Annotated in this window: 106 protein-coding genes, 4 tRNA genes and 2 pseudogenes; 15 read left to right on the top strand and 97 right to left on the bottom strand. The window is 56.6% G+C overall.

Annotation, left to right across the window (positions count from 1 at the left end; genetic code table 11):
* Positions 1-91 precede the first annotated feature (91 nt).
* Both ACYSMN_RS19275 and ACYSMN_RS19270 read right to left on the bottom strand, forming a co-directional pair.
* Positions 92-2,023 carry a MutS-related protein gene (locus tag ACYSMN_RS19275; protein ID WP_488925538.1) on the bottom strand — a complete coding sequence of 644 codons (1,932 nt, stop codon included), beginning with the start codon at positions 2,021-2,023 and terminating at the stop codon, positions 92-94.
* Positions 2,024-2,403: 380 nt separating this feature from the next.
* Positions 2,404-2,817, bottom strand: coding sequence for a RidA family protein (locus ACYSMN_RS19270; protein WP_488925541.1), 414 nt, complete (start codon positions 2,815-2,817; stop codon positions 2,404-2,406).
* 169 nt (positions 2,818-2,986) lie between these two features.
* Between ACYSMN_RS19270 and ACYSMN_RS19265 the strand changes: the two genes are divergently transcribed.
* Entirely contained in the window at positions 2,987-3,793 is an 807-nt protein-coding gene (locus ACYSMN_RS19265; RefSeq protein ID WP_488925537.1) for an energy transducer TonB, read from the top strand.
* Between the two features lie 63 nt (positions 3,794-3,856).
* Complete coding sequence (locus ACYSMN_RS19260; RefSeq protein WP_488925536.1) at positions 3,857-5,416, top strand: DNA integrity scanning protein DisA nucleotide-binding domain protein; 1,560 nt, start codon at positions 3,857-3,859, stop codon at positions 5,414-5,416.
* Positions 5,417-5,603: 187 nt separating this feature from the next.
* Here ACYSMN_RS19260 and ACYSMN_RS19255 read toward each other — a convergent pair whose 3' ends face one another.
* The 7 genes from ACYSMN_RS19255 to ACYSMN_RS19225 form a co-directional block, all read right to left on the bottom strand.
* Entirely contained in the window at positions 5,604-6,104 is a 501-nt protein-coding gene (locus ACYSMN_RS19255; protein ID WP_488925535.1) for a DUF4442 domain-containing protein, read from the bottom strand.
* 254 nt (positions 6,105-6,358) lie between these two features.
* Complete coding sequence (locus ACYSMN_RS19250; RefSeq protein ID WP_488925534.1) at positions 6,359-8,353, bottom strand: DUF3857 domain-containing protein; 1,995 nt, start codon at positions 8,351-8,353, stop codon at positions 6,359-6,361.
* Between the two features lie 222 nt (positions 8,354-8,575).
* The gene (locus ACYSMN_RS19245; protein WP_488925533.1) at positions 8,576-10,537 is read right to left on the bottom strand and encodes a DUF3857 domain-containing transglutaminase family protein; all 1,962 of its coding nucleotides are present in this window, start codon (positions 10,535-10,537) and stop codon (positions 8,576-8,578) included.
* A 210-nt stretch (positions 10,538-10,747) separates the two neighbouring features.
* Complete coding sequence (locus tag ACYSMN_RS19240; protein ID WP_488925532.1) at positions 10,748-11,293, bottom strand: PPC domain-containing DNA-binding protein; 546 nt, start codon at positions 11,291-11,293, stop codon at positions 10,748-10,750.
* 184 nt (positions 11,294-11,477) lie between these two features.
* Positions 11,478-12,749 (bottom strand): hypothetical protein, encoded by a 1,272-nt coding sequence (locus ACYSMN_RS19235; RefSeq protein WP_488925531.1) that lies wholly within the window; start codon positions 12,747-12,749, stop codon positions 11,478-11,480.
* Positions 12,746-13,525, bottom strand: a complete 780-nt coding sequence (locus ACYSMN_RS19230) for a hypothetical protein (protein ID WP_488925530.1) — start codon at positions 13,523-13,525, stop codon at positions 12,746-12,748. The genes ACYSMN_RS19235 and ACYSMN_RS19230 overlap by 4 nt, the downstream gene beginning before the upstream one ends.
* A gap of 104 nt (positions 13,526-13,629) precedes the next feature.
* On the bottom strand, positions 13,630-14,199 hold the full coding sequence (locus ACYSMN_RS19225) for an RNA polymerase sigma factor (RefSeq protein ID WP_488925529.1): 570 nt from the start codon (positions 14,197-14,199) through the stop codon (positions 13,630-13,632).
* Between the two features lie 249 nt (positions 14,200-14,448).
* Here ACYSMN_RS19225 and ACYSMN_RS19220 point away from each other — a divergent pair, with 249 nt between their 5' ends.
* Positions 14,449-15,225, top strand: coding sequence for a M15 family metallopeptidase (locus ACYSMN_RS19220; protein WP_488925528.1), 777 nt, complete (start codon positions 14,449-14,451; stop codon positions 15,223-15,225).
* An 81-nt stretch (positions 15,226-15,306) separates the two neighbouring features.
* On the opposite strand, the gene amaB is transcribed toward ACYSMN_RS19220, so the two are convergent.
* The 17 genes from amaB to ACYSMN_RS19135 form a co-directional block, all read right to left on the bottom strand.
* Positions 15,307-16,905, bottom strand: coding sequence for an L-piperidine-6-carboxylate dehydrogenase (amaB, locus tag ACYSMN_RS19215; protein WP_488925527.1), 1,599 nt, complete (start codon positions 16,903-16,905; stop codon positions 15,307-15,309).
* 385 nt (positions 16,906-17,290) lie between these two features.
* Positions 17,291-18,376, bottom strand: a complete 1,086-nt coding sequence (locus ACYSMN_RS19210) for an AAA family ATPase (protein WP_488925526.1) — start codon at positions 18,374-18,376, stop codon at positions 17,291-17,293.
* A 272-nt stretch (positions 18,377-18,648) separates the two neighbouring features.
* Positions 18,649-19,344 carry a hypothetical protein gene (locus tag ACYSMN_RS19205; RefSeq protein ID WP_488925525.1) on the bottom strand — a complete coding sequence of 232 codons (696 nt, stop codon included), beginning with the start codon at positions 19,342-19,344 and terminating at the stop codon, positions 18,649-18,651.
* A gap of 262 nt (positions 19,345-19,606) precedes the next feature.
* Positions 19,607-21,109 (bottom strand): Do family serine endopeptidase, encoded by a 1,503-nt coding sequence (locus tag ACYSMN_RS19200; protein WP_488925524.1) that lies wholly within the window; start codon positions 21,107-21,109, stop codon positions 19,607-19,609.
* 302 nt (positions 21,110-21,411) lie between these two features.
* Complete coding sequence (locus ACYSMN_RS19195; RefSeq protein ID WP_488925523.1) at positions 21,412-21,855, bottom strand: Hsp20/alpha crystallin family protein; 444 nt, start codon at positions 21,853-21,855, stop codon at positions 21,412-21,414.
* Between the two features lie 226 nt (positions 21,856-22,081).
* On the bottom strand, positions 22,082-22,900 hold the full coding sequence (locus tag ACYSMN_RS19190) for a hypothetical protein (RefSeq protein WP_488925522.1): 819 nt from the start codon (positions 22,898-22,900) through the stop codon (positions 22,082-22,084).
* A 26-nt stretch (positions 22,901-22,926) separates the two neighbouring features.
* On the bottom strand, positions 22,927-24,120 hold the full coding sequence (locus tag ACYSMN_RS19185; protein ID WP_488925521.1) for a M20 metallopeptidase family protein: 1,194 nt from the start codon (positions 24,118-24,120) through the stop codon (positions 22,927-22,929).
* A 108-nt stretch (positions 24,121-24,228) separates the two neighbouring features.
* Entirely contained in the window at positions 24,229-24,765 is a 537-nt protein-coding gene (locus ACYSMN_RS19180; RefSeq protein ID WP_488925520.1) for a sporulation protein, read from the bottom strand.
* Positions 24,743-25,411, bottom strand: coding sequence for a deoxyribose-phosphate aldolase (deoC, locus tag ACYSMN_RS19175; protein WP_488925519.1), 669 nt, complete (start codon positions 25,409-25,411; stop codon positions 24,743-24,745). The genes ACYSMN_RS19180 and deoC overlap by 23 nt, the downstream gene beginning before the upstream one ends.
* A 353-nt stretch (positions 25,412-25,764) precedes the next feature.
* The gene (gene secA / locus ACYSMN_RS19170; protein WP_488925518.1) at positions 25,765-29,166 is read right to left on the bottom strand and encodes a preprotein translocase subunit SecA; all 3,402 of its coding nucleotides are present in this window, start codon (positions 29,164-29,166) and stop codon (positions 25,765-25,767) included.
* Between the two features lie 235 nt (positions 29,167-29,401).
* Positions 29,402-30,334, bottom strand: coding sequence for an SDR family oxidoreductase (locus tag ACYSMN_RS19165; protein WP_488925517.1), 933 nt, complete (start codon positions 30,332-30,334; stop codon positions 29,402-29,404).
* 9 nt (positions 30,335-30,343) lie between these two features.
* Positions 30,344-31,651 carry a family 1 glycosylhydrolase gene (locus ACYSMN_RS19160; RefSeq protein ID WP_488925516.1) on the bottom strand — a complete coding sequence of 436 codons (1,308 nt, stop codon included), beginning with the start codon at positions 31,649-31,651 and terminating at the stop codon, positions 30,344-30,346.
* Between the two features lie 290 nt (positions 31,652-31,941).
* Positions 31,942-33,123, bottom strand: coding sequence for a UDP-galactopyranose mutase (glf, locus tag ACYSMN_RS19155; protein ID WP_488925515.1), 1,182 nt, complete (start codon positions 33,121-33,123; stop codon positions 31,942-31,944).
* Between the two features lie 46 nt (positions 33,124-33,169).
* The gene (locus ACYSMN_RS19150; protein ID WP_488925514.1) at positions 33,170-34,438 is read right to left on the bottom strand and encodes a glycosyltransferase family 1 protein; all 1,269 of its coding nucleotides are present in this window, start codon (positions 34,436-34,438) and stop codon (positions 33,170-33,172) included.
* A gap of 176 nt (positions 34,439-34,614) precedes the next feature.
* Positions 34,615-35,130, bottom strand: a complete 516-nt coding sequence (locus ACYSMN_RS19145) for a GNAT family N-acetyltransferase (RefSeq protein ID WP_488925513.1) — start codon at positions 35,128-35,130, stop codon at positions 34,615-34,617.
* 237 nt (positions 35,131-35,367) lie between these two features.
* Positions 35,368-36,168 (bottom strand): diaminopimelate epimerase, encoded by an 801-nt coding sequence (gene dapF / locus ACYSMN_RS19140; protein ID WP_488925512.1) that lies wholly within the window; start codon positions 36,166-36,168, stop codon positions 35,368-35,370.
* A gap of 19 nt (positions 36,169-36,187) precedes the next feature.
* Complete coding sequence (locus ACYSMN_RS19135; protein ID WP_488925511.1) at positions 36,188-36,670, bottom strand: DinB family protein; 483 nt, start codon at positions 36,668-36,670, stop codon at positions 36,188-36,190.
* A gap of 113 nt (positions 36,671-36,783) precedes the next feature.
* Here ACYSMN_RS19135 and ACYSMN_RS19130 point away from each other — a divergent pair, with 113 nt between their 5' ends.
* From ACYSMN_RS19130 to ACYSMN_RS19115, 4 genes are all read left to right on the top strand, one after another.
* Positions 36,784-37,668, top strand: coding sequence for a class I SAM-dependent methyltransferase (locus ACYSMN_RS19130; protein ID WP_488925510.1), 885 nt, complete (start codon positions 36,784-36,786; stop codon positions 37,666-37,668).
* A gap of 142 nt (positions 37,669-37,810) precedes the next feature.
* On the top strand, positions 37,811-38,377 hold the full coding sequence (locus ACYSMN_RS19125; RefSeq protein WP_488925509.1) for a GNAT family N-acetyltransferase: 567 nt from the start codon (positions 37,811-37,813) through the stop codon (positions 38,375-38,377).
* Entirely contained in the window at positions 38,374-39,333 is a 960-nt protein-coding gene (locus tag ACYSMN_RS19120) for a Ppx/GppA phosphatase family protein (RefSeq protein WP_488925508.1), read from the top strand. The genes ACYSMN_RS19125 and ACYSMN_RS19120 overlap by 4 nt, the downstream gene beginning before the upstream one ends.
* A gap of 135 nt (positions 39,334-39,468) precedes the next feature.
* Positions 39,469-40,536, top strand: coding sequence for an Ldh family oxidoreductase (locus tag ACYSMN_RS19115; RefSeq protein WP_488925507.1), 1,068 nt, complete (start codon positions 39,469-39,471; stop codon positions 40,534-40,536).
* Positions 40,537-40,739: 203 nt separating this feature from the next.
* Here ACYSMN_RS19115 and ACYSMN_RS19110 read toward each other — a convergent pair whose 3' ends face one another.
* From ACYSMN_RS19110 to ACYSMN_RS19080, 7 genes are all read right to left on the bottom strand, one after another.
* The gene (locus ACYSMN_RS19110) at positions 40,740-41,567 is read right to left on the bottom strand and encodes a murein L,D-transpeptidase catalytic domain family protein (RefSeq protein WP_488925506.1); all 828 of its coding nucleotides are present in this window, start codon (positions 41,565-41,567) and stop codon (positions 40,740-40,742) included.
* Between the two features lie 167 nt (positions 41,568-41,734).
* Complete coding sequence (locus ACYSMN_RS19105; protein WP_488925505.1) at positions 41,735-42,493, bottom strand: murein L,D-transpeptidase catalytic domain family protein; 759 nt, start codon at positions 42,491-42,493, stop codon at positions 41,735-41,737.
* 541 nt (positions 42,494-43,034) lie between these two features.
* On the bottom strand, positions 43,035-45,350 hold the full coding sequence (locus tag ACYSMN_RS19100; RefSeq protein WP_488925504.1) for a TonB-dependent receptor: 2,316 nt from the start codon (positions 45,348-45,350) through the stop codon (positions 43,035-43,037).
* Between the two features lie 131 nt (positions 45,351-45,481).
* On the bottom strand, positions 45,482-45,868 hold the full coding sequence (locus ACYSMN_RS19095) for a hypothetical protein (protein ID WP_488925503.1): 387 nt from the start codon (positions 45,866-45,868) through the stop codon (positions 45,482-45,484).
* A 132-nt stretch (positions 45,869-46,000) separates the two neighbouring features.
* The gene (locus ACYSMN_RS19090; protein ID WP_488925502.1) at positions 46,001-46,669 is read right to left on the bottom strand and encodes a HupE/UreJ family protein; all 669 of its coding nucleotides are present in this window, start codon (positions 46,667-46,669) and stop codon (positions 46,001-46,003) included.
* A 25-nt stretch (positions 46,670-46,694) separates the two neighbouring features.
* The gene (locus ACYSMN_RS19085) at positions 46,695-48,020 is read right to left on the bottom strand and encodes a tetratricopeptide repeat protein (RefSeq protein WP_488925501.1); all 1,326 of its coding nucleotides are present in this window, start codon (positions 48,018-48,020) and stop codon (positions 46,695-46,697) included.
* Between the two features lie 157 nt (positions 48,021-48,177).
* Positions 48,178-50,247 carry a DUF4331 family protein gene (locus tag ACYSMN_RS19080; RefSeq protein WP_488925500.1) on the bottom strand — a complete coding sequence of 690 codons (2,070 nt, stop codon included), beginning with the start codon at positions 50,245-50,247 and terminating at the stop codon, positions 48,178-48,180.
* A gap of 445 nt (positions 50,248-50,692) precedes the next feature.
* Here ACYSMN_RS19080 and hscA point away from each other — a divergent pair, with 445 nt between their 5' ends.
* Entirely contained in the window at positions 50,693-52,552 is a 1,860-nt protein-coding gene (gene hscA, locus ACYSMN_RS19075) for a Fe-S protein assembly chaperone HscA (protein ID WP_488925499.1), read from the top strand.
* Positions 52,553-52,845: 293 nt separating this feature from the next.
* Positions 52,846-54,063 carry an anhydro-N-acetylmuramic acid kinase gene (locus ACYSMN_RS19070; protein ID WP_488925498.1) on the top strand — a complete coding sequence of 406 codons (1,218 nt, stop codon included), beginning with the start codon at positions 52,846-52,848 and terminating at the stop codon, positions 54,061-54,063.
* A 223-nt stretch (positions 54,064-54,286) separates the two neighbouring features.
* Here ACYSMN_RS19070 and ACYSMN_RS19065 read toward each other — a convergent pair whose 3' ends face one another.
* The 51 genes and pseudogenes from ACYSMN_RS19065 to ACYSMN_RS18815 form a co-directional block, all read right to left on the bottom strand.
* Positions 54,287-54,682: a hypothetical protein gene (locus ACYSMN_RS19065; protein WP_488925497.1), complete on the bottom strand. Its 396-nt coding sequence runs from the start codon at positions 54,680-54,682 to the stop codon at positions 54,287-54,289.
* 131 nt (positions 54,683-54,813) lie between these two features.
* Positions 54,814-55,128: an FtsB family cell division protein gene (locus ACYSMN_RS19060; RefSeq protein ID WP_488925496.1), complete on the bottom strand. Its 315-nt coding sequence runs from the start codon at positions 55,126-55,128 to the stop codon at positions 54,814-54,816.
* 128 nt (positions 55,129-55,256) lie between these two features.
* Entirely contained in the window at positions 55,257-56,528 is a 1,272-nt protein-coding gene (eno, locus tag ACYSMN_RS19055) for a phosphopyruvate hydratase (protein ID WP_488925495.1), read from the bottom strand.
* Between the two features lie 190 nt (positions 56,529-56,718).
* The gene (rplQ, locus tag ACYSMN_RS19050) at positions 56,719-57,309 is read right to left on the bottom strand and encodes a 50S ribosomal protein L17 (RefSeq protein ID WP_488925494.1); all 591 of its coding nucleotides are present in this window, start codon (positions 57,307-57,309) and stop codon (positions 56,719-56,721) included.
* Between the two features lie 215 nt (positions 57,310-57,524).
* Positions 57,525-58,514, bottom strand: coding sequence for a DNA-directed RNA polymerase subunit alpha (locus tag ACYSMN_RS19045; protein ID WP_488925493.1), 990 nt, complete (start codon positions 58,512-58,514; stop codon positions 57,525-57,527).
* Positions 58,515-58,661: 147 nt separating this feature from the next.
* Positions 58,662-59,267 (bottom strand): 30S ribosomal protein S4, encoded by a 606-nt coding sequence (gene rpsD, locus ACYSMN_RS19040; protein ID WP_488925492.1) that lies wholly within the window; start codon positions 59,265-59,267, stop codon positions 58,662-58,664.
* A gap of 127 nt (positions 59,268-59,394) precedes the next feature.
* The gene (gene rpsK, locus ACYSMN_RS19035) at positions 59,395-59,787 is read right to left on the bottom strand and encodes a 30S ribosomal protein S11 (RefSeq protein WP_022822149.1); all 393 of its coding nucleotides are present in this window, start codon (positions 59,785-59,787) and stop codon (positions 59,395-59,397) included.
* Positions 59,788-59,942: 155 nt separating this feature from the next.
* Positions 59,943-60,320 carry a 30S ribosomal protein S13 gene (gene rpsM, locus ACYSMN_RS19030; RefSeq protein ID WP_488925491.1) on the bottom strand — a complete coding sequence of 126 codons (378 nt, stop codon included), beginning with the start codon at positions 60,318-60,320 and terminating at the stop codon, positions 59,943-59,945.
* Positions 60,321-60,346: 26 nt separating this feature from the next.
* Positions 60,347-60,463: a 50S ribosomal protein L36 gene (rpmJ, locus tag ACYSMN_RS19025; protein WP_045688470.1), complete on the bottom strand. Its 117-nt coding sequence runs from the start codon at positions 60,461-60,463 to the stop codon at positions 60,347-60,349.
* A gap of 9 nt (positions 60,464-60,472) precedes the next feature.
* The gene (gene infA, locus ACYSMN_RS19020; protein WP_022822146.1) at positions 60,473-60,691 is read right to left on the bottom strand and encodes a translation initiation factor IF-1; all 219 of its coding nucleotides are present in this window, start codon (positions 60,689-60,691) and stop codon (positions 60,473-60,475) included.
* 4 nt (positions 60,692-60,695) lie between these two features.
* On the bottom strand, positions 60,696-61,487 hold the full coding sequence (gene map / locus ACYSMN_RS19015) for a type I methionyl aminopeptidase (RefSeq protein ID WP_488925490.1): 792 nt from the start codon (positions 61,485-61,487) through the stop codon (positions 60,696-60,698).
* 6 nt (positions 61,488-61,493) lie between these two features.
* Complete coding sequence (gene secY / locus ACYSMN_RS19010; protein ID WP_488925489.1) at positions 61,494-62,813, bottom strand: preprotein translocase subunit SecY; 1,320 nt, start codon at positions 62,811-62,813, stop codon at positions 61,494-61,496.
* Positions 62,814-62,825: 12 nt separating this feature from the next.
* Positions 62,826-63,272 (bottom strand): 50S ribosomal protein L15, encoded by a 447-nt coding sequence (gene rplO / locus ACYSMN_RS19005; RefSeq protein WP_488925488.1) that lies wholly within the window; start codon positions 63,270-63,272, stop codon positions 62,826-62,828.
* Between the two features lie 13 nt (positions 63,273-63,285).
* The gene (gene rpmD, locus ACYSMN_RS19000; protein WP_264679985.1) at positions 63,286-63,465 is read right to left on the bottom strand and encodes a 50S ribosomal protein L30; all 180 of its coding nucleotides are present in this window, start codon (positions 63,463-63,465) and stop codon (positions 63,286-63,288) included.
* A gap of 6 nt (positions 63,466-63,471) precedes the next feature.
* Positions 63,472-64,074 (bottom strand): 30S ribosomal protein S5, encoded by a 603-nt coding sequence (rpsE, locus tag ACYSMN_RS18995; protein ID WP_488925487.1) that lies wholly within the window; start codon positions 64,072-64,074, stop codon positions 63,472-63,474.
* Positions 64,075-64,080: 6 nt separating this feature from the next.
* The gene (rplR, locus tag ACYSMN_RS18990; RefSeq protein ID WP_488925486.1) at positions 64,081-64,431 is read right to left on the bottom strand and encodes a 50S ribosomal protein L18; all 351 of its coding nucleotides are present in this window, start codon (positions 64,429-64,431) and stop codon (positions 64,081-64,083) included.
* Between the two features lie 9 nt (positions 64,432-64,440).
* The gene (gene rplF, locus ACYSMN_RS18985) at positions 64,441-64,995 is read right to left on the bottom strand and encodes a 50S ribosomal protein L6 (protein ID WP_488925485.1); all 555 of its coding nucleotides are present in this window, start codon (positions 64,993-64,995) and stop codon (positions 64,441-64,443) included.
* 20 nt (positions 64,996-65,015) lie between these two features.
* Positions 65,016-65,414 carry a 30S ribosomal protein S8 gene (gene rpsH, locus ACYSMN_RS18980; protein ID WP_073281292.1) on the bottom strand — a complete coding sequence of 133 codons (399 nt, stop codon included), beginning with the start codon at positions 65,412-65,414 and terminating at the stop codon, positions 65,016-65,018.
* Between the two features lie 186 nt (positions 65,415-65,600).
* On the bottom strand, positions 65,601-65,870 hold the full coding sequence (rpsN, locus tag ACYSMN_RS18975; protein ID WP_488925484.1) for a 30S ribosomal protein S14: 270 nt from the start codon (positions 65,868-65,870) through the stop codon (positions 65,601-65,603).
* Positions 65,870-66,424 (bottom strand): 50S ribosomal protein L5, encoded by a 555-nt coding sequence (rplE, locus tag ACYSMN_RS18970; RefSeq protein WP_488925483.1) that lies wholly within the window; start codon positions 66,422-66,424, stop codon positions 65,870-65,872. Before rplE ends, rpsN begins: the two co-directional genes overlap by 1 nt.
* A 24-nt stretch (positions 66,425-66,448) precedes the next feature.
* Positions 66,449-66,703: pseudogene (gene rplX / locus ACYSMN_RS18965) on the bottom strand (50S ribosomal protein L24); the annotation flags it as partial.
* A 3-nt stretch (positions 66,704-66,706) separates the two neighbouring features.
* Positions 66,707-67,075: a 50S ribosomal protein L14 gene (gene rplN, locus ACYSMN_RS18960; RefSeq protein WP_044003245.1), complete on the bottom strand. Its 369-nt coding sequence runs from the start codon at positions 67,073-67,075 to the stop codon at positions 66,707-66,709.
* A gap of 1 nt (position 67,076) precedes the next feature.
* Positions 67,077-67,367: a 30S ribosomal protein S17 gene (gene rpsQ / locus ACYSMN_RS18955; RefSeq protein ID WP_488925482.1), complete on the bottom strand. Its 291-nt coding sequence runs from the start codon at positions 67,365-67,367 to the stop codon at positions 67,077-67,079.
* A 2-nt stretch (positions 67,368-67,369) separates the two neighbouring features.
* The gene (rpmC, locus tag ACYSMN_RS18950; RefSeq protein WP_488925481.1) at positions 67,370-67,582 is read right to left on the bottom strand and encodes a 50S ribosomal protein L29; all 213 of its coding nucleotides are present in this window, start codon (positions 67,580-67,582) and stop codon (positions 67,370-67,372) included.
* A gap of 1 nt (position 67,583) precedes the next feature.
* A complete protein-coding gene (gene rplP / locus ACYSMN_RS18945) occupies positions 67,584-68,009 on the bottom strand; it encodes a 50S ribosomal protein L16 (protein ID WP_488925480.1) in 426 nt (141 codons plus the stop codon).
* 37 nt (positions 68,010-68,046) lie between these two features.
* A complete protein-coding gene (gene rpsC / locus ACYSMN_RS18940) occupies positions 68,047-68,928 on the bottom strand; it encodes a 30S ribosomal protein S3 (RefSeq protein ID WP_488925479.1) in 882 nt (293 codons plus the stop codon).
* A gap of 122 nt (positions 68,929-69,050) precedes the next feature.
* Positions 69,051-69,413, bottom strand: a pseudogene (rplV, locus tag ACYSMN_RS18935) (50S ribosomal protein L22); the annotation flags it as partial.
* 2 nt (positions 69,414-69,415) lie between these two features.
* Positions 69,416-69,694, bottom strand: a complete 279-nt coding sequence (rpsS, locus tag ACYSMN_RS18930) for a 30S ribosomal protein S19 (protein WP_044003251.1) — start codon at positions 69,692-69,694, stop codon at positions 69,416-69,418.
* Between the two features lie 3 nt (positions 69,695-69,697).
* Complete coding sequence (gene rplB / locus ACYSMN_RS18925; RefSeq protein WP_488925478.1) at positions 69,698-70,525, bottom strand: 50S ribosomal protein L2; 828 nt, start codon at positions 70,523-70,525, stop codon at positions 69,698-69,700.
* Positions 70,526-70,568: 43 nt separating this feature from the next.
* Positions 70,569-70,856, bottom strand: coding sequence for a 50S ribosomal protein L23 (gene rplW, locus ACYSMN_RS18920; RefSeq protein ID WP_488925477.1), 288 nt, complete (start codon positions 70,854-70,856; stop codon positions 70,569-70,571).
* Positions 70,856-71,494, bottom strand: a complete 639-nt coding sequence (rplD, locus tag ACYSMN_RS18915) for a 50S ribosomal protein L4 (RefSeq protein WP_488925476.1) — start codon at positions 71,492-71,494, stop codon at positions 70,856-70,858. Before rplD ends, rplW begins: the two co-directional genes overlap by 1 nt.
* Positions 71,495-71,502: 8 nt before the next feature.
* Positions 71,503-72,123 carry a 50S ribosomal protein L3 gene (gene rplC, locus ACYSMN_RS18910; protein WP_488925475.1) on the bottom strand — a complete coding sequence of 207 codons (621 nt, stop codon included), beginning with the start codon at positions 72,121-72,123 and terminating at the stop codon, positions 71,503-71,505.
* 278 nt (positions 72,124-72,401) lie between these two features.
* The gene (rpsJ, locus tag ACYSMN_RS18905; RefSeq protein WP_044515480.1) at positions 72,402-72,707 is read right to left on the bottom strand and encodes a 30S ribosomal protein S10; all 306 of its coding nucleotides are present in this window, start codon (positions 72,705-72,707) and stop codon (positions 72,402-72,404) included.
* A 23-nt stretch (positions 72,708-72,730) separates the two neighbouring features.
* Positions 72,731-74,872, bottom strand: coding sequence for an elongation factor G (gene fusA, locus ACYSMN_RS18900; RefSeq protein WP_488925474.1), 2,142 nt, complete (start codon positions 74,870-74,872; stop codon positions 72,731-72,733).
* 105 nt (positions 74,873-74,977) lie between these two features.
* Positions 74,978-75,445 (bottom strand): 30S ribosomal protein S7, encoded by a 468-nt coding sequence (rpsG, locus tag ACYSMN_RS18895; protein WP_073281277.1) that lies wholly within the window; start codon positions 75,443-75,445, stop codon positions 74,978-74,980.
* Positions 75,446-75,529: 84 nt separating this feature from the next.
* Complete coding sequence (rpsL, locus tag ACYSMN_RS18890) at positions 75,530-75,958, bottom strand: 30S ribosomal protein S12 (RefSeq protein WP_110976704.1); 429 nt, start codon at positions 75,956-75,958, stop codon at positions 75,530-75,532.
* Between the two features lie 327 nt (positions 75,959-76,285).
* Complete coding sequence (locus tag ACYSMN_RS18885) at positions 76,286-76,648, bottom strand: DUF3467 domain-containing protein (protein WP_488925473.1); 363 nt, start codon at positions 76,646-76,648, stop codon at positions 76,286-76,288.
* 239 nt (positions 76,649-76,887) lie between these two features.
* Entirely contained in the window at positions 76,888-81,240 is a 4,353-nt protein-coding gene (rpoC, locus tag ACYSMN_RS18880; protein ID WP_488925472.1) for a DNA-directed RNA polymerase subunit beta', read from the bottom strand.
* 345 nt (positions 81,241-81,585) lie between these two features.
* Positions 81,586-85,461 carry a DNA-directed RNA polymerase subunit beta gene (gene rpoB / locus ACYSMN_RS18875; RefSeq protein WP_488925540.1) on the bottom strand — a complete coding sequence of 1,292 codons (3,876 nt, stop codon included), beginning with the start codon at positions 85,459-85,461 and terminating at the stop codon, positions 81,586-81,588.
* Positions 85,462-85,746: 285 nt separating this feature from the next.
* Complete coding sequence (gene rplL / locus ACYSMN_RS18870) at positions 85,747-86,127, bottom strand: 50S ribosomal protein L7/L12 (protein ID WP_488925471.1); 381 nt, start codon at positions 86,125-86,127, stop codon at positions 85,747-85,749.
* Between the two features lie 64 nt (positions 86,128-86,191).
* On the bottom strand, positions 86,192-86,746 hold the full coding sequence (gene rplJ / locus ACYSMN_RS18865; protein ID WP_488925470.1) for a 50S ribosomal protein L10: 555 nt from the start codon (positions 86,744-86,746) through the stop codon (positions 86,192-86,194).
* A 20-nt stretch (positions 86,747-86,766) separates the two neighbouring features.
* Positions 86,767-87,462, bottom strand: a complete 696-nt coding sequence (gene rplA / locus ACYSMN_RS18860) for a 50S ribosomal protein L1 (protein WP_488925469.1) — start codon at positions 87,460-87,462, stop codon at positions 86,767-86,769.
* Between the two features lie 20 nt (positions 87,463-87,482).
* A complete protein-coding gene (gene rplK / locus ACYSMN_RS18855) occupies positions 87,483-87,926 on the bottom strand; it encodes a 50S ribosomal protein L11 (protein WP_488925468.1) in 444 nt (147 codons plus the stop codon).
* Positions 87,927-88,117: 191 nt separating this feature from the next.
* The gene (gene nusG / locus ACYSMN_RS18850) at positions 88,118-88,678 is read right to left on the bottom strand and encodes a transcription termination/antitermination protein NusG (protein WP_488925467.1); all 561 of its coding nucleotides are present in this window, start codon (positions 88,676-88,678) and stop codon (positions 88,118-88,120) included.
* A gap of 13 nt (positions 88,679-88,691) precedes the next feature.
* A complete protein-coding gene (gene secE, locus ACYSMN_RS18845; RefSeq protein WP_488925466.1) occupies positions 88,692-88,886 on the bottom strand; it encodes a preprotein translocase subunit SecE in 195 nt (64 codons plus the stop codon).
* Between the two features lie 66 nt (positions 88,887-88,952).
* Positions 88,953-89,023, bottom strand: a tRNA-Trp gene (locus ACYSMN_RS18840).
* Between the two features lie 128 nt (positions 89,024-89,151).
* Complete coding sequence (gene tuf / locus ACYSMN_RS18835) at positions 89,152-90,339, bottom strand: elongation factor Tu (protein WP_488925465.1); 1,188 nt, start codon at positions 90,337-90,339, stop codon at positions 89,152-89,154.
* 161 nt (positions 90,340-90,500) lie between these two features.
* A tRNA-Thr gene (locus ACYSMN_RS18830) sits at positions 90,501-90,572 on the bottom strand.
* A 69-nt stretch (positions 90,573-90,641) separates the two neighbouring features.
* Positions 90,642-90,714, bottom strand: a tRNA-Gly gene (locus ACYSMN_RS18825).
* 51 nt (positions 90,715-90,765) lie between these two features.
* Positions 90,766-90,845 (bottom strand) — tRNA-Tyr (locus tag ACYSMN_RS18820).
* A gap of 259 nt (positions 90,846-91,104) precedes the next feature.
* Complete coding sequence (locus tag ACYSMN_RS18815) at positions 91,105-93,696, bottom strand: M1 family aminopeptidase (protein ID WP_488925464.1); 2,592 nt, start codon at positions 93,694-93,696, stop codon at positions 91,105-91,107.
* Between the two features lie 100 nt (positions 93,697-93,796).
* Between ACYSMN_RS18815 and ACYSMN_RS18810 the strand changes: the two genes are divergently transcribed.
* From ACYSMN_RS18810 to frr, 3 genes are all read left to right on the top strand, one after another.
* Positions 93,797-94,300: an acyl-CoA carboxylase biotin carboxyl carrier protein subunit gene (locus ACYSMN_RS18810; RefSeq protein ID WP_488925463.1), complete on the top strand. Its 504-nt coding sequence runs from the start codon at positions 93,797-93,799 to the stop codon at positions 94,298-94,300.
* Positions 94,301-94,445: 145 nt separating this feature from the next.
* On the top strand, positions 94,446-95,228 hold the full coding sequence (gene pyrH, locus ACYSMN_RS18805) for a UMP kinase (protein WP_488925539.1): 783 nt from the start codon (positions 94,446-94,448) through the stop codon (positions 95,226-95,228).
* Positions 95,229-95,328: 100 nt separating this feature from the next.
* Complete coding sequence (gene frr, locus ACYSMN_RS18800; RefSeq protein WP_488925462.1) at positions 95,329-95,892, top strand: ribosome recycling factor; 564 nt, start codon at positions 95,329-95,331, stop codon at positions 95,890-95,892.
* A 72-nt stretch (positions 95,893-95,964) separates the two neighbouring features.
* On the opposite strand, the gene nadD is transcribed toward frr, so the two are convergent.
* From nadD to ACYSMN_RS18765, 7 genes are all read right to left on the bottom strand, one after another.
* Positions 95,965-96,555 carry a nicotinate (nicotinamide) nucleotide adenylyltransferase gene (nadD, locus tag ACYSMN_RS18795; protein WP_488925461.1) on the bottom strand — a complete coding sequence of 197 codons (591 nt, stop codon included), beginning with the start codon at positions 96,553-96,555 and terminating at the stop codon, positions 95,965-95,967.
* A complete protein-coding gene (gene gmk / locus ACYSMN_RS18790; protein ID WP_488925460.1) occupies positions 96,552-97,136 on the bottom strand; it encodes a guanylate kinase in 585 nt (194 codons plus the stop codon). The genes nadD and gmk overlap by 4 nt, the downstream gene beginning before the upstream one ends.
* 9 nt (positions 97,137-97,145) lie before the next feature.
* Positions 97,146-97,436: a hypothetical protein gene (locus ACYSMN_RS18785; RefSeq protein ID WP_488925459.1), complete on the bottom strand. Its 291-nt coding sequence runs from the start codon at positions 97,434-97,436 to the stop codon at positions 97,146-97,148.
* Positions 97,437-97,453: 17 nt separating this feature from the next.
* Positions 97,454-98,101: a sigma-70 family RNA polymerase sigma factor gene (locus tag ACYSMN_RS18780; RefSeq protein WP_488925458.1), complete on the bottom strand. Its 648-nt coding sequence runs from the start codon at positions 98,099-98,101 to the stop codon at positions 97,454-97,456.
* 74 nt (positions 98,102-98,175) lie between these two features.
* Complete coding sequence (locus tag ACYSMN_RS18775) at positions 98,176-99,468, bottom strand: O-antigen ligase family protein (RefSeq protein WP_488925457.1); 1,293 nt, start codon at positions 99,466-99,468, stop codon at positions 98,176-98,178.
* Between the two features lie 23 nt (positions 99,469-99,491).
* The gene (locus ACYSMN_RS18770; protein WP_488925456.1) at positions 99,492-100,529 is read right to left on the bottom strand and encodes a glycosyltransferase family 9 protein; all 1,038 of its coding nucleotides are present in this window, start codon (positions 100,527-100,529) and stop codon (positions 99,492-99,494) included.
* A 75-nt stretch (positions 100,530-100,604) separates the two neighbouring features.
* Positions 100,605-101,375, bottom strand: coding sequence for a glycosyltransferase family 2 protein (locus tag ACYSMN_RS18765; RefSeq protein ID WP_488925455.1), 771 nt, complete (start codon positions 101,373-101,375; stop codon positions 100,605-100,607).
* 102 nt (positions 101,376-101,477) lie between these two features.
* On the opposite strand from ACYSMN_RS18765, the gene ACYSMN_RS18760 reads away from it, so the two are divergent.
* On the top strand, positions 101,478-102,329 hold the full coding sequence (locus tag ACYSMN_RS18760) for a T9SS type A sorting domain-containing protein (RefSeq protein WP_488925454.1): 852 nt from the start codon (positions 101,478-101,480) through the stop codon (positions 102,327-102,329).
* A 77-nt stretch (positions 102,330-102,406) separates the two neighbouring features.
* On the opposite strand, the gene ahcY is transcribed toward ACYSMN_RS18760, so the two are convergent.
* Together ahcY and ACYSMN_RS18750 are read right to left on the bottom strand one after the other, a co-directional pair.
* Positions 102,407-103,726, bottom strand: coding sequence for an adenosylhomocysteinase (ahcY, locus tag ACYSMN_RS18755; protein WP_488925453.1), 1,320 nt, complete (start codon positions 103,724-103,726; stop codon positions 102,407-102,409).
* Between the two features lie 119 nt (positions 103,727-103,845).
* Positions 103,846-104,607, bottom strand: coding sequence for a DUF4397 domain-containing protein (locus ACYSMN_RS18750; protein WP_488925452.1), 762 nt, complete (start codon positions 104,605-104,607; stop codon positions 103,846-103,848).
* A 247-nt stretch (positions 104,608-104,854) separates the two neighbouring features.
* Here ACYSMN_RS18750 and ACYSMN_RS18745 point away from each other — a divergent pair, with 247 nt between their 5' ends.
* Entirely contained in the window at positions 104,855-105,361 is a 507-nt protein-coding gene (locus tag ACYSMN_RS18745) for a hypothetical protein (protein ID WP_488925451.1), read from the top strand.
* A gap of 42 nt (positions 105,362-105,403) precedes the next feature.
* Entirely contained in the window at positions 105,404-106,594 is a 1,191-nt protein-coding gene (locus tag ACYSMN_RS18740; RefSeq protein WP_488925450.1) for a THUMP-like domain-containing protein, read from the top strand.
* Between the two features lie 146 nt (positions 106,595-106,740).
* Here ACYSMN_RS18740 and ACYSMN_RS18735 read toward each other — a convergent pair whose 3' ends face one another.
* From ACYSMN_RS18735 to ACYSMN_RS18720, 4 genes are read right to left on the bottom strand one after another with little or no spacing between them, the layout of a single operon-like run.
* Positions 106,741-107,340: a DNA-3-methyladenine glycosylase gene (locus tag ACYSMN_RS18735; RefSeq protein ID WP_488925449.1), complete on the bottom strand. Its 600-nt coding sequence runs from the start codon at positions 107,338-107,340 to the stop codon at positions 106,741-106,743.
* A gap of 60 nt (positions 107,341-107,400) precedes the next feature.
* A complete protein-coding gene (locus ACYSMN_RS18730) occupies positions 107,401-107,925 on the bottom strand; it encodes a bifunctional adenosylcobinamide kinase/adenosylcobinamide-phosphate guanylyltransferase (protein WP_488925448.1) in 525 nt (174 codons plus the stop codon).
* Between the two features lie 10 nt (positions 107,926-107,935).
* A complete protein-coding gene (locus tag ACYSMN_RS18725) occupies positions 107,936-108,589 on the bottom strand; it encodes a Dph6-related ATP pyrophosphatase (RefSeq protein WP_488925447.1) in 654 nt (217 codons plus the stop codon).
* Between the two features lie 3 nt (positions 108,590-108,592).
* Positions 108,593-109,189 (bottom strand): DUF6580 family putative transport protein, encoded by a 597-nt coding sequence (locus ACYSMN_RS18720; RefSeq protein ID WP_488925446.1) that lies wholly within the window; start codon positions 109,187-109,189, stop codon positions 108,593-108,595.
* Positions 109,190-109,261 lie beyond the last annotated feature (72 nt).

Genomic DNA, 109,261 nt, shown 5'->3' with positions numbered 1-109,261 from the left:
CTGATTTCGTCCAGATTACTCACGAACGCAAAGATAATTGTCCGTACAACCTAGAACGACCAACCATTAAACAATTTAACAATGCAGCCATTTACTTATCCACCTCAATGCCCATCAGCTGCATGAGCTGGCTGGCGTTGAAGGCACGGCAAGCGCCGGGCGTGAGGTGGTAGTCGAAGTGAATCTGGCCGTCTTGGAAGGTGCTGTTGAAGCTGAAGTTGCGCACCTGGCCAGGCCACTCGGTTTCTAGTGCGGCCAGTTCCAGGTCGTGGGTGCTGATAAGGCCGGCGGCGCGGCGCTGGTGCAGCTGCCGCAGCAAAGCGCGAGCACCGCGGTGCCGGTCAAGCGAGTTAGTCCCTTTCAGAATCTCATCCAGCAAGTAGAAAACAGGAATTGGTTGTTCGTTTTTGGTTGGTGGTTTTTGGTTGTTCGTTGCTAATGCATCATCGTCAATTGTTAATTGTTCACTGTTAATTGTCAATTGACTACTCAAGTCTAGCAGCAGTTTGAGGCGCTTGAGTTCGGCGTAGAAGGAGGAGGTACTTTCGGCGAGATTGTCCTGAGTGCGCATGGCCGTGAACACCTGGGCCGGGCTGAGGTGGAGCCGCCGGGCGCACACCACGCCGCCCGCCAAAGCCAGCACCATATTCAGCCCCACGGTGCGCAGAAAGGTGCTTTTGCCCGCCATATTGGAACCCGTGATAACAGCCGTTTGTCCGTAGCCTACCGTGTGGAAGTCATTGGTGATGCGTTGGGCCGTGAAGATGAGCGGGTGGCCCAGCGCTTCGGCCGTTACTTCGAGGGGCGCGGTGCTGAGTGTAGGCGTGGCGTAGGTCGGGTTGGCAAATTGCCAGCCGGCCAAGCTCACCAGGGCTTCCAGCTCGGCTTGTACTTCGAGCACGGTAGTCAGTTCCGGGCCTAAGTCCCGCTTCCAGCGTTCCAACTGCCACATGGCGTGCAGGTCCCAGAGCAGCAAACTGTTGAGCAGCAAGGCGCCTAGCGGATGCTCCCGTCCCCGAAACAGCCCCGCCACGCCCGCCAACTGGCCCAAACGGCGAGTAGCCGCGGCGCCGTGACTGGCCGCGCGCAGTGTCTCGCGCAACTCCCGCAGCCGGCCCGACTGCCAGCGTTGGTCGGCATCCTCGTCTTCAAACAATGCCAGCTGCGCCTGCGTGGCCCGTAGCGCGTCGTGCATGGCCAGGGCCTGCTCGGCGTATTCGGTGCGTGCTGTAGCCAGCTGGCCGTTCAGCACGCTGATGATGACCTGCACGCCTACCAGCCAATAGAATCCCTGTCCCAGTAGCCACGCCGCCACGCTCGCCAACACCAGCAGCGGCAACAGCACCAATAGCGGCTTCAACCAAGCTTTGCCTGCAAAAAAATTGGGTAGAGCGAGCCAGGTGCTGAACTCACGTGGGTCGGCCTGCTGGCGTGGGAAGTGCCGGGCGCGTGCCTGCCACTCCTGGGTCCAACCCACGGCCGGAGCCAGTTCGGCGGCGGCTTGCTGGCGAGCCAGGACTTCGTCGCCGGAAGCAGGTTGCAGCAGCCAGCCGGCCAGCCAATCCTGCCCGAGCCGGGTAGAAGCGCGGTTGAGCAATTGAAACAAGGAGTGTGGGCCAAACACGTCAAGGTCGGCGGCGTAGGGGTGCTGGGCGTCGAGGTAGCGCAGGCCGGGGTCAAAGGTGGCGAGGCGGCCCACAAGGCGCTCCTGCTCGTCGTGGTTGAGGCGGGCCAGCAGGCGGTGATGCTCGCGCTGATAGCCCATGCGGCCGTGCCAGCGCACCAGTCCCATAAACGCCAGCCACACGGCTACCACGAATACCAAGCCCGGCACCACGAAACCGTGCGTAAACAGCCACCACGCGCCAGCCGCGCCGCTGCCAAAGAGCAGCACCCGCAACCAGCCACCTAGCTGGTGTCGGCCGGCATAGTGCTGCTCCTGGGCAGTATGCAGCGTTAGGTTTTCGGCAAAAACTTCGGGTGGAGTCACGGTAAGCGGGCGAACAGCAGCGGAAACAGGCACGGCAACAAAAGCAGGTGGAGCCCACGAAGGTACAACGCCCCAACTGCGCTGGGCCCAGCCGCCGTGTTTCCCCTTGAATCGTTAGAGCATCGAGCCGCCGGACATCGGTATGTCATAGGTGTGACATACCGATGTCATGCCCGTGACATTAGTATGTCACGGGGTGCACCTCTAGAGGTCATGATAACTCCCTAATTTTTTGTTGGTTAGAAAGTTGGTAATGAGCCCCAGAGGGGCGGCATATCGGTAGTTGTCATGCACCCAATCGTGCTACAGCCCCATGGGGGTTAAAATAGCTATGTAGTTGCTGTTTCTACCGATATGTCGCCCCTCCGGGGCTTGGCTAATGACTCCGTAAGCGTGAAATTGCTTGTAAGAAGTCAGGCCGAAAATGCCGCTACGCACTTCAGCTCGATGGCAATGGGCGTGGGCAGGCAATTGATTTCGACGGTGGTGCGGCAGGGCTGGTTGCGCTGGAAATACTCGGCGTACAGCTTGTTGTAGGTGGCGAAGTCGTCCTTCATGTTGGTCAGAAACACGGTCACGTCCACGAGGTCTTCCCACCGTGCCCCGGCTTCTTCCAGGATGTAGCGCACGTTCTGGAACACGGCGTGGCACTGGCTCTCGAAATCATACTGCACTATCTGCCCAGCGGCGTCCAGCTCCACGCCCGGCACGGCCTTTTGCCCCCGCTGCCGCGGCCCCACGCCCGAAAGAAACAGCAGGTTACCCACGCGGCGGGCGTGCGGGTAGAGGCCCACCGGCTCCGGCGCGCGGCTGGAATTGTGGGCCATAGAGGAAGACGACGAAGCCAGATTGCCCGAGCTAGCGGAAGGAGTGTCAGGTGCCATGCGCCAAAACTAGCCGATTTTTGGCGTCCTTGCGTAGAGGCTGAACCGGGATGGGCGCTGGTGTGGTTGTTGAGTCGGTTCCGGCCCTAGTGCCCCACGTGTTTTCTCTGTTATGCGCTCCACTCTTCGCCGTTTTGCCATGTTGGCTGCCCTGGCCCTGCCCACCGTTACTCTGGCCCAGCAGAAGCTGAAGTATCCCAAGCCGCAGCCCGACCAGATCTACGACGCCGTAGGCCAACCGGCCGTGCCCCTGGGCGGCCTCGACGCCTACGCGCAATACCTGGCCGACAATCAGCAATTTCCCGCCGCGGCTTTGCAGCGCGGCGCCGCCGGCACCGTTGCCGTTACGTTCGTGGTGGAGAAAAGCGGCGGCATTTCCAACGCCGTTGTAGCCGCACCGCTCGACCCTGATCTGGACGCGGAGGCACTGCGGCTCATCAGTAAGGGCCCGCGCTGGGCGCCAGCGCAGCACAAAGGCCAGAAAGTGCGGCAGCGCGTCACAGTACCCATCTCGTTTCAGATTCCAGCCGGGGCCGATGTCGTGACGCCACCCACACCCGGCACGGCTGCGGCCATACCGCCCGCGCCGGGCAATTCAAATCCAGGCACCACGGTAGTGAAAGCCGACCAGCCGGCCCGGCCCGTGGGCGGTACGGAAGCCTTTTTCGAGTGGATTCAGAAGAACCAGCAGTACCCCGCCCTGGCTCGGCAGCGCAAAATAGAGGGCCGCGTGATGATGGAATTCATGGTAGAGAAAGATGGCACCCTCACCCAAGCCAAAGTGCTCAAGCCGCTCGGTTCGGGCCTCGACCAGGAGGCATTGCGGCTCATCAAAGCAGCCCCGAAATGGCAGCCCGCTACTTTTCAGGGCCAACCTGTAAAGCAAAAGATGGTGTTGCCGGTTCTATTCCAGCTGTAAAGTATTTTTAGGCGCTCTGCGTCAGTTATTATGCCTTCCTCTTCGCCTTCCGCCCCGTCCGCCATGCTCACATCTCTGCCTTTGCTTTCCGCCCCGCCGGTTGCTCTCATTCAGAATGAGGCCATTCCGAACCCGCTGCAAATCTGGCCTTACCAGACTCGGTTTCAGCAAGCCGCCCAAGCCGTAGCCACGGGCCTCTTCAATGCCCTCGATGACGACCTAAAACCCTACGTACTGCTGTTGGCTCTGCCCGTACAGGATGCCGAGTTTGCGCCCGTATGCCTGGAGCCCACCAATTGTGGCCTCGATGGACAAGCGTTTATGGGAGCAGTAGCCCGCGGCCGCGACATTCAACGCCACACGCCCTGGCCCTACGCGGAGCGCGACGATGTGAGCCCCGAAATGGTGCGGCGCAAGCACGAAGGCATTGGGGTGCGCAACGCGGTGCAGGAAATTCTGGACTTCATCGACGACCATTCCGTGCACCAGCACATTGCAGGCTGGCCCATCGAAATCAACGGCTACTTTGTGGTGACGGTGCTGCGCATACTGCGCAAGCCCCTGCGGGCCTATCCGTCCTTGCGGCCAGATCGGTTTTACACCGATGGTAAGCCGCTGGCGCCGTCGTTGCTGGCAGCGGCCATGTACCGTTTCAACGAGGAGTGCATCAAGTCTCTGACTGAACCCGCTCCGGGAGCTGGCCTATTCGTGCGTCCGCGCGAAACGGAGGAATTATTACGAGCCGCCGGTAAGAGCCTGCTTGATACGCCGGCTCAGGCCTTAGGTATCGAACCCGGTACGGCGCGGCTTTTTCATACGCTCAACACCATTTCCAGCCTACGCTACGAAGGGGCCGAGGGCGTGGGCAAGCTGCTGCTCGCCGCCCGCCACCATCCTAACCTGGAGGAAGTGTTTGCCCTCACCTGCCCTACCCCACTCACCGACTACCGCGCCGTGCGCAAGCTGCTCGAAATGACGACGGCCGACGTGAGCCTGCTCGCCGACGGCGAAAACGTGTACGCCCTAGGCCGCCTGGTGGGCAACTACGACGTGAGCCGCGAGGATCTGTTCATTATCAACTTCGTGAACCACTACGTGTGGGAGTTTCAGCACGATGGCAAGGTGCTGATGCGCATCAACTACGGCCAGCCTAGCCTGCCGCGCGCGCGCCTCAACCGTACCCGCTTCCGCAAAGACCTCAAGCGCACTTTCCAACTCGCGGACCCCATCAAGATTGAGCGGCTCTGGGACGTGGTGCTCGAAGCCAGCCGCCAGAAACACGGCACACTGCTCGTCATCACCACCGAAGCCCTAGCCGAAGCCGACCGGCTAAAGCTGCAATGCACGCTCATTGAGCCCGTACCGCTCACGCCCCTCATCACGCGCCTGGTCACGGCCATCGACGGCGCCGTGCTCCTGGACCCCGACGCGTACTGCTACTCCATCGGCGTCATCCTGGACGGTAAAGCTTCCCCCGGCCGGGGTACCAGCACCCGCGGGGCCCGCTTCAACTCCGCCATCCGCTACGTCGAAACCTCGCCGTATCCGTGCCTGGCCATCGTGGTGAGCGAGGACGGTATGGTGGACGTGATTACCAAAGACCGGCTGCGAGAAGAAGAATAGATAGCGCCTGTCATTGCGAGGAGGCACGACGACGCAATCCTTCCTCTCATAGCGCGAAGCCTACTGAAGCAACAAGCCCTTAACTCCGCCGTGGATGTTAAGGGCTTGTCTGTGTAAGAAACTGGTCTCACAAAGAGGAAGGATTGCTGCGTCCTGCGTCCTCGCAATGACAGGAGTTGGAGCAATTCTACTTCGCCCGGAACGACCATGTGATGCGGAACGTGGCTACTGTGTCGCCCGCTTCGTCGGTGCCGGTGCTGGTGCAGATTAGGGTGCGGCCCTCGCCGCTGGCTCGGCTGTCGGCGATGGTTTGGGCGATGCGCTGGCCGTCTTCGCTGGTGAAGGAAATCAGGCCCACCGCCTTCTTGGTGAAATCAGCTTCTAGTCCTACTACCAGCATCGACACGCGCCCTTGGCCCTGAATGTTCATCATGGCTAGCATGCCGCTGGCCATTTCGGCGGCCATGCTCAGGCAGGCAAAGTAAATGCTGCGAAACGGATTCTTGGTGAGGTACTTGAACGGCACCGTAACAGTAGCCCGCTCCGGCGTTATTTCGCGCAGCCGCAAACCCGCCAAATACGCCATCGGCAAACTGCGCAGCATGAACAGACGCAGCTTCAGCGGATTGGAGATGGTGCGCCGAAACGCGGCGGCGGCTGGTGAGTCGAAGGTGGTGGAAGTCTGCATGGCAGAGCGAGATGGGTGCAAAACGAATATACGAGGAAAGCGAAGCGCCTGCCTGCTTACTTGTAGCACAGACTTCAGTCCGTAGCCTGACTCATACGCGCGGTTACCTAGGCTTCCACCTCCACATGCTCCGCCAGTTGCGGTACGGGATTAGCGTTTTGCAATGCGGGTTTTGCAATGCGGCAGGAGCTGGTCAGAAGTAGCGGGCTACGGACTGAAGTCCGTGCCACAGACACAGACACACGCGGATGATTCTAGCTCTTCTTTTCCAGCACTAACACCACCTTGTTGAAGTTGGCGGCGGCATTTACTACGTCGCGGAAAGCCTCGAAATCTTTCTTGGGCCAGCGAATCTGGCGGTAGGCTTCCGTGATGGTGACGGTGACGGTCTGGCCTTGCACGTCGTACTTCGAGCGGAAGTAATAGAGCGGATCTTTGGCGTCGGGGCCGGCTTTTACGTCGGCGTTCAGGTCCTGCAAGTTGCGCACCCGGTAGCCGGCGGGCAGCTCCACCGTTATTACGCGGTTGTAGCGGCGATTGAAGTCGTTTTCCACGTCGTACTGCCGGGCCTCGGTCTGGTACAGCTCCGACTGCGGCCCCAGCAAGTCCCCGATTTTGAAGAGGTAGCGCTGCCCCGCCTTGTTGATCAGAGCGGCCGATTCCACGCTGGCATCCACCAGAAACGGCTTGGTAAGCGGACTCAGCCCAGCTTCGCCGTTGCTCACTTTCACGCTCTTGAACGTGGCGTCGGGCACGCTGCTCTTCACCAAGCTTTGTAGAATCTCGGTCCGCTTCTCTTCGGGAATCAGCGAGAAAAACGGCTGAATAACTTGCGCGTGGTAGCCGCCCATCACCTGGTGCACATCCACGAAAGCCTTATCCAGCTCCGGCGCAAACGTCACCTTGATGTCGAGGTCACTGGGGCTTTGCTCGGCGGTCAGCGGCGGTATTTCCCGCACCTCCCCCACCGCCGACTCCGTAGACCCGAGTTTCACGGTGCGCACAAACAGGCCTTTGTTGGCCGTCCAGCCGGGCGGGACCATGCCGTAGCGGAAATCGGGGCGGGCAGGGGCCAGCAATTGCTTGGTAGTGGGGAAATAAAAGGCGTAGTTGTCGAGGTAGTTCCAGGTGTCGAAGGTTTCATCAAATGGCACGTCGCTACGGTCCGTGGTGATGACCAACTCATGCTCCACGTTGAGGCGCCGCAGCAGGGCCGCAAACAGCCGCGTCAGGCCCATTTCGGAGGCGTTGCGGGTGGCAATTATGCGGGTGAGGTTGGTTTCCCCACCCCCTTCTGCCAAGTTGAAGTTGGTTTTGAGGTAGTTTTCCAGCGCCCGCACGCGGGCTTCCGGGTCGCCGGCCGGTAGCTTGGCCTCGCGCAGCAGCTTATCGGCGGCTTTAGCCTCGTCTTTCGCTACCGAATAGATGGTGCCGTGCAGGTACTGGCTGGCATCGGCCCAGGTGAACAGGCGAGTACGGCCACGCTGAGCCGTGTAGGCCAGCTTGTACTCCACGCGCATCCGCTCGGCGTCGCTGGCAGCAAAAGCTTCTTCGCGGGCCGCCGCCACGTTGGGTAGCTTGATGTTGATGTGGTGCTTGCCAGCAATAACGGTGTCGCGCGCGGCCGCGGGGCCGTGGTACACGCGGGCATCGAAAGTCAGCGCCTCGGGCGAAATCAGCTCGAACGATACGTCGCGGGCGGGCATGTTGCTTTGCAGATAGTCGCGGCCGAAAAACTTGGCTGGCCGCTCGCGCAGAAACAGGTACTCAATCTCGGAGCCTTTCTCGACGCCTTCCACCGCGAATATCTTGTAGCCCCGGCCGCCGTCTTCGTCTTTCAGCTCCTTGATGCTGCCCTCGTTCACCTCCACCACTTCGCCGCGCGGGCTAATGGTGCGGGCCTTCAGGTACAGCAGCTGGCCGCCATCCTGCGGAATGTAAATCTTGTTGAACCGCTCAATGCCATCGGAAGTATTCACGCGTAAGATGCGGTGTTCCGTGGAGTAAAGCCGCATTTCCTTGTCCTTGGGGCTGAACATATACTCCTGCGCCGTGAAATCGCGCAGCACTAGAGCCGGCTGCTTGGCCTCCGCCTCCGATACGGGCAGCCGCTTCGTGCGCTTAGCGTCCCAGGTGTAGGTAGCATATTGGAGCGCAGCCGGCACCGACTGCGCCAGCAGCGGGGAGGCAGCGGTGCTACTGAGCAGCAGAGCCACGGCAGCAGTCCGGGCAGCAGAGAAAAATTGCATAGTTGCTAGGTGAAACACGGGCGAATACTGGCGGCAGTCTTGAGCCGAAGCAGTCGGCGAAGACTGCCAACCATGAAGCCTGGCAAGTCTTCCGACTTGCGTGGGTCTAGTGGAGGGTGTTGGGGTTTGTCAGTTGTCAGTCTGAAGACTGACCTGGCTTCGTGGCTGGCAGTCTTCGCCGACTTTGTCGGCGAAGACTGCCGCCAGGCTAATGGCGTAAAACTACGCCTTCTTGCGCTTCAGGATTACGGTTTCGCGGTAGGCGGCGTTCAGCTTGTCTACTACCGCGTTCCACTGGGCAAACTGCTTGGGCTCCAGCATGAGGTAGTTGATGTACACCTCCTTGTCCTGCACGATTTTGTTGCCGCGACGCTCGTACTTCACTTTGAAGCCGAATACGGGGTCGTGCATTTCAGCGGTTGGGGGCAGGTATTCGACTTCGTAGCCGACAGGAATTTCCAGCTCGGTGCGGGTGCGGTTCTGGTGGGCGTATTCGTTCACGCGGGGCAGGCGGCGCTTGGCGGCGTCTATCCGGTCGTGGGCAAAGGGCTGCTCCAGGTTGAGGTTCACGTAGATTTCGTCGTCGAGCTTCTGCACGTAGTCTTGCAGGCGATACTCGTAGTCGATAGTCAGGGGCTTGTCGCGGGTGTCGAGGTGGCTCACGCTGTACTTGTCGACGAAGAACTTATTGTTGCCGCGCTCCAGCAGGGCCTTTACGTACCTGGTCTCCTCGGTTTGGTCGAGGCCGTCGAGGGCGTAGCTCTGCATTACTTTGGGGTAGCCTTCGAGGCGCAAGCTGCCTTTGCCGCGCAGCCCGCCCTTGTCGTCCAGCGTCAGCGCCGACACGTCGGACACGGGGCTGCGGTCTTTTTCCATCACTGGCACGGGCACCACTTTGCAGTTCTTGCCATCAATAGCCAGCAGCGCCTCCTTGCCTTGGATGAAGGCCGAGGGCATCCCGAACGGCATGTACTTGTTGGTGGCGTCGAGGAAAACGTACTTGCCGGGGCTGGCCTCGTAGGTCGTAATCATGTGGTTGTCGACGCCGGGCGTGGCCAGATCGGAGTAGCGGTAGGGCAGGTCGCGGGTGCCAATCCAGGTGAGGTAAGATTTCACGCCGGCCATGCGCAGCATCTCGCGGGTGAGGTTGGCCATGTCCTTGCAGTCGCCGTAGCGCTTGGCGTACACCTGGCCGGCATCGCGCGGGATGAAACCGCCCATGCCATTCTCGAAAGCCACGTAGCGGACGTTGTCTTGTACCCAGTAATACACGCGCTGCACCTTGTCCTGCTCGGTTTTGGCGCCTACCACCAGCGAGTCTACCACGCGGCGCAGGGCGGGGCTTTCCTTGGGGTCGAGCTTGCTTACGAAGCCCGAATACAGATTGTAAAGCTCCGGCACGCCAGCCAGCATTTTGCGCGCTTGGCCGCTGGCCGTGGGCACTTCCTCCACGAAATACACCAAGTGCGGCAAGTAGTACGCGGCTTGGGGTCCGTCGTCGTCGCGCGGCGGGCTGGGCAAGTTGTCGGCCATCCAACGGTAGGTGATGGTGTTGCCTTTTTCCTGCTTGGTGAAATTGATGTTCAGCCCCTCGGTATGGAACAGCTTGTGGTTGATTTTTACGTTGCGCGGCGCCGTGATAGAGAGTTCAGCGTGGCGCACGGGCACGTAGGAGCCGAAGTAAAACGGCAGCAGAAAACGCGGATCGGGGTGGCGCACGGTGTAATCGACCACCGTGCGGGCACCGGGTGCTACGGCTGGAAAACTCCACGTGGTAGAGCGAGTGTCATCGTAGAAAATGCCCGACTGCACCTCGAATTTCTCTTTGTAGTCGTTCACTTTCACCGTCTTGTAGCTATTGCCAGCGGGCACCAAGGTGCGAGCATCAAGCTTCTGCAAGCGGCTGAAGTGCGAGTTAAACACCTTATTATCAGCGTAAGCCGCCGACTGCGCATCGAGGTGCAACATTTCCTGGTGGTTGCGCGCCAGCACGATTACCGAATCACCCTTCACCTCGAACGTGAGGTCGGTGCGGTAGTCGAGGTACACGGCTTTCTCGCCCGGAAATTTGGCCTGCATTTCCGCCACGAGTTGTGTGGGCTGCTGGGCGTGGGCGGCGGGCGGCGTTAGACTCAACCACAAAAGCAGCGCCAGGGCGCCACCAGACCATTTATTTGCCTTCATACACATATTGATTCCAGTACACTTCGGTCTTGGCAGGTTCGCCTTGGGCGGCAACGAAATAAAATAAGCTAGGAAAGCAAACGGTTACTGCTCTTGCCGCGAGGCTGGCAGATATTCCTACAATAATACGCATTCGGCCGCCGCCCCGAAATAGGCTGTCACCCGCTGGCGCAACAATTTTTTCAGGAATGACTACAAAATGCCTCTCCCCTACCGCCGGCCGGCCTTCTTAGGAGCCGACTCAGGTGCCGGATACACCGTCAGCTCACGGTAGCCAAAAGTAGGGTCCGTTTCGCGGCGAAAATCCAGTTCTTCCAACACTCCAATTACCAGCTCCGCCGTCGTGTATACCACGTTGCCATCGAGCAGATGCCCGCCGACTGTCCGGCCCGTGGAATCGGAAACGGACAAGTGCAGGTGGCTGCCATTGACGGAGAGCGTACCGACTAACGACACAATCTCGAAATGGCCGTGGTACACGCTCGGCCCTTCCTGGTTGGCGAGGCGCAACGTAGCCTGCGTAAGGCTGCCCACGCACGTCACGATGGCACCCGCCCGAATCTGCTGCTGCTGCACGAAGGCTTCGAGCTGCTGGCGCAGGTCCTGGCCGGGCCGCAGCCGCAGCGCGTACGTGCGCATGGAAGAAGGCGTGGCGGACGGCGTGTTGGGAGCATGCATAGCCGGTTTCAGTTGAGCCAGCGCTTCCGGCGCACCAAGCCCCAGCAGCCAGGACAACAGGAGTAGCAGGCGGTTCATACGTTGAGTTCGGGAGGTCTTAAAGGTAGCGCCAGTAGCGCGAAGCTCCAGCTTCGCGCCTCGTTGCTGAGGTTGAACGACTGGAACGGCACCGCCCACCGCGTATCGTTCAACGATACGCGAAGCCTCGCGCTACACGCAAAAGGCCGGCAAATGCCGGCCTTTTCGTCTGATTAAGCGAGTCTTAGCGGTTGAAGCGCACGTTGCCGTAACGCACTTTGATGTTGACGTTGCTGCCGCCCTGCCGGGGTCTGGCCAGGCCGAAGGTGCCTTGCATGTCGCTGGATACAGGGCTGGTTTCCTCCGATGCTACTCGCACCAGTCGCTTATCCACGAGCAGCTTGCCGTGCTGGGTATTGACGTCGAAGTTGAACTTGGCATCATCGGCGAAGTTGAGCAGGATGGTGCTGTAACCGCCATCGAGGTTGATGAGGCTGAAGTTGCGGCCCGTGTTGCGCACCTCAAAGTTGGGGCAGTACTGCACCGTCATATCGAGCCGGTCGGAAAGCTTATCGATGCTGAACTTGGAGAAGCCAGACGTGCCGCGCAGATTGCGCACGGTGCCCAGGGCCACGTCGCCGTACTTGCTGTGCACCGTCAGGTCCTGCACCGTGCCAATATCGATGTCGGAGTAGTTGTTACGCAGGTCCACCGTCTGGCCGTCGTCGAGGCGCAGGCGGGAGTACGAAGCGTCGATGCTGGCGCGGCGGGTGTACGCCACCGAGGCTTGGCCGTTACCGATGCGCACCAGATTCTGGGCACCATCGAGGCGGTCCGTGCGCAACGTTCCGTATTCCACAGCTAGCTCGGTAGAGCCCGTTAGGTCGCCGCTAATGCTCACGTCGCCGAAGGTATTGAACACGTGGAGCGGGGTATTTTTGGGCACCCATACGGTGTAGTTTACCTCGTACAGCTTGGTGCGGCTCCAGCACTCCCGGGGCATCGAGCCAAAGCGGGACCGAACCGACACGCCGCCCGTAGCGGGGTCGTTTTCGAGCATCTGCACCTGAATCATGTCCTGGAGCTGCTGCGCTTTTTCGTCCGTATCGGCGCGGGTGATGATGTCTACCTCCGTGCGCACCTCGTTGCGGCTCCACACGTTCACTTGCACTCGGCCGTAGCGGGTATCCAGCGCGTAGGGCTTCCCGGAGGGCACGGCAAACGTACGGCTCAACCGGCGGGTTTTCTCTACGGCCGGCGCCAGAGCAGCATTTTCCTGCGGGTCCTGTGGCCCTTGCCCTATGGTTTGCTGCTGACCTTGCTCAACTTGCGGCGCGCCGGCCCCACCTTGCAGTCCGTAAGCTGGTGCCTCGGGACAAGGTTGCTGGTAGTATTGCACGTCGGTGGTGGCCATTCGCTTGCTCTGGGCCTGGCTCACGGTGCAGCTAGTAGCCAGCAGTAAGCCAAGGACCAGTAACGCTGGGCCACCTTGTAGAAAGCGGAAGGACTGGCTCATGGCATTGGGTGATTGTCGGCAATCATGAGCGGTTGGGTGTGGAAGTCCTGCATTTGCTCCCTGGTACGGGTTTGCTGGTTCAGGATGTCGAGCCTGATTTGCAGGTTGCGGTTCATGGCGTCGAGCACCACGGCCGGCTCCGGGTTGCGGTACAGCTCCATTTTCAACTGCCGATAGGTCGAGTCGAGTGAGGCCAGTTCGCGCTGCCAGTCGGCGCGGGTACCAGCGTCCGACGTTCGGGCTTCTAATTGCTCCAACTCAGCTTGGCGCTCCTGAATCTGGGTGGCGTAGTAGGATTCCATGCGACGCACTTCCTGCGTCAGGCGCTGGGCGGGCGCCTCGGTTCCAATGGCTACCGTGGAAGCCCCAAAGTTGAAGGGAGCAGCGTCATCTGTTTCTGTGATGGTGGGTGCCAGCACGAGGGGCGTAGGGCTAGTGTTCCAAGCAGGCGTACGATGCCCGTTGCTCCACACGGCGCCAAAGCCAGCCATTATCAGCAGTGCCAAGGCGGCGGCCATGCCAGGTCGGGGCAACCAGCCCCAGCGGGTAGTCAATGGTGTCGTCGTGGTGGTGGTTACTCCAGCAGCAGGGTACAGCTTTACTATCCGCAGCGGAGCGGCGGTTTCTTCGGGCTCAGAGGTGGAGGTAGCGCCGGCTGTGGGTGCAGCTAGCTTTTGTTCGATGTTGTCCCACAGGTCCGGGCGCGGCTCAAACGCGTCGAAGTCGGCGCGGTGCCGCTCAACGAAATTTTCCAGTCCGGTTTCTTTCTCGTTCATGTCAGGGGTGGTACTACGCACGTGGCTTCCTCAACCCTAAACGCCCCGTCTTAGTTTGGGGTGGGCGGTGCGCGTTGGGCGAGGATTCTGTATTTGTTACTCTTTTACGCAGTCAGGCCGCAGTTGCGCGCCAGTTCCAGCAATTTTTTGCGGGCCCGGCTGTACTGCGACTTCGACGTGGATTCGGTGATGCCCAGAATACCGGCTATTTCGGCGTGGTCGTAGCCTTCCAGCAAGTAGAGGCTCAGCACCACGCGGTAGCCGTCCGGCAGATCCTGCACGCAGCGGCGCACTACGTCGGCGCGCCAGCTGATTTCTTCGTTTTCGGGGCCGTAGCTGGTGGTTTCAGGGCTGGCAGCATCGTGCTGCTCCCCGAGGGGCACCAGTTGCAGGCGCCGGTTGCGCAGGCAATTGATGCTCTTGTTGATGACGATGCGCTTGAGCCAGGAGCCGAACGACGAATCGCCCTTGTAGCTGTGCAACTCGCGGAAAGCACTCAAAAACGACTCCTGGAGCACGTCCTCGGCCTCGGCATAGTCGCCGGTGATGCGCAGGGAGGCGTTGAACATGGCTTTGGAGTAACGCTTATAAATCTCGGCCTGGGCCCGCCGGTCGCCCAGGCGGCACCGCTCTACCAGCGGGGCGTTGATGTCAGTGTACGCAAAGGCTTCCATAGGGCGAGTTGCGGGAATAAGTGAGCAGGAAGAGGGTTCAATATCCAACTTTCCGGGCGAAGCTGCTAACGGTTGATGGCCAAGCGAATCATAGACAACGCCAGCTTGCTGGAGTTGCATTTGCAACAAACATGAATTACGAATGCTATTATCTTAAATATAATACATAAATTATATAAACAATCGCCTGATTGCCAGCCCCACAGCCGATAGTCGCGGCATTACGTCATCCTCCAAACCCCTACTACTATGCAAGTACTTCGTCTACATTCGCAGGGCCCTAGTGTTCGGCGCTGGCAATTATTTCTCATTGGCCAAGACCTGCTGCACGATCAGGCCAACGGCATCTTCGGCGACAGCACGGAGGAGGCTACCATTGCTTTTCAGAAACGGCATAAGCTGAAGCCCGACGGCGAGGCGGGCAACGACACTATTGGACTGGCTATGCAGCTCCACTTCGGCGTACTCAAGGATGCCGACAACAGCCGCACCGGCATCAACTGGCCGGCCGTGCCCAACTTCAAACCGCTGGTAGGCACGGCGGCGCGGCAGCAAATTTTCGGCAAGTTTCGCTTCGTAGCGGCTCCCATTGCCGGCAACCCCGAAAATATTAAGGTGCTCGACAACTGGGCCAGCCAGCATATTCGCCTAGCCAAGCTGCCCGCGGTGGGTGGCGTGATACCGAAGCAGGTGGAATTTCATACGCTGGCCGTGCCGCAGCTTGAAAACCTGTGGCGCGACTGGCAGCAGGCCGGCTTGCTTCAACACGTGCTCAGCTGGGACGGCTCCTACGTGCCGCGCTTCATTCGGGGCAGCCGGACGCAACTCAGCAACCATGCCTTCGGCACGGCTTTCGACATCAACTGCAACTTCAACCGGCTAGGCACCATTCCTGCCCGTATTGGGCACAAGGGCTGCGTGCGGGAGATGGTGGAGCTAGCCAACCAGAACGGCTTTTTTTGGGGCGGCCACTTCGGCGGCAAACGCGTGGATGGCATGCACTTCGAAATAGCGAAGCTGTTCTGATACGTTCAGCGCAAGAGGTAAAAAGGCCCGCCTGGTAATCCAGACGGGCCTTTTTCACTTGAGCACCGGCAGTTCCCTGGCCTACATATCGAACTTGATGCCCTGGGCCAGCGGGAGCTGGGTGCTGTAGTTGATGGTGTTGGTTTGGCGGCGCATGTACACGCGCCAAGCGTCGGAGCCGGACTCGCGGCCCCCGCCGGTTTCCTTCTCGCCCCCGAAGGCGCCCCCAATTTCGGCGCCGCTGGTGCCGATGTTCACGTTGGCGATGCCGCAGTCGGAGCCGGTGGCGGCCAGGAAGGCTTCGGCTTCGCGCATGTTGAGGGTGAAGATGCTGGACGAGAGGCCCTGGCGCACGCCGTTTTGGGTGGCAATGGCTTCGTCGACGCCGCCGCTGTACTTGATGAGGTACAGAATGGGCGCGAAGGTTTCTTCCTGTACCGTGTGGTACTCATTCTCGGCTTCTACCAGGGCGGGCTTCACGTAGGTGCCGGTTTCGTAGCCGGCGCCCGTCAGCAACTCGCCGCCGATGAGCAGCTTGCCACCTTCGGCTTGCACGGCTTCCAGGGCTTTCGTGAACGATTGCACGGCGTCCTGGTCGATGAGTGGGCCTACGAGCATGCCTTCCTGCAAGGGGTTGCCGATGGGCAGGTTGGGGTAGATTTTCAGCAGCCGGGCCTTCACATCCTCAAAAATGGACTCGTGGATGATGAGGCGGCGGGTGGTGGTGCAGCGCTGCCCGGCCGTGCCCACCGCCCCGAACACCACGGCGCGCATGGCAATGTCGAGGTCGGCGTGCTCGGTGAGGATGATGGCGTTGTTGCCGCCTAGCTCCAGCAGCGCGCGGCCCAGGCGGGCACCCACTACCTCGCCTACTTTCTTGCCCATGCGGGTGCTGCCCGTGGCCGACACCAGCGGCACGCGCGCGTCGGCGGCCATGGCGGCGCCTACTTCGGCGTCGCCGATGACGAGGTTGAAGATGCCTTCGGGCAGCTGGTTTTCTTGGAGTACTTCCTTGAGGATATGCTGCACAGCCACGGCCACGAGCGGCGTTTTCTCGGAAGGCTTCCAGATGCAGACATCGCCGCAGACGGCGGCCAACATGGCGTTCCAGCTCCACACGGCCACCGGGAAGTTGAAGGCCGAGATGATGCCGACCACGCCTAGCGGGTGCCACTGCTCGTACATGCGGTGCGCGGGCCGCTCGGAGTGCATGGTGAGGCCGTGCAGCTGGCGCGAAAGGCCCACCGCGAAGTCGCAGATGTCAATCATTTCCTGCACTTCGCCGAGGCCTTCCTGCAAGATTTTGCCCATCTCGTAGCTCACCAGCTTGCCCAACGGCTCCTTATACTGGCGCAGCTTGTTGCCGATTTGCCGCACTATCTCGCCGCGCTTGGGCGCCGGCACGGTGCGCCAAGTCACGAAAGCTTCCTGGGCTTTCTTCACTACCCGGTCGTAGTCTTCGGGGGTGGCCAGGGCCACGGTACCGATGAGGCGGCCATCGGTGGGCGAATGGATGGCGCGGGTGTTTTCGTTGGTGCCGCCGCCCCAGTGCAGGCCGGTGCTCCAGGCAGCGTTGGCGTTTTCGACGCCCAGCTCGCGCAGCACCTGCTGAATGCCGTGCGGGTCGTGTTCCTGTACGTCGGTGCCGGTGGCGGTAGCTTCTTCGATGGCGAGTTTCATGGGGGAGGTGGGGATGAATGTAGAGGAGTACAAAGCTACTGAAACAGGGCTTACGCACGGCGGCCTCTTGGAAGCCCCGACGGGGCGGCATGTTGGTAATATAATAGTGGTAGTGACAGACCAAGCCCCGTAGGGGCGACACCGGATAAGGTGGTCTGAGAGTGTCGCCCCTACGGGGCTTAGGATAATTCACTCAGCAAACTACTACCGATATGACGCCCCTCTGGGGCTAAAAAACGAACCTGGTGGCGTAAATCCTATGAAAGGATTCGTGTGGTCGGCACTACCAATCCACATCTTTACCGGCTTCTCGTAGCCGGGCCGTTATGAATTCGGCCAGTTGCTGATACGCGGGTGGCGGTGGCACCCCGGAAAACGACTTGCATCAGGCATACAAATCACTACCTGGCGTAAAGCGGCTCAGGTTATAAAACACGTCCATACTATTGCCCCGAATCTCCCGTACTTCCTCGTCGCTGAGTCGCTTTACCTTGGTTTGGTAGTCTTCGTAGTACGCCAGGAAAATAGCCAGCTCGCCGGCCTGCTCCTCATCCGGCAGCATCTGTTCCAGAATCTCCGTTACCAGGTAGGGACTGTGCGTGGCCACAAAGAACTGATTGTTGCGGCTCGCTGCCATCTTGCGCCCCAGCATGGAGGTATACACCGGAAACGTATGCGCCTCCGGCTCCTCAAACAGCAGCACCGAATCGCCGTTGCTTTCGATGGCGGCGAGGTAAAAGATGATGCGTTGGAGCGTATCGGCTATTAGCGAGTACGGATAGTCATACACGTAGCCATCCACATTCTTCTGAATCTCAAACTTCCGGTCTGCTACCCGCACCGCGAAGTTTAGACCATAGGGTTTGAAGAGGTCGGCAACTTCTTTGCGAAGCTTCGAGCCGTTGTACTGAAGCACGTCGAGCATATTGTCGCCGTGAGGTGGGCGGAGGTAAGTTTCATTATAATTACCGCCGTGTGGATAATGCTTCAGGAAAGCATACTTTTTCGTGAGAAACTTAGCATCAGAACGTGGCATATCTCCAGATAATGTACCTACAACCTTTTTAGTTATCATCTTGTGCCGGTAATCTTTGCCGAGTATATCTACCATAGCATCGTAAAATGCCTCAGTACTACCGTGCTCATGTAACTTTCCAAACAGCACCATTATTGAATCTCTATTCTTATAGAGTTTAACTACCCTCTCCCTGTTAGCTTCGATATCAATCTGTTTACTCCAGTCACTATCATAAAACAGATTCCTAAGATCCTCATAGCGAATCTGCCCTTCCATGAACTTGCCTTCTTCTTTATCGAAGAACATGCCCCCCAGCAAGCTCATTGCCTCCAAAATATTCGACTTGCCCACGTTCGGCTGGCCGATAATCAGATTCACGCGGCGCGGCTGCATCGTCACGTCTTTGATGGACTTGAAATTCTGGATGCGGAGCGTGTGAATGGCGTTTTCCATGCGGAATAGGGCTTTTCTCAAAGGTAGAGAATTCGGGTACACTGGCTTCCTGCTTCTTCACCGGTGAAGGGTGGCCGCCAAGGCCTTTCCGGTGCCTCTTCACCGGTGAAGAGTAGCCGCCAAGGCCTTTCCCGCTTGCCTTCACCGGTGAAGGGTGCCCGCCAAGCCCTTGCTGACCTGTCTTCACCGGTGAAGGGGCATAAAAAAGGGCTTGGTCGGCCGTCTTCACCGGTGAAGACGGCCGACCAAGCCCTTGTTAGCCGCATAGGTGCCTATTGTGGGGATGTGGGGGCGGCTTTGCGGGGTGTCTTGCGGCTCGGCAGCTTGTCGTAGGCGAAGTAGGTGCGGGCCTGATCCGGGTTCTGGCGGTGCACGTAGAGGGCGGCGCAGTGAATGGCCCACAGTGCTTCGGCCAAGGCCTCGAACCCCGGCGTGAGGGCCGTGATGGTGTCCTGTAGCGCCTTGGTGCTTTTGTTTTTGGTGGCGGCAGCCGTGGCGTAGGCAGTCAGGAGCAGCCGGGCCTGGGCGCCGGCCGCTTGCAGGGCCGCGTCGGGGTGCCCCTCCAGCGCCTTGGCATAGGCGGTGTAGCGAGTCAGGCGCGCCCTTTTAGGTGCCTGCGTCAGGCCCGAAAGCTTGTCGGGGTAGAAGGTGGCCTGCTCGGTGGGGTTGTCGTAGAAACGTGCCTGGAGCAGCTTTTTGTCGTTGGCTTGCACCAGCCGGGTGAAAGCCGCGGCGGCCGTTTCCTCGGTTTGGGTGCTGGTCTGGCTTTGGCCCTTGCCAGCGGTCCGGCCGCTGAGGTCGGCACCGAAAGCGACGGCAGCGGCCTGCAAGGCGGGTAGCAGGGCCGTGAGCAGCGCATCGGTGCCGGGGCCCTGCACGGCTTCCACCGTAAAGCGGGCAAAATCGGCCACCACGTCGCGGGAGGCCTGGATGTTGAGAAAATGGTTGTCGTACCGTTCTTCGTACATGATGGCGAACAGTTGAAAGGATAAAAGAAGTGAACTGGCGGCAGCCCAGCCGGTGTGCGCGGCGAGCAAAACCAAGCGGATAGAACAGAGGGAGTATGCAGCAATAGCGGCCCGTAAGATGAACATTCAGCGGCGCATATGCAATAAGCTGAGCCATAGTCACAGAAAAGCCCCCGCTGCGTTGGCAACGGGGGCTTTTTCGTGGCTCTTTCGAAAGCGGCTGGGGTGCTACCCAGATTCCTCCTTTGGTCGGAAAGACAGGCTACTCGGCTTGGCCGATGGGGTAGTAGGCTTTGCGGCCGTCGGGGTAGACGCCCTCTACCAGCGCGCCCTGGTTGTCCTTGGCGGCTTCGAGGAATTGCTGCACGTCCTGGGGCTTGGTCACCTTGTTCTTGTCGATGCGGGTGATGATGAAGCCGTCGTCGATGCCGGTTTCGCGGAAGTTGGAGCCCCGGATGCCGCTGATTTTAGCGCCCCCTTCGAGACCCAACTTGTTCATTTCCTGGCGGCTTACTGGCGCTAGCGTCGCGCCTTCGTACTTGATGGTCTTGCCTACTTCGTTGCGGACGATGTCGGTGGTACCAGTGGAGTTATGCAGAGTGGCCGTTGCGGTGCGCTCTTTTTCTTCGCGCAGGTAGGTGACTTTGATTTTGTCGCCGGGGCGGAAACGAGCTACTTGCTCCTGCAACTGTGAAGAGGTGTTCACCTTCGCACCGTTGATTTCGGTGATAACGTCGCCTTCCTTCAGGCCAGCCTCCGCAGCCGAGCTGCCCTTGGTGAGGCCCAGCACGTACACACCATTTAGGGTGTTGAGCTTCTTTTCGGAAGCCAGCGTAGCATCCACTTCCCGGATTTGCACACCAAGCAGCGCGCGCTGCACTACTTTATACTTCAGCAAGTCGTCAATCACCTTGCTCACAATGGAGCTGGGCACAGCGAAAGAGTAACCCACGAACGAACCGGTTTGCGAAGCAATAGCCGAGTTGATGCCAATCAAGTCACCATTAAGGTTGACGAGGGCGCCACCCGAGTTACCGGGGTTCACAACCGCGTCAGTTTGCAGGAACGACTCAATGCCCATACCCTGCTGGTCGCGCAGGATGTTAATGTTGCGGCCTTTGGCAGAGATGATACCGGCCGTAACGGTAGAATTCAGGTTGAAGGGGTTACCGACGGCCAGCACCCACTCCCCTACTTTCACCTGGTCAGAGTTGCCGTAGCGGATGAAGGGCAGGTTGTCGGCTTTCACTTTCAGCAGCGCCAAGTCGGTGGTGGGGTCGGTGCCCACTAGCTCCGCCTGAAACTTACGCTTGTCGTCCATTACCACCTCAATCTTGTCGGCCTTATCAATCACGTGGTTGTTCGTGACGATGTAGCCATTGGCGGCGATAATTACCCCCGAGCCGGAACCCTGCTGCGGTCCGCGCTGCGGCTGCTGATATTGTTCGAAGTCGTCACCGAAGAACTGGCGCAGGAACGGGTCCATGCGGGCCGTACCACCTTGGCTCATCTTCGGCGCGTACTCAGTCATGACGTGCACCACGGCGGGCGTCACGGACGCGGCGGCAGCGGTGAAATTGAGGCCTTCCGGCACCACATAGTTGCTGCTGCGCAGCTCGCTCGTGTACCGAACATTGGGGTCAGCGGCTACTACCTGGGGCGCGTTGGCACGCTCGGGCTCCAGCAGCTTGTACCCACCCACTGCCACACCGCCGCCTAGAATGGCAGAGCCTAGCAGACCGAGCATCATTTGTTTTGCTTGCATGGGTAAGATGATGAAAGAAGGAGAAAGAAGATGATCGAATTTACGGAAGCTCGGTGAAAAGTGGATGAACTGCGACACCGAAACGAAAGATGCGCCCCGATAGGTATCTGGTTGCATCGTAGTGCTTAGTTTTTAGTGCTTGGTGCCTAGTGTTGGTCTTTTGATTGTTGGGTGAAACAACCATCCAGAAATCACAAACTAAGCACCAAGCACTACCACCCAAGCACTAAACTAAGCCTACAACATATGGGCCAACAAAAAAGGCACCCGCCAGGATGCCTTTTTTGCAGAACTTGAAGTTCCTAGCGCACTTCGATGTGATGTTTCGTCACTTTTTTGCTGTCAAAAGGCAGTGTCACGCGCAGGATGCCATCGGTTAGCTCGGCACTAATGGCCGTTACGTCTACCGTGTCGGGCAAGCGGAAGCTGCGGGAGAAGCTGCCGTAGCCGGTTTCCACGCGGCGGAACTTCGGCGCATTTTCGTCGGCTTCCGGGGCTTTCCGCTCACCGCTGATGATGAGCTGGCCTTCCTGGAAGTTGAGTTGAACGTCTTCCTTCGCTACACCTGGCAGAGCGAGTTGCAGCTCAAAGCCCTGCTCCGACTCTAACACGTCGGCGGCGGGCACGAAGGATTTAATGGGTTGCGTATTGGCCGGCAGGGTATCGCGCAGCAGCTCGTTGAGCACGGAGTTGAAAGCGCGAGCCGGACGGTGAGCAGCGTGGTTGTTATACAGCAGAGTTGCCATGGTAAGAGGTAATTTTTAGTGGAGTCAGAAGTTGAAGTCTTGCCCAAGGGGCACACTCTGACTCTATAAAATCTGTACCAACGCGAAACGCAGCCTTATTCAGTGACATAATGTCTTACAACTCGTCATACTTGCCGGCAAGCGCAACCAGTTTCACCCTATAATCGTTGTTTAAAGATTTTAAACCTAGTTTCAACCACAAGACAAAAAGTCACTTTTTCTACCCTTAGTGTTGCGTAGGCAACTGACGGCGCTCAAATGGCGCTCCACCACGGAACAGCGTCAAGCGCACATCGAGGCCTACTATGGGCGTCACGAGGTTGGTGCGGCCGCCGGCAGTTTGGTTGCCGTCTGCATCATACTGCGGCAGGGTGTTGATGTAGTTGGTCTGCGTTGCCACCCAAGGCGTGAAATCAAAGTGCGGCGATACGCGCACACCCACTTCCGCCCGGAGCGCCCCGTAGTCGATGAAACGCTCCTTCAGTTCACCTTCCTCGCGTTGCAGACGCAGGTATACGGCGGCTTCGTAAGCCAAGCGTGGCCGTAGTAGCCCATTAGTCCCGATTGGGATGGGACGGTCCAGGTCGAGGCGCAGGCTGGTATAGGCCCGGTCCTGGGTGTTTTGGCCACCAGTAATGAAATATTCTACGCCCAGCCGCTGCCGAAAATTGAAGCCACCCAGCGTGTTCCAGTGGCGCACGAACAGTTCGGGGGTGAGGTCAGTGTAGAGCTTGCTTACGTCGCCTCCGCCACTGTAGGCATCGTAGAAATCGGCGCGCAAGGTGGCTCCTCCACTCCATTTCTGGCTCCAAAACCGCTCGTAGCCGAAGTTGAAGCCGAGCCGGTCGAAGTCCGTACCGCTTGGAGTCTGCGTATTAATCAGCCCCCGTACGCCTAGCAGCACGTAATCGTCGCCTTTCAGAGCCAGTTCTGCCTGCACCTCGGGCCGCAGCGCCAGGTCACTGACACTACGACGCTGTGCGTTAGTGGTGGTAATGGTTAGTAGCCACGTGGCGGCTAACAACAAGTAGTGATGCAGACGCATGGAATATGGAGGAAATAGGCAGAAGCCTAGGTTACGTTCAGTTCGCAGAGTGTGAGCCAGGCCATCAGGCCGGGGCCCGTTTCCAAAGCGGCCGGCTCAATGTCGAAGGTGGGGGTATGGACGGAAGAGGCGAAACGACCGTCGGCGGCGCGAGTGCCCAGGCGGTAGAAGCAGGCATCAGCGGCCTGCGAGAAGTAGGCGAAATCCTCGGCTGCCATCCACTGGTCCAGTTCAATTACGTTTTCGACACCCAGATATTGCTCGGCGGCGGTGCGGGTACGGGCCGTAAGCTGCGGCTCGTTTTCGAGGTAAGGGTAGCCCCGCCGGATTTCCAGCTCGCAGGTAGCACCCATCGAGTCGGCAAGGCCTTCGCAGAGGCGGCGCAGGTGCTGGTGGGCTTCGTCGCGCCACTGCTCGTTCAGGGTCCGAAACGTGCCCTCGATGTAGACCTCGTTGGGAATGACGTTGGTAGCGCCGTTGGCAATGACTTTCCCGAACGAAAGCACCGACGGTAGCTTGGGATTGGCCCGGCGGCTCACCAGCTGCTGCGCCGCAACAATGATATGCGCGGCTACCAGCACGGGGTCAAGGTTCATTTCGGGCATAGCGCCGTGGCCGCCTTTGCCGCGCACGGTCAAATACAACTCGTCGGTGCTGGCCATGTAGCGGCCCGGTCGAATGCCGATTTGTCCGGCTGGCAGCAGCGGGAATACGTGCTGGCCCAGCACGCTAGCGGGCGTGGGGTTTTCCAGTACGCCTTCCTTTATCATAAGCGAAGCGCCGCCGGGCAGCCGTTCCTCACCGGGCTGAAACATCAGCTTCACGCTACCCTCGAACTCGTTGCGAAGCTGCGTAAGAATGCGCGCCGTACCGAGCAAGGATGAAGTATGCACATCGTGGCCGCAGGCGTGCATGACGCCGGGGTTGGTGGACTTATACGGCACCTCGTTCTGCTCCTGAATCGGCAGCGCGTCCATATCGGCGCGCAACGCTACCGTGCGGGTGCTCGGGTTGCGGCCCTCAATCAGCGCCACTACGCCGGTGTTGGCAATGGGCTGCGGCTCCAAGCCTAGTTGCCGCAATTGCTCCGTCACGAAGGCCACGGTGTTGTGTTCCTCAAACGATAACTCAGGATGCGCGTGCAGGTGTTGGCGCAGCGCCACCGTTTCGGCGGCAGCTTCGGCGGCTAAACTCTTGACGCGAGAAAGAAGATGTTCCATGGGTGCCACCAAGCTGCGGCTCAGTGAATCGTTGAACGGTGTTTTCAATGAAGCTCACGCTCATCAATAACAAGCAGTAAACGGCGCTGCTTGCCAAGCTCAAGGTTGCTAGAACGACTTATCCAGCACTATCTGCGCGGACTCCAGCGAGGCTTTCGGGGCCAGCGGCCTGATGCGCAGCATGGCTTGCTCGGCTTCGAGGCGCGTGAGATAATCGCCGACGTAGAGGCGGAATACCGGCTGCTTGAAGGTAAGGTAGTCGGTTTCGTCGGGGTAGCGGCTGATGACGGCCCGACGGATACTCATGGCTTGGTCACGCTCCAGCCCCACGTAAGCCAGAATCCGGTAGCCCTGGGCGTACTTCACGTTCTGGTTGGAGTATGCCTGGTCCCGGAGGCGCTGCTCAATCTGGGCATTGACGTGACTGGTGGGCGTTACGGCCGTCTTAGGGGCTGGCGGAGCCACTTCTTTGGGGGCCGCGAAAGTAGGCCGATAGCGGCTCAGATCCTCGACAGGCACTGAACGGGATTTAGCCGTATCGGCGGGGGCTTTGGAGCCGGTAGCCGACGGTGCGGTGGCCGCGCAGGCGCTCAGCACTAGAAAAGCAGGAAACAGCAACACGTTACGTAGTAGGGGTTTCATCATCTTCTTGGAGCAAAGCCACACTATTGGACGAACCGAGACGGTCGGCGCCGGCTGCTACCAAGGCCAGGGCGGCAGCCCGCGTGCGGATGCCCCCGGCAGCCTTGATACGAATACCAGCCGGCAACGACTGGCGCATCAACTCTATATCGGCCACCGAAGCGCCGCGGCTGGCAAAGCCGGTGGAGGTTTTCACGAAGTCGGCCCCCGCCTCGGCGCACAGCAGGCAAGCCGTCACAATTTCGGCATCGGTGAGCAGCGCGGTTTCAATTATCACCTTCAAAATAGCGCCCCGAAGGTGGCACAGTTCAGCCAGTTGGCCTATCTCCTCTTCCACTTCGGCCCGCTGTCCGGCTTTTAGGGCCCCGACATTGATGACCATATCCAACTCCGTGGCGCCATCGGTAAGGGCAAGATGCGCTTCGAAGAACTTCACCTTGGCCAGCGAATAGCCCAGCGGAAATCCAACGACCGTGCACACGGGCACTTTGGTACCGAGCAACTGCTCGACGGCCAGCCGCACGTAACACGGCGGCACGCACACACTGGCAAAACGGTGCTCGGCGGCTTCGGCGCAAAGCTGTTTGATCTGGGCCGGCGTGGCTTCGGGCTTGAGCAGGGTGTGGTCGAGATAGGGCGCTAGGTTCATAAGCTGAGCAAAGGTAGAACTGTGGCGGGACGTTCTACGCAAGTACGATAAGCAGCCTCTCTCGGACTGAGGCAACTTTGTTTGCTGTGGCTTCTCTTGACCGGCGTGGAGCGGCTAGTCTGCCACCCACCGGTCTGCCCGCCAAAAAGCGGGCAGACCGGTCGCCGCTAGGGCTGAATTGGAGGAAACAGGTGCAGAATACTACCCATTCTTTTATCGCCTTCCTGGAGACTAGACTTATAACAACGTCAACTGACGGCGACCGTTCAGCCCGTCAAAAAGCGGGCAGACCGGCAGGCGACAAAAAAAGGCCGGCTCTACAGCCGGCCCTTTTCTTACGTGGTCTTGCAAGCTTACGCCTCACCTACCAGCACGCAGCGGTTGTTGAGCAAATCGTCTTCTACGGTTTTGTATTTCACGTCGCTCAGGATGCGGCCGTCCATGTACTGCACGGTCACCTTTTCGTTGCGGTTGGCTACTTTCTGCGAGCGGGCGGGCTGCTGCTTCACCACCGGCGCGGCCGGTTCCAGATCCTCTGGGCCCGCCCCCAAAGACACCGACGATACTTCCTTTTCGGCTTTCAGCTTGGGCTTGGGAGCCGGAGCGGGCAGTTCGTCCTCGATGTAGAACTCGGGCTCATCGGTGCCTTGGGCGCCACCTTGTACCGGGATGTCGGCGCGGAACAGGAACGAGAGGGTGTCCTCGTTCACCTTGCCAATCATGCCTTTGAACAGCTCGAAGCTCTCAAACTTGTACACCAGCAGTGGGTCTTTCTGCTCGTACACGGCATTCTGCACCACTTGCTTCAGGTCGTCCATCTGGCGTAGGTGCTGGGTCCAGGCCGTGTCAATCACTGACAGCACCACGGATTTCTCCATGCTCCGGATGATTTCGTGGCCGCCCGTAGCCTGGGCGCGGCGCAGGCTAGCCACCGCCGATACTTGCTTGCGGCCATCCGTGAAGGGCACCGCCACGTTTTCGAACGGGGCATTCTGCTCTAGTAAGCTATTCACGAGCGGCATGGCGTTGCCGGCAATGTGGTCGTTCTTGCTGTGGTAGTAGCCGAGAGCTTCGTCGTAGAGTTTCTGGGCTAGCGGACCAGCAGCCATGCCTTTCATCTCGGCTTCCGTGATGTAGGTATCGTAGCCGTAAACGCGGATGATGGCGAGTTTGAAGTCTTCGTAGTCGCCGGAAATCTTGTGGCTGGCCACGATGTCCTCGGCCACGTCGTAGATCATGTTCCAGATGTCCAGCTCCAAACGTTCGCCAAACAGCGCATTGCGGCGGCGCTTGTACACCACCTCGCGCTGGGCGTTCATCACGTCGTCGTACTCCAGCAGGCGCTTACGCTGGCCAAAGTTGTTTTCCTCCACTTTCTTCTGCGCCCGCTCAATGGAGCTGGTGATCATCGAGTGCTGAATGACTTCGCCTTCTTCCAGGCCCATGCGGTCCATGAGCTTGGCAATCCGGTCGGAGCCGAAGAGGCGCATCAGGTTGTCTTCGAGGCTCACGAAGAACTGCGAAGAGCCTGGGTCGCCCTGGCGGCCGGCGCGGCCCCGCAGCTGGCGGTCTACGCGGCGGCTTTCGTGGCGCTCCGTGCCAATGATGGCCAGGCCGCCCGAGTCGCGGGAAGTTTCTTTGAGCTTGATGTCGGTACCGCGGCCGGCCATGTTGGTGGCGATGGTTACGGTGCCGGGGAAGCCCGCGCCGGCTACAATCTCGGCTTCACGCTGGTTCTGCTTGGCGTTGAGCACCTGGTGCTTGATGCCGCGCAGCTTGAGCATACGGCTCACCAGCTCCGAAATTTCCACGCTAGTGGTACCTACCAGCACCGGGCGGCCGGCTTGCACCAGCGTCTGGATTTCCTCGGCCACGGCGTTGTACTTCTCGCGCACGGTCTTGTAGACTTTGTCGTGCTCGTCTTTGCGCTGAATGCCGCGGTTGGTTGGAATCACCACCACGTCTAGCTTGTAGATATCCCAGAACTCGCCGGCCTCGGTTTCGGCCGTACCCGTCATGCCGCCCAGCTTGTGGTACATGCGGAAGTAGTTCTGGAGCGTTACGGTGGCGTAGGTCTGGGTGGCGTCTTCCACGCGCACGTTTTCCTTGGCTTCAATGGCCTGGTGCAGACCATCAGAGTAGCGGCGGCCTTCCATCACGCGGCCCGTCTGCTCGTCCACGATTTTTACCTTGCCGTCGTCGGTCAGGATGTATTGGTCGTCGCGCTCGAATAGGGTGTAGGCTTTGAGCAGCTGGTTCACGGTGTGTACCCGCTCGCTCTTTTCCTGGTAGTCCTGCATCAGCTTTTCCTTCTGGTGCAGTTTCTCGTCGTCCTTCAGGGTGTTGCTGTTCTCGATGGCCGCAATTTCGGACCCGATATCGGGCATGATGAACAGCTGCGGGTCTTCGCCCTGAGCCGTAATCAAGTCAATGCCTTTTTCGGTCAGCTCGATCTGGTTGTTCTTCTCGTCGATGGTAAAAAACAGCGGCATATCGGCCTGGGGCATCTGGCGCGAGTTGTCCTGCAAGTAGTAGTTCTCCACCTTTTGCAGCACGGCGCGCATGCCGGTTTCCGACAAAAACTTGATGAGTGGCTTGCTCTTGGGCAGGCCCCGGTAAGCGCGGAACAGGGCCAGACCAGCTTCGCCTTCCTTGTAGCCGTCGTTGCCTTCCTTGATGCCTTTGCGGGCTTCCACCAAGTATTGCTGCACCAGCTTCTTCTGCTCGTCTACAAGGCGCTGAATGCGGGGCTTGAGCTGGTAGAACTCATGCACGTCGCCGCGTGGCACGGGGCCGGAGATGATGAGCGGCGTCCGGGCATCGTCGATGAGTACGGAGTCCACTTCGTCGACCATGGCGTAGTGGTGCTTGCGCTGCACCAGCTCGCCGGTTTCGCGGGCCATGTTGTCGCGCAGGTAGTCGAAGCCGAATTCGTTGTTGGTGCCGTAGGTGATGTCGGCGGCGTAGGCGGCGCGGCGGGCGTCGGTGTTGGGTTGGTGCTTGTCGATGCAGTCTACGGTTACGCCGTGGAACTCGAACAGCGGCGCGTTCCACTCGGAGTCACGCTTGGCGAGGTAGTCGTTCACGGTCACCACGTGCACGCCGCGGCGCGATAAGGCGTTGAGGAAGGCGGGCAGCGTCGAAACGAGTGTTTTGCCTTCACCGGTGGCCATTTCCGCGATTTTGCCCTGGTGCAGCACCACGCCCCCGATTAGCTGCACGTCGTAGTGCACCATGTCCCAGGTGATTTCGGCGCCGGCGGCAGTCCACTTATTGCTCCAAATGGCTTTGTCGCCATCAATGATGACGTTTTTCTTGCGGCGGGCATACTCCCGGTCGTAGTCGGTAGCTGTTACCGCCAACTGCCCGTTTTCCTTGTAGCGGCGGGCTGTCTCCTTCACGATGGCAAAGGCTGGAGGCAGCACTTCCATCAGCACCAGCTCCAGGTCTTTGTTGCGCTGCTTTTCCAGCTCGTCGATCTGGTCGAAGAGCTGTTCTTTCTGTACTATATCGAGGCTGGCATCGTCGTTGACACGAGCGTGCAGCGCGGCAATCTGGTCGTCGATAGTTTTCAGCCGCTCGTCGATACGGGCGCGCACCTCGTTGGTGCGCTCACGCAGCTGATCGTCGCTGAGTTGTGCCAGGTTGGCATATTCGGCGTTTATCAGCGCCACGTATGGGACAATCTCCTTTAAATCCCGGTCCGATTTGGTTCCGAATATTTTGGCGACGGTCTTTCCTAAGAAATCAAACATGCTGGTCTTACTTAATTGAAACGCCGGGGCGCACCTCAAATTTACGGCGTTTTTCGGGAAAGTCCCGGCCAAATACCGCGTGGCGTCGCCCCGGCCCCAAAACGACGAAACCCCGCTACCTCAAAAAGAGTGCGGGGTTTCCACGAAAGAAAGGTTGTCAGGTATTTGGGGGTGGATAGGGACGGCGTGAGACAAAAATGGCGAAATCAGCCTAACGGCACCGAACGTTTTGTCGCTAGGAAGCTACTGCCACTGGCTCCTCGGGCGTATTCCGCATAGCCTTCATCACCTCCGATACGCAGCGTTCCAGCCGCTCCTCGGTGCCAGGCAGCAAATTGCCCTGCTTACTGCCCAGCACGCTATACACGGGCCGGGCCGCGGCCAAGCCGAAGGTTCGCATGGAGCGTGGCATCACGAAGGATGTATCCAGACCAGCCATATCGGCGGCTAGGCGGGCCAGATCGACCCAGGTGTAGGAACCTTGGTTAGCGAGGTGCCACACGCCCCGCTCGTCATCAATGAGCAGGTTCAGAGACACGTTCACCAAATCTGGCACGTAAGTGGGCGAGATGAGCACGTCATCAGCCGCGTCGAAGGCTTGCTTGTGGTGGCCGGCCCGTAGCGCGTAGTACACGAAATTGTATTCGTCCCAGGGGCTGAAGAAAGCGCTGGTCCGCACCACCAACGAATCGGGCTTGATGGCTAGCACGTCGCGCTCGGCGAGGCGCTTGCTGTTGCCGTACACGTTGAGCGGCCGGGGCGTGTCGCTCTCCACGTACGCCGCCGACTTATTGCCATCGAAAACGAGGTCTGAGGAGAATGTGAGAAAGTAGATGTCGCGGTAGGCGCAGGCCGCCGCTATGATGGCCGGGCCGGTCGTATTTTCGCGGTAGCACCGCTCAAAGTCCTTCTCGGCCTCATCTACCCGCACGTAGCCGGCCGTGTTGACCACAGCCCAGGGATTGTAGGTGGTCAGCGCTTTTTCCACTGAAACAGGATCGGTGATATCCAGCTCGGCGCGGGTCAGGGCTACGGTTTCGATGCCGCGAATGGCGCAAATGCGCTGAAAGGCTCGGCCTAGCGTACCGTTAGCTCCCGTGATGAGCAGGGGCTGCACCGGAGGCTTGTTGGATCCCGCAGCCAGATCATTCAGATTAAGTACCTGCATAGTATCAGATTAAGAGGTCTTGGAAGTGGGACAATGGTGGTGATACAGGAAACGGTCTTCCCGTTCCCACCAGCCTTTGGATTGCAGCAAAGGATGGTTGTAACGCCCAGTGGTGGCGAGACTCTTCACCATCTTAAACAATGCCGTAGGCCGAGGCTTGCCGCCGCTCATATCAAAGACGCCACTTTCGTAGAATGCGCCCTCTTTTGTGAGCAAGGTGTTCCAATCGTAGGCGCCGAGCAACGACCAAATAGTAATGGCCCGCAAGTCGACGCCTTCTTCTTTAAGCTTATTGGTGGCATCCCAGGCGTACTGTACCCAGCGCATCTGCTCTTCGCGGGTGCATTCGAGGTGCACTTCCGTTACGGCAATGGGTAAGTGGTATCGTTCCCAGGCTTCGAGCAGTAAGTCGTGAAGGCCGGCCAGCTCTACCAGGCGCACTCGTACGGCTTCCACATCAGCATAATCGACGCGCTCGGCGCTGCGGCAGAGGTGGTGCACGGGGAAGTACTCGTGGTTTTCGTCCAGGAACCGCTCACTCGTGATGTAGTGGTTGATGCCCAGGACATCGGGCGGCAGCGGGTTGTTGGCCAGATCCAGCAGTTCCATTTCAGAAGCGCCATGCTTGCGCAAATATTTCCACAGCGGGTGTTGGCGGTCGACGTAGCCGCAAAGCAGGTCGAAGGTGAGCCACCGCCGGTTGTTTTCAAACTTAGCCTGCTTCGCTAGACCGGGCGTGCAGTGGGTTTTGCCTAGGTCTTCAGTCTGCACTAATTGCGCATCCGGCGTAATTTCCCGGATAGCCCGCATGGCTTCCCGCACACCTTTGATGTGGTTGAGTTGGATGCGCACGAACGTTTTGTCGTCGAGGCCGTGCGGGTACCAGATGCCGTAGAGGCCACTGAAGCGGGCCGTGGTGAGCGGCTCGTTGATGGGCGTGTAATGCTTGATCCAGGGGTAGCGCTCGGCTACCATCCGGGCAAACCGCGTCAGACCCGACACAAAATTATCTTCGTGCAGCGCGGTGTAGCGCGGGCCGCTGCCGTGGTGCAGCAACGTAACGATGGGGTCGATGCCTAGCTCTCGGAGGCGCGCCATCCGCTCATCGGTCCAAGTCCAGTCGGGGTTGTCGAGGCTTTCCGGGGCCACTTGCTCCCACAAGATGGGGTAGCGCAGCTTGCGGATGCCCAGTTCGGCAAACGAGTCTAAATCTTCGATGCGGGCGCGGTGGCCGCTACTGACGAGCTGATCGGAATAGCCATTGCCAATTCGCCGAATGGTACATTCTACTCCGCCCCATATTTCTACCTTTTCCATTCTTCTATCGGTTTGTAGCTGCACGCAGTAATGTTAAGTATTGAGACGTTAGTACTGAGTATTGAGACTTAAAGCGAATTCTCAGCAAGTAGCTAATTGAACATTGTTTAACTACTCGCTACTCAGGTCTTACCACTTAACAAGGTTCAGTTGATAACATCCGAAAACAGTTCTGTCATTCTGAGCTAGCGGCGGGAAGCTGATAGTTGTGCGCCCAGGGGCTTTCACAACCTAAACTTCCCGCCGCTAGCTCAGAATGACAGACATCTGGCAACCGGTTTTTCACCGTGCTACTTCTTGGCTGGGTCGCGCGGCACGAGTTTTTCCATGAGCGAAGCCGAACCGGTAATGGCCGGTTTTTTGGCTTTCAACGCTTCCTCACTTTTTTCGGTGAGTTTCTTGTAAAGCGTCAGGGCTTGGGCTACTACTTGGTCCATGTTATAGTACTTGTAGGTAGCCAAGCGGCCTACGAAGTGGACGTTGGGCGTTTCGTCGGCCAGCTTCTTGTACTTGTTGTACAAGTCGGCATTTTCGGCCATCGGAATGGGGTAGTACGGGTCACCTTCGGCCTGCGGATACTCGTACACGATGGCCGTTTTGGGGTGGTCCTGGCCGGTGAGGGCCTTGAACTCGGTGATGCGCGTGTAGGGATGCTCGTTGGGGTAGTTTACGACCGGAGCGGCCAAGTGCTGTTCTTTGTTCAGCGTCTCGTGCTTGAACTCCAGCGAGCGGTAGGGCAGCTTGCCAAACTTGTAGTCGAAATACTCATCTACCGGGCCCGTGAAAATCATTTCCTTGAAAGGAATAAAGTCTACTACCTCGTGGTAGTCGGTGTTGAGCATCACCTTGATGTTGGGGTGGTCGAGCATCTTCTCGAACATCCGGGTGTAGCCGTGCAAGGGCATAGCCTGGTAGGTGTCCGTGAAGTAGCGGCCGTCGCGGTTGGTGCGGGTGGGCACGCGGCTGGTCACCGATTTGTCGAGCTGCGAAGGATCGAGGCCCCACTGCTTGCGGGTGTAGTTCTTGAAGAACTTCTCGTACAGTTCGCGGCCTACTTTACTCACTACCACGTCTTCCGACGTTTTGATTACGGGCACTTCTTCGGCTACAGAGGCAAAGAACTGGTCCAGCTCGAAGCTGGTCAGGTTGAGACCGTAAAGTTTATTGATGGTGTCGAGGTTGATGGGCATCGGCACGTGCTGTCCGTCGACGGAAGCTAGCACGCGGTGCTCGTAGGGGCGCCAGTCGGTGAAGTTGCCCAGGTAGTCGAACACCTCTTTCGAGTTGGTGTGAAAGATGTGCGGACCGTACTTGTGGACCAGAATTCCTTCCTCATTATAGTGGTCGTAGGCATTGCCACCAATGTGGTTACGCTTATCGATAATGAGGACTTTTTTATTCGAACGGGTGGCCAGCCGTTCGGCCAGCACGCTGCCAGCGAAGCCGGCCCCAACGATTAGGTAATCAAACATAGGAGTAGAGTGGTTTGGGAATGGGATGAGGGACTCGGCTACTGAATCAGGAAGCGGAGGCGAGAGTAGTGTGGGAAGTAGCGGCAGGCGCGTTGGCCGCCGTTTTGGCCTGTAGGCGGGCCTGCATCAATTGCAGCATTTGCTGCCAGGTCTGGTCCCAGGAAATGGTGGCCAGGTAAGCGTCGGTACGCTCGCGCCAGTCAGCATCTTCGGCTTGCGTGAGGGCCTTTTCGATGGCGCGGCCAAAGTCTTCGGCGTTGGCGGCAATCTGCACGAGGTTCAGCTCGCCATAGGGCCGCACCACGTCGCGGATGGGGGTGCTGACTACCGGGCGGCCGGCGGCCAGGTACTCGGGGGTTTTGGTGGGAGAAATAAACTTGGTGCTCTCGTTGTCGGCAAAGAGCAGGGTGGCCACATCCCAGCTGGCTAAGTAAGCAGGCAGCTCCTGGTAGTCTTTGCCGCCCAAATAGTGAATATTCTGTTGGCGTGGTAGTATGTCGTGGTCGATTTTCACCACCGGCCCGATGATGACGAACTGCCATTCGGGATGGGCATCGGCGAGCTGGCGCAGCAGCTCAATGTCGAGACGCTCATCTACCACTCCAAAAAATCCAACGCGAGGGTGGGCAATGCCGGCCTGGTCGGCGGGCTCTTCTATGGGCTGCCGGGCCTGCCCGAAATGGGCCTTGTCGATGCTGCTGGGGAACGGATGGGCGTCGGCGTGCTGCTTGCTCTTGGCTTCGTAAAGCGTGTGGCCACCCGTAAATACTAAATCGGCTTTCTTGAACAACTCCTGCTCACGTTCCTGCAAAGCGGGCGGCGCGAACTTGAAATTGGCCAGCTCATCCATGCAGTCGTACACTGTCAGCCGGGGCGTAAAGGCGCGCGACTTGCCGAGGGCCATCGGGGTATAGTACCAGAATATGTAGCTTTCTATGCCTTCTTGAGTGAAATACTCACGCAATACTTCAAACTGCTTTTGGTCGGCGGCATCTTCGTCGTGGCGGAGGTGGTCGGGTAGATGCACTACCAAGACCTTGAGGCCGTGTTGACGCTCTTTCACCTCCATGTGCGGCTCAATGGGGTCTTCGGGACTATGGAAGAAAGCTTCTTCCACGTAAAATACCCGGCCTTGCTGCGCAAAACGTGACAGCAGATGCTGTGGACGCTGCCACACAAAATCCCAGTGCAAATGCGCGAAACAAACTAGATCAGGCAGAGCGTAGGAATTAGCAGAGGCAGTAGCGTTAGAGTGGTTAGATGGTGCAGAGCCGGGGGCATAGTTCGACAGCTCCGCTGGTGGGGACAGCGACATAGATGGGTAAATTGGGGTGTAAGTGCGACGCCCGATACCTCTAGCGAATACGAATCTTCTTCGATATCCGGGGCCGCTTACCCTTTATACGCCTACCCTCCCAAAAAAGATATTGACGAGCTATAACTAATCCAATTGGTTCGGTCGAACTACGCTCGTTAGTTTATTACCAAGCTCTACAGCAAATGTTGCATTTCCACGGCGTCTTGCCAGCCCTCGGCGGTCCGCAGCCACTCGCGCCGCACGCCCGCGTGCTGGAACCCAACGGACTCGAAAAGTTGCTGGCTGGCGGCGTTATCGTCGGCGATAGTGCAGTGAAGTTGGTGCAGCCGCAGCACCTGCCGGGCGTAGGGTAGCAGCAGCTCCAGCGCCGCCTGGGCGTAGCCGCGCCGCCGGTGTTGGGCCAGCACCATAATCCCAACGCCAGCCCGCTGGTGCAGCGGCTCAAACCCAAATACATCGACGGCACCTACTGCCTCGCCCGTTGCTTTGGCGCACAACACCAACCGCAACTGCCGGACCTCGTGGAAATCGGCGGCAGCGTGGTCCAAATACTGCCGCAGCGTGTAGCGCGACACCGGCGCTAGCGTATCTGAGACGCCCCACACGCTCGGGTCGTTTTCCAGCGCGTACAGAAAGTCGAGGTCTTCGGCTTCGAGGGGGCGCAGGAACACGAGGTCAGAATGCAGCATGGGGGTTGATGTGCTGATTTTTTGATGTGCTGATGTGCTGACGTTGTTTATCTAAACCGTCATGCAGAGGCGCTAGCCGAAGCATCTCGCTAGGGTGGTAACTCTTTTTGCAATTGCAGCATTAGCACGCGAGATGCTTCGGCTGCGCCTCTGCATGACACGCTAAACAACGTCAGCACGCGAGATGCTTCGCTCCGCTCTGCGTGACGGGCTTTTTCAATCGTCCTTTCTCCTCTCCTACTTTGTCACCGTTACGGTGCCTTCGAACACATGCGTGGCGGGGCCGATGAGGAAGACGTTGCGGAAGGAGCCGTCGGGCTGGGAGTCGAAAGTGACGCGGAGGTCGCCGCCGGGAGTACGCAGGTGGACGGGGCTGCTGGCGCCGTGGTGGGAGGCGGCCAGCGCCACGGCCGTTACACCGGTGCCGCAACTCAGGGTTTCGTCTTCTACGCCGCGCTCGTAGGTGCGCACCTGCCAAGGCAGTTCCGGCGCGGCGGGCGTCTCCACGAAATTTACGTTGGTGCCTTGCTCCCGGAACAGCTCCCCGTACCGGATGGCCCGGCCTTCAGCAAATACGTTCAGCTCGGCCAGGGTGCTGGCGGGCACGAACCGGATTAGGTGAGGCGAGCCGGTATCGAGAAAGACGCCGTGGCCTTCCACGTCTTGCAGGCCGGCCACGTCCTGCATGCGCAATTGCACGGTGCCATCGGGCTCAATACGCGCCTCGTGCGGGCCATCGGCGGCCAGGAAACGGGTAGTATCCTGGATGACACCCAGCTGCCGCGCGAAGGCCACGGTGCAGCGTCCGCCGTTGCCGCACATAGAGCCTAGGTGGCCGTCAGCGTTGAAGTACACCATCTCGAAATCGTATTCCGGGTGAGTACGCAGCAAAATCAGCCCGTCGGCCCCGATGCCGCGGCGCCGGTCACAGAGATGGCGCACTAGCTCGTGGTTGCTGGCATCGAAATGCTGGGCCCGGTCGTCCACCATCACGAAGTCGTTGCCGGTGCCTTGGTATTTGTGGAAGGAAATCGTCACGGGAGGAAAGGAAATCTGCTTAAAGAAATTTGCGCAACAAAGCTATCTGGCCCGCGTGGTAAAGATAATGCTGCACGGCCCCATGCAGCAGCACGTAGCACGACACACCGGAGCCTTCGGCCAGATTGCGGCCATCGCCTAGCACGGTATCGAGGGCAGATTCGGGCAGCGCGGCGGTGGCAGTTAGCAGTCGCGCTTGGGCTTTTTTCAGTGCTTGTTGAGCCTGCTGCCAGGCGGTTTCGTTGGGCTCAGCCGCGAATACGGGCCAGTCTTCGTCGGTTGCGGGCGTTAGTTGCTGCTGTTCTATGCGTTGCGCTACCGTGTTGGCCCAGGTGGTGAGGTGGCGTACCAACTCGCCGATGCTGTGTACCCCAGCCAGTGGGTGCGCGGCGGCCTGCGTGGCCGTAATGCCCGCCAGCGTGTCCTGCAAGGAAGGCCCCGACCACGTGTCGCTGTCGAAAGCCCGTTGCAGTTGGTCGGCAATACGTTGTGTTTCTTTCATCTTGTTGAGGCTCGTTTGAGTTCGGTTACCTGAACTAGCTATACGATACCGGCCAGAACAGCGTCGTGCCGTACCTTTGCCGGCCTGCCCCACCGGCAGCCTAAAGGTAGTTTATGTACACGTTCCTCACCACTGACCCCTGGGCCGACTACGAGCTGATTGACGCCGGCAACTTCGAGAAGCTAGAGCGTTTCGGCAAGCACATTCTGGCCCGGCCCGAGCCGCAAGCCATCTGGGACCCGCATTTGCCCGCCAGTGAGTGGCAGCGCGCCCACGCCACCTTCACCCGCGAGAAGGGCAGCCAGGAGCGCGGGCAATGGAAGATGAAGCCCGGCACGGCCGAGCAGTGGATCATTGCTTACGAGCGACCGGATGGGCTGAGACTGAAGTTTCGGTTGGGCATGTCGTCGTTTAAGCACGTGGGGCTGTTTCCGGAGCAGGACCCCAATTGGCAGTTCATCTACCAGCAGACTAAGAAGCGCCGGGCCTCCCAGCCGCGCGTGCTCAACCTGTTTGCCTACACCGGCGCGGCTACCCTGGCCGCTCGCGCCGCCGGCGCCGACGTCACCCACCTCGACTCCGTGAAGCAGGTCAATTTCTGGGCCCGCGACAATATGGAAGCTTCCGGCCTCGATGGGGTGCGTTGGCTGGTGGAAGATGCCATGAAGTACGTGCGGCGCGAGGTGAAGCGGGGCAGCAAGTACCAGGGCCTCATCCTGGACCCGCCCGCGTACGGCCGCGGCCCCAACGGCGAGAAATGGCAGCTGGAAGATGAGTTGAATGATATGCTCAAACTCTGCAAAGAACTGCTCGACCCGCAGGATCATTTCTTCCTCATCAACCTCTACTCACTCGGTTTCTCGGCGCTGATTCTGGAAAACCTAGTGCACGAAATCTTCCCCGAAGCTCGCCAGAACCGCGAAATCGGGGAAATCTATCTGCACGACCGAGCCGCCCGCAAGCTGCCCCTAGGCACGTTTTGCCGTTTCGCCACTTAACTGGTTTTTCGTTGTTAGTTATTCGTTTTTCGCCTTCGCGCCTTTATCGAAAATCGACTATTACTTGATGAGCCTTGATGAGCGGGCTCCTCCCCTGAACCCGTCTGCTCGAAAAACAAAAAACCAACAACGAAAAACGAATATGCACGATGCGCCTCTCCTTCGCGCAGCTAGTCTAGACGACGTACCGGCGCTGAACCAGCTCATTGAGCAGGCAGTCCGGCACCTGAGCGTTGGCTACTATACGCCGCAGCAAATAGAAAGCTCACTGCAATACGTGTTTGGGGTAGACACGCAGTTGATCAAGGACGAGACGTACTACGTGGCGGAAGCAGATGGCCTCGTGGTGGGCTGCGGCGGCTGGAGTAAACGAAACACCCTCTACGGCGGCGACCAAACTAAAGTAGAGCAAGATCCGCTGCTCAATCCGGCGCGGGAGCCGGGCCGAATTCGCGCCTTCTTTGTGCATCCGCAATGGGCTCGGCGCGGCATTGGGCGGGCTATTATTGAAATGGGTGAGCAATCGGCTTACGGCGCTGGTTTTCGGCGCTTGGAGTTGGCCGCTACGCTACCCGGGGAGCCCCTCTACACAGCGTTGGGATACGAAGTCGATGAACATTTCACCATCACTTTCCCCGATGGCGAACAGCTGCCTCTAGTCCGAATGAATAAGACATTGAACGCCAAAACAAGCAACTTGCCCGCATGATGCAGCCCCGCCACCGCCGCCTCGCCCTCATCGACATGGGCACCAATACGTTTCACTTGCTCATCGTGGAGCTGCCTACTACCGCCGACGAACTGCCGGTACCGACGGTGCTGCTGCGCACCAAAGTAGGCGTGAAGCTCGGGGAAGGCGGCATCAGCCAAGGTGAGATTACGCCGGAGGCTTTTGCCCGCGCGCTGCACACGCTGGATGCTTTTCAGGAGGAAATAGAGCTGCACGAAGTAAACGAGGTACGCGCCACGGCCACCAGCGCCGTGCGCGTGGCCCGCAACGGCGCCGAGTTGGTGCAGGCCATTTTTGAGCATACCGGCATCCGGGTGGAAGTCATTCCCGGCGACCGGGAAGCGGAGTTGATTACCAAAGGTATTCGCCAAGCCGTGTTGCTGGGCCCGGTGCCGCACTTGCTGATGGACATTGGCGGCGGCTCCGTGGAGTTCATCATAGCCAGCGAAACGCAAATTTTCTGGAAGCAAAGCTTTGAAATAGGCGCCCAGCGGCTGCTCGACAAGTTTTTCACCCAGGACCCACTACCCGCTACCGCCGTGCAAGCCCAGCAAACGTGGCTAACTGAGGTGCTAGCTCCGCTCACGGCCGCCGTACGGCAGTACCAGCCCGTGAGCCTAGTCGGCGCCAGCGGCACATTCGATACGCTCTGCGACTTGCAAGCGGCCCGCGCCGGCCAGCCGGAGCTTGTCGGCAAAGCAGTACCGGCCACGCCTATTTCGGTGGCAAGCTTCCACCAAAGCTACGCGCAGCTGCTCGCTCTCGACCACGCTGCCCGCTTGGCTCTGCCCGGCATGACGCCCTTGCGCGCCGACATGATAGTGGTGGCCTGCGTGCTCATCGATTTCGTGCTCAACACCTACGGCTTCACCAATATCCAGGCCTCCGCTTACGCGCTGAAAGAAGGCTTGCTGGCTGAAATTTTAGGCCAGTAACACGCCCGTAGCGCGAAGCTCTGGCTTCGCACATCGTTGAACGACACCATTGGGCGACATTAGTTCAGTTGTCAGCAACGATACGCGAAGCTGGAGCTTCGCGCTACTGTCTTTTCACTCCGGTTATATTCTGCAATGACCACAACTCTTCCCTACAGCCAGCTTTTTGCTTTCACCGAGTCCGTTTTCCGCGGTATCGGCTGTCCCGATGACGACGCCATTTTAGCCACTGAAACCTTGCTTTCCGCCGATTTGCGCGGCATCGACTCGCACGGCGTAGCGCGGCTTATCGGCTACGTGCGCCTCTGGGAAGCTGGCCGCATCAACCCGGATCCACGCGTGGGCGTGACCTATGAAACGCCTAGCACGGCCGTGGTAGATGGTGATGGGGGCCTGGGGTTGGTGGTAGGACCCAAAGCCATGGAGGTAGCGCTGGAAAAAGCCCGCCAAGTGGGTACCGGCTGGGTTTCGGTCCGCAATTCCAATCACTACGGCATTGCCGGCTACCACGCCATGAAGGCCCTGGCCCACGACATGATTGGCATCGCCATGACCAATGCCTCGCCCCTCGTAGCGCCCACGCACTCGTTGGAGCGCCTGCTCGGCACCAACCCCATTGCCGTAGCCATTCCTGCCGGCGACCAGCCCGATTTCGTGGCCGACTTCGCCACCACCACCGCCGCCAACGGCAAGCTCGAAATACTCCAACGCAAGCAACTCCCCGCCCCCGAAGGCTGGATTCAGGACAAGAACGGCCACACGTCTACCAACCCCGACGAGTTGAAAGCGGGCGGGGCGTTGCAGCCGCTAGGCGGCGAAACCGGCTCCCACAAAGGCTATTGCCTAGGTAGCATCGTTGATATTTTCTCGGCCGTACTCAGCGGCGCCAACTACGGCCCCTGGGTGCCGCCGTTCGTGGCCTTTTTGCAGCCGCCCGCCGATCCGGTAGGCCAGGGCATCGGGCATTTCTTCGGGGCTATGCGGGTGGATGCGTTTCGGCCCGCCACTGAGTTCAAGGCGCACATGGACAACTGGATTGCCACCTTCCGCGCGGCGCGTGCCATTGAGGGCCAGCACGTGCTCATTCCCGGTGACCCAGAGCGCGAAACGTCAGCTCAACGTCTGCTCAACGGTATTCCCCTGCTAGATCCAGTCCTGAAAGATTTGGAAACGGTAGGCGCAAAATTCGGAGTAAAGCTGTAGCGCGGATATCCGTTCCGCGACGAGCACAGCGAGTATCCGATAATACTCCTCTCGTCTATGCGCGCAAACTGATTTCAACTCAACTTCCAATCAAAGTATCCAAACCAAGAGTTATTCTTCGATTGAGATATCAAACATACCCGCCCACAAAAAGCCCCGCTAGCAACCTTGCCAGCGGGGCTTTTATATGATGCTGTTACTCTTTAGCCGTTGATAGGGACCAGCGTGTTCATTGCTACACTCTCGTTCAAATATTTTGAAGAGTACGACTGATCGGGGCCGTTTAAAAACAGACAGGTACCACCGTTCACAGCCTCAATAATCTCATCTTTCTGGTCCATAGGCAGCGCCGGGCAACCGAGGCTGCGACCCAAACGACCGTACTGACGGATAAAGTCTTCGCTCACGTAGTCGGCGCCGTGCATGACGACGGAACGGGCCAAGGCATTGGTGTTGAAGCCTTCATCCATGCCATTGAGCTTGAGCGAGCGGCCATGCTTGCCCACGTACTCGTCTTGCGTGACGTAGAAGCCTAAGCTGCTCATGTTCGACTCATTCTGGTTGGAGAAGCTAGTAGCTACGTTTTCGCCCGAGTTGTGCCCGTGAGCAACCAGGGTGTGAAACTTCACTTGCTTGGCCGCTATATCGAGCACCCACAGGCGTTTTTCGGTGCTGGGCAGCTCGAAGTCTACCACGGTCAGCAGTTGCTTATCGGCACTTAGGCGGCCTTCGTGCTGCAGATTCAGGTAGCCAGTCATGGCTTTGGCAAACACCTCATAGCGAAGTCCCTGGCTTGCCACGTTCAGGTCGCGGTACAGCTCCTGCATCCGCTGGTTGAAGAAAGCGGTTTGCAGGCTCTCGACCGTAGGAAGCTTGGTTTCCATCTTGGCCGCCTTCACCTTACTGTTGATCACGGGCGAGGCCAGCGGCGTAGCCATAAACAACGAAGCCACGAACGGCAATACCCGGCGTGCTACGCGGCGGGCGCGGCGCTTAAAACGCTGACGCTGAATTACGCTTGGTTTTTCCATCTGCACGAAGGGTCGGTTAGAGTATCTCCCACTATCCAGCGCGTCCAAGTAGCACTGGCAAAAAATCTATACGCGAACACGGGACAAGTGGATACATTGTGCCGCGGCGGCTATTCTAACATGGCTCTATTTTAATTGATTCCCTGTTGGAAACCTTATTGGGCACTTTATCGCCAGCCTCGGGCGGCCAACTGCCGCGCCGCCACGACTCCATCCAGCCATTTCGACTCCAAGCCCGGCCCTGCCAACAGTAGGCACGATCCTTCGGGCAAGCTGCGGATAATGGCCCGATACTGGTCGGGAGGCAAAGCGGGGCAACCACGGCTGTAGCCCAGCTGGCTATGGCGTTGCAAGTAAGACTGGCTCACGTAGTCGGCGGCGTGCAGCACCACGTAACGGCGCAGCGCGTTGTCGTTCTGGCCTTGGTCGAGGCCGCGCAAGCGGCGCGAGAGGCCGTGCTTGCCACCGTAGGTGTCCTCGGTGCGGTAGAAGCCAAGCGAGGTGCAGGCTGATTTGACCTGGTTGGAAAACTGCCGGGCGCGCAAGGTGCCAGAACCCCGCCCGTGCGCTACGTGGCTCCGATGCAGCACCCGACCCGTCTGCATGTCAAGCACCCAGAGGCGCGGCACAGTGGAAGGCAAGTCCATATCCGCTATGGCCAGCACGCCGCTCTGCTGAACGCGCTTAGCATGTCGCAAGGTTAAATAGCCCACGCAGGCCCGTTCCAGCACTTCCGGCCGCAGTTCCGCCGCCTCGTCTCCTAGCCGGCTATGCAACTGGCGCACTGCCTGGCGTAGCGAGTCGGAGAGGTCTGCCAGCGGCTCCAGAGGTGTAAGAGCCAGAGAATCGGGCAGGGCTGGCGGCGTTGGAGGAACTGCCGGGGCGACGTCGGGGTGGGGGGCAGTACGAACGGGAGCGGAGGCCACGGAGGCAGCGAGTGGCGCATTGCTTTCGGTGGTTGTAGCGTGGCAACCAGCGAGTACGAGCAACGCTACGACCATCCGCCAACTTCCCCTCAGTACCGCTGTGTTTTCGCCTCGCCTGCTCATGTCGCCAAGGTACTTAGTCGGCGCCAAGAGCTGATAGAGGAATTGAAAAAAGAAGCTTATCACCACAAAAAAGCCTCTTCCAGTATGGAAGAGGCTTTTAGTTTCAGTAACAAGGCAACGCAGCCGCTAGGCTATCTACCAGCGTTTCGCGGAACGATACGGTGCGGAACGACCCAAGCTACGGCAGCGAGCCAGCGCGGTGGCTTCGATTGCGCGGGTATTGGGTGGCGGTGGCGGCAGACTTGCGCGGGTGTTGGATATGGCGGCCGGCTTGAAGCCAACGGGCAATGCAACCGTGGTAGCGGCTGCTACGCCGGATGGAGCTAGTGTTTTGATGAAAGGAGACATAACAAGAAGGTCGAAAGTTGGAAAACAGGCTGGCACTCCAACTTGACGGAGCGCCAGAAAACAGGCAGCATTAGAAGGAAATGCTCACGTTGCCTTTCATGAAAAACGGCGTACCCGGCGTGTAATGCAGCTCGGAAACACCTTCGGCGGGTTCGCCGGGCAGCCGGCTCTGCGTATCGAACTGGGCTTGGTTCCACGCCTCGTTCAGCAGGTTTTCGGCCGAGGCCCCGAACTGGAAACGACCGACGGCGTAGCTCACCACGGCATCGAGCAGGAAGTAGCCCCGGGCCCGCACCGAGTTGTCTTCGTTGGCGGGCCGGTTGTTGAGGTGACGGTAGCGCAGGCTGGCGCTCAGACCGGTGGGCTGTTTGAGCGTGAGGCCCCCAATGCTGGTGAAACTAGGCGCCAGCGGAATGTAGTTTTCGCCTTTAGGTGCTCCTACCGCCCGGCCGTGGGCATAGTTCACATCCACATCAGCGAAAAGTACCCGGCTCAATTGGTAGCGCAAGGCTACATCGGCACCGAAGCGGCGGGTGCGGCCGGAGCTTTCCACGAAGCCCCCATCCCCGACATACACCAGCTCATCCTGCAAGTGCAGCGCCCACAGCGCGGCATTCACGACCAGCGCCGGCACGGGTTTGAACGTGCTACCCACTTCGTAGCCGATGGCTCGCGGCAGGGCTTGCAGCGAGTCGCCACGGTTCACGACTACCGCGCGGGCGTCGTTGGAATGGAAGCCGAAGCCGGAGCGCACGAAAAACTGCACGTCGGGCGTGAGGTCGTAGTACAGATTCAGCTTCGGGCTAACTCGCGCCTTAGTGGCCCGGCCCGAAGTTGAGTCGGCCTGCTGACCTCGAAAGCGGAAAACGAAGTAGTCGGCGCGCAGGGAGGCATTTACGGTGAGTCGGTCCGTTAGCGTCAGCACTTCATCGAGGTAGGCATTCAGATTTTGCTCGTACACCCGCCCGCTCACGATGGTGTCGGTTACTTGCCGCTTCACGGCGTGGCGCAGCGCGAGGTCAATATCATCGATGCGGGTGCCGAGGCCGAGCGTGGAACGCAGCGGCTTGGTGCCTAGCTGGCCGCTCCGCTCGTAGGTGCCGGTGTAGCCGTAGATGTTGCGCGCTTCCGACTGCCGGATTTGGTCACCCTGATCTTCGTTTTCGAGGAAGAAAGTGAAGTTAGAGTACAGGTTGAAATTGTAGCGGCTGTAGTAGGCTTGCTGGCGCAGCACCGCCTCGCCGGGCAGCGTGGTAGTAAGCACGGCCGTGGCATTGATGCGGTTGGTGCGGCCCCCTTCCGTGTCGTCTATCGCGCCGAAGCGCGAAATCAGCCCGGCCCGCACGGCCCGATCCGGCACCTGCCCGGAGGCATCCCAATTGGAAGTGAAGTGCGAGCCCAGCAGCATCAGCGAAGTGCGCTCCGACAGCAGCCCCGTGTACTTACCCATGCCGTTGAAGCGCTTGAAGTGCTGCGGGCTGTTGAAGTAGGAGTTCGTGAACGTGTACTCGCTGGCCAGATAGGCGCTTTCTGCTTGTTTCGACAGCAGATGCTTGCCCTGCGGCAGCACGTCAAGCAACGCTACCGCCCGCCGCGTGTCGAAGCGCCCGATTTCCACTTTGGCCAGGCTGTGGTCGAGGCTGGTTTTGGTGCTGAACTCTCCAGCTCCGGCCGTGGCAAAATCCCCAAACCGGGCTGTGTAGGGCCCTTTGTACACGCGCAACGCATCCACCGTCTCGGGAATCACGAAGTGCATATCGGCGTAGCCTTGTCCGTGGGCGTGGCTCACCATATTCACCGGCAGTCCGTCGATGCTCACGTTGAAATCGGTGCCGTGGTCGACATCGAAGCCCCGAATGAAGATCTGCTCGGCTTTGCCACCCCCGGCGTGCTGCGCAATAAATAGCCCTGGCACCAGCGGCAACAAGTCCTGCGCTGAATTCACGGGCCGCAACACCTGGTCGATGTGGGTGATGGCGGCGAGGCTTTGGTTAGGGTCGCGGGGCTGCGCTACGGTTACTTCACGCAGATTCAACGCCACGGCGGGCAGGGTTAGCGTTACGGTGCTGGTTTGGCCCGCCCTCAGCGTCACGGTTTGGGTGCGAGTGCCGTAGCCTAGGCCCGTGGCCCGCAAGGTGTAGGTGCCTGCCGCCAGCCCACCGAAACGAAAACCACCTAACTCATCGGTCGCGGTGGCCGCGGTTCCAGCGGGGCCTTCCAGCCGTAGCCCAGTTCCGGGAAGACGCAGTCCCGAGGCGGAATCGGCCACGGTGCCGCGCAGGGTGGCAGTAGTAGCCGTAGTACTTTGCGCACGAAGCGGCGCAAAGCTGCCCGAAGCCAGCAGTGCCAGCCCAAGCAGGATAATTCGTAAAAAACAGGAGTTCATGCCGCCGAAGCAATGACGACGCGCCCCGCCGCAGCTAGAGCAGCGCGGGCGGCGTCAGATGGTAAGAAATAAGAAATAGCCCGTAAAGCAGGCTGGCTGCGCCGGACACACGAGTGCCTCCGGTGCGCTTCTTATCCCTGGCGCGGCGGCGCGTAAAGTTTGTCGCTGAAACCAGCCGGTACCGCCAATACTAAGGAGGCTACTATCGGTTGCGGCGTATAGAAAAGGTGTTGCGTAAAAACCGGCTCGTCTTCAACCAGGCAATGCACATCCAGCCCTTTGAGGGTGCTCAGAAAGTGGAGCGGTGTTTCGTGGGAGCCGGGTTTATGCACTTCGTACTGCTCCCCATTGCACTGGTCGAAGCAGTCGAGTTGGAGGTAATGGTGTTGCTGGCAGTCGGCGCTGTGCACGTAGGCTACAGCCCGCTCCCGCACTGGCTCCGCCCGGCCCACAAGGCCCGCCCCGACTACCAAAAGGTAGTTGGTCAGCAGCAGCCAAACGAGTCCAATACGCAGCATGAGTTGGTTTTTGGTTATTGGTTTTTCGTTGTTGGGTTGTTCTTATAGACAGCGCGAGAAATCAACCTTTGAGGTTTCTAGCGGCGGTGCGCTCCGACTTCTCGCATTGTTGAGGATAACAGTTCATCAGGTTTAGGCGAAGAATACGCGCTCTACGGTCCAGTAGGCGGCTACGAGGCCGATGGCGATGGAAGCGGGCACCACAATCCGGCGCTTGTACCAGGGCTTTTCGCCGAACCAGCGCCCCACCAGAAACCAAGCCAGCAGAATCACTGACACCTGGCCCAATTCCACGCCCACATTGAAGGCTAGCAGTGACTCCAGAAACAGCCGGCGCGGGAGCCCTAGCGAAGTCAGCACGCTGGCAAAGCCCATTCCGTGAATCAGCCCAAACCCAAACACCACTACCACGCGCCACGGATTCAGCCGACTGGTCATGATGTTTTCGATGGCCACAAACAGGATGGAAAGCGCAATGATAGGCTCCACGATATCGGGTGGCGGCGAAATCAGGCCGTACATGGCCAGCCCCAGCGTGATGGAGTGGGCCACCGTAAAAGCCGTAGCCTGCACCAGCACCGGCTTAAGCTTGGGCTCCAGGAAGAAAATACTCAGCACGAACAGAATATGGTCGAGCCCCTTCGGAATAATGTGCTCGAAGCCCAGCTGCACGTAAATCCGGACAGCATCGGCCTGCGAGAGTTTGCTCACGTCCACTCCATCCAGCGCGTGCGCCGCCGCCAGCCCCGGCAACAGCAGGAGCAGCGGCAATACGTAGCGACGGGCAGGAGAGTCAAACATCAGCTTCAACCTAATTCGCAAATACTTATCGAGCCGCCAGCAGCAGCTTACCTTCCTCAGCTAGCTCGGTGCTCAAGTAAGGATTAATGGACATTGCTTCCCGAATGAGGGCTTGCCCCTCAGCGGCGCGGCCGTTTTTAATGGCAATAAGGCCCGCCCGGCACAGCACCGTCGGGTTGCGCGAATTGGTGCGCCGGGCGCGGGCTATCAGTTTGGCGGCATCCGCGTATTCGCCGCGCTTGTAATGCACCCAGGCCAGCGTTTCCTCCACGTCAATGTTATCGGGGCGGCGCTCATACTCGATGTTGGCGTGTTCGAGGGCCTTGTCTAGTTCCTTGGTTTTGAGGTAGGCGTAGGCCAGCTCCCGGTCGGCGTAGTGGCCCATCTGCTCGTTGTCGTCGGCTTCTTTGGCGTCGTTGGCGAGCATGTCGATGGCTTCCTGCGCCATTTTTTCGGCCTTAGCGGGCTCGTTGTTGAGGCGGTATAAGTCGGTCAGCTCGTCGGCGAAGGCGTAATCCTTCACCGTGGCGCGGGCCTTCTGGAAATGCGCGATGGCCGCCGGATAGTCGCGGCGGGCTTTAGCTACGCGGCCGAGGCCAGCCAGCGCGTACGCGTAGCCGGGCCGGGCAGCCAGGGCAGTTTGGTATTGTTGCTCGGCGCGGTTTAGGTCGCCGGTGGTTTCGTAGAGATGGCCTAGCGTGATGCGGGACCATTCGGTTTGTTCCAGGCCGGTGAATCCAGCTTTCACGGCCATGTCCATAGCCTCAATAGCGCCGGGCAAGTCGCCGTGAATCTCGCGCAGGTACGATACGCGGGCATAAGCGCGCAGATCGGGCCGTACGGTGTTCATCTTGTCGGCCATGCGGACGGCTTCGGGGTAGCGGCCTAGCTCCACGTTGGCATCGCAGAGCAGCCCGTACACGAAGGCGTTGCTGGGGTTGATTTGCACGGCTTGTTCAGCCAGCGCCAGTCCTTCGGAAAAATGGTGTTGGGTGAGGCTGAGCGAGGCTTTGCAGCACAGCGCCTCAAAGTTTTCGGGCTCCCGGCGCAGCACTTCATTCAGTAGCTGCATGGCCGCCATATCGTAATACGGATGGTCGCCGGTTACGCGGCCTTCCTGCATGTAGGCCTGGGCCAGCAGCAGCTGGGATTTGGTATCGTCGGGCTTCTCGCGGAGGCGGGCCAGCAGGCCGCTCACGGCTTGCTGGGTGTTCACCCACTCGCCGCCCGCCGCTAAGTCGCCGTGGCGGGGCTTGAGCGAAGGAACCGGCTCGGGCTTGCGAAAGACCACCAGGGCCACCACTGCTGCCAAGAAACTCACCAGAAGTAAGGGGTAGAAGTATTTACGCACGGAATCAGGGTTGAGAGAAGAACGTCGAAGTAGGGTAAGCACCCAAAAGATAGCCGGACACACCCGGGTCCGGCTATCAAGCTACTCAAAAGTCAAACACCGCGCCCAATGGGACCAGACGCAGTATCCGGGTGGTTTAAGCCTGGGTGGTCATGGTTTAGCGTTGGTGCAGGATGCGCACGGTCCGCAGCACGGTAGAGCCGTTAGACAGCGTGGCTACATAAACACCAGCCGCCGAGCCCGAAGGCATGCGCCACTTGTATTCGTAGGTACCCGGACGGTAATCCTTGTTGCGGATTGGCGTAGCTACCACGCGGCCCGACAGGTCCGTGATTTTCAGCGTCAGCGACGAACGAGTGCCTACTTCATAGCTGAACGTGGTTTGGTCTACTACTGGATTGGGGAAAGCCACGAAGTTGTCGACGGTAGTAGGCTGCAAGCCTAGGCCGCCCGTGGGGCTGCGCTGCGACAAAGCAATGCGCTGGGCAGTGGTGCCGCTCCAAGGCGTTTGAGCGTACGGGAAAGCCGCTTTGAACGTCGTATCGTTGGCTTGCACGCCGGCCGTGAACCCTACTACACCCAGCAGTTGCGGGGTCAGCGGGCTGGTAGCCGTAGCCGTGTAGTCGTCGTACCACAAACCAATGGCGGCCAGTACGGCGCCACCCACGGCTTGCAGTTCAATGCGCGTTACGTCGTCTTCGAGGCGGCGGCCGTTCGGGAAGCCATCCATGTTCGGGATGGGCTCTAGGTTGGTGTTGGTATTGAAGCGCGCATCAGTCAAGCCCAGTACGGCAGCGGCCAACAGGCCTTCGGAGCTGAAGTCCGCCGAGTTGCGGGGCGTCACGGGCACGGCCATGTTCAGGCGCAGCATGTCGCCGAGCACGGGCAGGAAGTTGTTGATGAATGGCTTGCCAGCGGCCAACGGGTTGCGGGCTGGCTTGCCGGTTGCCAGTTGGTACGGCGGCAGGTTGGGCACGCCGGTATGGAAGATGGGCAGAATATCAACCGAGCGAGGCTTGCCGGCGCGCAGCAGGTATGGCCCGAAGGTTGGGTCGGCAAACACAGTGTTAGCGCGCTGAGCGGGCGTCAGGCCCGAAACACCATTAGCTCCGTTGCGGAAGTCAAAGGCTTGCAGCGAGTTCGACTGAATACGCAGTGCAGCCAGACCTGGTACAGCGCCGCCGTAGTACTGGGTACCGTTGGCCATGCCCTCCGCCATGTACAGGCCCAGCTCAGGGTTGGAGAGGTAGTCGTCGGTGCTGGCTTCCTCGTTGTACGGGGTCCGGGAGTTCCAACGGTCCTTGCCGCCGATGGGCACGATTACTTCGTTGGTGAGCGGCATGCCGAGGCGCGAAACCTGCACCCAGTTGCCGGTGTGCGTTTGCGTGCCGTCGGTGTTGAGCGTACGCATAGCCGGGCGGCTGGCCGAAGCCCACACGCCAATCACGAAGTCGGGGTCGAGAATATTAGCCGCTTGAGCAGCCGTTTTACCGTCTTTTTGCAGGTCAGCAATTGGAATCTGCAAGGCAATGGCGTGGGTGTTTTTGCGCGCTACGCCGTCGCGGGCCGTGGCCGTTGTGCGTACGCCGCCCAAATCGAAAATGCCACCCAAATCCACGAAGAACGGATCATCGGTAGGTCCGCAGAACACTTTGGCGTTGCCGGCAGTAGCAATGGCGCCCGTCATCAGCGCCTCGTAGGTGCTGTTCAAACCAGCGGCGCTATTAATGGAGCGGGGACCAATATTTGGTGGCGGCACCACGCCATTGGCAACCAGCGTAGTGGTAGTGCCCCCGCGGATAACTTCGCAGGTATAGGTGGTTTTCAGGTTTTGCTTGCCCAGCCGAACATTAAAGAACGTGGTGGCATCCTCGTTGGCGCGCGAAAATGTGAAACGGTACGTGATGTCGTCGCCGGTGGTAGTGGCGTTGTTTTTCACGTGAATCTCGTAGCGCACGTTCTCGCCGAAGGTATTGTAGTTCGGCCCGCCCTGCGGCAGTTCCAACGGAATGTAGTTGGCAATGATGGTGATTTTGGTCGGGTCGTCCGGGCTACGGAAGGCGTAAAGGTCGGTGTTGTCGGCCAGCGGATCGTCGGCGATGAGCGGGGCTTCGCGGTGGCTGGATGCTTCCAGTTTGGTGCCTTGTCCACTCCAGGCCACGGCCCCTACCACAGCGGTAGTGGCGGCTGCCAGCAAGAGTATGGGACGGGTAATGGTTTTCGCCATGATAAAAAGAAAGGTTAAAAGTGGAAAAGTCAAAAAAACAAGCAGCCAGCCCGCCGATAAATCGGCAGGAATTCAAAGTAGACCCGTGCGTTGCAAAAAGGTGGTAAACGGACAGCTGTCTGACTTAAGACGGCTTTGGAGGCGATATAATACTCTTGGGGCAAACTGACTATATCTTCAATGCAGCGAGTAAGCTGAACCTAAGGCGTCGAAGATAAGTCTAATTTTCCAGGAGCTACGTAAGCTCAAGCGTTTTTGGATTGCGGACCCCCAAATTTTGCACATGTTCTAGTTTGAGCCTTGCCTAAAAACGGCGTGCCTCACTTCAACAATGCCCCCGGCATTTCTTCGCTATTTTTGCGCCTGCACAGCGGGCCCTGGTTAAAGTGCCGTCGGGCTCCGTTTTGCTTACCTCGTGCCGTCTCCGGCGCGCAGTCTTCTCGCTATGGCCAAAGTCGCAATCAACCTATCCACCGGCAGCATTCAACAGGAAGAGATCATTGTTGGTATCGACCTGGGCACCACTAATTCGCTCGTCGCCTACATCCAGCCGGAAAACCGCGCACCGCGCGCCATCAACGACCAGGGCCGCGGCACCATCGTGCCGTCGGTGGTACACTTCCCGCCGGGCGGCGAAACGCCTATCGTCGGCACCGAGGCCAAGCAGTACCTGCTCACTGATTCTGCCAACACGATTTACTCGGTGAAGCGCCTGCTTGGCAAGAGCTACAAGGACCTGCGGGAACACGACCGGGAGCTAGGCTACAAGGTCATCGACGACAATTCTGAAGGGCTGGTGAAAATCCGGGTGGGCGAGAAGTTCTACTCCCCTATCGAGCTGTCGGCGGAGATTCTAAAGGAACTGCGGGCCCGCGCTGAGCACGCGCTCAAAACACCAGTCAACAAAGCCGTCATCACGGTGCCAGCGTACTTCAATGATTCCCAGCGCCAAGCTACGCGTGATGCCGGCCGCCTCGCCGGGCTGGAAGTGTTGCGCATCGTGAACGAGCCCACGGCCGCCGCGCTGGCCTACGGCATCGGCCTCTCGCCCGACGAAGAAAAAACGGTGGCCGTATACGACCTCGGCGGCGGCACCTTCGACGTCAGTATCCTGCGCATTCAACAAGGCATCTTCGAAGTGCTCAGCACCAACGGCGACACCTACCTCGGCGGCGATGACATCGACTACGCCATCTACGAGCACTGGGCCACCGACTACCAGCTGGGTCCGCAGCTGTTCGAGCACCCCGAGGCGCAACAGCAGCTTCGTTTGCTGGCCGAAGAAGCCAAGAAGCATCTCAGCCAGCACGAGACGTTCGAGGCCGATTTCAATGGCACCACGCTGCCGCTCAGCAAAACCAAGTTCAACGAGCTGACTGGCCCGCTGGTGGAGCGCACCTTGGTTTCGTGCCGGCAGGCGCTGGCCGACGCCAAGCTCACGCCCCAGGACCTGGACGCCGTGCTGCTGGTGGGTGGCTCCACCCGCGTGCCGCTGGTTTACGATTCGGTGTCGGCATTTTTCCAGCAGCCCGCCAACAATTCCCTCAACCCCGACGAGGTTGTGGCTCTCGGCGCCGCCATTCAGGCCGACATTCTGGGCGGCAACCGCCGCGACGTACTGCTGCTCGACGTCACGCCGCTCACGCTCGGCATCGAAACGCTGGGCGGTTTGATGGACCCCATCATTCCGCGCAACTCGAAAATCCCCACCAAAGCCGGCCGCCAGTACACGACGAGCGTGGACGGGCAGGTGAACCTGAAAATATCAGTCTACCAGGGCGAGCGGGACTTAGTGAGCGAAAACCGCAAGCTGGCTGAGTTTGACTTGCGCGGCATTCCAGCCATGCCCGCCGGCCTGCCCAAAGTGGACGTCAACTTCATCCTAAATGCCGACGGTATTCTCAAGGTAGAGGCCATAGAGTTACGCTCCAATACTCGCCAGGCCGTCGAAATTAAACCCCAATACGGCCTCACCGACGAACAGGTGGAGCAGATGCTGATGGACTCGCTCACCCACGCCCGCGAAGACGTGGCGGCCCGCATGGTGATTGAGGCCCGCACCGTGGCCGAGCAGATGCTCTACCAAGTGGAGCGTTTCGTGGATAAAAACCACCAGCACCTCACCGAAGACGAAATCACGCAAACCGCCGCCGCCACCCAAAACCTGCGCGAAGCCCTCGAAACCAAGGACAAAGACACCATTCTCAAAGCCGTGGACGAATTGGAAGCCCTCACCAGCCCCTACGCCGAGCGCGTCATGAACATCTCCATCAAACAGGCCATGACGGGGAAGAAGATTGGTTGATGTGCTGATTTTTTGATGTGCTGATGGGTTGATGGGCTGATTCATTTTTTGATGTGCTGCCTTGGAGAAAATGAGTGTCTATCCGTCCGTTCAGCTAGTAATGAAGGACGCCTTACACACTTAGATCATAGCAGTTTCTGAAGCAAGCTTTTCAACTGCGTGCAATCAAACCAGGACTGCGAGCCAAGTTTGATTACACGCAGCTGCTTTCGTAAGCTCTACATTTACAATCAGCACATCAACCCATCAGCACATAAGCACATAAGCACATCAAAAAATCAGCACATCAAAAAATGAACCCTCACCTCGCCCGCCTCTACCAGATTGCCCAGCAGCCGAGCCGGCGCATTATTGGGCTGATGTCGGGTACTTCACTGGATGGCTTGGATGTGGCGCTGTGCCGGCTGCACGGGCACGGGCCAGGCACGCGCCTGGAGTTGGAGCAGTTTGCCACCGTGCCCTACTCCGACGACGTGCGCCGACGCATCCGGCAGGTATTCGCGGGCGGGGCCAGCGGGCAGATTCGGCTGGAATATCTGACGCTGCTTCATCCGTGGCTAGGTCTGCTGCACGCGGATATGATACTGGAGTGCCTACGCCAGTGGCAAATTCCACCCGCCGAAGTAGACCTCATTGCCAGCCACGGCCAAACCGTCTACCACGCCCCGCAGCACCAACACCAGCACCCCGACTTCGCCCTCAACGCCACGCTACAACTCGGCGACGGCGACCATGTAGCGGTACGCACCGGCATCATCACGCTCAGCGACTTCCGCCAGAAGCACATTGCCGCCGGCGGCGAAGGGGCTCCGCTAGCGGCCTACGGCGACTATCTGCTGCTCAGCAGCCCCGAGGAAGAACGGCTTCTGCTCAACCTCGGCGGCATTGCCAACTTCACCTACCTCCCCCGCGCCGGCCAAGACGCCAGCACCGCCTTCAGCACCGACACCGGCCCCGGTAATACTCTGCTCGACGCCACCGTACGCGCCCATCGCCCGCACCTAGCCTACGACGAAGACGGCCGCTTGGCCGCCGCCGGCCAAATCCACGCGGGCTTATTAGCGGCGTTGCTGGAGCACCCTTTCTTTGCTGCGCCGCTTCCCAAAACCACCGGCCCCGAGCTGTTCGGCCCCGACTATCTACGGCAGGCCCAGGAGCGCAGCGGCACTGTTGCATTAGGCTTGGAAGACACATTGGCTACGCTCACGGAGCTGAGTGCGGTAGGCGTAGCCCGCGCCGCCACGCAGGCATTCGGCGTCCGCCCAACACTAGCAGTATATGCCAGCGGCGGCGGCGCCCACAACCCGGCGTTGCAGGCGGCTTTACAACGGCACTTGCCCGGCTGCCGCTTCGCTACTACCGAGGAACTGGGTGTGCTACCGGATGCCAAAGAGGCTATTTTGTTTGCCATCCTGGCCAATGAAGCCGTAGCTGGCCAACCCATATCCATCGGGGCCGGGCGGCAGCGGGTACCCGCCGTAAGCATGGGCAAAATCTCCTGGCCGGGCTAAGAACAGCTACCATAAGCTACCAAGCTTACCAAGCTGCAAGCCCCAGCGGGGCGACATATCGGTAGTACAATAGTGGTAAAGGGGAGACGAGCCCCGGCGGGGCGGCACCTATCGAGGTGATATAGACGTGCCGCCCCGCCGAAGCTTGCGCTGGCCTCGCTGGTTGAGAGCAGTCGGGTAAAGGCTGCCCCATAAAACACGTAAGCTAGGATCTGACTTCTCACTACTTCTGCCGTTGCGGGGCCGGCACTAGTCCGAAGCTCAGAATCTGCCGCGCCGTACTGTCGCGGAACGTGACGTCTAACTGCACCTTAGGGAGCTTGGCGAGGGTATCACTGCGGAACATGAAAGCTACGAAAGAGCGCGTCGTGTTATTGTCACTGATCCGGTAGCCTAGCTTGTACAGGTCGATGGTGGAGCCGTGGCGTTGGCCTTGCTCGTAGAGCGGCAATGCTGCTTCTCGGAACCGTTGCGGCGTTACGGCCTGGCTGACTTCGGGCGCCAGCAGCGCATACGCCGCCGGAAACTCCCCACTTAGCACCGCCAGCAGAAACCGCCGCGCCACCTGAATCTGTGAGGGCGGACCGGCACTGGGCGTAGCTAGCAGGGGCAGGATCATCAATAAGATGAATAGCCCAAAACGACAGGCAGCAGTATGAATCCGCCTTCCTTTTCTCTCTGCTGTTTGCTTCATAGCCTGCCTACGACAAATTCAGCGCCATAGATGAGCTGGGCGAGAAGAGCCTCTCCCTACTTCTCCTGCTGCGGCACCAGCACGAACACGTCTTCTCCGGGGCGCTTCATGATGTACTTTTCGCGGGCAAACTTCTCCAGCAGTTCCGGGCTGCTCAACAGCTCGGCTCGCTCCTTTTTCACCACTTCAATATTATCGAGGTAGTACTGCTTCTCTGTTTGCAGTTCCTGCCACTTCGCGTACATGTCGTATTGCTTCACGAAGTCGTTGGCATCGAACACAAACATCCAAACCAGAAAGCTCAGCCCGGTATAGAAGTAGAAGCTGCGCAAGAAACGCGGCACGCGCGCCAGCAGGTCGGAGAGTTGCATAGCCAAAGATAAGAACTGTTGCCTGTGCTCTTCGTCATTTCTTTGAATCAACCCATCTTGCACAAAAGCCCGACCGATGCAGTATCGGTCGGGCTTTTTGTGGTTCGTGCCACAGGAGAAAGCCTAGGCTACATTTTCTTGCCAGGGAAATAGGCTACCTCGCCTAGCTCCTCCTCTATACGAAGCAATTGGTTGTACTTCGACATCCGGTCAGAACGTGAAGCCGAGCCAGTTTTGATCTGACCAGTATTCAGAGCAACTGCCAAGTCAGCAATGGTGTTATCCTCCGTCTCGCCCGAACGGTGGCTCATGATGCTCTTGTAGCCGTGGCGGCGGCCCAGGTTGATAGCGTCGATGGTTTCGGTGAGCGTGCCAATCTGGTTTACTTTGATGAGAATGGCATTGGCAATCTGCTCATCAATGCCGCGCTGTAGGCGGTTCACATTGGTTACGAACAGGTCATCGCCCACCAGCTGAATCTTGTTGCCGAGGCTTTCGGTGTGCTGCTTCCAGCCCGCCCAGTCATCTTCGGCCATGCCATCTTCAATGCTAATGATGGGGTACTTACTCACCCAGTCGCTCCAATAGCTAGCCATTTCCGAAGAGGTCAGCTTGTCGCCGGTGCTCTTCTTAAAGTGGTACACGCCATCCTCGTAAAACTCCGATACCGCGGCGTCCATCGCAATCATCACATCCTCGCCCGGACGGTAGCCCGCCGTTTCAATGGCTTGCAACACCACTTTAATGGCGTCCTCGTTGGATTTGATGTTGGGTGCAAACCCGCCTTCGTCGCCTACGTTGGTGCTCAGGCCTTGCTTTTTGAGCACGTTTTTGAGGTGGTGAAAAATCTCCGTGCCCCAGCGCAACGCCTCCGAAAACGAAGTAGCACCCACCGGCATAATCATGAATTCCTGGAAGTCGATGCTGTTGTCGGCATGTGAGCCGCCGTTTAGAATGTTCATCATGGGCACGGGCAGCGTGGTAGCATTCACGCCACCCACGTAGCGGTAGAGCGGCATCCCCACTTCCTGCGCTGCCGCGCGGGCAATAGCCAATGAAGCACCCAGAATGGCGTTGGCGCCGAGGTTGGCTTTGTTGGGCGTGCCATCTAGCTCTAGCATGATCCGGTCGAGCAAGCCTTGCTCAAACACCGAGAATCCAATCAGCTCTTCGGCGATTTTGCTGTTCACGTTTTCCACCGCTTGCAGCACGCCTTTGCCCATGTACTTGCTCTTGTCGTCGTCGCGCAGTTCCACGGCTTCGTGCTTGCCGGTGCTGGCGCCCGAAGGCACGGCCGCGCGGCCCACGGTGCCACTGTCGGTGGTCACGTCCACTTCCACAGTCGGGTTGCCGCGCGAATCAAAAATCTGACGGGCGTGAATTTCGGTGATAATGCTCATGAGGAAAAGTATGGGGTTGAACAAAATGCGGAGTCCAGCAACGGCCTTGTGCATCATTGCGCCGCAAGGTAAAAATTAGCCCCGACCTTTCAGCTCCAACATTTCGACCCATGGGCACCAACCGCAAATGCACAAAAAAAGGGACGCACCTTGCGGCACGTCCCTTTCCAATTATCAGCAGTTGCTCAGCTTAGGAAGCAGCTTCCTCGTCAGCAGCTGTAGATTCGTCGCGCGTCTCGCCTTCTTCTACCGTGGTAGTAGCGGTATCTTCGGGAGTGGCGGTTTCCACTACGGCAGCCGGAGCTACGGCAGCAGCTGGAGCAGCAGCTTCAGCTGCCGGAGCGACAGCCTTCTTTTTGCCACGTGAGCGACGAGTAGTAGCTTTCGCTTCGGTAGCAGTCTTCGCTTCGAGCAAGGTTTCGTTGTAATCTACCAGCTCAATGATGCACATCTCCGCGTTGTCACCCAAACGAGTATTGCTCAGCTTGATGATGCGGGTGTAGCCGCCGGGCCGAGTAGCAATTTTCGCTGCTACGTCGCCAAACAGCTCTTTCAGCACTTCTTTGTTTTCCAGAGCCGAGAACACCAAGCGGCGCGAGTGCGTCGTGTCGTTCTTGGATTTGGTGAGTAGGGGCTCTACAAACTTGCGCAGAGCTTTGGCTTTTGCAACCGTCGTGGTTACGCGCTTGTGCAGGATCAGCGACGAGGCCATGTTAGCGAGCATGGCGTTGCGGTGCGAGGTCGTACGACCGAGGTGGTTGATGGTTTTACCGTGACGCATAAAAAGAAGAAAGTGTGAGCTTGCGGACGACGACCACGGCGGAAAGCAGATTCATATGCTGCCCTCTCATTAGAACCGTCGCCCCATAGGGCTCACTAGTGAATGTTTTTTGATGTGCTGATTGTTTAATGTGCTAATGTGCTGATTGGTTAATGTGCTGATGAGTTGATCGGAAAATCAGCACATTAGCACATCAAATAATCAGCACATCAATACTATTCTTCGTCGAGCTTGTACTTGCTCAGGTCCATACCGAAGTTCAGACCTTTTTCCTCCACGAGGTTTTCCAGCTCCGTCAACGACTTCTTACCGAAGTTGCGGAACTTCATCATGTCGGCCATGTCGAGCTGCACCAGGTCACCGAGGGTTTTGATGTCGGCTGCTTTGAGGCAGTTGTACGCGCGCACGCTCAGGTCCATATCCGCCAGCGGCGTCTTCAGCACCTTGCGCATGTGCAGCGTTTCCTCGTCCACGGTCTCCTCTTCTTCGGCTTTCGCCGTTTCGAAGGTCATGGTGCTGTCCGAGAACAGCATAAAGTGCTGGATCAGGATGTTGGCCGCCCCTTTCAGCGCGTCCTCCGGGTGAATAGAGCCGTCGGTGTGAATCTCGATGAGGAGCTTCTCGTAGTCGGTTTTCTGTTCTACGCGGGTGTTTTCGATGCTGTACTTCACGTTCTTAATCGGCGTGAAGATGGCGTCGATGGCAATTTGCCCGAATACTTGGTCTACGGGCTTATTCTCCTCAGCAGGAACATAGCCCCGGCCTTTCTGGATCGTAAACTCGAATTCCAACTCGGTGCTGGCGTCCACGTGGCAAATCACCAGGTCCGGGTTCAGCACCTGGAAACCGTTGGTGAACTTGCTGATGTCACCGGCTGTGAAGGTTTCCTGGCCTTTAACGCGAACCGTGATTTTGTCCTCGATGGCGTCGCTCACCTTTTTGAAGCGCACTTGCTTCAGGTTGAGGATGATTTCGGACATGTCCTCAATCACACCTTCGATGGTCATGAACTCGTGCAGTACGCTGCTGGTGCGAACCGACGTGATGGCATAGCCCTCCAGCGACGACAGCAGGATGCGGCGCAGAGCGTTGCCGATCGTGACGCCGTAGCCTTTCTCCAGCGGTTTAAATTCAAACGTTCCGTAAAAGTCGTCGGATTTCTCCATCACAACCTTCTCCGGCATTTGAAAAGCTAAGATTGACATAAGTGGGGCGGTTTGTTAGTATTGAGTAAAAGGTATTAGGAAGCAAGACAAGCATTTGTTGTCCCAAGACCTAATACCCAATACTTGAATGCATTAAAAATGAATCGAAGCAGAGAAACGGGCCGGGCGTCCGGACCGTTCCAATTATTACTTCGAGTACAATTCGACGATGAGCTGCTCCGTGATTTTCTCCGGAATCAGTTCACGCGAAGGGGCGCTGATAAACTTGCCCACCATTTCTTTGCCGTCCCACTCCAGCCACGAGAAAGCGCGGGCGTTGCGGGCGCTCAGGCTCGTAGTGATAGCTTCCAGCGACTTCGACTTCTCACGCACGGCCACAACGTCGCCAGCGCGGAGTTTGTACGAAGCGATATTTACTACGTCACCATTTACGGTGATGTGCTTGTGCAATACCAACTGACGAGCAGCCCGGCGCGTAGGCGCAATGCCCAAACGGTAGACCGTGTTGTCGAGACGCGACTCCAGCAAAGCCAGCAGGTTGTCGCCGGTGATGCCGGGCAGCGTAGCCGCTTTGTGGAACAGGTTTTCGAATTGCTTTTCCAGTACGCCGTACATGTACTTCACTTTCTGCTTCTCCATCAACTGAATAGCATATTCGCTTTGTTTCTTACGACGGCCACGGCCGTGCTGGCCGGGGGGGTATGCTTTCTTGGTAAGTGCCTTGCTCGGGCCGAAGATCGGCTCATTGAAGCGACGGGCAATTTTGGTTTTAGGACCAGTATAACGTGCCATTTCGGGGTTGTTGAGTGTTGTGGGGGTTGAACCGCGCGTGTCGGGCTCCGGAGGCGCACCTTGCAGGGGAGAAAAGGCGCATCAGAAACCCGACACCGGTGGCCAGCAGAACCGGCCTGTTCAATAACTAAACGCGACGACGTTTGGGCGGACGGCAGCCGTTGTGGGGCAGCGGCGTCACGTCCTTAATGGTCGTTACCTCAATACCCACGTTACCCAGCGTACGAATAGCCGACTCACGGCCTGCGCCCGGACCTTTCACGAACACCTCCGCTTTGCGCATGCCCAGATCGTGGGCTACTTTACCGCAGTCGGTAGCAGCCATCTGAGCGGCGTAGGGCGTGTTCTTCTTGGAACCGCGGAACCCCATCTTACCAGCCGAAGCCCAGGAAATAACCTGGCCGTTGTTGTTGGTGATGGAGATGATGATGTTGTTGAACGAGGCCTTGATGTGAACCTGGCCTACCGGCTCCACAACGACAACGCGCTTTTTGGCTTTGTCTTTTCTTTTTTGTGCCATTTGGTTATCGCAAAAAACTGCGGAAGGTGTTGGCGCCGCGCTTAATTAGTGATTAACAATTAGTAATGAAGAATTCAAACAACGGCCTAAACCGTTAATTGCTCATTCTTAATTATTAATCACTAATTAAACGCAGCGCCGATTTCCGCTATGGGTTATTTAGTAGCCTTCTTCTTGCCAGCAACGGTCTTGCGCTTGCCCTTGCGGGTACGCGAGTTGTTCTTGGTACGCTGACCACGAACCGGCAGACCTTTGCGGTGACGCAGACCCCGGTAGCAACCGATGTCCATCAGGCGCTTGATGTTCAGCTGCACTTCTGAGCGCAGCACACCTTCGGTCTTATACTCGGCGGCAATCACGCCGCGGATTTCGCCGGCTTCAGCTTCCGTCCAGTCTTTTACTTTCTTGTTCAGGTCAACACCTGCTTTCGAAAGGATCTGTTGGGCTGAGGCACGACCAATGCCGAAGATGTAGGTCAGCGCGATTTCGCCGCGCTTGTTGTCTGGGATATCTACCCCTGCAATACGAGCCATGTGCTTTTGTAAAAAGTCTGGTGCTACTACCCTTGACGCTGCTTGTAGCGCGGGTTCTTTTTGTTGATGACGTAGAGCTTGCCTTTGCGGCGGATGATTTTGCAATCAACGCTACGCTTCTTGACGGATGCTTTGACTTTCATGTCGTCGGGTTATTTGTAACGGTACACAATTCGTCCCTTCGACAGATCGTAGGGCGACATTTCCAACTTTACCTTATCTCCCGGCAGAATCTTGATGTAGTGCATCCGCATCTTGCCCGAAATGTGGGCAATCAGCTGGTGACCGTTCTCCAGCTCCACGCGGAACATGGCGTTGGAAAGGGCTTCCAGGATGACTCCGTCCTGCTCAATGGAAGTTTGTTTGGCCATAAGGCTACTGTAAGGCTTTTTCTATGTATTCAAAGGAGGTGAGAATTTCCGCCTTGTCTTTTCGTACTACCACTGTGTGCTCAAAATGAGCCGAAGGTTTGAAGTCTTTGGTGCGGATAGTCCAACCATCCTTTTCTTGCACCACGTTCTTCGTACCCAGGTTCACCATCGGCTCAATGGCCAGGGTCAGCCCAGTTTGCAGCTTGATACCAGCCCCACGCTTACCGTAGTTAGGTACCTCCGGCCGCTCGTGCAGGTTCTTACCAATCCCGTGGCCGACTAGTTCCCTCACCACTCCGTAACCCTGCTTTTCAACGTGGCTCTGAATGGCAAAGCCGATGTCGCCCATCCGGTTGCCAGCCACTGCTTTCTCAATACCGAGATACAACGACTTTTTGGTTTCCTCCAGAAGCTTTAATACTTCAGGTGCCACCTCCCCGATTGGATAGGTGTAGGCGCTGTCCGAATGATAACCGTTGAGCAAAACACCACAGTCAATCGAGACAATATCACCGCTCTTCAGAGTGTAGTCGCCGGGAAACCCGTGGACTACTTCTGCATTGAGTGAGATGCAAAGGCTACCCGGAAAATCTGGGTAGCCTTTGGTAGAGCACGGCACTCCTTTGAAAGCAGGAGTAGCGCCATGATCCCGGATGAATTCCTCCGCGCGCTTATCCAGCTCTCGCGTTGCAACTCCTTCCTGAATCATGCTGGCAACTTCGCCGTGCGCTTGAGCCAGCACTTTCGCACTGGCCCGCATGAGTTCTATTTCCTCTTCGGTCTTGTAAACAATCATGACTGCTTACGAGGCCATCGCAATGTTCTGAGAGCGTCCGCGAACCTTACCGGTTTTCATCATGCCATCATAGTGGCGCATCAGCAGGTAGCTTTCTACTTGGTTGAGCGTGTCCAACACCACACCCACCATAATGATGAGCGAAGTACCACCGTAGAAGGCCGAGAACGGACGGGTTACGTTAGCCAGCAGCGCGAGCGACGGAAAAATGGCAATCAATGCCAGAGCAACTGCACCAGGTAAGGTGATACGCGTCAAAATCTCGTCAATGTGCTCCGACGTATCGCGACCAGGCTTTACGCCAGGCACGAAACCACCGCTGCGCTTTAGGTCGTCCGCAATCTGGTTGGGGTTGACGCTAATGGCAGTGTAGAAATACGTGAATACAATGATGAGCGTAGCGAACATCACGTTGTACTGCCACGAAGTGTAGTCGGAAAACTTCACTCCAATATAGCTAGCCACGTCACTATCACTTTGCCATACCGACGCGAGGATTGCCGGCAAGAACATCAACGATTGGGCGAAGATGATGGGCATAACCCCGGCAGCATTCACCTTCATCGGGATGAACTGGCGCTGGGCATTCAATTGGGCGGTGCTACCTACTTGCTTTGCGTATTGTACCGGAATCCGGCGTACAGCTTGCGTCAGCACGATAACAGCCATAATCACAAGGAAGAGAACGGCTAGCTCAATTATAAAAATCAGCGAACCACGCATCCCTTTAGCGGCTGCCTCACCAATAATGGCACCAGGTAGCCGTGATACAATCCCGATCATAATGATCATGGATATACCGTTACCAATGCCTTTGTCGGTAATTTTTTCACCTAACCACATACAGAACAATGTTCCAGCAGTGATAATCACCATCGTGGTGATGGTGAACAAAGTACCCGGGCTAGTAATTGCCTCGGCGTTGATGGTCGAAATGAATCCCACCGACTGCGCCATCACGATGGGGATGGTGAGGATGCGCGTGTACTGGTTGATCTTCTTTCTGCCCGATTCTCCCTCCTTCTGGAGTTTCTGAAAATACGGTACGGCAATCGTGAGCAGCTGCAACACGATGGAAGCCGAGATGTAGGGCATAATACCCAACGCAAAGATGGAAGCGTGGCTGAAAGCGCCGCCGAGCAGCGTATCCAAAATACCAAACACTCCCGAAGCACCGCCAGTCTTCAAGCGAGAAGCATCGACGCCTGGTAGCACCACGTAAGAACCCAGCCGGTAGATGGCAATGAAGAAAAGCGTATTGAAGATCCGCGTGCGCAGATCTTCAATTGCAAAAATGTTCTTGATCGTGGTGATGAACTTGTTCATTGCCTGGCGGGCTTAGAGAGTCACGGCTTTACCACCTGCTTTTTCGATAGCTTCAATAGCCGACTTCGAGAAAGCATGGGCGTGTACTTCCAAAGCTTTGGTGATTTCACCGCGGCCCAGAACTTTAATTTTGGCGTTCTTCGAAGCCAGGCCTGCACTCACGAAGAATGCGCCGTCCAGCATCGTAGTAGCGCCATCTTCCGTCAGACCAGCAAGCACGTCTAAGTTGACGGCCTTGTATTCCACCCGGTTGATGTTTTTGAAGCCGAACTTCGGCACCCGGCGCTGCAGGGGCATTTGGCCGCCTTCAAAACCAGACTTCTTGGAGTAACCCGAACGGGACTTGGCACCTTTGTGGCCACGCGTTGAGGTGCCACCACGGCCGGAACCCGTACCACGGCCTATCCGCTTCTCATTGCGGGTAGCACCAACGGCGGGCTTGAGATTGCTGAGATTCATTTTCGGGAGATTCCTAGAGTTCGGTTACTTCCAACAGGTGCTTCACGGCATTCACCATACCAGCTATTTGCGGAGTGTTTTCCACCGCCTTGCTGCTGCCGATCTTGCCGAGGCCCAGGGCCTTTACAGTGCGCTTCTGCCGCTCGGGGCGGTCGATAACGCTTTTCACGAGTTTGATTTGGATCTGCGCCATCGTCTCTTAACCGTTAAATACTTGAGCGAGGGTGATGCCGCGAGCCTGAGCAATTTGCATTGGGTCACGCATTTTCAGCAGCGCGTCGAAGGTAGCCTTCACCACGTTGTGAGGGTTCGACGAGCCTTTAGATTTAGCAAGCACATCCTTGATACCAGCGCTTTCAAACACGGCGCGCATAGCACCACCAGCAATTACACCAGTACCAGCCGCAGCGGGCTGCACGAGCACGAAACCACCAGAGTACTTGCCCTCCATCAGGTGAGGAACAGTGTGCTTGTAGAGCGGCACCTTCACCAAGTTCTTCTTTGCGTCGTCAATGCCTTTCGCAATGGCGTCGGTTACTTCGTTGGCTTTGCCGAGGCCGTAACCTACGGTGCCGTTGCCGTCACCTACTACTACGATAGCTGAGAAGCTGAAGCGGCGACCGCCTTTCACTACTTTGGCTACGCGGTTGATAGCAACTACTTTCTCTTTCAGATCAGAGTCGCCGGTGCGCGACTGCTCCGCGTTACGGTCATTGCCGCGACGGTCGTTGCCGCCTCCGCGGCGGTCATTGCCGCCCCGGTCATTGCCACCACCACGGTTGTTGTTATTGAATTCTGCCATGATGTATTAGAAATTGAGGCCGCCTTCGCGGGCTCCTTCTGCCAATGATTTTACGCGGCCGTGGTAGAGATAACCGGAACGGTCAAATACCACTTTCGAAATTCCTTTTCCTGTAGCACGGGCGGCAATTTCTTTGCCGACTGCGGCAGCGAGGGCGATTCCGTTGCCCCCATCCACCGAAACGTGCTTCGAGGAAGCAGACGCCAACGTGTGGCCAGTAGTGTCGTCAATAATCTGAGCATAGATGCCCGTATTGCTGCGAAACACCGACAAACGCGGACGCTCGGACGTGCCAGACACCTTAGTGCGGATGATGCGCTGGATCCGTTTTCTTCTAGTTGCTTTATCGAAAGCCATGATGCAATGTTATTTCGAAGCCGTTTTACCAGCCTTACGACGAATTTGCTCACCCACGAAGCGTACGCCTTTGCCTTTGTAAGGCTCAACTTTACGCAGCGAGCGAATCTTGGCCGCTACCTGGCCAAGCAGTTGCTTGTCAATGCTGGTCAGCGTAACGATGGGGTTCTTACCCTTCTCAGTTACCGCCGTAGCCGTTACTTCCTTCGGCAACGCCAGGAAGATATTGTGCGAGTAACCCAGCGACAGTTCCAGGGTAGTACCAGCCATAGCGGCTTTGTAACCTACACCCACCAGCTCCAGCTTCTCTTCCAACCCGTTGCTAACACCGTTCACGGCGTTGTTCAGCAGCGAGCGGTAGAGGCCGTGCATGGCTTTGTGGCGCTTTTGCTCGGTTGGGCGATTCACTACCAGCTGGCCGTTTTCGGTCGCTACGGTAATGTCGCGGTCCACTGGAACCACCAGGGTGCCTTTAGGGCCCTTCACGGTTACCGTGTTTTCGTTGCTCACTTCAACCTGCACGTTGGCGGGCAGGCTGATAGGCAGTTTACCAATGCGTGACATAGTCTCGTTTTCTTCTCAGATTAGTAGACGTAGCACAGCACTTCGCCGCCCACGTTTTCAGCTTTCGCCTCTTTCTCCGTCATCACACCTTTCGAAGTGGAAAGGATGGCAACACCCAAGCCACTCAGAACCCGGGGCAGGTTTTCTACGTGAGCGTACTGGCGCAAACCTGGCGTGCTTACGCGCTCCAGTTTCGTAATAGCCGGTTGTTTGGTAACCGGGTTGTACTTCAGCGCAATCTTAATCGTGCCTTGTACCGCGGCATCATCAAAACGGTAGCTCTGAATGTAGCCCTTCTTGTAGAGCACCTTCGTGATTTCCTTCTTGATGTTGCTGGCCGGGATTTCCACTACCCGGTGATTTGCCTTGATGGCATTGCGTACCCGGGTCAGGTAGTCAGCAATTGGATCTGTGTTCATGTGACTTAGTAAAAGCGCCACCCTTTTTTAGGGAGCCGCAAAGATATGAAAATTTCGCCGCCGCAGAAACGCGGCAGCGAAATTTTCGTTTAAGACTTCTTGACTCGAATGCGGCCAATGGTTTCTCTCGGCAACCTGCCAAGTACTGTTACCAAAGTAGCTATTGCTACCCGGCAACCCGTCGAACTACCAGCTCGACTTCGTTACGCCGGGGATTTTGCCAGCCAGCGCCATTTCGCGGAAGCGTACCCGGCTGATGCCGAACTTACGCATATAACCACGAGGGCGGCCGTCAATCATGTCCCGGTTGTGCAAACGCACGGGCGAAGCGTCGCGGGGCAGTTTGTCCAGCGCTTCGTAGTCGCCGGCAGCTTTCAGCGCTTTGCGCTTCTCAGCGTAGCGAGCAACCGTAGCGATGCGCTTGCGGGCTCTTGCTTTAGCGGATTCCTTAGCCATTAGTCTTGTTTCTTGGCGTTAGCGAACGGCATCCCGAAAGCTTTGAGGAGCTCGTAGCTCTGCTCATCGTTTTCGGCCGTCGTCACGAAGGTAATGTCCATACCCGAAATCGACTTGATTTTGTCAATCGAAATCTCGGGGAAGATGATTTGCTCTTTCACGCCAAGGGTATAGTTACCCCGGCCGTCGAAGCCTTTGTCGTTGATGCCTTTGAAGTCACGTACGCGGGGCAGGGCCACCGTCAGCAGACGGTCCATGAACTCGTACATCCGCTCCCCACGCAGGGTAACGCGGGCGCCGATGGGCATGCCCTCACGCAGTTTGAAGTTCGAGACCGAACGCTTGGCAATGGTAGCAACGGCTTTCTGACCGGTGATGGTCGTCAGTTCGTCCACCCCGTTGTCAACCAGCTTCTTGTCAGCTACGGCCGCACCAATACCGCGGTTGATGCAGATCTTGGTGATACGTGGTACCTGCATGATGCTCTTGAACTGGAATTTCTCCTGGAGCACCGGCACCACTTCTTTGTTGTATTTCTCTTTGAGTCGAGCCATTGTCGTCGTACCGGGTTAGGCGTTTTTCGAGTCAATTGCCTTCACGTTGCTCACGTGTATGCCAGCTTCGATCTTGGTGATGCCGCCCTGGGGGTTCTTCGCACTGGGTTTGTTGTGCTTGGTCACCAGGTTGAGGCCTTCCACGATAACGCGCTGCGTCGAGCGGTTCACCGACTTGATAACGCCGGATTTGCCTTTCTCGTCGCCAGCAATCACCAGAACGGTGTCGCCAGTTTTCACGTGCAGTTTCGCGGGTGCTGCTTTCGTTTTCGTTGCCATTGCTTAGAGAACTTCAGGAGCCAGCGAAACGATCTTCATGAACTGCTTCTCGCGCAGCTCGCGGGCTACGGGGCCGAAGATGCGGGTACCGCGGGGCTCGTCGTTATTGTTGAGCAGTACGGCGGCGTTGTCGTCGAAACGAATGTAAGAGCCGTCCTTACGACGTACTTCCTTCTTCGTGCGAACCACAACTGCTTTCGATACAGTGCCTTTTTTAGCGTTGCCGGAAGGAATAGCCGACTTGATGGCTACTACAATCTTGTCGCCAACGCTGGCGTATTTCTTGCCCGTGCCACCGAGGACACGAATGCACAGAACTTCTTTGGCGCCGCTATTATCAGCGACGGTCAGACGGGATTCTTGCTGTATCATCTTACTTGGCGCGTTCTACAATTTCTACCAGTCTCCACCGCTTGTTCTTGCTCAGAGGGCGGGTCGACATGATGCGAACCGTATCCCCTTCGCCGCATTCGTTGTTCTCGTCGTGAGCCATGAACTTGGTCGACTTGGTAACGAACTTGCCGTAGATCGGGTGTTTCATTTTGCTTTCCACAATCACCGTGATGGACTTATCCATCTTGGAGGAGGAAACGCGCCCGATGATTTCTTTGCGCAGATTCCGCTCAACGGCGGAGGTAGCCTGCTGTTCTTCGTTGCTTGCCATCGTTAGTTAGCAGTGTTAGTTGCCTGCTCCTTCTCGCGACGGGTGAGCTCGGTCAGCAGACGGGCTACATTCTTGCGGCTTTGCTTCAGGCGAATCGGGTTTTCCAGCGGCGAGATGGCGTGCGCGAAGCGCAACGTCTGGCCGTTGGTCTTTTCGGCGTTGATTTGCTGTTTCAGATCCTCCAGCGAAAGGGCACGGATTTCGGCGTTCTTCATCTTACTTGCTTTCTACGTAGTCGCGACGAACAACAAACTGAGTCCTTACCGGCAGCTTCTGCGCCGCCAGACGCAGCGACTCTTGCGCTACTTCCAGCGAAACGCCGTCCGACTCAAACATGATAGTGCCAGGCTTCACGCAGGCTACCCAATACTCGGGCGAGCCTTTGCCTTTACCCATCCGCACCTCGGCAGGCTTCTTCGTGATTGGCTTGTCGGGGAAAATGCGGATCCATACTTGCCCTTCGCGTTTCATGGCGCGGGTCATGGCAATACGGGCAGCCTCAATTTGGCGAGCCGTAATCCAAGCCACTTCCAACGACTTGATAGCGAACGAACCGAAGTCAATGGAGCTGCCGCGGTAGGCGAGGCCTGTTACGCGACCCTTTTGCATCTTGCGATACTTGGTCCTTTTCGGTTGTAACATGATTTATTGAAATTGAAATTCTGAAGAAAAGAGAGGACTAGCGACGCGGAGCGCCACCGCCTTGGCCGCCACGGTTCTGGCCACCTGGGCCGCCACCGCCACGACGCTGACCACCACCTTGGCCGCCACGGTTATCGCCGCCACCGCGGTTTTCACCACCACGGTCGTTGCGGTCCCGACGCGGGCCACGGTCGCCGCCCCGGTCACCACGCTCACCGCGCGGGCCACGGTCGCTACCACCACGGGTGTCGTTGCCTTGGTTGGCAGGAACTTGGTTGGGCGACAGGTCGGGCTTGCCGAATACTTCACCGCGCATGATCCACACTTTGATGCCGATCTTGCCATACACGGTCTGAGCTTCCGACAGTGCATAGTCAATGTCAGCGCGCAGGGTGTGCAGCGGGGTGCGGCCTTCTTTGTATTGCTCGGAACGGGCAATTTCAGCACCACCCAAACGGCCACCGCACTGAATCTTGATGCCTTCGGCACCCACGCGGATAGCAGCCTGAATGGACATCTTCATGGCGCGGCGGAACGAAATACGGGCCTGCAGCTGCTGAGCGATGCTCTCACCTACCAGCTTGGCGTCGAGTTCTGGACGCTTGATTTCGAAGATGTTGATCTGAACGTCTTTGCTGGTAATCTGCTTCAGCTCGTCCTTGATCTTATCAACCTCGGCGCCACCTTTACCAATTACCACACCCGGACGAGCCGTGTTGATGGTGATGGTGATGCGCTTCAGCGTACGCTCGATCACGATGCGGCTAATGCCACCCTTCGGGATACGAGCCATGATGTATTTGCGGATCTTTTCGTCCTCCACCAGCTTGTCGGCAAAGTCCTTGCCGCCGTACCAGTTCGAGTCCCATCCTTTAATGACGCCCAGACGGAAGCCAACCGGATTTACTTTCTGTCCCATAGTGCTTATGCGGTGGCTTCTGCCGTGGTTTCAGTGGATTTCTTAGCCAAGCTGCGACGAGTCTTCGGCTTGGCTTCAACGCTTGCTTCGGTGGGTTTCGTTTCAGCAGCTTGCTTGGTAGCAGCTTTGCTGCCCAGGCGCTCTACTTTCGAATCGATCACCAGCGTCACGTGGTTGCTGCGCTTGCGGATGCGGTGGCCACGGCCCTGGGGGGCGGGGCGCAGACGCTTCAGCTGGCGGCCTTCGTCCACGAAGATAGCCTTGATGTATAGGTTCGCTTCTTCAATGCGCTCATCCTCGTTTTTCTGCTGCCAGTTGGCCAGAGCCGACAGGAGCAGTTTCTCGATTCTGGCGGCGCCCGAGTTAGCCTCGAACTTCAGCAGGCCCAGCGCGCGGGTCACTTTCTGACCACGAACCATGTCGGCCACCAAGCGCATTTTGCGCGGCGAGGTGGGGACGTTGCGGAGTTTAGCGGTTGCTTCCATGATTAGCGCTTGCCTTTATCTTTCTTGGCAATGTGACCACGGAAGTTGCGGGTCGGAGCAAACTCACCGAGTTTGTGTCCTACCATATTCTCCGTCACATAAACCGGGATGAACTTATTGCCGTTGTGAACGGCGAAGGTGTGGCCAACGAAATCCGGGGAAATCATCGAGCGGCGCGACCAGGTCTTCACCACCGACTTCTTGCCGGACTCATCCATTGCCGTTACTTTCTTCTCGAGCCGAAAGTCAATGTACGGCCCTTTTTTTAGTGAACGTGCCATTGCTTACTTCTTGCCTTTGCGGTTAACGATGAGCTGCTCGGAGTACTTGTTCTTGTTGCGGGTCTTCTGACCTTTAGCGAAGATGCCGTTACGGCTGCGGGGGTGACCACCCGACGACTTACCTTCACCACCACCCATTGGGTGATCCACTGGGTTCATAGCAACACCACGAACGCGCGGACGACGACCCAACCAACGGTTACGACCGGCTTTGCCGAGGCGTACGTTCATGTGGTCACCATTCGAAACGGTGCCAACCGTGGCCATGCAGGTAACGAGTACCATGCGCATCTCACCGGAGGGCAACTTCAACGTGGCGTATTTGTCTTCGCGGGCTACCAACTGAGCATAAGTGCCAGCCGAACGGGCCATAGCGGCGCCATTGCCGGGCATCAACTCAATGTTATGCACAATGGTACCCAGCGGAATTTCGCGCAGTGGCAGGGCGTTGCCCACTTCCGGTGCTACACCCGAGCCAGCTACTACCGTGGCTCCTACTTCCAAACCAGCGGGCGCAATGATGTAGCGCTTTTCGCCGTCGGCGTACTGAAGCAGGGCAATGCGGGCCGTGCGGTTGGGATCGTACTCAATCGTCTTCACCGTGGCGGGCACTACGGCCTTGTCACGTTTGAAGTCGATGATACGATACTTGGCTTTGTGACCACCGCCGATGTAGCGGTTGGACATTTTACCAGAGTTGTTGCGGCCACCGGAGTTTTTCATGGGTGCCAACAGCGACTTCTCCGGCGTCGACGTCGTGATCTCGTCGAAGGCCGGGGCGATACGGAAGCGCTGACCCGGTGATGTTGGTCTTAGTTTTTTGAGTGCCATTACTCTTGCTTAGGAAATATTCTTTTGCAGAAAGAGGCGCAGCTTAGATGCCGCTATAGAAGTCGATGATATCGCCTTCCTTCACGGTCACGATGGCTTTCTTGCCATGCGCGCGGCGGCCCGATACCGAACCACCTTTCGTGAACTTGGACTTCACTTTGCCGTTGGTGCGGATCGTGCTGATGCCCGTTACCGTCACGCTATACGCCTGCTCGATGTCCTTCTTGATCTGAACCTTGTTGGCGGTACGCTCCACTTCGAAAACGTACTGGCCTTTTTCATTCAGGCCCGTGGCCTTTTCGGTCACGATGGGTTTTTTCAGCGTGCTCATTATTCAGCGGAGGTATAAAGTTGTTCCAACGACTTCAGGCCATCCTCCGACAGCAACAGCGTGTCGGTGTTCAGCAGATCGTGCGTGTTGAGTGCTACGGGCGTAGCAACAGTCACTTTCTGAATGTTGCGGGCCGACAGCACCACGTTCTTGTCTACTTCGCCGGTCACCAGCAGAGTCTTCTTGCCGTTGTTGAGCTTCAGACCAGTCAGGATACTCAGGAAGTCTTTCGTCTTCGGGGCCGACAGTGTGATGTTCTCTACGAGAGCCACTTTACCGTCTTTAGCGAGGGTCGACAAAGCCGACAGACGAGCAAGGCGCTTGGTTTTTTTGTTCAGCTTGAAGCCGTAATCGCGGGGCTGAGGACCGAATATGCGGCCACCACCTACGAATACACCCGACTTCATCGAGCCAGCACGAGCACCGCCCGTACCTTTTTGCTTCTTCAGTTTCTTGGTGGTGCCGTGCACTTCGTTGCGCTGCTTCGACTTGTGCGTGCCCTGGCGCTGGTTGGCCAAGTACTGCTTTACGTCGAGGTACATCACGTGCTCGTTCGGCTCCAGACCGAAGATGGCGTCAGACAGGGTAACCTTGCGGCCGGTGTCTTCGCCCTTGATGTTATATACTGACAGTTCCATTTGCTAGGTTATTTTTCCAGGACCACGAAAGAGTTCTTGGCACCGGGAACCGAGCCGCTCACCAGGATGAGGTTCTTGTCGGCTACAATGCGCATCACCTTCAGGTTCTGCACTTTCACCCGGTCGTTGCCCATGCGGCCACCCATGCGCATTCCTTTGAACACGCGCGAAGGCCAGGAGCAGGCACCAATAGAACCGGGGTGACGCAGGCGGTTGTGCTGGCCGTGAGTTTGGCCGCCAACACCAGCGAAGTTGTAGCGTTTCACAACGCCCTGGAAACCTTTACCTTTTGAGGTACCTACCACGTCCACGAACTCGCCTTCCTCGAAGAGGGTAGCGTTGATTTCGCTGCCAGCGGTGTAATTGGCTACCTCGTCGGTACGGAACTCAACGAGTTTTTTCTTGGGAGTGGTACCGGCTTTGGCGAAGTGACCAGCAAGTGCTTTGGTCGTGTTCTTCGCTTTTTTCTCGCCGTACCCGAGCTGGATGGCCGTGTAGCCGTCCGTCTCAATGGTCTTAACCTGCGTCACTACGCACGGACCCGCCTCGATGAGCGTGCAGGGAATGTTTTTCCCGTCCGGAGTGAAGAGGCTTGTCATACCGATTTTTTTACCGATGATGCCAGGCATTCTGTTTGGGTTTAGTAAAAGACGCACAAGAAAACGCCCGAGTGGCGTTTTCGTAATGGGAGTGCAAAGCTAGGGAATTGTTATGTTATATTCTAGCCACCCTTCCAAATATTTTCAGTGTCACCACTTTAGCTCCTTTATGTAGGTGACCCTGCTATTGGTCCCACTCCTACCCTTTACCGTCGCTAACTCGAATTTGAATACTTGGAAACGAAAACACCCCACCGGCTCCGTAGAACCAGTGGGGTGTTTCATTAGCTAAGCAGGGAAATCAGTCCTCAGACTTTGATTTCTACGTCAACACCGCTTGGCAGTTCCAGCTTCATCAGGGCATCTACTGTCTTCGACGAAGTCGAGTAGATATCCACGAGGCGCTTGTAAGTGCAAAGCTGGAATTGCTCCCGGCTCTTCTTGTTCACGTGGGGCGAACGGAGCACGGTAAACTTCTCCTTGTTGGTGGGCAGGGGAATAGGGCCGCTCACGATAGCACCCGTAGCCTTCACCGCCTTCACGATCTTCTCCGACGATTTGTCCACCAAGTTGTGGTCGTAGGATTTGAGTTTGATGCGAATTTTCTGGTTCATGTCTCTTTTGAATGAAAGCGGTATTAGCGGATGGCGTTACCTTTTTGCTTAGCAATGATGCCTTCAGCAAGATTGGTCGGTACCTGATCGTAGTGCGAAAAGGTCAGCGAAGCCGAAGCACGACCTGAAGAGATAGTGCGCAACGTGGTAACGTAGCCGAACAGCTCCGACAGCGGAACGTCAGCCTTGATTACGTTGGCGCCACCTTTCGTATCCATGCCCTTCATGATACCACGACGACGGTTCAAGTCACCCGTTACGGAACCGGTGTACTCGTCCGGCGAAACTACTTCCACCGCCATGATGGGCTCGAGCAGTTTCGGACCAGCTTGCTTGCCGGCTTCGCGGAAGCCACCACGTGCGGCGAGTTCGAACGACAGAGCGTCCGAGTCAACATCGTGGTAGGAACCGAAGAACAGACGCACGCGCATACCCTCAATGGGGAAGCCTGCTAGCGGACCGTTCTTCATGGCTTCTTCGAAACCTTTCTGAACTGGAGCGATGAATTCGCGGGGGATAACACCACCGCTGATGTCGTTCACGAACTCCAAACCGGGCTTCTCTGGATCGGTCAGCTTCGGGCCGAGTTCGAATACGATGTCGCCGAATTTACCACGACCACCGGTTTGCTTCTTGTAGGTTTCGCGGTGCTCAACCGTTTTGGTCAAGATCTCCTTATAAGCTACCTGCGGAGCACCCTGGTTGATTTCCACCTTGAACTCCCGACGCATACGGTCGATGATGATTTCGAGGTGAAGCTCGCCCATGCCTTTCAGTACGGTCTGGCCCGTTTCGGGGTCCGTCTGTACTACCAGCGTAGGATCTTCTTCCACGAGCTTGGCGATAGCCATACCCATCTTATCCACGTCAGCCTGAGTTTTGGGCTCAATAGCGTAGCCGATAACGGGCTCGGGGAACGACATCGATTCCAGTACCACGCGCGACTTCTCGTCGGTCAGCGTGTCACCCGTTTTGATGTCTTTGAAACCCACGCCGGCGGCAATGTCACCAGCTTGGATTTTGTCGATGGGGTTCTGCTTGTTGGAGTGCATCTGCATGAGGCGCGAGATACGCTCCTTCTTGTTCGTGCGGTTGTTGTGCACGTACGAGCCAGCATCAAGCACCCCGCTGTAGCAGCGGAAGAAGCACAGACGACCAACGAAGGGGTCAGTGGCAATTTTGAACGCTAGCGCGGTGAAGGGCTCGCTGTTGTCGGGGTGACGCTCTACTTCCTCACCGGTGTCGGGGTTGGTACCGATAACGGCGGGCATGTCCAGCGGCGAAGGCAGGTAGGCCATAACGGCATCCAGCATCGACTGCACACCTTTGTTCTTGAAGGCCGAGCCGCACATCACCGGCGAGAACTTCATGTCGATAACCGCTTTGCGGATTACCGTCATCATTTCCTCACGCGTGATGCTGTCTGGGTCGTCGAAGAACTTCTCCATCAGCGTGTCGTCGTATTCGGCAACACTTTCCACGAGCTTCTCACGCCACTCGGCTACCGTTTCCACGAGGTCTTCGGGAACTGGGATTTCCTTGTAGGTTTTGCCCTGAGTTTCGTCGTCCCACACGATGGCTTTGCCCGTGAGCAGGTCAACTACGCCTTTGAAGGTATCTTCAGCGCCGATTGGGATTTGCAGCGGCACGGGGTTAGCGCCGAGCTTGTCCTTGATCTCGTTTACGGCCTTGAAGAAGTCGGCACCGGCACGGTCCATCTTGTTGACGAAGCAGATGCGGGGCACTTTGTATTTGTCAGCCTGGCGCCATACGGTCTCCGACTGCGGCTCCACGCCCGATACGGCGCAGAACAGAGCTACTGCTCCATCGAGCACGCGCAACGAGCGCTCCACCTCTACGGTGAAGTCTACGTGGCCCGGAGTGTCAATCAGGTTGATTTTGTATTGCTTGGTTTCCGGAGTTGGCTCACCTTGTACGGTGGGGTAGTTCCAGAACGTGGTAGTAGCAGCCGAAGTGATGGTGATACCACGCTCCTGCTCCTGCTCCATCCAGTCCATCGTGGCGGCACCTTCGTGCACCTCCCCGATTTTGTGGGTCTTACCGGTATAATAGAGAATGCGCTCCGAAGTCGTGGTCTTACCGGCGTCGATGTGCGCCATAATCCCGATGTTCCGGAGGTATTGCAGGTCTTTGTTAACAGCCATGTCGTTGTTGGTGATTAGGTAATCAAGTGATTAGGTGACGAGGTAAGCAGTGAACAACGAAACGCTCACTTCATTACCTGATCACCTAATCACCTAATCACGCACTTAGAAGCGGAAGTGCGAGAAGGCTTTGTTGGCTTCCGCCATCCGGTGGGTGTCGTCTTTCTTTTTGACGGCAGCACCTTCGCCTTTGGCGGCCGCGATGATTTCGCCGGCCAGCTTGTCTTTCATGGTCTTCTCACCACGACGACGAGCATATTGAATCAACCACTTCGAGCCTACGGCGATACGACGGTCGGGGCGAACTTCGATCGGCACCTGGAAGGTAGCACCACCTACGCGGCGGCTCTTCACTTCTACGGTCGGCATCACGTTGTTCAGGGCTTTGCGCCACATTTCCACGCCGCTTTCTTTGGTGCGCTGCTCAACAAGCTCGCAGGCGTCGTAGAAAATAGTGTAGGCAAGGTTTTTCTTCCCGTCGTACATCATGTAGTTGACGAAACGGGTTACGAGCGTCTCCTTGTATTTAGGATCGGGCAGGAGGATGCGCTTCTTTGGTTTTGACTTTCTCATGGGTGTAGAAATGAGCGGGTGCAGGGGGAAGTGGGATAAGAACCATGTGCTATCCAGCACTTCGCACTACCTCACTCGTATCAGTTACTTTTTCTTGCCGGGTGCTGGTTTGCCACCTTTACCAGCTGCGGGAGCTTGGCCGGGCTTCGGACGCTTAGCGCCATATTTGGAGCGGCGCTGCAAACGGCCGTTTACACCGGCGGTGTCAAGAGCACCACGAATGATGTGGTAACGCACACCGGGAAGGTCTTTCACGCGGCCACCACGAATCAGCACGATGCTGTGCTCCTGCAGGTTGTGGCCTTCACCGGGGATGTAGGCGTTAACTTCTTTGCCGTTGGTGAGGCGCACACGGGCTACTTTACGCATAGCCGAGTTCGGCTTCTTAGGCGTGGTAGTGTACACACGGGTGCAAACGCCACGGCGCTGCGGGCACGAATCAAGAGCCGGCGACTTCGACTTCGTCGTCAGCTTCTCGCGGCCTTTTCGTACTAACTGGTTGATGGTAGGCATTTACGGAATGGTTTATCAAGGAGGGTTCTCTCCCAAAAATTAGGCTTGCAAAGGTATAGAAGTCAAGTTGAAATAGCAAACGGGTTGAAATAGTTAATTTTAGGTCAACATACCTCTTCTATACAGGGTGTTTTCTTGAGTCCTAAAGCAACTCTTTACCGGCAGCTTTTATCATTTTGCAATAGGTCAATAACCAGCAATACATGGTTGATACTGCCTCTCATCGCATCGTTGAGGAAGCTCTGAGTCGCCGCTGATGCGGCTCCAAAAAAAAGCGGCTTCTATCAATAAGATAGAAGCCGCTGCCATATATAAGAAGTTAGTTGCTTACGCCTCTCCTACTTTGCCACCAAACCCCATAGGATACATGGGCGCGTCGTTCTGCTGCTTGATGGTGCCGTTGAGTTGTTCGTACCGCTCTATGTTCTCAGCCAACGCCGCTTGCAGGCGCTTAGCGTGTTCAGGAGTGAGAATGATGCGGGATTTCACCTTGGCTTTTGGCACACCGGGCATCAAGCGAATGAAGTCAATTATGAATTCGCTGCTGCTGTGCGCAATCATAGCGAGGTTAGCGTACTCACCCTCCGCTATATCTTCCGACAATTCAATGCTGATGGCATTCGGATCGTTGAGGGCATTGGGGTCCTGAGGCTGCGGGGTATCGGCGTCGGGCTGGTGTTGATGGGGCATTCGGTTGGTTGGTAAAAGGTGTTGTTTCTTTCTAGGTTTTACGCGGAGAAGCCCTTGTCGACTTTTCTGGTTCAGTAGCTCTTTGCATTTGCATTTTCGGCAATGGTCATGCGACTAGCTAAATGCGTTCTGCTTCTACGCAAGAGCTTAAATCACTCTTCGCACCTCCAAGCTACCAAAAAAGAAAAAGCCGACCGGATTTCTCCGACCGGCTTCTCCTATTCAATCACTCTATAAGCTTACTCCGACACCGACTCGCGGCGCGAAGCACGGGCCGGACGCTTGGCTGGCGCTACCGTGTCGTCGGCTTTCGGCGCTTGCAGCGCCTCCAACTCCTCTTTCGAACCGACGACCTGACGCGTGTACTCGCGCAGACCCGTACCGGCCGGAATGAGGTGACCAACGATTACGTTTTCCTTCAAACCCAGCAGTTCGTCGGCTTTGCCACGGATGGCAGCTTCCGACAGCACCTTGGTCGTCTCCTGGAAGGATGCGGCCGAGATGAACGACTGCGTACCGAGCGAAGCTTGCGTGATACCCTGCAATGTGGGCCGCGAAACGGATGGCTGCGCGTCGCGCACTTCCACAAGGGCCAAGTCGCGGCGGCGCAGGCTGCTGTTCTCGTCGCGTAGGCGGCGAGCCGTCACAATCTGGCCGGGCTTCAGGGTGGTCGAGTCACCGGCATTCGTTACCACCTTCATGTCGATGATGGTATCGTTTTCTTCCATGAACAGGATCTTGTCGATTACCTGGTGCTCAAGGAAAGTCGTGTCGCCGGCATCCAGAATCACAACTTTCTGCATCATCTGGCGCACTACCACCTCAATGTGCTTGTCGTTGATTTTCACACCCTGCAAGCGGTACACTTCCTGAATCTCGTTCACGAGGTACTCCTGCACCGCGCCCGGACCCTGAATGTTCAGGATATCGGTTGGGGTGATGGCTCCATCGGAAAGCGGCGCCCCGGCCCGGATGAAGTCGTTGTCCTGCACGAGAATGTGCTTGGACAGCGGCACCATGTATTTCTTCTTCACGCCGTCTTTCGACTCGACGAAGATTTCCCGGTTACCACGCTTCACGGTACCATAGGTTACCACACCATCGATTTCCGACACAACAGCCGGGTTCGAGGGGTTACGGGCTTCGAAGAGTTCTGTAACGCGGGGCAGACCACCGGTGATATCACGAGTTTTACCCACGGCACGCGGAATCTTGGCTAGGATATGACCAGCCTTGATTTTCTCGCCGTTCTCAACGCTCAAGTGCGAGCCGACCGGAATGCTGTACGCCTTCTGGCCTTCTACGTCACCTTTCTTGCCGGGACGCACGATGATGGCCGGGTTCTGATCCTTGGCCTTCGATTCGATAATCACCTTCTCGCGGTGACCAGTCTGCTCATCCGACTCCTCACGGTAAGTGATGCCTTCCGTGATAGCGTCGTACTGAACGGTACCATCGAACTCGGCCAGAATAACGGCGTTGTACGGGTCCCAGTTGTTGAGCTCTTGGCCTTTCTCCACCTCTTGGCCTTCTTCGACCATCAGGAAGGAACCGTAAGGAACGTGGTTCGAGATAAACACCTTGCCAGTGCCCTTCTCTACAATACGAATCTCACCGGAACGGCCCATCACTACTTTCACTGGCTCGCCATCAGGGTTAGCGGTTTCCACAGTGCGGATGTCTTCGAACTCAACAACACCGGCAAACTTGGCTTTGATGCTAGCTTCCACGGCAATGTTGGAAGCCGTACCACCTACGTGGAAGGTGCGCAGCGTGAGCTGAGTGCCCGGCTCACCGATAGATTGAGCGGCAATTACACCTACCGCTTCGCCCTTCTGGACCATGCGGCCCGACGACAGATTACGGCCGTAGCACTTGGCGCAGATACCACGCTTCGATTCGCAGGTCAGTACCGAGCGGATTTCCACCGACTCTATGCTGGTAGCATCTATGCGGCGCGTAACATCTTCCGTGATTTCCTCACCAGCGGTAAGGATTACCTCGTCGGTCAGCGGATCGAGGATGTCGTGTACGGCTACGCGGCCCAGGATACGCTCGGCCAGCGGCTCTACTACGTCCTCGTTGTCTTTCAGCGCGAAGGTTTCGATACCTCGCAGCGTACCACAGTCGTTTTCATTTACGATAACATCCTGCGACACGTCTACCAGACGACGGGTCAGATAACCGGCGTCAGCCGTTTTCAGAGCGGTGTCGGCCAGACCTTTACGGGCACCGTGCGTCGAGATGAAGTACTCGATTACGTCCAGACCTTCTTTGAAGTTAGACAGAATCGGGTTTTCGATAATCTCGCCCACCGAGCCTTGCAGCGACTTCTGCGGCTTAGCCATCAGACCCCGCATACCGCCGAGCTGACGGATCTGCTCCCGCGAACCACGGGCACCGGAGTGCATCATCATGTAAATCGAGTTGAAGCCTTGGTTCTCCTTTTCGAGGCGACCCATAAGGGTTTCAGTGATTTGGTTGTTGATGCGGGTCCAGATGTCGATAACCTGGTTGTAACGCTCGTTGTCGGTAATCAGACCCATCTGGTAGTTCTGCGTTACGGCAGCTACGTCGGCCTGTGCCTGCGCTACGAGGGCGTCCTTCTCTTTCGGGATGTTGATGTCGCCCAGACCCATCGACAGACCACCTTTGTAAGCCGACTGGAAACCCAGCGTCTTGATGTCGTCGAGGAACTGCGCCGTACGAGCCATGCCCGTGCGCTTGAACACCATAGAAATAATCTGCTGCAGCTTTTTCTTCGTCAGCAGCTCATCCACGAAACCTACTTCTTCCGGCACGAGCTGGTTGAAGAGCACTCGGCCAGCAACCGTCTCGATGATCTTCGTCACGAGGTTATCTTCCTCGTCGCGAATCTTCGTGCGCACCTTAATATAGGCGTGCTTCGAAAGCTGACCTTCGTTGATGGCAATTACCACCTCCTCATCGGAGTAGAACATGCGGCCTTCGCCTTGGATCTTCTCGTCGTCGGTGCTGCGCTTGCCTTTGGTTACGTAGTACAGACCCAGAACCATGTCCTGCGACGGTACCGCGATGGGCGCGCCGTTGGCGGGGTTCAAGATGTTGTGCGAAGCCAGCATGAGCATGGAAGCTTCCAGAATAGCGGCCGGTCCGAGCGGAACGTGCACAGCCATCTGGTCACCGTCAAAGTCAGCGTTGAAGGCGGTACATACCAGCGGATGCAGCTGAATAGCTTTACCCTCGATGAGGCGGGGCTGGAATGCCTGAATACCCAAACGGTGCAGCGTAGGAGCACGGTTCAGCAGGACAGGGTGGCCCTTCAGCACGTTCTCCAGAATGTCCCATACCACGGCGTCCTTGCGGTCCACGATTTTCTTGGCCGACTTCACCGTCTTCACAATGCCGCGCTCGATGAGCTTGCGGATGATGAACGGCTTGAACAGTTCGGCAGCCATGTTCTTGGGCAGACCGCACTCGTGCAGCTTCAGCTCCGGACCTACTACAATAACCGAACGGCCCGAATAGTCGACGCGCTTACCGAGTAGGTTCTGACGGAAGCGGCCCTGCTTGCCTTTCAGCATATCGGACAGCGACTTCAGCGCCCGGTTACCCTCAGCTCGCACAGCATTTACTTTCCGCGAGTTGTCGAAGAGCGAGTCTACGGCTTCTTGCAACATGCGCTTCTCGTTCCGCAGAATCACCTCGGGCGCTTTGATTTCGATCAGGCGCTTGAGGCGGTTGTTACGGATAATAACGCGACGGTACAGGTCGTTCAAGTCGGAAGTGGCGAAACGGCCACCATCCAACGGCACGAGGGGGCGCAGTTCCGGCGGAATCACTGGCACCATGCGGATCACCATCCACTCGGGCTTGTTCTCGATGCGAGTAGCGGCGTCGCGGAAAGCTTCCACTACGCGCAGACGCTTTAGGGCTTCCGCTTTACGCTGCTGCGACGTCTCGTGCGCGGCAGAGTCACGCAGCGAGTACGACAACTCATCGAGGTTGGTGCGCTCCAGCAGGAGTTGCAGCGCATCAGCTCCCATGCGAGCAATGAATTTATTTGGGTCCTCGTTCGGCAACATCTGGTTCTCCCGGGGGAGCTTGTCGATGATGTCGAGGTACTCGTCTTCGGTCAGGAAGTCGAGTTGCTGCACGCCTTCTTCGGCGAGCACACCCGGCTGCACTACTACGTAGCGCTCATAATAGATAATCTGATCGAGCTTCTTGGTGGGCAGGCCCAGCAGGTAGCCGATTTTGTTTGGCAGGGACTTAAAGTACCAGATGTGCGCAACGGGCACCACCAGTTCGATGTGGCCCATCCGCTCCCGACGTACTTTCTTCTCGGTCACCTCTACGCCGCAACGGTCGCAGATAATGCCTTTGTACCGGATGCGCTTGTATTTGCCGCAGTGGCATTCCCAGTCCTTTACGGGACCGAAAATCCGCTCGCAGAACAAGCCGCCCATTTCGGGCTTGTACGTCCGGTAGTTGATCGTCTCGGGCTTCACTACCTCTCCGTTCGACCGTTCCAAGATGGATTCGGGCGAGGCCAGCGAAATAGTGACTTTTGAGAAGTCCTGTACCAGTTTTTTGTTTTTTGCAAACGCCATGTGGGGGAGCTGTTGTTAGCTGTTGGCTTTGTGGGCTGCTTCAGATGATCGGCTCTTCTTAAGAGGAGTCCGAAAAACCAAAACAGTTCGACTCTGATAAAAGTGCTCTGTAGACCGGATAGGTACGTCGTACAGCAGGTTTTATTAGGTCTTAAGAAAAGGCGGTTTGTCTTTCAATACATGCAAACCTTGTTGCGGCCCGATGCTACCGGAAATTACTGCCGTTCTGACCTATCTCGAAACGGCTCCGGCGGCTACTGTTACCAGCTATTCTGGCCGCGAACTTCACTCATTGAGTGAGTAGCCGCCAACACCGCAGTGCCGACAGCTACTCATCCATAAAACTTAGTCAAGCGTGATTTCCAGGGCCAGACCACGTAGCTCGTGAATGAGTACGTTGAACGACTCGGGGATATTCGGCTTAGGCAGCACATCACCTTTTACAATGGCTTCGTACGCTTTGGCACGGCCTACCACGTCATCCGACTTCACCGTCAGGATTTCCTGGAGCACGTTGGAAGCACCGAAGGCCTCAAGAGCCCACACTTCCATTTCGCCGAAGCGCTGACCACCAAACTGCGCTTTACCACCCAGCGGCTGCTGCGTGATGAGCGAGTACGGCCCGATGGAGCGAGCGTGCATCTTGTCATCGACAAGGTGACCCAGCTTCAGCATGTAAATCACACCTACAGTCACTGGCTGGTCGAAACGCTGACCAGTCAGGCCGTCGTGCAAGTAAGCCCGGCCGAAGTGCGGCAGACCAGCTTCCGCCAGTTCCTTCGATACTTCCTCTTCGGTAGCACCATCGAAAATGGGGGTAGCGTAGGTGCGTCCCAGCTTGAGGCCAGCCCAACCAAGTACCGTTTCATAAATCTGACCGATGTTCATGCGGCTCGGTACACCCAGCGGGTTGAGCACGATGTCCATGGGCGTGCCGTCGGGCAGGAAAGGCATATCCTCATCGCGCACGATGCGGGCTACCACCCCTTTGTTACCGTGACGACCAGCCATTTTATCACCCACCTTCAGCTTACGCTTCTTGGCGATGTATACTTTGGCTAGCTGCACGATGCCAGCGGGCAATTCGTCGCCTACTTCCAACGTGAAACGGTCACGCTTGAAGCGGGCCGTAATGGTGTTGCGCTTCTTGGCGTAGTTCTTCACTAGGTCGAGCACCATGCCATTCACGCGGGCGTCAGCCGTCCAGCCTTCCAGCACGAGGTCCTTGAACATGTTCACCTCCTCGGGCACGGCGTAGTTGCTCTCGTCCTTGTAGGGGTTCTTCTCGGGGAAGAGATTCTCAGCAATGTTCTTCTTGCCGAACTTCACGCCCTTCGAGATGATTTCGTCGCCGAACTTGTGCTTCACGCCCTGAGAAGTCTTGCCTTCCAGCAGCTGCACCAGCTTGTCAACCATCACGGCTTTGATGCCACGCAGCTCACGAGCGTACGACTCCTTTAACTCTTCCACTTCCTTCTTCGACTTGGCCCGCAGGTTTTTGTCTTTCTTCGGACGCGAGAACAGCTTGGTGCCGATAACTACCCCGTTCAGGGACGGTGGTGCCTTAAGCGAGGCATCTTTCACGTCACCGGCTTTGTCGCCGAAGATGGCGCGGAGCAGCTTCTCCTCCGGGGTCGGATCAGTCTCACCTTTCGGCGTGATCTTACCGATGAGGATGTCGCCTTCACGAACCTCCGCGCCCAGGCGGATGATGCCGTTGTCGTCGAGGTTGCGCACGGCTTCTTCGCTCACGTTCGGAATTTCCGAGGTCAGCTCTTCTTCGCCGCGCTTGGTCTCGCGCACTTCCAGCTCAAACTCCTCGATGTGAATTGAGGTGAAGATGTCATCGCGCACCACTTTCTCCGAGATGACGATGGCATCCTCGAAGTTGTAGCCCTGCCACGGCATGAAGGCCACCTGCATATTGCGGCCCAGGGCCAGCTCGCCTTTGTTGGTGCCGTAGCCTTCGCAGAGGGGTTGTCCTTTGGTTACCCGCTCGCCCTTTTTCACGAGGGGCGTCAGGTTGATGCAAGTATCTTGGTTGGTACGACGGAATTTAATGAGGTCGTACGAAATCTTCTCTGCGTCGAAGCTAACAAGGATGTCATCTTCGGTCAGATCGTACTTCACTACAATCTTGTTGGCGTCCACGTAGTCAATAACCCCGTCGCCCTCGGCTACTACCAAGGTGCGGGAGTCAATAGCCACGCGGCCTTCCAGACCGGTGCCCACAATGGGAGCCTCCGCTTTCAGCAGCGGCACAGCCTGGCGCTGCATGTTCGAGCCCATCAGGGCGCGGTTGGCATCGTCGTGTTCCAGGAACGGAATCAGCGAAGCGGCCACCGACACAATCTGGTTCGGGGCCACGTCCATGTAGCTGTACTCGTCGGGGCCTACCACCGGGAAGTCACCTTCGAAACGGCCTTTCACGAGGTCGTTGATGAAGTTGCCTTGCTCATCGATGCGGGCGTTGGCCTGCGCGATGTGGTGAGTGTCTTCCTCTTCAGCAGTCAGGTACTTCACGTTCTCCGTGGTATCTACCTTGCCGTTTTCCACAGTGCGGTAGGGGGTCTCAATGAAGCCCATCGAGTTAACCCGAGCGTGCACACACAAAGACGAAATCAGGCCGATGTTTGGGCCTTCCGGCGTTTCGATGGTGCACAGACGACCGTAGTGCGTGTAGTGAACGTCACGTACTTCGAAACCAGCGCGCTCCCGCGACAGACCTCCTGGCCCGAGTGCTGATACGCGACGCTTGTGCGTCACCTCAGCCAGCGGGTTGGTTTGGTCCATGAACTGCGAGAGCTGGTTGGTGCCAAAGAACGAGTTGATTACGCTCGACAGCGTCCGGGCGTTGATCAGGTCAACCGGCTTGAAGTCCTCGTTGTCGCGCACGTTCATGCGCTCCTTGATCGTACGCGCCATACGGGCCAGACCCACGCCAAACTGAGCGTAAAGCTGTTCCCCTACCGTGCGCACGCGGCGGTTGCTCAAATGGTCAATGTCATCGACAATGGCCTTCGAGTTAATCAGACCAATCAGGTATTTCACGATGAGAACGATGTCCTCGTTGGTCAGCACGCGGGCGTCCCAGTTCGTGTCAATACCTAGTTTCTTATTAATACGGTAGCGGCCTACGTCTCCGAGGTCGTAGCGCTTGTCCGAGAAAAACAGCTTTTGGATGATGTCGCGGGCGGTTTCTTCGTCGGGAGCTTCCGTGTTACGGAGCTGACGGTAGATTTGCTCCACGGCTTCCTTCTCCGAGTTGGAGTTGTCCTTCTGCAGCGTGTTGTAAATGATTGCGTAGTCGGCAATATTCACGTTCTCGCGGTGCAGAATCACCGACTTGGCCCCGGCGTTCAGGATCACGTCGATATCTTCCTCCTCGATGGTAGAGTCGCGCTCCAGCAACACCTCGTTACGGTCAATGGATACCACTTCACCAGTATCCTCATCCACGAAGTCTTCCGTCCAGGTGCGCAGCACCCGAGCAGCCAACTTGCGGCCGACGGCCTTCTTGAGGTTCTTCTTGTCGGCTTTCACCTCTTCCGACAGCCCGAACAGATCGAGGATGTCTTTGTCGGTACCGTAGCCGATGGCGCGGAGCAGCGTTGTAACCGGGAATTTCTTCTTCCGGTCGATATACGCATACATCACGTTGTTCACGTCCGTGGCAAACTCTATCCACGAGCCTTTGAACGGAATAATACGAGCCGAATAGAGCTTGGTACCGTTGGTATGCTTGCTTTGCGCGAAGAACACGCCCGGCGAGCGGTGCAGCTGCGATACAATAACACGCTCGGCGCCATTGATAACAAAGGAGCCTTTCTCGGTCATGTAGGGAATGTTCCCGAGGAACACTTCCTGCTCAATGGTCTCGAAGTCCTCGTTGTCCGAGTCGTTGCAGACCAAGCGCAGTTTCGCTTTTAGCGGCACCGAGTACGTCAGGCCCCGATCGATGCACTCGTCAACGGAGTATTTCGGTGGGTCAACGTGGTAATCAATGAAGGTCAACACGAAGTTTTCGCGCGAGTCCGAAATCGGAAAGTTCTCGGCGAACACTTTGAAGAGCCCCTCATCGGTCCGGTTCTCGGCAGCCGTTTCCAACTGGAAGAAATCCATGAACGAGCGAACCTGCACGTCTAGGAAATCCGGGTACTCAATAACCTTTTTGATCTTGGCGAAGTTGATCCGCTCGTCAGCAGCTTGCAGCTTTTGCAGCCCTGTCTGTGCTTTCGGTGTAGCCAATGTATGTGGGGTTAGGAAATGGATTACTCAGGAGAACCCAAGTCGCTAGCACGGCTAGCAGCCTGAGGCATGAAGGAAGTTTTTGGCGCACGAAAGCGCAAAGCAGAACCTTGCGCTTCTGGCGTCCGTAGGCACGAAAAGCCGCAAAGCGGCGTGCAAACGAACTTCCGGCTAGTTTGTTGCCTACAAACAGGAAAAGACCTGGCTTAGTTGCCAGGCCTCTCCCAATTTGCTGGTTTTAAGAGCAGGCAGCAGAAGTTACTTAACTTCTACTTCAGCGCCAGCTTCTTCCAGTTGCTTCTTCAGCGACTCAGCTTCGTCCTTGGCTACACCTTCTTTCAAAGGCTTAGGAGCACCGTCAACCAGTTCTTTGGCTTCTTTCAGGCCAAGACCGGTCAGGTCTTTCACCAGCTTCACGACAGCCAGTTTCTGACCACCAGCAGCCTTCAGGATTACGTCGAATGCCGTCTTCTCCTCGGGAGCCTCAGCAGCAGCAGCGCCACCGCCACCAGCTACCATTACGGGAGCAGCAGCAGCAGGCTCAATGCCATACTCATCCTTCAGGATGGTAGCCAGTTCATTTACTTCTTTTACGGTGAGGCTAACAAGCTGCTCAGCGAAGGCTTTCAAATCTGCCATTTCTGTAGATGGTTAAAGAGGGTTGTTGTGTGTATGATTGAAAGTTGAAAAAGATGAGCAGCGGTTAGCCTGCAACCTCTTCTTTTTCGGAAAGCGTTTTGAGGATACCAGCCAGCTTGCTGCCACCGCTCGACAGAGCAGAGATAACATTCTTGGCGGGCGACTGGAGCAGACCGATAACTTCACCGATAAGCTCGTTTTTGCCTTTCAGCGTGCTGAGGCCGCTCAGTTGGTTGGCTCCGATGTAGATGCCAGCGTCCACGTAAGCGCCTTTCAGCGCGGGGCGCGGCTCTACGTTCTTGCCGTAGTTCTGCGCCTTGTAGAAGTCCTGAAGCAGTTTAGCGGGAGCATTGCCCGACTCTTTCGAGAACAGGATGCCCGACTGGCCTTTCAGGGCCGCGTCCATTTCCGAAGTGTCGCCACCAAGAGTGTCGAGTGCCTTACGGATGAACGTGTTCTTGTAGACCTTGAACTCCATGCCGCGGTTGAAGCACAGGCGACGGAATTCGTTGATTTTCGCCACCGACATCCCCGAAGCATCGGCAATGTAGAACGCGTTGTGCGATTGAAACTTCTCGCTCAACTCGTCGACGAGGGCTTGTTTTTCTTCCCGGATCATATCGTCGTGTTGATTAAAACTTAAGCGGAAGTTACCGTGGTATCAACCGGAACGGCGGGCGACATCGTGCTCGACAGCGTGATGCTCTTGATGTAAGTTCCTTTGGCCGAAGAAGGCTTCAGGCGCTGGAGCGTCTGGATTACTTCGATGGCATTTTCAGCGAGCTTCTGCTCGTCGAAAGAAACTTTGCCAACCGAGCAGTGGATGATGCCAGTCTTATCAACTTTGAAGTCGATTTTACCAGCCTTCACTTCCTGTACTGCCTTGGCTACATCAGTCGTAACGGTGCCCGACTTCGGGTTCGGCATCAGGCCGCGAGGACCAAGTACCCGACCCAGACGACCAACTTTAGCCATCACAGACGGCATCGTGATGATAACGTCGATGTCAGTCCAACCCTTTTCGATCTTGGCAATGTAGTCGTCCAGACCAACGTAGTCAGCACCAGCTGCGGTAGCTTCGGCTTCTTTGTCGGCGGTAACGAGGGCCAGTACGCGAACGGTTTTGCCGGTACCGTGGGGCAGCGTGGCGACGCCACGCACCATCTGGTCGGCTTTGCGGGGGTCAACGCCCAGACGAACGTCGATGTCTACGGAAGCGTCAAACTTGGTATAGGTGATGTCCTTTACCACTTTGGCGGCGTCCAGTAGGTTGCGAACTTCGCTTAGGTCATGTTTGGCAAGGGCATCCTTGCGCTTTCTGCTAATCTTTGCCATGTCTCTTCTCCGTCGTTAGATTAAGCTGCAAAAGGAGAAGTACCGGAGATGGTGATACCCATGCTACGGGCCGTACCGGCCACCTGTAACATAGCCGACTCCACCTTGAAGGCGTTCAGGTCGGGCATCTTCGTCTCGGCAATGGTGCGCACCTGGTCCCATGTTACCGAACCAACCTTGTTCCGGTTGGGCTCTTTCGAGCCGCTCTGAAGCTTGGCAGCATCCATAAGCAGTACCGGCACTGGTGGAGTCTTCACCGCGAAGTCAAACGACTTGTCGGTGTACATGGTGATGAGTACAGGACAAACTTGGCCGGCCTTATCCTGGGTCCGCGCATTGAACTGCTTGCAGAACTCCATGATGTTAAGGCCTTTGCTACCAAGTGCAGGTCCAACCGGTGGCGCGGGGTTCGCGGCACCTCCCTTTATCTGAAGCTTCAGATAACCTCTAATTTCCTTGGCCATTTGGTTTGAAAGGCTTCGGACGACGCGACGTAACCCGCACCATCCTCAGTTATATTACTTGCTCCGTGTGGAAGCCCCGCCGGCCCGGAGCCGATAACCGACGACGTTTTCTGGTAGAGAGCTTAGAAGTGAGAACTGAGAGGTTAGATGTGAATGGTCTAACTTCTCAGTTCTCACTTCTAAGCTCTCTGTTATGATTCTTTCTCGACCTGCGTGTAGCTCAACTCCATGGGAGTGCTACGGCCGAATATTTTAACGATGACGTTGAGCTTCTTGCGCTCCTCGAAAACCTCGGATACGGTGCCTAGCATACCAGCAAAACCACCGTCCACGATTTTCACCAACTCACCAGCAACGAACGGCGTCTCTAGAGTAGCCGTTTGCTCTTCTGCTTCGTCTACGATGCCCAGGATGTTGTTCACCTCTGACAAGCGTAATGGAATGGGCTTAGTATTAGCTGCCTTTCCCTCTTTGTCGCTCAGGAAACCGAGAACACCAGGCGTGCTGGTGATGATGTGGTCTACTTCGCCGTGCGACAAGTCAGCGTGGATGATGATGTAGCCAGGGTACAAGTTACGCTCTCGCACGCGCTTTTTGCCGTTGCGCATCTCGTATACCTTCTCCGCCGGAATCAGCACCTGCGGCACCAGGTCCGACAGGCCATGACGGCCAATTTCGGTTTCGAGGTAGGTTTTGGCCTTCTTCTCTTGTCCGCTCACGGAACGAACAACGTACCACTTCAACTCTCCCATCTTTCGCTATCGATTAACGGAACGAGTTGTAGAACGCTTCCAGACCAGTTTTGAATACCACGTCCATCAAGCCTACAACAGCAGCGAATACCAGCGAACCAATAAGCACCAAGCTGGCACTCTTTTGGAGCTCCTCGAAAGAAGGCCACGTTACTTTGTAGCGCATCTCCTCGACGGTGTCGCGGAAGTAGTTCGTCTTTTTATCCATTGTTCGTCGCCTGATAAGTGGCTTCTGATTTCATTCAAGCTGCGTACGCAGCAGCTTGTACTACAGCACGGGCGGAGAGATTCGAACTCCCATCAAAGGTTTTGGAGACCTCTATTCTACCCTTGAACTACGCCCGTGTATGCGTGTCACAGCACCTAGGTACTGGATTGGGACTGCAAATGTATGGAACTCTTCCTACAAAACAAATCCGCCCCCGAAAAAATCGAGGGCGGATTGTATTGATTATCTAGGTCCTAGCAGGAGACTAGTCGGTGATTTCGGTTACCTGACCGGCACCTACCGTACGGCCACCTTCGCGGATAGCGAAACGCAGACCTTTTTCCATAGCTACCGAGTTGATTAGCTCAACCGAGATAGTTACGTTGTCGCCAGGCATTACCATTTCCACGCCTTCGCCCAGCGAGATGATGCCGGTAACGTCGGTGGTGCGGAAATAGAACTGGGGACGGTAGTTGTTGAAGAACGGCGTGTGACGGCCACCTTCTTCTTTCGACAGCACGTACACCTCAGCTTTGAACTTGGTGTGGGGCTTAACCGAGCCGGGCTTGCAGATAACCATACCACGACGGATGGCTTCTTTTTCAATGCCGCGGAGTAGCAGACCTACGTTGTCGCCAGCTTCACCACGGTCGAGGATTTTGCGGAACATCTCAACGCCCGTTACGGTCGACTTGAGGTTTTCAGCACCCATACCGAGGATTTCAACTTGCTCACCCGAGTTGATGATACCACGCTCGATACGGCCGGTTGCTACCGTGCCACGACCCGTGATGGAGAACACGTCTTCTACCGGCATCAGGAAGGGCAGGTCGGTCAGACGAGCAGGAATTGGAATGAAGCTGTCAACAGCGTCCATCAGCTCCTCGATCTTGGGAACCCAGTTAGCGTCGCCGTTCAAGCCACCCAGAGCCGAGCCCTGAATTACCGGAATGTTGTCACCGTCGAAGTCGTAGAACGAGAGCAGTTCGCGGATTTCCATTTCTACAAGCTCGAGCAGCTCGGGGTCATCCACCATGTCCACTTTGTTCATGAACACCACCAGCTGAGGAACACCTACCTGGCGAGCGAGCAGGATGTGCTCACGCGTCTGAGGCATTGGGCCGTCGGTAGCGGCTACTACGAGGATAGCACCGTCCATCTGAGCAGCACCCGTTACCATGTTCTTTACATAGTCAGCGTGACCAGGGCAGTCAACGTGGGCGTAGTGGCGATTTACGGTGGCGTACTCTACGTGAGCGGTGTTGATCGTGATACCGCGCTCTTTTTCTTCGGGAGCGTTGTCGATCGACGAGAAGTCACGCTTAGCGGCCAAACCTTTGTTCGCCAGTACCGTGGTGATAGCAGCAGTCAGGGTGGTTTTGCCGTGGTCGACGTGCCCGATCGTACCGATGTTCACGTGCGGCTTGGAACGATCAAAATTTTCTTTGGCCATTGTAAAAGAGATTAAAAAAACTTGTTGTGAAGAGGGGAAAACGCGACTTGCTTATACTGAAAGAAAGCGAAACACAGCTCCGCTTAGTGAGGACTGCACGTCGCTTTTCTTTTCAGACTGATCCAAACAGAGCAGCCGCGCTGCACCGTCGGTGATATGGGAGCCATTTATGGGATTTGAACCCATGACCTCTTCCTTACCAAGGAAGTGCTCTACCACTGAGCTAAAACGGCTTGTTTGTTTTTGCAAAGCTACAATGAATGCCGGACAGTTCTACAAGGCTGCCGGTTTTCACTGTACTGAGCGGGAGACGAGGTTCGAACCCGCGACCTGCAGCTTGGAAGGCTGCCGCTCTACCAACTGAGCTACTCCCGCGTGTGCGAGCTGCTGAAGCGGCAACATCTTCGCTGCTTCAGTAATTCACAGTGGGGGCGAAAGGACTCGAACCTTTGAACCCGAAGGAGGTGAGTTACAGTCACCCGCAATTGCCGCTATGCGACGCCCCCAGTTTAAGTTTCTCCACCACTCGCAGAGATATTTTCCAATTCAATTGGGCTTTGTAACACCCCCCTGTATCAAATTGAGTTGCAAAATTAGTGGCTTTCTGATGCAAGTCAAGCCGCAGCTTGAAAAACGGTCAATATTTTTTAGTTGAAAGTGCTTCCGAACACCACCTCTCCCACCTAAGCCGCTGAGTACTTTCACCAAACTGCCTTGCCCATCTGGACAAGGCAGTTTCGTCTTTTTTAGTGGCGTGTTTACAAATTATTGCATCAGGGCGTAATAAGCTTTCACTTGCTCGTCTTTTTCCTTGCTGCGTATGTCCTGCATAACGGCTTTGAGAGTCGGCATATTCGTGGCAAGAATGCTTAGGCCTCGATAAGCTCCGAGCCGGACGAAGCTGCTAGGCGCAGTCCGGGCTAGACTTTCTAGCCGCTGAACGCCCTTTTCTCTCTCAATAGGCGGCATCCGCAGCATGAAGGTGGCGAAGTTGGGCAAGTAACTCCGGTATAAATCGGCCTCGCTTATTTCTGGCAGCCGGCGCAAAAACCACTGATACTGCTCAGTGCTTCTACCATTGAGCGAATAGTACGTGGAAATTGCCGTGAGCAGCTCAGGGTTGTTTGTCTCCTGCAGCGCGGCAATCTTCTGTTGCGATTCGGTACTAGGTGATTTAGCTAAGGCTTGAATAGCCGCACTGGCAACTTTATACGAACTGTCGTTGAGAGCGTCGAGGTAGGTACTGGCGTAATTCTCGTTGGGAAAAGTTGTCAGAACAGTTATAGCAGCAGCACGCACTTGGTTTTTCTTGTCGGAGGAAGCCACTTGCTGCAATTCCTTGCGTACAGCGCTACCCTCGGCACCTTTGTAACGGCGCAGCGCCTCTACGGCTGCTTGGCGCACGGGCCAAAAATTATCATTAAGCGCGTTGCGCAGCATGCCGCTTACTGCCAAATCAGCCGTTTTTGTACGAAGCTGGTCAATGGCCTCGTACTTCTGTAAGTAATTGCGGGCGTGGCTGAACTGGTAGAGCAGTTCATCCTGCGTACGTTCCTCTTCTATCTCGGCCAGCAATTGCCCCTCACTGTCAAACTTCACGAGGTTGGGACGTTGTGCAACCCCAAAACGGAAGGTTTGGTCCGCCTTCGTGACTACAATGCGGTGGTCAGTGGGCTGATTATTAGCCCAGACGGTGACGCTAAGTGGGAGCCGGTAGATGGGAGTGAAAGTGGAATCCTGCAGCTGCTGCACGCGCAGACTAACCTGACCGTTAGCAAAGCTGTGCGTGACTTTAAGCTCGGGATGGCCACGTTGTAGAAACCACTGATCGAAAAACCACATGAGGTCTTCTCCGGTGGTTTCCTCGAAAGCAATGCGCAGCTTCGCTATTTCCGAAGTAGAAAACTTGTTTTGCGTCAGATAACGATTCAGGGCAGTAAAGAAGGCATCATCCCCCACGTATTTGCGCAGCATGTGTAGCACCCGGCCCCCTTTGTCATAAGAGTGCCGGTCAAACATGTCTTCGTTGTTCGCGTAGCGGTACCGGATCAGCGGCTCACGCTTGCTTTGGGCTTCTTCTAAGTAGATTTTAATCTTCTCCTGCTGCACCAAGGCCGCTTCGTCGGCACCGTACTTATGCTCGGCCCACAGCAACTCCGCGTAGTCGGCGAAGGACTCGTTGAGTGGCAGATTGGCCCAGGATTCCGTAGTTACATAATCGCCGAACCAATGGTGAAACAGTTCGTGGGCCACTGTAGACTCGGCTGTGTAGCCAACATCTGGTAGTTCGCGGGGCGTAAACTGCACTAGGCTTTGCTCGAAAGTAACGGCCGTGGTGTTTTCCATCGCCCCCGACACAAAATCGTGGACGGCAACCTGCGCGTATTTCTCCCACGGGAAATCAACGCCAAGCTTTTTCGAGAAGAACTCCAGCATTTGCGGCGTACTGCCAAACACGGCTTTGGCAGTACGGCTAAATTTGGGGTCAACATAATAGTCGACAGGTTTGCCACGCCACGTATCGCTCACTACGGCAAAATCGCCAACGGCCACCATAGCCAAATAAGGCGCGTGGGGCTGGCTCTGTTTCCAAGTATCGGTTCGGGTACCGTCGTTATTCTTTTTCGAGGAAACAAGCAGGCCATTGGAGAGCGTTTTGAAAGGCGCTTCCACGGTCAAGCTGATTTCCTGCGTCATTCGCTGATTGGGCTTGTCGATGGTTGGAAACCAGCAAGAGTTTCCTTCCGTCTCGCCCTGCGTCCAGATCTGGCGCGGCTTTGTTTTGTCGGTACCCAGCGGATTGATGAAGTACAGCCCTTTGTCTTGCGTGATGGCGGCACTGCCGCCGACTTCCAACTCGTTAGGTTTAGCGGTGTACTGAATTCGGACCTGACAAGGTTCGTTACGGCTGTAGGCTCGATCAAGGTTAATGATGAGCTTCCTCTTATCGTACGAGTAGGTCAGGTTCTTGTCTTTAGTGCCCGCCAGCAGCCGCACAGCTTTCACGTCGAAGCCTTTGGCATCGAGAACGAGCTGGTTTTGAGAGTAAAAGTGCGGCCGCACAGTGAGCGTGGCCGTGCCTAGCACCCACTGTTTGCTCCAATCAAAACGTACGTCGAGCTTCGTATCGAGCAGGTCGTGCAGCATGGTGGCAGCGGGCTGCACCGGATTGGTAGGAGGTAGCCAAGAAGGAACAATTACAGTAGCTGAAGCAGGAGCGGGGACAGCGCTCGGTTCTGGTTTCTTGTGCGGGGTTGCTTTGGTTGTCGTCGGTTTGCCAGATTTAACTGCCTGAGCCGTAGCTTCCACCTGACACGCGAGGACCAGGCCCAGAATGCTGAGAACCGAGTATTTCATGCGTTGATTCGGTAGGGATATGGGTCCTCAAGTTCCGAAATTATTTGAGATTTGGTCTATCTTTAAGCCCATTTCCGCCCTCTTCCCTTCCCAAACCCTTATGCTACAGGTCAGCACCAGTCCCAGTCAAACCTGGGAAATAGACTACCATGCCAATGGAGCTATTTTCGTCAATGGACAACCATTTGAGTGGGACCTGACCGTATTAGCACCAGGCCGTTTTCATATTCTGCACGAAGGACGCTCCTTTACCGCCGAGGTAGTGAGCACGGATTTTGCCGCTAAGTCCTTTCTGCTCAAGCTCAACGGGCAGATTATAGAACTGCAAGCCAAGGACCGGTTCGACTTGCTGCTCGACAAGCTAGGCATGAGCAATGCCGCCGCCAGCAAGGTGAACGAGCTAAAAGCACCAATGCCTGGGCTTATCGTCGACGTCCGCGTGACAGCCGGCCAAGCGGTGCACAAGGGAGACCCACTCGTGGTGCTGGAGGCTATGAAAATGGAAAATATTTTGAAGGCGCCCGGCGACGGTACCGTAGGAGCCATCAAAGTTGGATTGCGCGACAACGTAACCAAGGGTCAAGTCCTGATTCAATTCAACTGATCCATCGAAGCTCATCACGTGCAAGTATTGCTGCAAGCTACATAGTGTGAGGAGTAGCCGCCTGAACTAGTGGCACGTACACGCTACGAGCTTCGAAGCGTTTTTCTCTCGCTTCTTATAGATTTCTCACCTAATTCCTCCGATGTTGAAGTATAACCGAATTCTGCTCAAGCTAAGCGGCGAGGCGCTGATGGGCCAACAGCAATATGGCATTGACGCCATCCGGCTGATGCAGTATGCTGAGGAAATCAAAACTGTAGCGGCTACAGGCACGCAAGTAGCGGTGGTAATTGGAGGTGGCAACATTTTTCGCGGCGTGCAGGCGGAAGCTTTCGGTCTAGACCGAGTGCAAGGCGACTACATGGGTATGCTGGCCACAGTCATCAATTCGATGGCGCTGCAAAGTGCCCTCGAAAAGCTGGAGGTAAATACGCGCTTGTTGTCGGGTGTTACCATTCAGCGAGTGTGCGAGCCATACATCCGGCGCCGGGCCCTGCGCCACCTCGAGAAAGGCCGCGTGGTTATTTTCGGAGCAGGCATTGGCTCTCCCTATTTTACTACCGACTCGGCAGCTTCGTTGCGGGCCATTGAGATTGAAGCCGATGTGGTGCTGAAAGGCACGCGTGTAGATGGCATTTACACCGCTGACCCGGAGAAAGACCCTTCGGCCGTCCGATATTCTACCATCACTTTTGATGAAGTGATGGAAAAGAACTTGAATGTGATGGACATGACGGCCTTCACGTTGTGCAAAGAGAATAATCTGCCCATCATTGTATTCGATATGAACAAAGAAGGCAATCTGCAACGTCTGCTTGCGGGGGAATCGGTAGGAACTCTCGTAACGATGAGTGCTTCGGCTACTCCCTCCGATGCCAAGCACAGCAGCCTGCAGCCCAGTCTAGATACCTCTTCTGAACAAGCCTAAGCTGAGTTAAAAATTCAGTAATGAACGGCTAGCTGGCGGCCATTTGGGCATCAGTCCGTCCTTCTCAGTTTTTAACTCACAATTTTTAATTCTTTCACACATGGACGAAGAAATTCAGTTTTACCTGAGCGAAGCCGAGGAATCAATGGCTAAATCGTTGCAGCACACCAGCTTGGAGCTAAGCCGCATCCGGGCAGGAAAAGCCTCGCCGGCAATGCTCGACTCGTTGCGCGTAGACTACTACGGTACGCCTACTCCCATTGCGCAGGTAGCTAATGTTTCCACTCCCGACGCCCGTACGCTGTTCATCAAGCCCTGGGAGAAGAACATCATCGCGGAGGTAGTAAAAGCCATTAAGAACAGCGACCTAGGCCTGAACCCGCAATCGGATGCGGAAGGCGTACGGCTTAATATTCCACCCATGACGGAGGAGCGCCGCCGCGACCTAGTGAAGCAGGTAAAAAATGAAGCCGAAAGTGGTAAAGTACGCATTCGTGGCATCCGCAAAGATGTGAACGACTCGCTCAGAAAGCTCCTAAAAGACGGTGCCGCTGAAGACGCCATCAAAGACGCTGAAGCTAAAGTGCAGAAAGCTACCGATAGCTACATCAGCCAAATCGATGGCCTCATGAGCAAGAAAGAAGCGGAAATCATGACCATCTGATTTCTGCTCAATACCATCAAAAAAGCCCTGCCAGTTTGATACCAGCAGGGCTTTTTTGATGACTTTTCAGATTCAACGCCAATAATGTTCAGCCGTTATGTGCCGCTCTACTACGTCCGGCACGAGATAACGGATAGACTTGCCGGTGCGCACACTCTCACGGATGAACGTGGCAGATATGTCTAGCAGGGGTGCCTCCACTATCCGGATTCGTGAGCTAGTACTCTCTGCTATCGGATAGCCAGGCCGTGGGTACACGAAGATGTCGAATTCTTGCTGGATGCGGGTGGCGTCTTTCCAACCTTCTAAACCCTGCAGATTATCGCTGCCCATCAACAACGCAAATTCATGGCTCGGGTGCTGGCGTCGGATTTCGTCGAGCGCATTGATGGTGTAGCTCGGTTTGGGCAGGTAAAATTCCAGATCCGTTACGGCCAACCGGTTATTATCGGCAATGGCAGCACGAATCAAATCGAAACGAACCTGCTCGGGCAGTAGCTCCTGCCCCACTTTGTAAGGACTTTGGGGAGACACGACAAACCACACAGCCGACAGATCGGTGTGAGTAGCCATGTGCTGAGCGAGGATGAGGTGGCCGGTATGAACGGGATTGAATGAGCCAAAAAGCAGGCCTACCTTCTCAGGAAGGGCAACGGGGCTCATAAGATGGCGGGCTCGGCCGTGATGAACTCCCGCACCATTCTCTCCGCCTGGGCCGTGGCTTCATCGAGGTTATCGTTGACGATGGTTACGTCGAACCTATCCTCAAAAGCCAACTCGAAATTGGCTTTGTATAGACGAGCCGAAATGCTGGATGCCGAATCGGTGGCGCGATTGCGCAAGCGGCTTTCCAGTACTTCCAAGGAGGGAGGCTTCACGAAGACAGCTAAGGCTCGATCCTTGTAAAACTCTTTGATGCTGAGTCCACCTTTCACGTCCACATCTAGGATGGCGTGCTTGCCACTTTCCCATATGCGCTCAATCTCAGACTTGAGCGTGCCGTAGAAAGCACCCTCATATACTTCCTCCCACTCCACAAATTCATCGTGGCGGATTTTCTCCTGGAATTCCTGAACGGAGATGAAGTAATAATCTTTTCCATTGGCTTCGGTACGGCCGCGCTTGTCGCGCGTGCAGGCCGAAATAGAAAAGCTTAAGTCCGGAATGGCCGCCATGAGACGGTGGACAATGGTGGTTTTGCCAGCTCCGGAAGGAGCCGAAAACGCAATAATTTTACCCTGCATCGGGCAAAATTAGGCCATTTCTGTTTGTAAGCGCGACAAAATAGTCTGCGGGAGAGAATTTGGCGCGCCCTTGCGGCCTACGTGGGTCATGAGGAAACCAATGAAGGCTCGCTGTTTATCAATGCTATCGAAGCAAGGCGAGCAATCGTCGGCGTGGTGCACGATGTAAGTTTCGTCTTCCACGGTGGGTTGCTGTCCCACTACAAGCTGGTCGAGTATCGTATTCACGCGTTCACAGTCGGCAGCAGGCGACGACGCCTGTTGCGTGGGAGATGGAGTAGGAGTAGAAATGTCTTTCATGGCGCAACCCGTTGCAGTTAATCGTTTTCTTCTTCGTCCTGCTCAGAATCGGCATTGCCAGAATCAGAGCCATAGCCCATGGATTGGGCGTATTTTTCAAGCTTGTCTTTCAAAAAATTACGAGCCCGGTGCAAGCGGGAGCGTACCGTACCGATGGGGATGTCTAGCACTTTAGCCATTTCCTCGTACGTGAACCCTTCCAGGTCGCAGAGGATGATGACGGTGCGAAAATCCACGGGCAGTGAGTTGAGTGCGCTGGCCACCTCGTCGCCGATGAGGTCGCGCACGGCTTGCTGCCGCATATCGGACGAGGTACCACCCGCGTCGCTATCGGACTCCACGTCTTCCGAATTGTAGTAACCCTCAATTTCGCTGTAGTCGACTTTGGCGGGCTGCTTACTCTTTTTTCGAAAGTCGTTGATGAACGAGTTTTTCAGGATGCGGAACAGCCATGCTTTGGCGTTGGTTCCCTGCTCAAAGTACTCGAAGAACCGATAAGCCTTCAAATAGGTCTCCTGCACGAGGTCATTCGCGTCGTCCTCATCGAGAGTGAGGCGAAACGCGAAATTGTACAGAGAGTCGATAACAGGCATTAATTCGGCCTGGAACCGGCGGTCTTTTTCTTCTTTACTAAGCTTCGGAACCCGTTCGGGAGAGTCGCTCATAGGGGCACGGCAAATGACAACGGGGGTGAAAAAAATCCGCTGTGTAAACAAAAGTACTGATTATACTACCTCGCTCAAGCTGAACGATGCGCAGGTGCAAGCAGGGTTTTCCGCTCGGTATTCACGACTAAGAAACCATAAAAGAATACAAACAGGTTGAAGCCTATCTGCATTTGTAGCAGTGAATCTACCAGATTGGCGATGCCCATCATGAGCAGGAAATGTACAACGTACGGATTTTGCCGTTGTGCAGGTTGCAGAAATGGGCCGAAGAGTATCAAAAGCCATAACATCAACCCTACTACCCCCCCTCCTACTACGGCTTCTAAATACTGGTTGTGCGTCATCGCCCAATTCTTAGGTAACAAGCCAAAATTTTGATAGCTGTATTGGTCAATCATGGCAGCGTCCACATCAGCAGGGGCCACGCCGAGCAACGGATGTTGATTGGCAATGATGAGGGCAGCCTCCCAAGCAGCCAAGCGTTTGGCCATAGAGTAATTATTGATGTCGTGGCCGGCTTGGTATTCGTTAAGATCGTCGAGGGAAATGCTTACTCTATTTTGAACGGACTCTAGGGTGCGGTAGGCTAGCAAAGGCAGCCCAACTATTGTCATCAGCATAAGCAGCCCGAGCACGAAACGGCCTTTCCATAGAATTAGCAGAACGGCGTCGATTAGAATCATTCCGTAGACCAACAGTAAGGCGGTTCGGTAAGCTAGCACATGCACAATCAGAAATATGAGCACGGCGCAAATCACCAAGACTGCGCGAACGGTGGGAGTGGCAGCAGCGCTACGTCGAAGTAGCAGGGCGTAGAAAAAAGCTAAGGCTAGCATGATGCTGAAGTGGATGTGAAACACTCCAGTAACAGACGGAATATTTTGCCCTGTGCTAATAAGATAGTTTCCTTCTTCGGGGTTTAGCAGGTAGCTGCCCATGGTAGCCAGGCCCAGTAGAGTTGCCAGCCCCACGTACAGCAATCCTACTGTGTACCGTTGTCGGGCACTTAGTGGAACGGCTAGCGCAAAAACCAATGGCACTGTGATCAGCGGTGCTTTCCGGTATACTTCATGCTGCCAGACCTCCATTTCTGTGGTGTACAGCACGCTTACCACCCAAAAAGCGTATAGCAGAACCATACTCAACAGGGTTTGCATGCGCATACAGGCTAGCAAGCGGGTCCGCAGTTGCGGCTGCGCTCCGGCAGCTACTAACCCAAGAATAGGGCTAAGAGCAACCAACGCCCGCGAAGCAAACAGCCCGGTAACGGCTGCCAGACTGGCTACGAACAGTAAGTACTGTGACAGACGCCCATCCGTGTAAAGCTGACGCAAGAAGCTAAGCCGAGCACCGGAGGAAGTCATGAAATGAGCAGGAGGACGCTGAATCAATTGGAAAAAGAAAAAGAACTTCCGGCAAGAATCCGGCCTAGCACCTCTGTGGCTTCTAGGGCCTTGATGCAGGTGCAAATAGCGGGTTGTTTTCGGCAGTCCTGGCAGTTCGGTTTGTTGAATACAACATATTCTGCTTGCGGGCCTAGAGGTGCCCACCGGCCGGGGTGCATAGGCCTAATAGGAGGATACAGCCCAATAGCATGGCGCCCCAAAGCAGCGGCAATATGCAACGGACCCGTACTGCCAGCCACCAGTGCATCGGCGGCGGCAATAAAAGCTATTAGCTGCGAAAGGTTGAGGCGGCCCGTCAAGTCAGCGGCCAGATACGGGCCGTGGCTGATGAGCCACTCTTGAAGCTCCTCGCCTTCGGTGGCGGTACCTGTTACAAAGACCCGATGACCTGCTTCGAACAAGAGCCGAGCCAACGTGCCAAAGTGGTCCAACCCCCATTCGCGGGCGCTACCCCGGCTGCGCGGATGCAGAATCACATTAAGTTGCTTGGGCTGCTTGGCCTCTATTAGCTCTTTATGGAGCAGCGACAGTGGCTCGGAGGGCTGAAGCTTCACCAGTTCCATAACTTCAGCTAACGGCAACCCGGCCGAAGGCACAAGAGGTTCCAGAAGAGCCAAGTTCAGTTGCGCTTCGTGTAATGGAGAATTCCGGCGACTTAAAGCTACCAGACGATTACAAGTCAGCCAGTGAAACCAACGATTACGGGTTCCAATCCGAATAGGAATGCCGGCTAGTTGAGCGAGTTTGGCTACTATCCTGTTGGGGAAAACATGTATGATGACGTCGGCTTGCTGTGCCCGAACAAGCGCCACTTGATCGGTGCTGGATAGCTGAAGCAAGTCGTCGTAATTGAGGAAATCGTCGACCCAGGGGCAATTAGCAGCTATAGGCTGCGTGTAAGTGCGGCCTAGCAACACCACCCGGCAATCTGGAAAGCGTTTTTTCAACAGACCAGCAACGGGAAGAGTTAGTACAACATCTCCAATGGCATCGGTACGGCTTATGAGAAAAGTTTTCATACAATTAGCCGCCTAGTCAAATTTGCTTGTCCGCGCTTGGTACTCGTGCGCAAGGGCTTAGAAAAAAGGCCGTGTCTAGGCTTTAACAGCTGTGGAACGAGTTTTCAGCTTGGCAAATTTAAGAAACACTCCGCTGGCAGAAATCAAGGCAATACTAAGACCCGCAAAGCCATCCAAAAATCCCAGCCGAAAAAAGTAACCGTGCACGAATTTCCACCAGGGTTTGAGCAGCAGGTGGAACAGTGTAACCCGCCGCTTACCCCGCAACCAAAGCTCATCGGCCGCAATACTAGTGAAACGGTTTAGCTGACTAATATGCTGCTCAACGGAATGGTAAGAGTAATGCAGGGCGTCGCCTTGGAGAGCACCAACCGCCAAGCCAGGCTGCACCTCATACCGCTCGTGCAGCAATAAGCCTTGCCAGCTGCCCAATCGTCGGTCGTAGAGACGCAACTTACGGTCGGGGTACCAGCCACCGTAGCGCACCCAGCTCCCGCAATAGTTGGTGAGGCGAGCTAAGGTATAGCCGGCGCCTTGCCACTTCTCTTTGGCCGCCTTGACGCTCTGCCGCAACTCTTCGGTCAGAACTTCATCGGCGTCGAGTTGGAGTATATGATCATACTGTGCTTGGGAAGTAGCGAAATTTTTTTGCTCCACATAACCTGCAAAAGCATGCTGCACTACGCGGGCTCCGTGCTGCTGGCAAATGGCTACAGTAGCATCCGTAGAGAAGGAATCGACTACCACCACTTCATCGGCAACATCACGCACAGCTTCCAAGCAGCGAGCAATATTGGCTTCTTCATTGAAGGTGATAATAACGACGGACAGGAGTACAGCAGGCATAGCAACCGCAAATATCCGGATTTATGCTCGGCCCAACGGCTGAGGGTTACTTTGAAGAGGCGAGAGTATTCAACCAAAACGGTTTTCCTCTTTCCTTTTGATATGCGCCCGAAAAGACTGCACTGGTTTTTGCTGCTTAGCTGCCTGTCAGGTTGCGACGGCAAAAGCTCGTTTTTCTACCCTAAAGCGAGCTTCGATTCTGTAGATCTACGTCGTCCAGTAAATCTAGTGAAGGTATTGGGTCCCGATTTCAGGCTGTTAAGCCCTACAGATACAGTAGACCTGCGCTTAACTTTTGATCAGTCTACTGGAGAAAACACTTTTATATCTTCCGCCGCCGATACGGTTTTGGCGGCTCGGGCCTTTCGTTTTCGGCGGCTATATTATTTAGTGCAGTCCTTTGCGGATTCTACCTGCTGGGTGCACGCCGTACGCATAAGGCACGGAGAAGTACAGGGACTAGATACAGGCTGCTTACAAATGCTGGCGTTGAGTGCAGCTGTCAAGCAGAACCAATGGCCTGAACTTGTCCGCTTTCATAATGCCCAGAACGACAGTTTCCGTCTGCGCTTCGATAGGCACGCCTTACAAGACTTTTATGCTGCTCAGGTAGATAGTTTTCCTATTTATCACCTGGAAAAGAACCCGTCTCAATCAGCTAAAACCAAAACTTTAACTACGCACATCGACTCAACCTCAGTTGTATCTTCCGCGGCTGTAGCCATTTTTCCTAATCCAGCCAGTCTTGAGGCTACACTTGACCTTGGCGTTGCTGCTCCACGTACAGTGCAACTCTACGGTATTGCCGGCCATTGCTTACGTACGTGGGAGACTTCAGAAGCACGTCTGCAACTGCCCGTACGCGAGTTGGCGCCTGGCTCATATCTGGTTCGCACCATTAGCGCCGGGAAGCACGTTTCAGTATCTATTACTCGTTTGCTGGTGCAACGGTAATTCTACCTTTTACAGTTACCGTTGCACAAAAAAACCCGCTCGGTATGCCGAGCGGGTTTTTATTTTTATTGTAAAGCTTAGTAACGGTACAGGTCCGACTTGAACGGGCCTTCTACGTCTACGCCGATATACTGTGCCTGCTTAGGCTTCAACTCATCCAGCTCCACACCAATTTTGGCGAGGTGCAGACGGGCTACCTTCTCATCGAGGTGCTTAGGCAAGGTGTATACTTTGTTTTCGTACTGGCTAGCGTTCTGCCACAGTTCCAGCTGAGCCAGCGTCTGATTTGTGAAGGAGTTGGACATTACGAACGAAGGGTGGCCAGTGGCACAGCCCAGGTTCACCAAACGACCTTCGGCGAGGATGATTACCTCTTTGCCGTCGATGTTGTAGATGTCTACTTGCGGCTTCACCGTGTCTTTGGTGTGGCCGTAGTTCTTATTCAACCAAGCCATGTCGATTTCATCATCGAAGTGGCCGATGTTGCAGACAATGGCTTTGTCTTTGAGGGCGCGGAAGGCACTCTCCGTAATGATGTCGCAGTTGCCGGTAGCCGTTACAACGATGTCGGCTTCTTTGATGGCGTTTTCCATCTTCTTTACTGCGTAGCCGTCCATGGCAGCTTGCAGCGCGCAGATGGGGTCGATTTCTGTCACGATGACGCGGGCTCCGGCACCGCTCAACGAAGCAGCAGTACCTTTTCCTACGTCGCCGTAGCCAGCTACAACGGCAATCTTGCCGGCCATCATCACGTCAGTAGCACGACGGATAGCGTCTACAGCCGACTCTTTGCAGCCGTACTTGTTATCGAACTTCGACTTCGTAACCGAGTCGTTCACGTTGAAGGCGGGCATGGGCAGCGTACCGTTCTTCACGCGGTCCAGCAGGCGCAGTACGCCGGTGGTGGTTTCTTCCGAAATGCCCCGGATGCCAGCCGCCAGTTCAGGGTACTGGTTCAGTACCATGTTGGTCAGGTCGCCGCCGTCGTCAAGAATCATGTTTAAGGGCTGACGGTCTTCACCGAAGAACAGCGTCTGCTCGATGCACCAATTAAACTCTTCTTCGTTCTGACCTTTCCAGGCGTACACCGGAATGCCCGCAGCAGCAATAGCAGCCGCAGCGTGGTCCTGAGTCGAGAAGATGTTACACGACGACCAGGTTACGTCCGCACCCAGCGCCTTCAGCGTCTCGATGAGGACGGCCGTTTGAATGGTCATATGTAGGCAGCCAGCAATGCGCGCGCCTTTCAGCGGCTGCGAAGCGCCAAACTCCTCACGCAAGGCCATCAGACCTGGCATTTCGGCCTCGGCCAACCGGATTTCCTTACGGCCCCACTCCGCGAGGCTCATATCTTTTACTTTGTACGGGACGTAGGCCGTAGTTTTGGTCTCAACCATAATGGAGGATTTTTTGCTTTCGCTTTTCAACCGCAAAGATAACTAAAATGTTACCCGGGTTATATAACAGAAAAAGCCTGCTCCAGAAGAAGCAGGCTTTTGAGAAAAGCAGTTCAATTTTAGTTGTTTTCGATAACAACTGCTTTGAGCCGCAAGTCCTGCGCAATGCTGTTGCTGGCTATACCACGAACGAGTATCGTGTAGATTTTACCAGCGGCATAGTTTCTGGTCGTTGGAGTAGAGGAAGAATTACCCGTACCATCGCCTACGGAGAGTCTTACTACCCCGGTTGCGCCGGACCCCGTAGAGATAGCGAGGTTGTAAGTGTTGGGGCTTAGCTCGACAAATGGAGACGCAGTGCCAAAAGCAACGTTTGTAATAATGTCCGTCGTACCAATCGTAGGGGCCGGCAAAGATAGGCTGACGGGGCTGGGGGCATCTACGCCGAGATGTACCAAACGAATTTTAGCCTTTCCTGCCGCGGGAGCTGTTAAGTCGTCTGGAACAACCAAGCCGGCTATTGACCCTAGTGCAGTAGAGGGAGCATAGACGAAAAGAGAATAGTTTTTGTCTTTCTCAATGGCGGCAGTTTGCGTTAAAACTGTCTGGTTTGAAGTGGCATCATTAATCTTGATTGTCTGAGAACCAGCATTGACATTAAGATAAGAACTGTTTTGGCCATAATTCAACTGCCCTACTTCACTATCATTGACCCATGCCTTCACCCGAACGTTGGCGGTGGCAGCAGCATGTGAAACCAACACTTTGCCTTGCGCTGGGGCGTCATCATCATCGTCGTCGCCGCAGGAGGAGAAGGTGAGAGCAGCGGGCAGCGCCAGGGCGAAAAGGGCGAAACGGAAAGGGTTAGCAAGAATTTTCATGGGCACTTTGAGTTGATGAAAGATCTATTAGAATGCCGACAGAACGTAACGACTATCGGTTTTGTTGGGTAAGCTCAAGAATCTTCTCTGCATTGTAGTTGATTCTTCTGTGTTGTAGTCTGTTATCTTTGCTTGCATGTACCGTCCTGTTTCGCTTCGGCCTCGAGTGTTTCGCTCTTTTATTGTTGTATTAGTATTGGGTCTGTGGGCAGGAAACGCCAGTGGGCAGGCAAACAGCTTCATTCGATTGAGCCCGGAAGATAAGGAGCGGGGCTTAAACGGAGTGCAGAAGAACTTCTACTTCAGCACGAAGGCAGAACCCACGGACGACGACTACGTGAATGCTGGCTACTTCGGACAGCGCCTGCGGCCCTACTTGGCCGGCAACCAAGAAGCGCTGGATAACCTGAACCGCTACCGTCGGCAGAAGTGGATATTTCTGGCGGAACGTCTTACGTTCGTAGGAGCCATTGCCACTTATGGCGCTCAATCCTTCAATGGAGATGATGACAAACCGCAGTACTTCAGTGATCCGCAGAAAGTAACGTTGGGCGTAGCGGCGGTAAGTTTGCTGTCGAACATCTTTATTACGCGGCGCACCAACCAACATTTCCAGCGGGCTGTGGAAGCGAATAATGCTTCCTTGCCGGAAGCTCGGCGTACTGGTTTGTTGCAGCGCCTCGTTCCTTCAGGAGTAGGCGTGGCGGCACCCACTGGGCAGCCGCAGTTGGCTTTGCGCTGGCAGTTGCGCTAAGTGCGGGCCAACCGCCCGTTTTTTTGTTCGTAGGAGTAGTTCATGGAATTTCCGCTTCCCGCGGCGTCCCGGCAGTATGTAGCAAAACATCTGCACGACGACCCCGCTCAATTAGCCTTGCAGGCCCGTCGGTATCCAGGGCTGCCCGTGCCGGAACTGGTGCGCCAGATTCAGGCCCGCCAGAAGGCCCGCACCAAACTGCCCGCCTGGGCCGAAAATCCCGACCTTATTTTTCCGCCCGCTTTATCGGTGGAGCAGGCTTCGTCGGCCCGCACGGCGGCTTATAAGGCTTCGCTTGTGAGTGGGCAGCGCCTCGTGGACCTGACTGGGGGCTTTGGGGTGGATGTGTCGTGCTTCGCGGAGCGGATACCAGAAGTGCATTACGTGGAGCGCAATGCCGCGCTGACGGAGGTGGTTCGGTTCAACCTGACGCATCTGGGCATCACGAACGTGCAGTACCACACCGGCGATGCGGTGAACTTTCTGCGTAACACGCCGGATACATTCGACTGGATTTATCTCGACCCAGCTCGGCGCGATACGGCGGCCCGTAAGATATTCCGGCTGCAAGACTGTGAGCCGGACGTGTTGCGCCTGCTGCCGCTGCTACTACACAAAGGCCGCCACGTGCTGCTCAAGACTTCTCCCATGCTCGACATTGAGCAGGCCTTGCAGGAATTGCGGCAAGTGCGTCGGCTGTGGGTGGTAGCCGTCGATAATGAGTGTAAGGAAGTGCTGTATGAACTAGGGCCCGAGCCAGCTATTGATCCGGAGCGGTACACGGTGAATTTGCTCCGTAACGGGCAACAACAGGAATTCCGGCTGAACCGGGCCCGTGAAACGCGCGCCATACCGCGCTATGCCGAGCCGCAGCAGTACCTGTATGAACCCAACGTGGCGGTACTCAAAGCTGGAGGTTTTCGGAGCGTGGGTACCGCATTTGAGCTGTTGAAACTGCATCAGCACAGCCACCTTTACACTTCCGATGTGCTGCGCCCGGATTTTCCTGGCCGTATTTTCCGCATCCGCGCGGTGGAGAAATACGACGGCGCCGCAATCAAAGTCCACCTTGGTCCTGATGCCCGCGCCCACGTTACGACTCGTAATTTCCCGGACACCGTGGCGGACTTTCGCTACCGCACTGGCATACGTGAGGGCGGCGAAACCTACTTATTTGCTACTACCAATTTGGAAGGTAAGCTGATGGTGCTGGTTTGCGACAGGGATTTTTAGTTTGGAAGGTTAGAAGTGAGCACCTAGAGTTTAGACCAATGGCTCGGGGACACCTCTAGGCTGTTGACGCTTTTGCATCATCTCTCAACACTGTGTCTGCGTCCTCGCCTCCTCATTCACGGAAAGGAGAGAGTTGACGCTTCTTCTTACTTGGCGGGGCTCACCCACTTGTTGTCCTTAATGCGAAAACGCCAGGGCAAAGCGGCATCATCGCCGGCGTAGTCGATGCCGACGCGGGGGCTAGCTATGATTTGGTCGGCGGGAATTGGCTCGTTGTGGTCTTCGAACCAGATTAAGTCGCCGGTGAGGTCGGTGCCGTAGTGTTTGGTCGTGATGCCTAGGGCTTGAGTGAGCAGGCCGGGGCCGGCGGTGAGGTTGCGGGCCGGACTGGTTAGCCCGCGGCGTAGTAGCATTTCGGAGATGCCTTCGGTAGGTTCGAGGCCGCGAATGAGGACGGCATCGGCTTTGCCGGCTTCGTTGGTGATGAGGTTGAACAAGGCATACCGACCATAGATGAGGTACACGTAGGCCACGCCACCGGGCTCGTACATGATTTTTGTGCGGCTCGTGAAACGACCTAAGTGCGAGTGGCAGGCTTGGTCGTTGAGGTGGGCGTAGGCTTCGGTTTCGACGATGCGGCCACCCGTGAGTACGCCATCAATGTTGGTGAATACGAATTTACCCAGCATGTCCCGGGCTATTTGTACTACATCGGGGCGGCGGTAAAAAGAGGCGGGTAGCTTCATGAAATAGGCGGCACGCGAAGACGTGCCTGATCCGTAGTACGGCTCGGCAGTACTTTGCTGTTACACCGCCACAGACGGAGTAGGCTTGATAGGCACTGAAATCCCCGAGACCATCAGCACCACTCTTTCAGCTGCCGCAGCTACGTACTGATTGGCCCATCCTTGCAACTCCACGAATTTGCGGCCCACTTCAGTAGTGGCATGCAGGCCCATACCTAGCTCGTTCGTGACAATGATGAGCGTGGCATCTAGCTGCCGCAGGGCATCTATCTCCTGGCGAAAAGCCTGTAGAGCGGGCTCCACTTGACTCTTAGTGTCTGAGAAAAAGTTGGTGAGCCAGAGCGTTACGCAGTCTACCACGGCTACCTGACTTTGCAGGGGCAAGTGGCTCACGTAACACTCGGCCTCGAAGCTGGTCCACTCCGCGCCGCGTTCCGCCTGGTGCCGCCGAATCCTGTCCTCGAAGTCGCCGCCCCAGTGCTTGGCCGTGGCTACGTATACGGGCCGAGCTGTGAGCGACAAAGCTAGGCGTTGCGCGTAGCTGCTTTTGCCGCTACGCTCGCCACCGGTTACGAGGATAATCATGGGGCTGAAATCAAGAAGTTTCGATAAACCAGTACTGGCCGTGGTGCTTTTTGGCCCCGAACTCTACGGCTATGGGTTGCGCGAAAAGCGGGCAGTCGACAACCAACGTGTGGTACTCACCATTTTCGCCGCAGGCGTCTACGTCAAGAGCTTCCAATTCTTCTAGCAACGTCAAGTCCAGCAAACGGCCCAGGAAAGGCGCCCCCATGGTTTCGTTGCAGGAGACAATGTACGCTTTAATGCCCTGGGCTAGCATTTGCAGCACTAACTCTTTGCGGTTTTGCTGCCAGAGCGGCAGCCACGCCGTGATACCTACGGCGTGGCACACTTTCTCTTCCCAGTCGCGGTGCGCTTGCAGGTCGATGTCGCCGAATACGGCGGTGCTCACTTGAAACTCGGCTACTATGTGGCTGAGAGTGCGGATGAATACGGCTTCGTACTCGGCCCAACTGGCGGGGGCGGTTATCAGTGGTACGCCCAGAGCCTGGGCCTGCCGCTCCAACACGGCGCGCGGCAGAGCGTGGCTCCGACTCACGCGGCCGTTTTCGTTCAGCATGTTGAGCAACACCTTAGGTTGTGCGCCGCTACGCACGGCTTGCATGAGGGCGAAGCAGCTGTCCTTGCCCCCACTCCAGCTGCTAACGAAACTTTCTGTACCCGCCATACGCTAAGCGGCTTGCGGACGAAGCGCTGCGTAGCGCTGTTGCAGCCATTCGAACCCGCCAAACAGGATGGCCCCGTAGAGCAGGTTGGCCAGCAGCATATTTCGCATGAAGGGCAACGCTAGGTAGTAGCATTTAATCAGTCCGGCTAAATCGGGCGTATAGGGCAAGCCGGTGGTGATGTCCGTGCCACCGCCGAGCCAGACGCCAAAGTCCGACACCAGCCAATGGACCAGAGCAGCCGACACAGCCCCTAACGCCACGTTGCGCACGCTGACCCGGCGGATGGCTTGCCCAAGCAGCACCATCAGCAGGAAGCTGCCATACACCCAAGCAAAACCCGAGTAAAACAGCACCCACGTATCAAAATAGAACAGCCGGTTGAGGAGCACGTCACTGAACCATAGCGCAGCCAAAGGCAGGACGTACACCTGCCAACGACTACGGACATAGCAGCCGCTAAACAACGCCATGGCGCCCACCGGGGTAAAATTGATAAGGGGCGAATGCGTGGCTTCCGTGTTCATCAGCCGAAAACAGGCCGTTAGGAGAATCAACAATAGCAATACCGCCGAACGAAGGTGAATTTTGGTAGTAGCCATAGTGGGTAGCTTCTTAATAACTGATGTTACGCAACGAGTCGGGCGAGTTGTTGATACATAGCTTTCACGCCT

The organism is Hymenobacter sp. M1-2 (assembly GCF_057808495.1).
This window is presented reverse-complemented; position numbering and strand designations above follow the sequence as displayed.

Bases quoted from the DNA above. Each gene is read 5' to 3' on its own strand.
- rplC (WP_488925475.1), bottom strand. From the start codon at position 72,123: ATGCCTGGCATCATCGGTAAAAAAATCGGTATGACAAGCCTCTTCACT.
- eno (WP_488925495.1), bottom strand. From the start codon at position 56,528: ATGAGCATTATCACCGAAATTCACGCCCGTCAGATTTTTGATTCGCGC.
- ACYSMN_RS18750 (WP_488925452.1), bottom strand. From the start codon at position 104,607: ATGAAAATTCTTGCTAACCCTTTCCGTTTCGCCCTTTTCGCCCTGGCG.
- rpmC (WP_488925481.1), bottom strand. From the start codon at position 67,582: ATGAAGAACGCCGAAATCCGTGCCCTTTCGCTGGAGGATCTGAAACAG.
- ACYSMN_RS19180 (WP_488925520.1), bottom strand. From the start codon at position 24,765: ATGATGAAACCCCTACTACGTAACGTGTTGCTGTTTCCTGCTTTTCTA.
- ACYSMN_RS19255 (WP_488925535.1), bottom strand. From the start codon at position 6,104: ATGCAGACTTCCACCACCTTCGACTCACCAGCCGCCGCCGCGTTTCGG.
- ACYSMN_RS19060 (WP_488925496.1), bottom strand. From the start codon at position 55,128: ATGCAACTCTCCGACCTGCTGGCGCGCGTGCCGCGTTTCTTGCGCAGC.
- ACYSMN_RS19225 (WP_488925529.1), bottom strand. From the start codon at position 14,199: ATGGAAGCCTTTGCGTACACTGACATCAACGCCCCGCTGGTAGAGCGG.
- ACYSMN_RS18760 (WP_488925454.1), top strand. From the start codon at position 101,478: ATGCGCCCGAAAAGACTGCACTGGTTTTTGCTGCTTAGCTGCCTGTCA.
- secY (WP_488925489.1), bottom strand. From the start codon at position 62,813: ATGAACAAGTTCATCACCACGATCAAGAACATTTTTGCAATTGAAGAT.
- ACYSMN_RS19270 (WP_488925541.1), bottom strand. From the start codon at position 2,817: ATGGCCCACAATTCCAGCCGCGCGCCGGAGCCGGTGGGCCTCTACCCG.
- rplJ (WP_488925470.1), bottom strand. From the start codon at position 86,746: ATGATCCGGGAAGAAAAACAAGCCCTCGTCGACGAGTTGAGCGAGAAG.
- rplF (WP_488925485.1), bottom strand. From the start codon at position 64,995: ATGTCACGCATTGGTAAACTGCCTATCAGCCTGCCCGCCAACGTGCAG.
- rplW (WP_488925477.1), bottom strand. From the start codon at position 70,856: ATGAGCACGCTGAAAAAACCCATCGTGACCGAAAAGGCCACGGGCCTG.
- ACYSMN_RS18885 (WP_488925473.1), bottom strand. From the start codon at position 76,648: ATGCCCCATCAACACCAGCCCGACGCCGATACCCCGCAGCCTCAGGAC.
- ACYSMN_RS19125 (WP_488925509.1), top strand. From the start codon at position 37,811: ATGCACGATGCGCCTCTCCTTCGCGCAGCTAGTCTAGACGACGTACCG.
- ACYSMN_RS18780 (WP_488925458.1), bottom strand. From the start codon at position 98,101: ATGAGCGACTCTCCCGAACGGGTTCCGAAGCTTAGTAAAGAAGAAAAA.
- deoC (WP_488925519.1), bottom strand. From the start codon at position 25,411: ATGAACCTAGCGCCCTATCTCGACCACACCCTGCTCAAGCCCGAAGCC.
- ACYSMN_RS19090 (WP_488925502.1), bottom strand. From the start codon at position 46,669: ATGTTTGACTCTCCTGCCCGTCGCTACGTATTGCCGCTGCTCCTGCTG.
- ACYSMN_RS18735 (WP_488925449.1), bottom strand. From the start codon at position 107,340: ATGAAGCTACCCGCCTCTTTTTACCGCCGCCCCGATGTAGTACAAATA.
- rplN (WP_044003245.1), bottom strand. From the start codon at position 67,075: ATGATACAGCAAGAATCCCGTCTGACCGTCGCTGATAATAGCGGCGCC.
- rpsC (WP_488925479.1), bottom strand. From the start codon at position 68,928: ATGGGACAGAAAGTAAATCCGGTTGGCTTCCGTCTGGGCGTCATTAAA.
- ACYSMN_RS18720 (WP_488925446.1), bottom strand. From the start codon at position 109,189: ATGGCTACTACCAAAATTCACCTTCGTTCGGCGGTATTGCTATTGTTG.
- ACYSMN_RS19195 (WP_488925523.1), bottom strand. From the start codon at position 21,855: ATGGCAACTCTGCTGTATAACAACCACGCTGCTCACCGTCCGGCTCGC.
- frr (WP_488925462.1), top strand. From the start codon at position 95,329: ATGGACGAAGAAATTCAGTTTTACCTGAGCGAAGCCGAGGAATCAATG.
- rpsH (WP_073281292.1), bottom strand. From the start codon at position 65,414: ATGAACACAGATCCAATTGCTGACTACCTGACCCGGGTACGCAATGCC.
- ACYSMN_RS19230 (WP_488925530.1), bottom strand. From the start codon at position 13,525: ATGAACGAGAAAGAAACCGGACTGGAAAATTTCGTTGAGCGGCACCGC.
- rplO (WP_488925488.1), bottom strand. From the start codon at position 63,272: ATGAATCTCAGCAATCTCAAGCCCGCCGTTGGTGCTACCCGCAATGAG.
- ACYSMN_RS18740 (WP_488925450.1), top strand. From the start codon at position 105,404: ATGGAATTTCCGCTTCCCGCGGCGTCCCGGCAGTATGTAGCAAAACAT.
- infA (WP_022822146.1), bottom strand. From the start codon at position 60,691: ATGGCCAAACAAACTTCCATTGAGCAGGACGGAGTCATCCTGGAAGCC.
- secA (WP_488925518.1), bottom strand. From the start codon at position 29,166: ATGTTTGATTTCTTAGGAAAGACCGTCGCCAAAATATTCGGAACCAAA.
- ACYSMN_RS19135 (WP_488925511.1), bottom strand. From the start codon at position 36,670: ATGAAAGAAACACAACGTATTGCCGACCAACTGCAACGGGCTTTCGAC.
- ACYSMN_RS19045 (WP_488925493.1), bottom strand. From the start codon at position 58,514: ATGTCAATCTTAGCTTTTCAAATGCCGGAGAAGGTTGTGATGGAGAAA.
- ahcY (WP_488925453.1), bottom strand. From the start codon at position 103,726: ATGGTTGAGACCAAAACTACGGCCTACGTCCCGTACAAAGTAAAAGAT.
- rpsG (WP_073281277.1), bottom strand. From the start codon at position 75,445: ATGAGAAAGTCAAAACCAAAGAAGCGCATCCTCCTGCCCGATCCTAAA.
- fusA (WP_488925474.1), bottom strand. From the start codon at position 74,872: ATGGCTGTTAACAAAGACCTGCAATACCTCCGGAACATCGGGATTATG.
- rpsM (WP_488925491.1), bottom strand. From the start codon at position 60,320: ATGGCTCGTATTGCAGGGGTAGATATCCCAGACAACAAGCGCGGCGAA.
- ACYSMN_RS19150 (WP_488925514.1), bottom strand. From the start codon at position 34,438: ATGTCGCTGTCCCCACCAGCGGAGCTGTCGAACTATGCCCCCGGCTCT.
- glf (WP_488925515.1), bottom strand. From the start codon at position 33,123: ATGTTTGATTACCTAATCGTTGGGGCCGGCTTCGCTGGCAGCGTGCTG.
- ACYSMN_RS18810 (WP_488925463.1), top strand. From the start codon at position 93,797: ATGCTACAGGTCAGCACCAGTCCCAGTCAAACCTGGGAAATAGACTAC.
- ACYSMN_RS19260 (WP_488925536.1), top strand. From the start codon at position 3,857: ATGCTCACATCTCTGCCTTTGCTTTCCGCCCCGCCGGTTGCTCTCATT.
- rplP (WP_488925480.1), bottom strand. From the start codon at position 68,009: ATGTTACAACCGAAAAGGACCAAGTATCGCAAGATGCAAAAGGGTCGC.
- ACYSMN_RS19100 (WP_488925504.1), bottom strand. From the start codon at position 45,350: ATGAACTCCTGTTTTTTACGAATTATCCTGCTTGGGCTGGCACTGCTG.
- rpsE (WP_488925487.1), bottom strand. From the start codon at position 64,074: ATGGCAGAATTCAATAACAACAACCGTGGTGGTGGCAATGACCGGGGC.
- ACYSMN_RS18815 (WP_488925464.1), bottom strand. From the start codon at position 93,696: ATGAAATACTCGGTTCTCAGCATTCTGGGCCTGGTCCTCGCGTGTCAG.
- rpsJ (WP_044515480.1), bottom strand. From the start codon at position 72,707: ATGAACCAGAAAATTCGCATCAAACTCAAATCCTACGACCACAACTTG.
- ACYSMN_RS19265 (WP_488925537.1), top strand. From the start codon at position 2,987: ATGCGCTCCACTCTTCGCCGTTTTGCCATGTTGGCTGCCCTGGCCCTG.
- ACYSMN_RS18725 (WP_488925447.1), bottom strand. From the start codon at position 108,589: ATGGCGGGTACAGAAAGTTTCGTTAGCAGCTGGAGTGGGGGCAAGGAC.
- rplK (WP_488925468.1), bottom strand. From the start codon at position 87,926: ATGGCCAAGGAAATTAGAGGTTATCTGAAGCTTCAGATAAAGGGAGGT.
- ACYSMN_RS19205 (WP_488925525.1), bottom strand. From the start codon at position 19,344: ATGTACGAAGAACGGTACGACAACCATTTTCTCAACATCCAGGCCTCC.
- tuf (WP_488925465.1), bottom strand. From the start codon at position 90,339: ATGGCCAAAGAAAATTTTGATCGTTCCAAGCCGCACGTGAACATCGGT.
- ACYSMN_RS18775 (WP_488925457.1), bottom strand. From the start codon at position 99,468: ATGACTTCCTCCGGTGCTCGGCTTAGCTTCTTGCGTCAGCTTTACACG.
- rplA (WP_488925469.1), bottom strand. From the start codon at position 87,462: ATGGCAAAGATTAGCAGAAAGCGCAAGGATGCCCTTGCCAAACATGAC.
- ACYSMN_RS19120 (WP_488925508.1), top strand. From the start codon at position 38,374: ATGATGCAGCCCCGCCACCGCCGCCTCGCCCTCATCGACATGGGCACC.
- ACYSMN_RS19235 (WP_488925531.1), bottom strand. From the start codon at position 12,749: ATGAGCCAGTCCTTCCGCTTTCTACAAGGTGGCCCAGCGTTACTGGTC.
- rplB (WP_488925478.1), bottom strand. From the start codon at position 70,525: ATGGCACTCAAAAAACTAAGACCAACATCACCGGGTCAGCGCTTCCGT.
- rpsD (WP_488925492.1), bottom strand. From the start codon at position 59,267: ATGGCACGTTATACTGGTCCTAAAACCAAAATTGCCCGTCGCTTCAAT.
- ACYSMN_RS19245 (WP_488925533.1), bottom strand. From the start codon at position 10,537: ATGAAGGCAAATAAATGGTCTGGTGGCGCCCTGGCGCTGCTTTTGTGG.
- ACYSMN_RS19190 (WP_488925522.1), bottom strand. From the start codon at position 22,900: ATGCGTCTGCATCACTACTTGTTGTTAGCCGCCACGTGGCTACTAACC.
- ACYSMN_RS19220 (WP_488925528.1), top strand. From the start codon at position 14,449: ATGCAAGTACTTCGTCTACATTCGCAGGGCCCTAGTGTTCGGCGCTGG.
- ACYSMN_RS18785 (WP_488925459.1), bottom strand. From the start codon at position 97,436: ATGAAAGACATTTCTACTCCTACTCCATCTCCCACGCAACAGGCGTCG.
- ACYSMN_RS18770 (WP_488925456.1), bottom strand. From the start codon at position 100,529: ATGAAAACTTTTCTCATAAGCCGTACCGATGCCATTGGAGATGTTGTA.
- ACYSMN_RS18765 (WP_488925455.1), bottom strand. From the start codon at position 101,375: ATGCCTGCTGTACTCCTGTCCGTCGTTATTATCACCTTCAATGAAGAA.
- ACYSMN_RS19185 (WP_488925521.1), bottom strand. From the start codon at position 24,120: ATGGAACATCTTCTTTCTCGCGTCAAGAGTTTAGCCGCCGAAGCTGCC.
- rpmJ (WP_045688470.1), bottom strand. From the start codon at position 60,463: ATGAAAGTCAAAGCATCCGTCAAGAAGCGTAGCGTTGATTGCAAAATC.
- rplD (WP_488925476.1), bottom strand. From the start codon at position 71,494: ATGGAACTGTCAGTATATAACATCAAGGGCGAAGACACCGGCCGCAAG.
- ACYSMN_RS19210 (WP_488925526.1), bottom strand. From the start codon at position 18,376: ATGGAAAACGCCATTCACACGCTCCGCATCCAGAATTTCAAGTCCATC.
- ACYSMN_RS19070 (WP_488925498.1), top strand. From the start codon at position 52,846: ATGAACCCTCACCTCGCCCGCCTCTACCAGATTGCCCAGCAGCCGAGC.
- map (WP_488925490.1), bottom strand. From the start codon at position 61,487: ATGATTGTTTACAAGACCGAAGAGGAAATAGAACTCATGCGGGCCAGT.
- nusG (WP_488925467.1), bottom strand. From the start codon at position 88,678: ATGGGAGAGTTGAAGTGGTACGTTGTTCGTTCCGTGAGCGGACAAGAG.
- rpsK (WP_022822149.1), bottom strand. From the start codon at position 59,787: ATGGCACAAAAAAGAAAAGACAAAGCCAAAAAGCGCGTTGTCGTTGTG.
- ACYSMN_RS19110 (WP_488925506.1), bottom strand. From the start codon at position 41,567: ATGGAAAAACCAAGCGTAATTCAGCGTCAGCGTTTTAAGCGCCGCGCC.
- rpoC (WP_488925472.1), bottom strand. From the start codon at position 81,240: ATGGCGTTTGCAAAAAACAAAAAACTGGTACAGGACTTCTCAAAAGTC.
- rpmD (WP_264679985.1), bottom strand. From the start codon at position 63,465: ATGGCGCAGATCCAAATCAAACTCGTGAAAAGCGTTATCGACCGCCCC.
- ACYSMN_RS19095 (WP_488925503.1), bottom strand. From the start codon at position 45,868: ATGCTGCGTATTGGACTCGTTTGGCTGCTGCTGACCAACTACCTTTTG.
- rplL (WP_488925471.1), bottom strand. From the start codon at position 86,127: ATGGCAGATTTGAAAGCCTTCGCTGAGCAGCTTGTTAGCCTCACCGTA.
- secE (WP_488925466.1), bottom strand. From the start codon at position 88,886: ATGGATAAAAAGACGAACTACTTCCGCGACACCGTCGAGGAGATGCGC.
- nadD (WP_488925461.1), bottom strand. From the start codon at position 96,555: ATGAGCCCCGTTGCCCTTCCTGAGAAGGTAGGCCTGCTTTTTGGCTCA.
- ACYSMN_RS19160 (WP_488925516.1), bottom strand. From the start codon at position 31,651: ATGGAAAAGGTAGAAATATGGGGCGGAGTAGAATGTACCATTCGGCGA.
- ACYSMN_RS19065 (WP_488925497.1), bottom strand. From the start codon at position 54,682: ATGATCCTGCCCCTGCTAGCTACGCCCAGTGCCGGTCCGCCCTCACAG.
- ACYSMN_RS19130 (WP_488925510.1), top strand. From the start codon at position 36,784: ATGTACACGTTCCTCACCACTGACCCCTGGGCCGACTACGAGCTGATT.
- ACYSMN_RS19145 (WP_488925513.1), bottom strand. From the start codon at position 35,130: ATGCTGCATTCTGACCTCGTGTTCCTGCGCCCCCTCGAAGCCGAAGAC.
- rpsQ (WP_488925482.1), bottom strand. From the start codon at position 67,367: ATGGCAAGCAACGAAGAACAGCAGGCTACCTCCGCCGTTGAGCGGAAT.
- ACYSMN_RS19250 (WP_488925534.1), bottom strand. From the start codon at position 8,353: ATGCAATTTTTCTCTGCTGCCCGGACTGCTGCCGTGGCTCTGCTGCTC.
- ACYSMN_RS19240 (WP_488925532.1), bottom strand. From the start codon at position 11,293: ATGAACCGCCTGCTACTCCTGTTGTCCTGGCTGCTGGGGCTTGGTGCG.
- ACYSMN_RS19165 (WP_488925517.1), bottom strand. From the start codon at position 30,334: ATGCAGGTACTTAATCTGAATGATCTGGCTGCGGGATCCAACAAGCCT.
- rplQ (WP_488925494.1), bottom strand. From the start codon at position 57,309: ATGCGTCACGGTAAAACCATCAACCACCTCGGTCGTACGACCTCGCAC.
- amaB (WP_488925527.1), bottom strand. From the start codon at position 16,905: ATGAAACTCGCCATCGAAGAAGCTACCGCCACCGGCACCGACGTACAG.
- ACYSMN_RS19080 (WP_488925500.1), bottom strand. From the start codon at position 50,247: ATGGCGAAAACCATTACCCGTCCCATACTCTTGCTGGCAGCCGCCACT.
- gmk (WP_488925460.1), bottom strand. From the start codon at position 97,136: ATGCAGGGTAAAATTATTGCGTTTTCGGCTCCTTCCGGAGCTGGCAAA.
- ACYSMN_RS18730 (WP_488925448.1), bottom strand. From the start codon at position 107,925: ATGATTATCCTCGTAACCGGTGGCGAGCGTAGCGGCAAAAGCAGCTAC.
- rplR (WP_488925486.1), bottom strand. From the start codon at position 64,431: ATGGCTTTCGATAAAGCAACTAGAAGAAAACGGATCCAGCGCATCATC.
- rplE (WP_488925483.1), bottom strand. From the start codon at position 66,424: ATGGCTCGACTCAAAGAGAAATACAACAAAGAAGTGGTGCCGGTGCTC.
- hscA (WP_488925499.1), top strand. From the start codon at position 50,693: ATGGCCAAAGTCGCAATCAACCTATCCACCGGCAGCATTCAACAGGAA.
- rpsS (WP_044003251.1), bottom strand. From the start codon at position 69,694: ATGGCACGTTCACTAAAAAAAGGGCCGTACATTGACTTTCGGCTCGAG.
- rpsL (WP_110976704.1), bottom strand. From the start codon at position 75,958: ATGCCTACCATCAACCAGTTAGTACGAAAAGGCCGCGAGAAGCTGACG.
- ACYSMN_RS19200 (WP_488925524.1), bottom strand. From the start codon at position 21,109: ATGCAAGCAAAACAAATGATGCTCGGTCTGCTAGGCTCTGCCATTCTA.
- rpsN (WP_488925484.1), bottom strand. From the start codon at position 65,870: ATGGCTAAGGAATCCGCTAAAGCAAGAGCCCGCAAGCGCATCGCTACG.
- ACYSMN_RS19115 (WP_488925507.1), top strand. From the start codon at position 39,469: ATGACCACAACTCTTCCCTACAGCCAGCTTTTTGCTTTCACCGAGTCC.